Source organism: Streptomyces fildesensis (assembly GCF_016107395.1).
Lineage (GTDB): Bacteria > Actinomycetota > Actinomycetes > Streptomycetales > Streptomycetaceae > Actinacidiphila > Actinacidiphila fildesensis.
On the sequence record NZ_JAAIKO010000012.1, the window covers coordinates 1 to 112,481 of the forward strand.

Sequence of the window (112,481 nt, forward strand, 5' to 3'; positions counted from 1 at the left end):
GATCCTCGACTCCCTCGCACGCTTCTGCCGACGGATCTCCGGCGCAGGACACTAGCCAGGCCTGGCAGTTGCGGTACTTCCTGCGGATCCCTGAGGACGGTCCGGCCGACGCCGGGCGGGCTCGCGCGCTGTACCACCCGTAGCGCCGGGCGCGCCCCTGAGCACGGCGGGCGCGTGACCGGATATGGCCAGACCGGTGATGGCGGACCGGGAGAGTCTTACCTGGTAGAGGGTCGTTCGGCCCGCCCGAACCCGTGGAACCAGGAGGGCCCCGTGAAGGCGCTCGATCAGAAGGAACAGGCGCGTGTCCTGCGCGCCCTGCACGCTCAACCCCCGCTGGTGTTGCCCAACGCGTGGGACCCGGGCTCGGCGGTGGCGATCGAGGCGGCCGGTGCCACCGCGATCGCCACCACGAGCGCGGGGGTGTCGTGGGCGGTGGGAGTGCCGGACGGGGGCGGCATGAGCCGCGCCGCCGCTCTCGACGCCCTGCGGCGCATCGTCGCCGCGGTCTCCGTTCCGGTGACCGCCGACATCGAGGCGGGATACGGCGCGACCCCGCAGGAGGTGGCGTCGACCATCACCGCGGTCCTCGCCACGGGTGCCGTGGGCGTCAACATCGAGGACAGCCCCGGTGTACGGGGCGAGCCGCTCCTCGACCCGGCCGCACAGGCCGATCGGCTCGCCGCCGCCCGGGACAGCGCGCGGGCCGCGGACGTCGATCTGTGCATCAACGCCCGGACGGACACCTACCTCGCCGGAGTCGGTGCGCCGAGCGAACGGCTCGCAGCCACCCTGGCCCGCGCCGAGCGGTACGCCGCGGCCGGAGCGGACCTGCTCTTCGTTCCCGGCCTCATCGATCCCGAGGCGATACGCGCACTCGTCGACGGGCCGCTGCCGATCAATGTGATGGCGCACCCGGGGGCGCCGACCGTCGCGGAACTCGCGGCGCTCGGTGTCGCACGCATCAGTGTGGGTTCGGCCGTCGCCCAGGCCGCCTACGGTCTGGCGGCGGACGCGGCGAGGGAGTTGCTCGGTTCCGGCACCTACGTCTCGCTCGAAGCGGCGATGGGTTACGGGGAGCTCAACGACCTGCTGCGCTGACGGTCCGCTTCAGCGGCTGTCGGACGGGGCGGTGCGTGGTGCCTGGTGGCGGTCCCCGACGAGAAGGTGGACCGTCGCCAGCGCCCGCCACGGACGCCAGGGCGCGGAGACGGCATCGAGATCAGCGGACGAGTCGGGTGAGCCGGGTGAATCGGATACTTCGAGTGAGGATGCGAGCTGTTGCACCGCTCGCCGTACGTCCGGGTCTCCCGCCGGGAACGCGTCGCGTGCGCCGAGGCGCAGGGCGACATGGTGCGCGGCGGCGGCGCCGAGGCCCGGGACCGTGACCAGCGATGCCACGAGTTCCGCCAGTGGTTCGCCGCCGTCGAGGTGGACGGACCCGGAGACCACCGCCCGTGCCAGGGCACTGACGGTCCCGCCGGCTCCGTCCGGCAGTCCGTACGCGTCCGGGGGCACGTCCGCGAGGGTCCCAGCCGACGGGAAGGCGTGGGTGAGCCCGTGTCCGAGTCCGTCGACGGGCGGCCCGTAGGCGCGGGCCAGCGCGCCGAGCGCGGCGCGGGCCCGCTGCGCAGGCAACTCCTGGCGGAGCACCGCGTGCACGGCGACCTCGAACGGTCCCCACGCTCCCGGGACACGTACCCCCGGGCGGGAGGTGATCAGTGGACCGAGTGCGGTGTCGGCGATGAGCTGCGCCGACGGGAGGACCGGGTCGGCGTCGATACCCACGAGCCGGGCCGCCCGTTCCACGACATGGATGACGCCCTCCCAGTAGGGCAGGTGCGCTCGCAGTCGGAGGTGATCGGAGCCTCCTGGCCCGATCTCGAGCATCCCGGGCGCCCCGTCGAGCGCGATGGTCCGCCGGTACCGGCCCGACTCGATCGACTCGACACCGGGGACCGCTCGTTCGGCGAGGAAATCGAGGGTGGCGTCCCAGTCGTAAGGAGCGGTGAACGGCATGCGCAGGACGAGTCCGCCGTCGGCGGTGAGCCGGTCTCCGCGCCGCCGCCGGTCCCGCAGATCGCTCGGCGCGGAGCGGAACACCTCCCGGATCGCCCGGTTGAACTGGCGCAGGCTGCCGAACCCCGAAGCGAAGGCGACCTCGGCGATCGACAGGTCGGAGTCGTCGAGCAGCCGCCGGGCGAAGTGCGCACGCCGTGAGCGGGCGAACTGGTCCGGTGTCACCCCGAGGTGGTCGTGGAACATCCGCCGCAGATGGCGCGCGGACACGCCGAGCCGGGCGCCCAGCGCCGCCTCGTTGGCCTCGTCCAACGTGCCGCCGATGATGAGCTGGACGGCCCGGCAGACGAGTTCGGGAGTGTCGTCGGCGACGGTGCCGGCGACACGATAGGGGCGGCAGCGCAGACAGGCCCGGTAGCCGGCCGCCTCCGCGGCTCCCGCCAGTTCGAAGGTGCGGACGTTCTCGGCGTGCGGCTTGGCCCCGCAACCCGGCCGGCAGTAGATCCCCGTGGTCCGTACAGCGGAATACGTAGTCACCTGCTCAGGCTCGCATCCGCAAGGGGCACGGGCCAGCCGGATCCGGACATGATGACGCCGCTGTCCGGCCGGGGTGCAACCAGGCGTCTCGCGGTCTCGTCTCAGTGATCCAGTAGCCGGAGACACTTCCAGGAGATTCGATGAAGGCTTTAGTGCGTCTCGCGGTGGCCGGCATGGCCGCGGCGGGACTCGTCGTCACCCTGTCGGGTTCGGCCTCGGCGGTGCTCGGCGGCAAGCCCGCCACGACCGACACGTACCCCTATCTGATCGCGATCGAGACTCCGGACCACCAGGAGCTCTGCACCGGGGCACTGATCGCTCCCGCCAAGGTGCTCAGCGCGGCACACTGCTTCGACGCCATGGACGTGACCGGCCTGCGCTTCATCGGCGGGCGTACCGACCTGGGCACCACGAAGGGGCAGGTCCGGCACGCGGTGAAGGTGAAGGTCCACCCGGACTACCAGGGTTTCGCGGGTGATTACGACGCCGCGGTCGTCACGCTCGACAGGGCGCTGCCGTACAGGACCGTTCCGGTGGCCCGGCCCGCGGATTCCGCCCTTTACGGCTACGGGCGCCCGGCCACGGTCCTGGGCTGGGGGCGGACAGGAACGGAGACCGCCGTGGCGAACAGCGATGCGGCCGCCGCGGGTCGCCGGCTGAAGGAGGCGACGCTCAAGCTGGCGCCGATGAGTGACTGCGGCCCGTGGTCCTCCACCTCGGCCGTGAAGATCTGCGGGCTTCCCCGAAGTGCCGTGCCGGAGAGCGTCTGCGCCGGGGACTCCGGTGGACCACTGATCGCCGGTGGCCGCGTTATCGGTATCGTGAGCAGCGGCAACAAATACTGCACCCCGGATAACGCCTACTCCACGTTCTCCCGGGTGAGTTCGGTGGCCGCCGGTCTCGGACTCCTCACACGGTCTCCTTGAGCAACGATAAAGAGGAATTGCGGGCGAGGTCTGCCGCGTTCCGCCTCCTGTCCCCGCGCGAAGTCGGGGCAGGGGGCAACCTTGGAGAGCCGGTGCGGGTCTTTACCCATGGCCGCGCCGAACCGGTACGGCCGCGACCCGCATTGGGCCTGCGAGCGAAAGAGGCTGCATGCTCCGCGTTCACTTCACCCCCCACGACCTGCAGAACATTCGAATTGCCCAGCATCCCGACCCGCTGTGGGAACTGGTGTGCAGTATCTGTCGTCTGCAGACCAGACAGGGACCGCTTGATTTCGGCCATTGGCGCGGCACGGCATATGAACGGCTGCGCAGAGATCCCGTCGTGAAGGGGGCGCTGCATCTGCTGCGGTTATTGATCCCCGCTTCGGGCTACATTCCGGACTTTCTCACACCGAGCAATACCGGCGGCGAACTGTTCGCCGGCCTGGACCAGGTGCGCGGCACTCCCCGAGGACAACTGAACCGCGAATTGACGCGGCTTGCCGAGTCCCGTCCGGTCCCGGTCTGGGCCACCACGATGGGCCGGCCGGGAGCCGACGGGCTCGTCCCGCTCACCAAAGCGCTCGCCACCTACCACCGGGCGCTGTTGCAGCCCTTCTGGCCGCGTATCCGGACCGCCGTTGACAACGATATCGGCCGGCGGGCGAGCACTCTGCTGGGAGGCGGCACCCAGGCGCTGCTGGAAGGACTGCGCCCGCTGGCGCGATGGAACTCCCCGACGCTGGAAGTGGATTACCCGGTCGACCGCGACCTGCACCTGGCGGGGCGTGGGCTGCTGCTGGTGCCCTCGTACTTCTGCTGGGGCCGGCCGACGGCTCTCGCGGACCCGGGCCTGACGCCGGTGCTCGTCTATCCGGTGGCGAAGGTGCCGCTCGACGGAGAGGGCGCGACGGAACAGGGACTGGTGCGCCTGCTGGGCAGGACCCGGGCAGCGGTACTGGCCGAGGTGGCCAACCGGAACGCCCGGACCACCTCCGAGGTGGCCGAAGCCGTCGGCGTCACCCTGCCCAGCGTCAGCTACCAGATCGGGGTACTGCGGGACGGCGGGCTCGTGGCCAGCCGCCGTGACGGCAAGTACGTTCTGCACACGGCGACCCCGCTGGGCCTCCGGCTGTTGGGCGGGGGAACGCCGGGCCTGGTCGACAGTCCGCTCCCGCAGGGCCCGTTTAGCCTGTGCTCGAAATGATTGCCCGTCCGCCCGCCCCGCCGCATGCTGTCCCCGCACCGGCAAGGTGATGGTGCACCGGCAACGGTCTTCGCGGTGATGTTCCCCGCGTCCCTTCGGCCGATGCCGCGGCAGTGCAGAAACGGCAGCGCAGGAAAGGTCTCTCATACAGTGAATGTGACTACCAGGCCGAGGCTGCCACGGTGGCTTCTGCTCCTCTCCGTCCTGCTGGCGATGGTGGCGACCACGACGCTCGGCGCGGCCCCGGACGCCCGTGCCGACTATCCGAATCCTGATCCGGGGGACCCGGTCTGCGGGCCCAGTTGGGTGGTGATCTCGGCGTACGGCACCGAGGAGGACACCACGCACCAGGGCGCGGGGATGGAGTGGGGTTCCAGCGGAGTCAACAGCTGGTTCATCGCGGGGATCGTCCAGTCCCTGCACGACAAGGGCGTCCAGGACCAGGCGATCAAGGTCCGTAACCTCAAGTACCCGGCGTCACTGATCTCCCGCCCGTGGCCCGGCGGCCTGCCGGACTACTGGACGGGGCTGGGCATCGGCCGTGACCGGCTGGCCAGCGAGGTCAACTTCTACGCGGGGTGCGCCAACCATCCCCATCTGATCCTGCTGGGCTATTCGATGGGCGCGCACGTCGTGAAGTCGGCGCTGCAGCTGCCCGTCGTGCAGTCCCACGCGGACACCATAGGCGCCGTGCTCACGGTCGCCGACCCCAGCCGCAACAACGGCCAGATCGGCATGGCCCAGGCCGGTGCGATGCTCACCATCAACCCTGACTTCAGCACCGGCACGGCCGCCGTCGCCGACGGCGGGCTGCTGGGGCGGCTGAATGTTCCGGGAGCCTTCGCCGGATTCATCGGCGACGGCCGGTACTTCGACGTGTGCCGCACCGACGACCACGTCTGCAACCGCCCGGGCCCGCCCAGCACGGACGACCTGGCGCAGCAGTTCGCGTACAGCCTTCCCGCGCACACCCAGTACGGCGCCGGAGACCACGGCGCGACGGCGAACCGTATGGCGGCCAAGGCGGTGTCCACCGCGGTCAGCTTCGCCGCATCGGGCGGATCGGACCCCAACCCCAACACCCCGTGCGCACCGCACACCGACACCGACCCGATGGGCGCCGCCGCCATCGCGGCCGCCTGCTCCGTCATCGCGCAGGACACCTGGTACACCTGGGGCGGCGGGCACAGCGTCTCTCCGCCGCAGGCGACATTCGGCTCGGTCGACCAGTCCGACCCCGTCCGCAGTGCCAACGACCCGTACCGCAAGGGCTTCGACTGCTCGGGATACGTCCGCTTCGCCTACTACAAGGCCGCCGGGTACGACATCATCGGTGACCGTACGGCGGACTCGGCGTACCGTGCGCCGTGGTCGGTGCGGTTCGGTCCTCCCATGGGTGAGAGTGTGTTGCGGGCCGGGGACATCGTCTACTTCGGCACCTCCGCGAACATCCATCACACCGCGATCTATCTGGGCACCGGGCTGATCGCCGAGGCCCCGCAGTCCAACGAGAAGATCCGGGTGTCACCCATGTCCAACCACCACGACTACATGGGCGCGGTCCGGCCGTCGGGCTCCGGCAGCGGGGGCGGCGGAGGCGTCGGCGGTCCCAACTCCACCTGGGGCACGGACGTCCGCACGCACACCACACCGTCGACGTCGGGCCCGGTGTACACCACGCTCAGCGGTCCGACGGCGATCCGTATCGACTGCCAGAAGCACGCCCAGTCGGTCACGGCCGAGGGTTACACCAACGACGTCTGGTCGCATCTGCCCGACATCGGCGGCAGCTGGGTCTCCAACATCTATGTCCGCGGACCGGCCTGGCTCCCCAACATCCCGGCCTGCGACGGTTCGTCGCCGGGCGGCGGTGCCCATTCCACCTGGGGCACCCATGTCAACATCCGGGCGATCCCGTCGGCCTCCGGCCGGCTGGTGACCACGCTGGCCGGTCCGACGGACATCGGCATCTCCTGCCAGAAGCACGCCGAGTCGGTGACGGCGTCGGGCATCACCAACGACGCGTGGAGCTTCCTGCCCAACTACAACGGATGGGTGTCGAACATCTTCGTCAAGGGCGCCGCATGGCTGGTCGACGTCCCCACCTGCGGGGGCGGCAGCGGCGGGGCCGTGGGCGGTGATCACATGACGTGGGGGACCAATGTCTACCTGCACACCGCTCCGACGGCCACGAGTGCGCGGGCGGACCTGCTTCCCGGCCCGACGGCGGTGACGATCGACTGCCAGGTGCACGGCCAGTCGGTGACGGCCGAGGGCATCACCAACGACGGCTGGAGCCATCTCGCCGACCGCCAGGCGTGGATCTCCAACATCTATGTCAAGGGTGCCGCCTGGCTCGACGGCGTACCGGCCTGCGACGGTGATCCGGGCAGTCCGGGTGGCGAGACCCACGGAAACACCCGGACGACCTGGGGCGCCAATGTGCGCGTCCACCAGGACGCCGCCTCCGGGTCCGGGGTGGTCGCCACGCTGGCGGGGCCGACCCAGGTGACCGTGGTGTGCCAGAAGCACAGCGAGAGCGTCACCGCCGACGGCTACACCAACGACGGCTGGAGCCGGCTGGCGGACCAGCAGGGCTGGATCAGCAACATCTACATCAAGGGACCGGCCTGGGACGACTCCCTGCCCACCTGCTGACAACGGAGGACCGAACACCTGACAACGGAGGACCGAACACCTCACAACGGACGAACGGCTCACGGACCCGGCAGTCAGGTTGCCGGGTCCGTGAGCCGTTCCGTCCGGAGGAACGGGACTCAGCAGCTCAGGTTGTTGCCTGCCGGGACACCGAGGATCTGGACGAAGCGCTGGTAGGCGTCGATCCGGCTCTGCACCTGGGCGGGGTTGCCGCCGTTGCATTCGATGCTTCCGTTGATGCTACGGATGGTCTCGCCGAAGCCGGCGCCGTTCACCATGGCGTTGTGCGGGGTCATGGTGCCGGGGCCGCTCTGGGTGTTCCAGTACCACAGGCCGGTCTTCCAGGCGACGGACGAGTCGTTCTGGACGAGGTTGGGGTTGTGGAGCAGATCGATGCCGAGTGCGTCGCCCGCGGCCTTGTAGTTGAAGTTCCAGCTCAGCTGGATCGGACCGCGGCCGTAGTACGCGGCCTGGCCGGCGGGGCAGCCGTAGGACTGGCTCGCGTCGCAGTAGTGGGGGTAGTTGGCGGTGTTCTGCTCGACGATGTAGACGAGTCCGCCGGTCTCGTGGTTGACGTTGGCCAGGAACGCGGCGGCTTCCTGCCGCTTGACGGTGTCGCTCCCGGTGTTGGCGAAGCCGGGGTAGGCGCTGAGGGCCGCGGTCAGGCCGCTGTAGGAGTAGAACGAGTTGCGGCTCGGGAACATCTGGTTGAACTGGGACTCGCTGACCGGGAAGCCGCCCTGGCTGGGCGGTGTGGTCGGCGATCCGCCGCAGGTGTACGGCTCCCAGTACCAGGTGCTGATGGCCGGGTCGTAGCCGGGATTGTCGTGCTCGGCGCGGTACGCGTTGCCGTCGGTGTACTTGACGACGTCACCGGTGACGTAGGCCCGGCCCGCGACCCACGCGGGGTAGTCGCACGATCCGGTGCCGCCGGTGGTGCCGCCGGAGCCACCCGAGCTGCCGCAGGCTCCCTGGTCGGCCCAGACCGCCGCGTTGCCGGGTGTCTCGTTCTGGGTCCACCACTTCGCGGACCAGTTGTGACCGTTGTAGGACGCGGACAGTCCGCCGGTGTACACCGTGGAGGAGTTCCACGCGGTCGTACACTGCGCGGCGGAAGCGGTGGACGCCAGCGGTACGAGGACCGCCAGTCCGACCGCGACGATCAGAGCGGTGAGGAACGCCATGATCCGTTTTCTTGACACGGGGCCACTCCTAGTGGGGGATCGAGTGGGGATAGCCCTGCACTCAACCCGATTGGTCTGGACCTGTCAAGGTCTGGACCAATAGTGCGCGAGGTCGGAGCGGTTCTCCAACGAGCCGCTGCCGGGGAGTGGTTGGCGGCGGCTGCGGTAGCCTCCTGGGCAGTGACCGCAGAACGATCGACGGGACCGTGACCGGAGCAATGGCGTCAGAAGGCAGTGCGCGGCATCCGGCGGGCCGTACGGCGTTGGTCATCAAGGTTCCGGAGGCGGAACCTCTGGTGGGGGAGTGGCGGCGGCGGTTCGACCCCGCCGCGGGGACCGGGGTCCCGGCGCACGTGTCGGTGCTCTACCCGTTCCTGGACCACCCGCGGATCGATGGTTCCGTCGCCGAGGCCCTGGGGGAGTCACTGGGCGCTCACGCCCCGTTCGAGTTGGCCTTCCGTCGCTGCGGACGCTTCCCTGCGATGCTCCATCTCGTCCCCGAGCCGGACGGCCCCCTCCGGGCGCTCACCCGTGGCGTCGCCGACCGCTGGCCGGAGGCGCAACCGTACGGAGGCCGGTACGCCGACGCGGCACCGCATCTGACCGTCGCCTACAGCCCGGATCCGGGCGTGTTCGACACGATCGAGGCCGATCTGACGGCCGGGCTTCCCTTCACGACCCGCGTCACCGCGGTGCAGCTGGTCGTCTGGGACGGCGCCCACTGGCACGACGCGGAGACGTTCCCGCTGCGCGGCTGACCATCCTGACCGGGATCCGGCCGCTGGGCCGAACGGGTCACTCCGTCAGACAGGGGCAGGACGTCACACTCTCCAGATTCACCGGGCAGCCGTTGTCCGGGCCTCTGACGCAGGCGCCCTCTCCGCAGCACGAGCAGTTGCCGCATGAGGTCGACAGCAGCCGCGGCTGCCGGGACATCTGGGACGGGCCGTTCACATCACGTTGTTCATCCACAGTGGACTGGATACCACCGGTGCCCGCGGTCCGCCCGTCGTCGGCCGCGGAGCGTGCGGGTGCCGAATGGCGGCGGGGGCGTGATCGTGGAGCCGTGGCCGGGGAGGAGACCCAGCGATCGCAGACCGGGCCGCGGTGACGAACCGGCCGGGTCGCGGCCCGCCCGCACGGTAGTCACCGGGTCGCGGTCGTCATGCGGCGAGGGCGGGCAGGGTGACGCCGGTGAGGCGTTCGGCTTCCGCCCACAGCCGGGCGTTGGCCGTGGTGTCGAGGGCCCGGCGGGTGGTGCGTGCGGTGGTGGTGGGGCCGACCAGTCCGAATCGTCCGCCCGGTCCGTAGTAGGCGGCGGGAGTGGCGTCCGGGCTGGTGGCGGCGTACAGCAGCGGCTCGGCGCCCTGTTCGACGCCCTGCGACGGCAGGATGGCGAGGCTGTTGAGCAGCGAGCGCTTCGGCTTGTCGCGGCCCAGGGTCGCGCCCGCCGTCTGGAGGTTGGTGCGCGCGCAGGCCGGCGTGCTCGAACGCAACGTCTCTCCGAAGGTCACCGCGGAGTACAAGCGCAGCGCGATCACCAACGTGGGTGAGCTGGCCCGGATGGTGCGGGAGCGGGTGCCCGAGCTCGCAGAGCACGACGCCGTACGGTTCGCCGGTGCCACCGTCATGGTGACCGGCGCGACGTGGACCCACTCGCAGCCGTCAGCCGCGATGCTCGCCGTCTACGAGACCGATCCCGAGCCGGCGGCGATGCGGCTGGACTTCACCGACACCCTCCGCCAACTGCTCGAGGTGCTGCTCACGGGCCTGCTCGCCCGAGCGTCCGGCTGAGCCGGGGCGGTCGGGCCGATGCGGCCGATCCGGGGCTTCACGCGGGGCAGCCGGCGTCGGCGATGACGAAGTAGCCGGTCGGGGCCTCCTGGAGGGTGTGGGTGGTGAAGACGTTGTCCAGGCCCATGTTCTGGCCGGAGCCGTTGGCATAGGCGTAGCCACCGCTCTGGTGGGCGCGCCCGGCCGCGACCTGGTGGTAGTTGTCGGTGGTGAAGCACCGGGGCGCGGCCCCGGTGGTCGTCGCTGTGACCGTCGCCGAGGCGGCACCGGCGGCGCCCGCGGAGTCGACCGCGGTGACCGTGTAGCCGTAGGCGGTGCCGGCGGACAGCCCGGTGTCGGTGTACGACGCCGATGCGGTGGATCCCACGACGGCACCGTTGCGCCGGACGGTGTACGAGGCCGCGCCGTCGACCGCGTTCCAGGCCAGTGACGCGGAGGTGCCGGTGGACCCGGTGACCCGGACACCGGTGGGAGCGGGCAGGGAGCCGGGACCGCCGGGGGAGCTGTCCAGGCCCCAGAACGTGGCCGTGTAGTAGCTGGAGCAGACGGTGTCGAGGAAGTAGGCGCCGGCGGTACCGCACTGATCGGTGCCGGATCCCGGTTGCACGGCGAGACCGTGGCCCATGCCGGAGATCGAGTACAGCGCCACGGCGGCTTTGCCCGCGCTGTCGTTGTAGGTGCTCAGCGTGGTGCCGCCGGGCAGGTTCCGGGTGCTGGACGCGGTCTGGCCGATGCTCCAGACGTCGGTCCACTGGTCACGCAGCTCGGTGGCGTTCACCGGTCGGACGGTGGTGTCGGACGTGCCCTGCCAGATCGCGACGCGCGGCCACGATCCGGTGTACCCGGGGAAGGAGCCGCGGACCTTGTCGCCCCACTGGGCGGGCGTGAGGTTCTGGGCGGCGTTCTGGCAGGAGGAAGCCGCGGCCTGGGTGGTGGCGCACTGGGCGGGCAGCCCGGAGTCGACGGAGCCGCCCGCGAACACCTCGGGGTAGTCGGCGAGCAGATCGGCCGCCATGCCGGCGCCCGCGGACAGACCGGTGATGAAGACCCGGTGGCTGTCGGAACCGAGCTGCGCCGCGGCGTGGTTCACCATCTGGAGCACCGAGGCGGCCTCACCGCGCCCGCGGGTGTCCTTCGTCGCGTCGAACCAACTGAAGCACGACAGGACGTTGTTGGCCGTGCCGGTCTGCGGGTAGACCACGGCGAAGCCCCACAGGTCGGCGTACTTCTGCCAGCCCGAGTGCGTGTGGTAGTCGCTCGCGGTCTGCGTACAGCCGTGGAGGGCGACGACCAGCGGGGCGCCGGCGGGCAGGTTCGCCGGCGTGTACTGGTACATCGTCAGATTGCCGGGATTGGAGCCGAAGCCGGTGACCTGCTGATACGTGCCGGCCGCCGCGGCAGCCGGCACGCTCGTCAGTCCTGCGGTGAGAAGCCCGAGAACGACGATCAGGGTGAGGCGTCGGAAGATGCCGCGCAGGCGGGGTGCGGTCATGACGAACCTGCCAGTTCCACGAGGTGTCGGGCCACCGTCCTGGCGCCTTCGTCCCCGATGAGGATGGTGTAGTGGTTGGTGCCCGCCAGCTTCAGCGGGGTGACGTTCGGGTGGTCCAGGCCGGCCGCGGCCAGCCGCTCCTCGTCGTACAGCCCCTGCGGCTCGTCCATCAGACCGCGCTCGGCCCACAACAGCCGGGCCTGGCCGGGCAGCTGGTGAACGGCGGCCAGGACGTCCTCGGAGAACAGGTCGACACCGTCGGTGCGGACCGCCTCGATCCGGCAGGAGGACCGCAGTTCCGGCTCCTGCCCCACCAGATCGCGCTGGACGTAGGCGTCCACCCAGGGCTCCCAGGACGCGCCGAACGCCGGATGCGCCTGCCAGAACGACCGGTAGGTGTCGCGGTCCGGGAAGGTCATCGACAGACGGCTCATGGCCGGTCCGATGACCGCCGTGATCAGCTCGTCGGGTGCCAGTTCCAGCGGTGCCGGAAAGCCCACCGCGCCGTCCACCAGCAGCAGGGAGGGGAACCGGTCAGGGTGGCGTACCGCGGCCACGGCCGCGACGAAGGCGCCCATGGAGTGTCCGGCCAGCACCACGCGGGGCGCACCGACCGCCGCCATCAGGGCTGCCGCGTCATCGGCGTGGCGGGCGATCCCGTACGGTCCCGGCAGCGCGGCACTGCCCGCCCGCCCGCGCAGATCGGGGGCGAGCAGGGTGACGCGGCCCGCCAGATGATGGGCGACGCGCGCCCAGGACAGGGCGTTGCCGGTGATCCCGTGCAGCGCCATCACCACCGGCGCGTCGGGCACGGCGGCCGGCCAGCGCAGTACGGCGAGTTCCCCTCCTTCCACGGCGACGGTGAACTCCTCGAACGTTTCCGCCTCGACGGCGGGGGTGGGATTCTGCGTCATGACGCGGGGATCTCTTTCCGTTCGGCGGGCTCGGCTTCTGTCATGGTGCGCCCGGTGGCTCGTGAGGACCAGGTGACGCGGACCCGTTCCGGCAGCCGCACCACACCGCCGGGCAGCAGGTACACGACCGCGACGAAGACGGTGCCGAGCAGGAACAGCGGCTGGGAGAGCGGGACCCGCAGCACCGCGGGGAGGCCGGCCACCGCGCCGGACCCGGCCAGGTCGCCGAGGCGGTGGTCGGCCCAGGTGTAGAGGACCCCGCCGACGAGCGGTCCCCAGCGCGATCCGGAGCCGCCCAGCACCACCATCACCAGGAGCGACAACGTGAAGTTCGACGTGGTGGTCTGCGGGGTGGCACCGCCGGTGAGCAGCAGATAGACGATGCCGCCGAGCGCCGCCAGGGCGCCGGACAGGGTGAACGCCACGAGCTTGAAGCCGTAGGGCCGCAGCCCGAGCACCTCCACCCGGCGCTCGTTCTCCTTGATGCCCTCCCAGACCCGGCCGGTGGGCGAACGCACCGCGCAGTGGACGGCGGCGAGCGTGACGACCAGGTAGGCCAGGGCGATCCAGTACAGATTGACGGTGTGTTCGATGCCCACCAGGGAGGCGGGCAGCCGGTTCGCCGGGACGGCCCGCCCCTCCTCCCCGCCGGTCAGGCCGCCCGGGTCGCGTGCGACGAGGATCGACCCGGCCTGGGCGAACGCCAGCGTCACCATGGAGAAGCCGATGCCGCTCACCCGCAGCCCGACCGCTCCCAGCAGCGCGGCCAGCGCCGTGCCGAAGAGCAGCGCCAGGAGCGCCGAGGTGACGAACGGCAGCCCGGCCTCCAGCATGATCGTATTGGTGGCGTAACCGCCTGCGGCGAAGTACAGGGCATGGCCGAAGGAGAGCAGTCCCGTACGGCCCAGCAGCAGGTCGTATCCGGTGGCCAGGCCCCCGAAGACCAGGCACAGGGCCAGCAGTTGGAGACTGCCGGGGCTGCCGATCGGACCGTCCAGCAACCCCGGCAGGGGCAGTGCGCTGTACGGTGCGGCGAGCAGCGCGAGCAACAGGCCGGCCGGCCACCAGCGGATGAGGTGCCGGCCGCGTCGGCCATGGCCGGCAGCGGTGTCGCAGTGCTCGCGAACGGGGTCCTTCGGCTGGGTCGTGGTGGTCACGCGAGTCTCCCGGTGAGGCCGCGCGGCCGGGCGAGGAGCAGCGCGGCGAGCAGCACGACGACGGCGAGGTCGCCGAGTCCCGCGGTGGTGTAGTAGTTGGCGAACTGCTGGACGAGGCCGACGGCGACCGAGGCCAGCGCGGCGCCGGTGATCGAGCCCATGCCGCCCATCACGACCACGACGAAGGCGAAGATGAGCAGCGAGGTGCCCTGGCCGGGGTCGACGGAACCGAAGTACAGACCGCCGAGGGCGCCCGCCAGCGCGGCCGCGGCTCCACCGATGGCGAAGACCAGCGTGAACGCTCTGCGGACGTCGATGCCCAGTGCGGTGACCATGGCCCGGTCCTCCACTCCCGCGCGGACGACCAGACCGTGCCGGGTGCCGCCGAGGAAGAGTTTCAGGGCGGCGAGCACGACCACGGCGGCGCCCGTCAGGACCAGGCGGTTGACGGGGATCTGGGCGCCCAGCAGTCCGAAGGTGCCCGACAGCGCCCGCGGTCCGGGGAAGGGGCGGGCGTCGGCCCCCCAGATCGCCGAGAGCAGCGCCGGAACCGCGAGTCCGACGCCGACGGTCGCGAGGACCTGTTCACGGGGACGCGCGTACAGCGGCCGGATCAGGGCCAGTTCGAGGAGCACGGCTGCCAGGGCCCCCGTGGCGGTCCCGAAGGCGACGGCCAGGACGAACCCGAATCCGCCGGACCCGGCTGCCGGAAGATGACCGGACGCGGCCCACCAGGTGCCGTAGGCGCCGATCGACAGCAGCGCGCCGTGGGCGAAGTTCAGGACGTCCATCAGACCGAAGATGAGGGACAGCCCCGACGCGACGAGGAAGTACAGCGCCCCCAGCCCGAGTCCGGTGAGTGCGAGCAGCACGACGGTGGACATCAGACGCCGCCCTCCTCGGTGCGCACGGCCCCGGCCGGTGCCGCGCCGTGCCGTCCGACGCCCAGGAGACGGCGCATGGCGTCGGCGTCGGCCAGCAGTTGGGCGGCGGGGCCGCGGTACGACGTGCGGCCGTCCGCCAGTACGACGCAGTGCTCGGCGAGCCGGCGCACCATGGCGAGGTTCTGCTCCACGAGCAGGACGGGTACGGCCTGCGCCGCGCGCTCCAGCACCTGGGCCACCTCGGTGACGACCTTGGGCGCGAGGCCCTTGGTCGGCTCGTCGGCGATGATCAGCCGGTTCCCGTTGAGCAGGGTGCGTCCGATCGCGACCATCTGCTGCTGTCCGCCGGAGAGGGTGCCGGCCGGCTGCCGGGCACGCTGCCTCAGTTCCGGGAAGAGCTCGTGCACCAGGCCGTAGGCCGGTTCGCCGGCGCCGCGCCGCTCGGCGAGCCGCAGGTTCTCCGCGACGGTGAGACCGGCGAACACCCCGCGGTCCTCGGGTGCGTAGCCGATGCCGCGGCGGACCAGCGTGTGGGTGGCCAGCCGGATCGTCTGCTCGCCGTCGAGCAGGACGCTGCCGGTGCGCGGGACGAGTCCGAGGATGCCGCGCACCGTGGTGGTCTTGCCCGCGCCGTTGCGGCCCAGCAGGGCGGTCACCCCGGCGGCGGCGACATCGAGGTCGACGCCGTGCAGGATGTGCCTGCCGCCGATGACGACCCGCAGCTCACGCACCGTCAGCAAAGGGGTCTCGGATCCGTTCACAGCGCCTCCCCGAGGTAGGCCTGCTGCACGGTGGCGTCGGCCATCACCGCTTGCGGGGTGTCCAGCGCCAGGAGGGTGCCGTGGTGCAGCACCGCGAGCCGGTCGGCCAGGCCCAGCAGCACCTCCATATGGTGTTCGACCATGAGGACGGTGCGCCCCTCGTCACGGTGCAGGGAACGGATCAGGTCGGTCAGCGCCGGGACCTCCTCGGCGCTGACCCCGGCCATCGGCTCGTCCAGGAGCATCAGCCGCGGTTCCCCGACCAGCAGCACCGCCAGCTCGAGTTGGCGTTTCCCGCCGTGCGACAGGCTCGCCGCCGGTGACTCGGCGCGCTCCGCCAGACCGGTGCGCTCCAGCACCGCGTCGACCTGCCGCCCGTAGCGCGCCGCGCGCCGCCAGATCCGGTAGGAGCCTCCGGTGGCCGCCTGCGCCGCCAGCCGTATGTGGTCGGCCACCGTCATCGCGGGCCACAGGCTGGAGGTCTGGAAGGTACGGCCGAGCCCGCGCCGGGCCCTCGCCGGCACGGACTCGGCGGTGATGTCGGCACCGTCGAGCTCGATGGTGCCCTCGGTGGCCGGGACGAGACCGCTGATGAGGTTGAACAGCGAGGTTTTGCCGGCCCCGTTGGGGCCTATGAAGGCGAGGAACTCGCCCTCGCGCACGTCGAAGGAGACGTCCTGGACGATGGTGGCGCCGCCCACGGTCCAGCCGACGTCCTGGAGCCGGAGCACCGGAGCGGGGAGTGTGCCGTGCCCCGCGTCGGCGCCCAGTGGTGCGGGGATCGTGGAGTGCACTGGGATCAGCCCGCCATCGGCTTGGCCGGGGGCGTGACCGCCGCCATCGGCAGGGTCGTGAGCAGGTGCGGCCTGGCGGCCGCGGTCGGCCCCGTCAGCTGCGCGGTGAACATCGGCTGCAGCAGCGCGTGGTCCTGGGCGCGGATCCGCTCGCTGCCCTTGGGCCCGTTGAACGTCCAGTCCTCCAGCGCCTTCGCCATCGCGGCGGTGTCGGTGGCGCTGCCCGCCTCGATGGCGTGCACGATCATCTGGGCCGCCGTGAAGCCGTCGGGACTGAACAGGTCGGGCGTTCCGCCCGCCTTCGTGATGCCGTCGAGCATCGCGGTCTCCACCGGGTTGGCGGCCGCGCCGGGGAAGTAGTGGGCCAGGAACGACACTTTGCCACCGGCGGGACCGAACACCGGGTACGAGGCGGTGCCGGCCAGCCCGGTCACCACCTTCGCGGCGTCCAGAACTCCCTGCTGGTTCAACGCCGTCCACAGCGCCGGGGCGGAGGCGCCGGCCCACGCCACGAAGACGAGATCCGGCTTGCCGGCCTTCACCTGCTGGGCGAACGGCGTGAGGTCACCCGCGCCGGGCGGCGCGAGCACGGAGCCGACGCGGGCACCGCCCGCACCCAACACGGCTTTCACGGCCGCCACGTTGGCCTGACCGAACGCGGAGTTCTGCGCCAGCACCGTCACCTTCTTGCCCCGGGAGTCCCCGAGCAGCGAGCCGGCGGTGAGGATGTCCTGGTAGGACTGGCGCCCCGAGCGGAAGGTGTACTTGTTGATCCCGGTCACCGCGTCGGTGGCCGCGGGACCGCTGATGAACAGAACGTGGTTCTGCGCCGCCAGCGGCGCCATCTGCAGGGCCACTCCCGAGTCCGTCGTCCCCGCCAGGATCCTGACGCCCTTGCCGAGCAGGCTCTTGGCCTCGGCGACGGCCTTGGCCGGATCGCCCGCGTCGTCCTGCTCGGTGACCTCGACGGAGTGGCCGCCGACCTTGCCGGTGCCGTGCGTGGCATAGGCGAGGCCCGCGGTGAAGCCTTCCCGGTACTGCTTCCCGTAGGCCGCGAGCGGCCCGCTGCGGGAGTAGACGAGTCCCACTTTGACGGCGGCGGAATCCGCGCCGTCCGCGGCCGGACCGCCGGCCGTTCCCGCGGCACTGCACCCGGCCAGCACCGCGCCGACGGCCAACAGGGACAGCCCCCGGAGGAATCTGCTGCTCGTGGTGCGCGATGTACGCAAACGCATGGTGACCGGCTCCCGCAGAGGTGATGGGTTGCGCAAACCGTAGGAGCGCCGCGCCGCACCGGACATGTGGAGGAGCCACCCTCCCGCCGTGCCGGGAATGGGGGAGAGAGACATGGCGTGTCGACGACCGTCCTGGTGATCAGCATGTCGACACCGTGGCGCCGGGGCGGATCGAGCACCGATTCGCAGGACGTGACGCCGCCGACGCGGGTCGTATCGTACGGGTGGTGCCGCGCGTCGTTCCGGGCGCGTCGGGGAATGATTCCCCTAGCATGAACACCAGTTGAAAGACCGATCCCGCTTTCCCTTCCGTCCTGTTCCGTCGCCGTATGAATCAACCGGGGTCGGACGACGGCCTCCGTTTTCGAGTTTCGAGTTTCGATTTCGATAGGAGGGACACCGTGAACCAGCGCGGATCGGTGCTCCTGGAATGGCTCACCAACAAGCTCGGGCCCAAGCATTCCGTTCCCGCTCCCGGCGGACCGCCGCCGATGGAGGGGAACACCCGCTCCACGGAGGGGAACCTCCGGTTCACGGCCGACTTCTCCTCGCAGGAGCAGTGGGTCGCCGGGCATTCGTGGGCGTATCCGGACGGCGGGCCGGTGAATCCGGGAGACGACAAGCTCGATCACCTCGTGCCCGATGCCGACTACTGCCGCAGCGGATCGTTCCGGGCGACCCGCCGTCCCGACGGCAACTGGAACACGGGCCTGCTGACCACCGAAGGCAGTGCGGAGGAATTCACCCTCCGTACCGGCGACATTCTGGAGACCCGGGTCAGGCTGCCCGAGGCGATCGGGGCCTGGCCGGCGATCTGGACGTGGCGGGACGGTGGAAACGAGATCGACGTATTCGAATACCACCCCGACAATCCGGATCTGCTGGAATTGTCGAACCATGTCAGGGGCGCCCACCGCTCCTACACCGACGCGTCGATCCATCCCGGTGCCTGGGTCGATCTGAAGGTCGAGTTCCGTGCGAGATCCGTCGTCTGGTGGGTCAACGGAACGCGGGTCTTCGCCGACGGGAAGGGCGTGGGCCGCAACTGGCATGCCTACCTGATCGTGAACCTCTCGGTCTGCGGCGGCCGCTACCACCCGGCGCCGGAGGCGGACGTGACGGCCATGTCCTACGAGGTCGACTACCTCCGCGTCCATACGTCCGCGCGCGCCTGAGCGACCTGGGGATTTGGACGGAGATGGAAAGGACCGGACCAGCCTGACGCCGGTTGATCCGGCCCTCCACCCGCCGCCCCCGAAAACACTTTGCCGGGCGGTCGGCGGGTGGGGGAGGCTTCCGGTCATGTCCGACAACGATCCGAGCACGTCACAAGGGGTGGCCGACCTGTTCTCCCACGGGAGACTGGTAGCGATCCCGCGCAAGACCGCCCGCCGCGAGCAGCTGCTCGTCCACCTCACGGAAACCCTGTTCGAGCGGGACCGGGAGTACACCGAGCGGGAGGTCAACGAGGCACTGCACACGGTGCACGAAGACAGCTCGGCGCTGCGGCGCTATCTGGTAGAGGGCGGCCTGCTGGCCCGGACCAGGGACGGCGCGAGCTACCGACGGGTCCACTGACCGGGGCCGGTGCACGCCTGGCCGCGAGTGCGTGCGGCTGGAGCACGCGTACGGCGATGCTGTGTCGCTCGACGTCTACTGGCTGGAGGCCGGGACAGCGAACGCCCGCGCCACCGGATTCCCGGTGACGCGGGCGAGACCACTGAGTTCAGGACCGACGGAAGCCGGTGCTGTCAGGCGCGTTCTGCTGTGAGGGCTTCCATTTCGCGGTCGACGGCGAGCTGGTGCTCCTCGGCGTCCTCCCTGGCCTTCTTGGGGCTCCATCGTCCGGACATCACGAAGATGAACGGAAGGAAGAGCACCTGGCCGCCGACGCACACCCACCACCAGGTGCGCCACTGGCCGGGGCCGTCCTTGGCGGCCTTCTGGACCTTGGGGCCGTACTCCTGCAGCAACTGCAGCTGGGGTTGCGCCTTCTGGACCACCGCGAGGTCGGCGGGTCCGACCTCCTTCACCGCGCGTGCTGTGAGGTCCGGCGGGATGGCGGTCGGCGGGAACTTACCGAGTTCGGCGAACAGCTCCTGGTGCGCGCCGACCACGGCGAGGGCCGGGCCCGCCTGGACCTGGGCCGCCTGTACTTCGGCACCGTGGTCGACCAGCGGGGTGACGGCCGTGACGAGGACCGGGATGAAGGCGGCGGAGACCGCGACGACGGCCCGGATGATCCAGCCCCAGATGGCCAGGCCGGTGGCCGTGGCGGCCGGGTTGTGCCTCTCCACCGTCTCGGTGAAGCTCGCCATCCACGGTGCGTAGGCGAACCCGGCGAAGGCGCCGATGCCGATGAACAGCCAGGCGAACGTGTAGTAGTCGGTGCCCGGATGCGTGGCACGCATCGCGAACGCGGCGGTGACCATGATCGAGCCCAGCGCCCCGACGACCATGAACGGCTTGCGGACCCGGAGCCGGTCCGACAGCAGGCCGGCCACCACCAGGGCGACGGCGTTCGCGGCCCAGTACCAGTTGGCCACCGCGTTGGCGCGCTGCTCGGTGTAGCCGAAGACGGTCGCGAAGAAGACGACGAAGTTCCCGACCGCGGCGAAGTACAGCAGCAGGTAGACGCTGATGGCGAACGCCGAGCCGACGACGTCCAGCCGGAGCATCTGGCGCCAGTGCCCCTGCTGGACGGCCTGCGGGTCCATGCCCTTGGCGCGGGCCTCGACCAGGGCGCGGTCGCGCAGGCTGACCATGATCTGGTCGCGGAGCGCGGGCGAGAGCTCGCGCAGTGCGAACAGCGCGATGACGAAGACGACGAGTCCGGAGGCGCCGGAGTACCGCAGTTCGTCCTGCCAGCTGGCTGTGTCCAGGGTGTGACTGGTGACCGTGGTGACGACGAGGCTGCCGATCACCGGGCCCATCGTCCAGTACCCCATGGCGGTGGCCCGCCCGAGCTGCGGGGAGAAGTCACGGATGAGCGCGGGGGTGGCGACCAGGACGACACCCTCGATGAAGCTCACGCAGGTGAAGAGCACCAGGTACATGCCCTTGGAGGAGGCGTTGGGCAGCCCGAACAGGACGAGCAGCGCGGCGATCAGCAGCCCGTAGACGACCATGTTGGCCCGCCCCCAGCGGTCCGCGAGGCCGGCGGCCAGTGATGCGAAGGCTCCCACCGCGTTGCCGACGACCGAGACCCAGATGAAGTAGCTGTAGGTCATGTGGAAGTGCGCGATGATCGAAGTGGCGACCGCGTACTGGATGTACAGCATGTAGTACAGGACGACGGTGGTCACGACGACGATCGCCAGGTACCCCATACGGCGGCCGGTGGCGGGATAGTGCGCGAGGTCGCGGTGCCACAGGCGGGCGGCGAGGCCGGGCCGGGGTCTGGCGGACGGTTCGGGGACGGCGTTGGCGTCGTCGTGCAACGACGGGGGCGTGGCCATGCGGCTCCTCCTGGATACGGATGTGCCGAGCGGAGCGCCTTGGGAGGGCGTGGCCAGAGGGTAGTACCGACCAGTCGGTACGGCCTAGATGTGTGCACGAAGGATTCGAACCCGTTCGACACGGCGCGACGGTCTCGTCGAGCGCCGGGTCCGGCCGGTGCGGAGTTCAGCTCTCCGGACTGCCGACCCGGCCCCTGAGGAACGGGGCCAGGGAGTCCTGGAGTCGCTGGTCATGGGCCGCCGGTATATCGGCCGCCGGGGGGTCGGCCGCCAGGTCGTCGGCAGCCGGGTCGTTTGTCAGAACTGCCAGAGCACGCCGTGGTTGGCGATCGTCATGACCAGCAGGATGCCGAGGTCGGCGACGCCGAGGGCCAGGCCGAGCAGGGCGCGGCCGCGGCGCTGGGTGCCCTTGGCGAGTGCGGTGCAGGCCAGCGCGATGGCGCAGGGGCCGAGTACGAGGTTGAGGACGAGCAGGCCGGGCAGGCCGAGCAGGAACGAGGCGACGGCCATGCCGTCGGCGTCCTTGCGCTCCCGGGTCGAGTGCGTGGCGGGCGAGGCGAGCTGGGTGTTGATGGCGTTCATGGTGTTTCCCCCTTGCTGGTTGGTGTGGAACCGGGTGGTTCTGCTGGTCAGCGGTGGTTCCGGACGCGGGCGATGCCCTCGCGGACGCCGAAGGCCAGCAGCCAGGCGACGATCAGGGCCGACGCGATGGTGAAGACCGAGAGCGAGGTGTGGGCGGCGGCGCCCATCAGGATGCCCATGGCCATGAGGAGTACGACGAGGCTCATCTGCGGTCCCTCCTTGGGGAGTTGGGAAATTCGGGTAACAACTGTTCACTGAGTGAGAGTCTACCCTGGCAAATTTCGGAGAACAGATGTTTACTGAATGACATGAGTCACACCCTCGGCGTCCGACAGGCCCGTAAGCAGCAGACCCGGCAGGCCCTTCTCGATGCCGCGCTGGGCCTGCTGGAGCACCAGAATCTGAGCAGTCTCGGGCTGCGCGAGGTCACCCGGGCAGTGGGCGTCTCGCCCACCGCGTTCTACCGGCACTTCCAGGACCTGTCGGATCTCGGGGTCGCCCTGGTCGAGGAGTCGCTCGGCAGCCTGCATTCGGCGATCCAGGCGGCGATGGCCGAGCAGCGGGATCCGGACCGGCTGATCGACCGCACGGTGGAGATCATCGCCGGCCATGTCCTCGACCACCGGCCGCACATCCGCTTCATCGCCCGTGAGCGGCACGGCGGCGTCCGTCCGGTGCGCGAGGCGATCGCCACCCAGCTGACGCACTTCGCCGACGAGGTGGCCGCCGGCCTCGCCCTTCAGCCCGTCTCCGACGGCTGGACGGACGATGACGTGCGGATGCTCGCGGAGCTCTATGTGGACCACATGGTGACGACCGCGTCCCAGTTCCTGGAGGCGACGCCGGAGGACGAGGAGCGCATCACCTCCACCGCACGCCGCCAGCTGCGGGTCATCAGTCTCGGCCGGCGGCACTGGCTCGACTCCTGAGACGGTCCGCAACCTGGTGTTCTTCGTGAGGAATACCTATATTTGGTGTATAAAGCCCAGCGCCTGCCCCCATGGCTTTCGGCTCCAGTGCCCACAGGCCGGCGGTACGGCGGCCCGGGCGGACTGGAGGTTTGTCATGCGTAAGGTCGCCGACTGCCGGGACATGCCCAGCGAATCCGGTTGCACGCTGACCATCGCCGGCGAGGAGGAAGAGGTCGTACGTGCGGCGTCCGAGCACGCCGCGTCGGTCCACGGACACGCGGACACCCCGGAGCTGCGCGAGATGGTCCGCGGAAGCCTGAAGGACGAAGCCCCGCAACACGTCTGAACGCGCGGACCCGTTTGAACGCGTGGACCCGCCCGAAGCCGTGGCCCCGTCCGAAACCGGGGCCGAGGTCCCGCACCACCAGCACTGCCGGACTCCGCCGCACTGACCTGCGGCGGAGCCTCCGTATGCCCGCCCCATGGTGACGGAGGATTAGGCCGCACGGGTTACGCATGGTTTCCGGATTTGCGGACAGATGCGCGGAGGGATGCCGTCCGGTTGGCCGCTCGTGTGCTGCGGACGCCGGACGGTCGCCTTAGTGTCGGATAACAGACCGTCACAAGACCGCACAGCCCAACACAAACTGCAGGAGCCTTCATGCCGGAGCTGTTCATCGGCGGCCAGTGGACCGCCGCCTCCGACCGGCAGGTGCGCGAGATCCGTTGTCCGGCGGACGGCAAGCTGGTCGCCACCGTCGACGAGGCGGGTCCCAAGGACGCCGCCGCCGCGGTGGGCGCCGCACGCGAGGCGTTCGACAACGGGCCCTGGCCCGGTACACCGGCCGCCCAGCGCGGCCGGCTGCTGCTGCGCGTCGCCGACCTGCTCGAGCGCGACAAGGCCGCCTTCGCCCGCGCCGAATCCCTGGACACCGGGAAACGGCTGGTCGAGAGCGAGTACGACATGGACGACATCGCCAACTGCTTCCGGTACTTCGGCAATCTGGCCGCCTCGGGCGGCACCGACCGGGTCATCGACACCGGTAACCCGGAGACGGACAGCAGGGTGGTGCACGAGCCGGTCGGCGTCTGTTCCCTGATCACCCCGTGGAACTACCCGCTGCTGCAGACCGCGTGGAAGGTGGCCCCCGCGCTCGCGGCCGGCAACACCTTCGTGCTCAAGCCCAGCGAGCTGACCCCGCACACCGCCATCCTCCTGATGGGGCTGCTCAAGGAGGCCGGGCTGCCCGACGGCGTCGCCAACCTGGTGCTCGGCGCCGGGGCCGTCGCGGGAGCGCCGCTCAGTACGGACGAGCGCGTCGACCTGGTGTCCTTCACCGGCGGGCTGGTCACCGGGCGGCACATCATGGCCGCCGCCGCGCCCACCGTGAAGAAGATCGCCCTGGAACTGGGCGGCAAGAATCCCAACATCGTCTTCGCCGACGCCGAGTTCGACACCGCGGTCGACTTCGCCCTGATGGCGGTGTTCCTGCACTCCGGGCAGGTCTGCTCGGCCGGCGCCAGACTGCTGGTACAGGACGAGCTGCACGACAGATTCGTGGACGAGCTGGTGCGACGGGCCCAGGAGATCCGGCTCGGCGGCCCCTTCGACAAGGACGCCCGCACCGGCCCGCTGATCTCCGCCGCGCACCGCGACAAGGTGGAGGCGTATGTCGCGGCCGGCCTGGCGGAAGGGGCGGTGCTCCGCTGCGGCGGTGCGCGGCCCGAGGACCCGGAGCTGGCCAACGGCTACTACTACCCGCCGACCGTGCTGGACGAGTGCACCCCGGGCATGTCCGTGGTCCGCGACGAATCGTTCGGCCCGGTGCTGACGGTCGAGCGGTTCCGCGACGAGGCCGAGGCGGTCGCGCTCGCCAACGACACCGTCTACGGACTGGCCGGAGCGGTCTGGACGCAGGACGGCGAACGTGCGCACCGGGTGGCCGCCCGACTGCGCGTCGGAACCGTATGGATCAACGACTTCCATCCCTATGTGCCACAGGCCGAATGGGGCGGTATGAAGCAGTCCGGCGTCGGCCGTGAACTGGGCCCGGCCGGACTGGCCGAGTACCAGGAGGCCAAGCACATCTGGCGCAACACCGCGGCGCGCCCGCAGCGGTGGTTCGAATGAGCGCCCCCGGCCCGGCCCCCGAGCCGGTGAGGGGCGAGATCGACAACGACGCGGCGCTCACCGAGCTCGGCTACAAGCCCGGACTCAAGCGCACGCTCGGCAACTTCCACACCTTCGCCGCCGGCATCAGCTACATCTCCATCCTGACCGGTACCTTCCAGCTGTTCTACTTCGGTGTCAGCTTCGGCGGGCCTGCCTACTGGTGGTCCTGGCCGATGGTCTTCATCGGACAGCTGATGGTGGCGCTGTGCTTCTGCGAACTCGCCGCGCGCTTCCCCGTCGCGGGCTCGGTCTACAACTGGGCCAAGCAGACCGGCGGCCCGCACATCGGCTGGCTGGCGGGGTGGATGATGACGGTCGCGACCGTGGTGTCGCTGGCCGCCGTGGCCCTCGCCTACCAGCTGACGCTCCCGCAGATCTCCAGCTGGTTCCAGATCATCGGCGACGGCACCGGAAAGTACGACGCGGCTGCCAACGCCGTGCTGCTGGGCACGATCCTGATCATCTTCACCACCGTGGTGAACGCCTTCGGAGTGAAGCTGATGGCCACCATCAACTCCACCGGGGTGTTCATCGAGCTGATCGCCGCGGTCGTCCTGGTGATCCTGCTCGCCGCACACATCACCCGCGGCCCGAGCGCCATCATGACGACCGAAGGCCTCGGGCAGGGGCAGACGCTCGGCTACTTCGGCGCGTTCCTGACCGCCTCGCTCGCCTCGGCGTACGTGATGTACGGCTTCGATACCGCCTCCTCGCTCGGCGAGGAGTCGATCGACCCGGCCAGAAACGCTCCGCGGGCCATCCTGCGAGCCCTCATCGCCTCCTTCATCCTCGGCGGGCTGATCCTGCTCTTCGCGCTGCTGTCCACCCCTGATCTGCACGCGAAGGAGCTGTCCGTGGACGGGCTCCAGTACGTGGTGAAGGCCGTGCTCGGCGAAACGATGGGCCAGGCCGTGCTGTGGTGCGTGGTCATCGCCATCACCGTGTGCGCGCTGTCCGTGCAGACCGCGGGGCTGCGGCTGGCCTTCGCGATGGCCCGGGACAACAACCTGCCGGCCGGCCACAAGCTGGCCAAGCTCCACCACCGGTTCCAGACGCCGGTGCTGGCCACCTGTGTGATCGGGATCCTGGCGATCGCCATCCTGGTCGTCAACATCAACCAGCCGCAGATCTTCTCGGTGGTCACCAGCATCGCCATCATCATGATCTACGTCGCGTATCTGCTGGTCACCATGCCCATGCTGGTGCAGCGGCTGCGCAGGAAGTGGACACCGTCGACCGACCACTTCTCGCTCGGCCGCTGGGGCCTGCCGGTCAACATCCTGGCCGTGCTCTGGGGCACCGCGATGACCGTCAACCTGCTGTGGCCGCGCGCCGAGGTCTACAACGCCACCGGCCCCCAGCACTGGTACCTGCGGTGGGGCGGTGTCCTGTTCGTCGGAGCTGTCGCCCTCGGCGGCTTCGTCTACTACTGGTTCGTGCAGCGCAAGAAGACCGGCGTTCTCGCCGAACACGCCTTCGGCGCGGAGCCCGCACCGGTCCACGGCGGGCCCTGACACGGGCCGCACGACCGGACCGTGGGACCGCACCGTGAGCACGCACTGGGAAACGAGGAAGAACTGACATGGACGAGTTCGACTATGTTGTGGTCGGTGGCGGAACGGCAGGCGCCGTGGTGGCAGCCCGGCTGACCGAGGACCCGAGCGTCAGCGTCTGCGTCCTGGAGGCCGGACCTTCCGACGTCGGTGACGACAACATCCTGCGACTCGACAAGTGGATGGGGCTGCTGGAGTCCGGCTACGACTGGGACTACCCGGTGGAGCCGCAGGAGAACGGCAACAGCTTCATGCGCCACGCCCGCGCGAAGGTGCTGGGCGGCTGCTCCTCGCACAACTCCTGCATCGCCTTCTGGGCACCGGCGGAGGACCTCGACGAATGGGGCGCGCTGGGCTGCACCGGCTGGAGCGCCGCGGACTGCTTCCCGCTCTACCGGCGGCTGGAGACCAACGACGCGCCCGGCGACCACCACGGCCGCTCCGGCCCGGTCACCATCCGCAGCGTCCCGCCGAACGACCCGTGCGGTACGGCGCTGCTGGAGGCCTGTGCGGCGGCCGGTATCCCCACCACACCGTTCAACACCGGCACTACCGTGGTGCGCGGTGCGCACTGGTTCCAGATCAACGCCCGTGAGGACGGCACCCGGTCCTCCGCGTCGGTGTCCTATCTGCACCCGATCCTCGGCAAGCGGCCCAACCTCGAGGTGCGCACCGGCCTGCAGGCCAAGCGGCTGCTGTTCGACGCCGACAAGCGCTGCACGGGGGTGGAGTACCTGGCGCCCGACACCATCCACTCGCTGGAGGTCGGGGCGCGGCGCGAGGTGATCGTCGCCTGTGGGGCCATCGACTCGCCCAAGCTGCTGATGCTGTCGGGCATCGGTCCGGCCGGGCATCTCAAGGACTCCGGTGTGGACGTCCTCGCCGATTCCCCGGGAGTCGGCTCCCACCTCCAGGACCACCCGGAGGGCCTGGTCATGTGGGAGGCGAAGCAGCCCATGGTCGCCACGTCCACCCAGTGGTGGGAGATCGGCATCTTCACCGACACCCAGGAGGGCCTGGACCGGCCGGACCTGATGTTCCACTACGGGCAGGTGCCGTTCGACCTGAACACCTACCGCTACGGTTACCCGACCTCCGAGAACGCCTTCTGTCTCACCCCGAACGTCTCCCGGGCCCGCTCGATGGGCACCGTCCGGCTGCGGACCCGCGATTTCCGGGACAAGCCGCGGGTCGACCCGCGGTACTTCACCGACGAGCACGACGTGCGGGTGATGACCCACGGGCTGCGTCTCGCGCGGGAGATCGTCGCGCAGTCCCCGATGGCCGACTGGGCCGGTGCGGAACTGGCCCCCGGTCCCGCGGCCAAGTCCGACGAGGAACTGCTGGACTACATCCGCAAGACCCACAACACGGTCTACCACCCGGCGGGCACCGTACGGATGGGCGCGGTCGACGACCCCGAGTCGCCGCTCGACCCGCAGCTGCGGGTGAAGGGTGTCACCGGGCTGCGGGTGGCGGACGCCTCGGTGATGCCCTTCCTGCCGGCGGTCAACCCGTGCATCACGACGATGATGATCGGCGAGAAGTGCGCCGACATGATCAAGTCATCCTGATCCCGGCAGTCGCCACCCCCCGGCACCTGTCGGCGCAGTCGTGTGACCGCGCTGTCAGGCGTCGGGGGAGGTGATCGCCCGCGCGGCGCTCACCTCCTGGCGGAGCGGGGCGAGGACCCCCTCCTCGTCCCCCGCCAGGTCGGCGCGGACCTCGACCAGCCGGTCCGAGCTCCGTACGCCGACCGCCAGCTCCCGCAGGTGGAACGCGACGGCTTCGACCTCGGCCGGCGCGGGGTCCGGTGCCCCGTGGTTGACGCGGACCCGGGCGGCGGTCGTCGCGTCGACGATCCGCTCGACGGCGACGACCAGCGGCCACCAGGCGGCGGCCCGGGTGCCGGTGGGCGGCGGTTCGGTCAGGGCGCGCTGGAACTCCGTGCGCACGGTGGACAGATCACGGTAGAGGCGGCGGCGCTGCCGGGTGCGTGAGGCATGGTCGGTGGCCGGTCCGAAGGCGGTCTCGACATAGTGCGCGGTGTCGTCGACGGCACTGGCGAGCCGGTCCCCGATACGGGTCTGCCAGCTCTCGGGCCACAGCAGATAGCCGGCGATCAGCGCGATGCCGCATCCGATGAGGCTGTCGACGAGGCGCGGGACCACCAGGGCGAATCCCTGGTGGTTGAGAACGTCGGAGAGCAGCAGGATCACCGGGGTGATGGCCGCCGTCTGGTAGGCGTATCCCTTCGCCGACGCGGCCGGGATCAGCGCCGCGAGCAGCACGACCACCGGCACGTCCCACCAGCCGCGCGGCACCTGGCTCAGCACGGCCGCCGCGGTGACCAGGCCCACCGCCGTACCGAGTGCGCGCAGCACGGCGCGGGAGAAGACCGAGCCGAAGTCGGGCTTGAGGACGAAGGTGACGGTGAGCGCGACCCAGTAGGAGCGGGGCACGGCGATCAGTGAGACCAGGCTCTGCGCGATGCCGATGCAGAGCGCGAGCCGCAGACCGTACCGCCAGGACCCCTCGGAGAGCAGCACATTGCGCGTCGCACGGCGGGCCCTGATGCGCAGCGCGGCCGGGAGGCCGAGGCGGTCGTCGACGTTGTACGGGTCGGGACCCGTCTCGTACACGACGGTGGCCGCGTGGCGGAGCGCGACGTCGACGGCCAGTTCGGAAGGCGCCTGCGCAGCACCTGCCGATGGGCGGTGGCCGGGTGACGGGCGGGCGGGTCCGTCCGCTTCGGGTGCCCCGAGGTCCGGCTTCCCCGTGGTGCCCGTCTCGACCGCGTCGGCCAGGTCCCGTACGGCAGCGGGGATTCCGGCGGGCAGTGGTGCGCCGTGCAGATGGGCGGCGGGCGCCGCCTCGACGAGCGGGATCAGCACGTTGAGCGCGGACAGCAGCCGTACGAACGGGCCGCTGCGACCGTGGGCGCGGGCGCGCCGGGCGAGGATCAGGTCGTACGACGTGTTGAGGGCCTGGGTGACCGCCTGCCGCTTGGCATCGTAGGTGTCCTTGCCCGCCGCTTCGAGAAGATCGGCCACCGCGCGGTAGGCGGCGGCGACGGCGGCTCGCTCGGGTTCCTGTCTGCGGAACGGCCAGGCGAGCAGGGCGAGGAACAGGACGAACAGGCCGCCGCAGGCGAGCAGCAGCGGGGCCTTCCACCACGGCCCCGGCAACGGGAGCCCGGCCCCGATCACCGAGTTCAGCAGAAGCAGCAACCCCGAGACGGAGGCCACCGCGCCGATGGTCGACATCATCCCGGAGACGAGCGCGATCAGTGTGAGCGCGCCGACCGCGAACCAGCCGTGACCGAAGACGATGGTGCCGAGCATGACGCCGAGGGTGCCGAAGAGTTGTGGCACGGCGATGTTGAAGACCCGCATGCGATAGGCGTCGGCGGTGTCGCCGATGACCCCGGACAGGGCTCCCATCGACACCAGCGCCCCGTACGCCGGCTGTCCGGCGGCCAGACCCACGGCGAGCGGCGCCGCCATGGCGATGCCGGCGCGGCAGACGGCGGGCCAAGGGATGGGTGCGGTCTGCGGGGTGAGTGTCCTGACCAGCCAGGCGGGCGGGGCGAGGCGGCTTTGCATGGGGCCATTATCGGTGTCCGGGCGCAGCCGCAGATCCGGGGGCTGTCGGGGGCCCGGTCCGGCCCGGACCGTTTGCGGGATGCCGGGGGGAAGTCCGGCACCCCGCTCGGGTCAGTGACCACCAGCTCCCGGTGCGGCGGCCACCAGTGCGGACCACTCGCGGTCGTGCTGGCCGGGCACTATGCGCCCGGCCTGGTGCCACTGCAGGGCGAGCGCGGCAAAGATCGGAGGCCCGTTCACACGAAGAACCGATTCTTCGGCCGTGCTGCCGCCTGTCCTCCGCCGCCGGCCGGTAGGAACCCCGGCCTCCTGGATCGCTGTCACGCCCCGACCAACGACCTCGTACCGGACAGGCAATCCCCCTCGGCCGCCCTTCACCCCACCGAGTGCACGACGCGCCGTGTGCATGACGCACCGGCACGCCCCTCGTACGGGTGATCGAGTTCCGGGTCGGCTCAGCCGCTGTTCGGCCGCGGCGGGCCGGTGCGGCCGACGGCGTGCAGCGAACCGAGGAGGGCGAGGGAGTCGGCGTTCGCACTGCCCGGCTCGGCGGTGCCGACCAGCAGATACTGTCCGGGCGCACTCTGGACGTCGAAGCTCTGGTACGTCAGCTCGATCCGGCCGACGTCCGGATGGTTGAAGACCTTGCTCTTGCTGCCCAGGCGCCGACGTTGTGGTGGTGCCCCAGCGCGGCGAACTCCTCGCTGTCGGCGAGGAGCTCATCGACGACGGCGGCGATCGCGGGGTCGTTCCGGTCGTATCCCGCGGCAAGCCGCAGCGCATCGACGGCGTCCCTCGCGACGGTCTGCCAGTCGGCGAAGAGTTCGCGGGCGGCAGGATCGTGGGAGAGCGAGCGGATCATGTCACGAGGTCGGTCAGCGGGGAGAGCAGAGCGTCGGCCAGCGCGTTCGCCGGCCATCATGAGCTGGACGTGACCAGCCTGGAGAGCATGCGATCGTTCGTCCGGGCCGCGCACGAGCAGCACGGTCGGGTCGACGTGCTGGTCAACAACGCGGGCGTCATCCCGCTGTCGACCCTCGGCGCCCTGAAGGTCGACGAGTGGAACCGCATGATCGACGGAACTCGGCACCTTCTCCAACCTCTGGACCGTGACCTTCGACCAGCGCGGGAAACGCAGCATGTCCGCATGTGGAACAACGAAGTCTGAGAGGGCGCGGCGTACAGTCGGCTCGGCGGTGCCGTGCTCGCCGGAATCCGGTGCCGCGGACGCTTCTGCCCTGACGACGCCGGTGCGAGGACCTCGATGAGAAAAGTCGTTCTGATGATGTCGGTCTCCCTCGACGGCTACTTCGAGGGGCCGAACCGCGAGATCGACTGGCATCAGGTCGACGAGGAGCTGCACCGCGACCTCAACGACCGGCTCAGGGTGATGGGCGCCTTCCTGAGCGGCCGGGTCACCTATCAGCTGATGGCCGAGTTCTGGCCGACCGCGGACCAGGACCCCGCGGCCGGCGAGACCATGGTGGACTTCGCCGGGATCTGGCGGGACATGCCGAAGATCGTGTACTCCCGGACCCTGGAGCGGGCGGACTGGAACACCACGATCGTGCGGGAGGTCGTCGCCGACGACATCCAGGCACTCAAGGCGCAGCCCGGCGGAGACCTGGTTGTGGGCGGGGCCGATCTCGCGGAGACGTTCCTGAAGCTGGACCTGGTCGACGAGTACCGCATCTACGTCCATCCGGTCCTCATCGGCAAGGGCAACCCCCTGTTCCGGGACACGGACACAATGCGGAGTCTCCGGCTCGTGGAGACCCAGGCCTTCGGTAACGGAGTCGTCCTGCTGCGCTACGAGCGGGCCTGACGCGGCGCGTTGTCCGAGCGCCCGGGCGGAGGGACCGCCGGTCGCTCCGTACGATCCGGCGGTCCCTCGGCCCCTGCTCGCGGTGTCCGATCCTGACGCCTGATCAGGCGACGCGGCTGACGCGGCGGACCGCGAGATACAGCAGCAGGGCGGCCAGCGCGACGAAGCCGATGTCGGCCGGCACCGAGGGGTTGTCGCGCGGGTCCTGGCCGAAGACGCGTACCTGTCCCGAATCCGAGGGCCGTCCGCTGACGCTGCTCACGGCGACCAAGCGCCCGGAGATCAGCGAGGCCGAGGTGCTGGCCGGGCTGCTGGGCGGCCGGACCCACTGATCTGCGGGTGGCCCAGGATCTGCTGGAAATCGTCCGAAGGGCCGGAGGGCGGCGTATGCGGGAGGAGGGGTCGGGTGTAGCGTGTGCTTACACGTGTAACTCAGGGGGTCGCGGGCCGGCCCGGGGCAGGAGAATCATGAAGCTCAACGTCCATGAACGCGGTGACGGCGACAAGGTCGCGCTGCTGATCCACGGCGGCATGTCGGACTACCGCACCTGGCACGCCGTGGAGGACGACCTGATCGCCCGCGGCTACCGCGTCATCGCTCCTGACCTGCGCGGACACGGCCTCAGCCCGCGGGGCGAGTACCGGCCCGAGCTGCTGGCCGACGACCTGGTGGAGAACCTGCCGACCGGCGCGGACGTCGCCATCGGCCACTCGCTCGGCGGTCTGTCCCTCGCCCTCGCCGCCGACCGGCTGCGGCCGGCCCGCGCGGTCTACTCGGACCCGGGCTTCCGGCTGGAGAACATGCCGCCGAACGCGTCGGCGTTCATGTTGGCCATGGTCGCGAACGCGACCGGCGACAGCGTGCGCACGATGAATCCGCGCTGGTCGGACGCCGACGTCGCGGCCGAGCTGGCGGGCTTCGCCCTCTTCGACCGTGACTTCTTCGCGCTCACCGAGAAGGGCACCGCCCTCGGATACCTGCCCGCGAGCGCCGTCGTGCCGTCGCTGGTGCAGCTGGCCGATCCCAGCTTGTGCATCAGCCCGGAGACCGCCGAGGAACTGCTGGCCAACGGGTTCGAGATCCGTACGGTCAAGGGTGCCGGACACTGCATCCACCGTGACGACTTCGCCGGCTTCATGGCGTCGCTCGACGGCTGGATCTGACCGCGACCGGGGACCGTCGATCGGGTGGTGAACGGGTCGGGGAGCGGTTCCGGCCCGTTCACCACCGCGTCCCGACCCGGCTCCGGCGCCGCTTTCTGTTTCCTGTTCCGGCTCCGGTCTCAGTGCACGGAGAGACCGCCGTCGACGAAGATCGACTGCCCGGTGACGTAGGCGGAGGCGCGGCTCGCCAGGAACACCGCGGCGCCCGCGAAGTCCTCGGCCAGGCCGTTGCGCCCCACCATCGTGCGGGCAGCCAGCGCCGCGACCTTCTCGGGGTCCGACGACAGCCGTTCGTTGAGCGGCGTCATCACGAACCCCGGCACGAGCGTGTTGCACGTGACGCCGAACGGCGACCACGCCTCGGCCTGCGACCGGGCCAGCGACTCCAGCGCCCCCTTGGAGACGCCGTAGGCGCCGCTCTGGACGAACGCCCGGTGGGCCTGCTGCGAGGTGATGTGGATGATCCGCCCGAAGCCCCGCTCGGCCATCCCGGGACCGAACCGCTGTCCCAGTAGGAAGGGAGCCTTGAGGTTCACCGCCATCGTGGTGTCCCACACCGCGTCGTCCAGCTCGCTCATCGGCGGCCGCAGGTTGATCCCGGCGCAGTTGACGAGAATGTCGGGCTCCCCGAAGACCGCGGCTGCCTCGTCGGCCGCCGTGCGGACTCCGTCGCCGGTACTCAGGTCCGCGCTCACCCAGGCCGCCCGGCAGTCGTCGGCAGCCAGCTCACCGACCGTGTCCGCCAGCTCCTTCTCCCGGCGCGACACGATCACGACGCTCGCCCCCGCGCGGGCCAGTGCCCCGGTGACGGCCCGGCCGATGCCGGAACTCCCGCCGGTCACCACGGCGACGCGGCCGTCCAGCGAGAAGAGGTCGGAGAGATATCCCTGCGAGATCATCCCAGCACCCTAGAGGGCGCACCCGCCCGGATGACGCCCGGGGCGGTTTCGATCGGGCGCGGTGAAGTCCGGTGAGGGTGTGGGGGTAGGCCTCTAGGGTGTGAGGCATGACGGGGAAGTGTCAGATCTGCGGAGCGCCGATCGAGGCCGGTAGGCGGTCCGGAAGGGCCGCGGTGTACTGCTCCCAGGCGTGCCGGCAGCGCGCCTACCGGGAGCGGCGGCAGCCGGCCGGGGTCCCGGCCGGGGAGCTGGTCACGGATATCGGGGACCGGGTGCGGCGGCTGCGGCTGGCTCCCGCACTCGCGTTCCACGCCGACGTCGAGTCGCTCTCGGCCCGCTTCGCACAGCTCCGGCGGCTGGCCCGCCAGGCGCGCGAGGAGTTCTCGACACCGGCACCGGCAACACCGGCACCGGCAACACCGGCACCGGCAACACCGGCACCGACAACACCGGCACCGACAACACCGGCGACTTCCGCCACAGCCGCGGAAAACGTCACACCCGGCCGCGTGACGATTCTCGACGAGGAGGGCTTCGCCGCGCTCACCGAGGAGCACCGGCGGGAGCTGCGGGTGCACTGCTACCGCCTGCTCGGTTCGTACGACGAGGCGGAGGACCTCACCCAGGAGGCGTTCCTGCGGGCCTGGCGGGCCCGCGAGACGCTCGCCGACGTGGGCAATCCACGGGCCTGGCTCTACCGGATCGCCACCAACGCCTGTCTGGACTTCCTGCGCAAGCACAACCGGCGCCCGACCACGTACGAGCCCGTGCCGGGCATGGACTCCGGTGACGGGCCTCCGCCGCCGCGACTGCCGTGGCTCCAGCCCTTCCCCGACGATCAGTTGCCCGAGACACCCGCACCCCAGCACGAGCCGGACGAGCAGGCGGTGGCGAGCGAGACCCTGGAGCTGGTCTTCCTGACCGCGATCCAGCAGCTTCCGCCACGGCAGCGGGCGGCCGTGATCCTGCGTGACATCGCCGGCTGGTCCGCCCAGGAGACCGCCGACCTGCTGGGCGGCAGCCTGGCCTCGGCGAACAGCGCCGTCCAGCGGGGCAGGTCCGCGCTGCGCGAGGCGCTGCCGGGGCGGCGCGAGGACTGGACGGCGGCGGAGCCGAGCGCCGAGGACATGGCGCTGCTGCAGGGCTACATGGAGGCCGCCGCCCGCTGCGACATCGATGCGATGACCGAGCTGGTGCGCGCGGACGCGGTGCTCACCATGCCCCCGAACCCCTTCTGGTTCACCACCCGCGAGGCGCTCTTCGCGTTCGTCCGGCCGAACCTGGATCCGGCGTCGCCGATGTTCGCCGGGTACTGGAGGCACCTGCCCGTGCACGCCAACGGCCAGCTCGCGGTCGCCGGCTATCTGCAGCGGCCCGGCACCAGCGTCTTCCGGGCCCAGCTGATCGACGTCCTGCGGGTGGAGGAGGGGCGGATCGCCGAGATCACCACGTTCGAGCCGCACCTGTTCACCGCGTTCGGGCTGCCGATGACCCTCTGACAAGACGGCGGGGGATGAGACGGCGACCGATGAGGCAGCGACCGATGAGTTTCCGCGTCGGGTACGTCGTACGGGGTGACGGGCGCACGGAGCGCCCCTGATCGAGGGAATGAGAACCATGCTGAAGAACAAGGTCGCGGTCGTCTACGGGGGAGCCGGCTCGCTGGGCTCGGGAGTTGCCAAGGCATACGCGGAGGCCGGCGCGCGGGTGTTCATCGTCGGCCGTACCGAGGCGACGCTGAAGAAGGCCGCCGCCGAGGTCGGCGCCGAGTACGACGTGCTCGACGCCCGTGACGAACTGGCCGTCGAGGCTCACGCGGCCTCGGTCGTCGAGCGGGCCGGCCGGCTGGACATCTCCGTCAACCTCGTGCCCAGGGGAGACTTCCAGGGCGTGCCGCTCATGGACATGACGCTCGAGGACTACACCCGGCCGGTCGTGCAGGGCATCGCCTGCCAGTTCATCACGGCGCGGGCGGCCGCCCGCCGTATGGTGCCGCAGGGCTCGGGCGTGATCCTGTCGCTGAACAGCGGGTCGGCCAACGGCAGCCCGATGATGGGCGGCACCGCCGCTGCCGACGGCGCGCTGGACGCGCTGATCCGCCAGTTCGCCCAGGAGATCGGTCCGTCCGGAGTCCGTGTCTGCGGGATCTGGACCGCCGGTGTCGCTGACAGCCTGACGCCGGAGAAGCTCGCCGCAGCGGGCGCGACCGGTATGGACGAGGCCGCCGTGCAGGGGCTGGTCGGACATCTGGACAGCATGCGGATGACGAAGCGCTCGCCGCGGATCGCGGACATCGCCGCGCTGGCGACGTTCCTCGCCTCCGACGCCGGGATCTCCATCACCGGCACCTGGGTCAACGCCACCGCCGGAATGTTCCCCAGCTGACCTGCTCCGACGGCCTCCGACGGACCTCCCGCAGCTGACCCTTCGCCGTTCGCGACGGCGGGGGTCAGAGGTGGGTGCGGCCCGGGGTCACCAGACCTGTCTCGTAGGCGAAGACGGCCGCTTGCGTGCGGTCGCGGAGCCGCAGCTTCTGCAGGATGCGGCCCATATGGGTCTTGATGGTCTGCTCGGCGAGGACCAGCGCCTCCGCCACCTCCGCGTTGGACAGCCCCTGGGCCACCAGCGCCAGCACTTCGGTCTCACGCGCGGTGAGTTCGGCGATCCGCACCTGCGCGGGCGGCCGCGAGGTGCCGCCCTGGCGGGAGAACTCGGCGATGAGGCGCATGGTGATGCCGGGGGAAAGCAAGGCCTCCCCGGCGGACACGATGCGGACGGCTTCGGCGAGTTGCATCCCGGAGGCGTCCTTGAGGAGAAATCCGCCGGCCCGCACGGTGGTGACCGTGCGGGCCGGCGGACAACACAACGGTCAGGAGCGGGCGGCTCCCCGGGCCGAGACGGCGACGTACTGCACGCGCATCGGATGGCCCGGTTCGGTGGTGGGCCCTGCGGGGGCGCCCAACGCGGCGGGGAGATTGCCGCCGACGGCCACGTTCAGGATCAGGAACAACCCGTGGTGCACGGCGTCGTCCCAGGTCCTGGGATCCATCTGGGCGGCCGTGACCTTGTGGTACTCGCGTCCGTCCAGGTACCAGCGCACCTGTTCCGCACCGGCGGCGAGGTCGACCTCGACCGCGTAGGAGTGGAATCCCGTCCGGCAGTCGGGGCAGGACCGGTCCCCCGATCCCAGTCCCTGGGGCTCCTTGCAGGGGCCGCCTTCGAGCGTGCCGCAGTGCATCGTCCCGAAGACGGAGTCACGGCCGTTGACGTTCTCCATGACGTCGAGCTCACCGATCGCGGGCCAGCCGGTGTAGCCGTTGCGCAGTCCGGAGCCCAGGGTCCAGAACGCCGGCCAGTAGCCGGCCGCTGCCGGTCCGGTGACGTCGGGCAGCGCGATCGATGCCTCGATCCGCAGGACGCCGCCGGGCGGTGGGGCGTAGTCGGAGCGCTTGGACTCGATGCGGCCCGAGGACCAGCGGCCGTTCCGCAGCCGGGGCACGATCTCCAGCGAGCCCTTCCCGTCCAGCCGGACGTTGTCCGTCGAATCGGTCATGGTCTCGATCTCCCCGGTTCCCCATTGCGCGGCCGGGCAGCCGGGATAGCAGGTGCCGAGGTCGTACTGCCACTTCGCGGCCGACGGGCGGCTGCCGGCCGGTCCGTCGAAGTCGTCCCTGAGGAGCTGGGTCCACCGGCCGGACGGCACCGCGTCGCGGTCGGGGAGGGCTCCCGCGTCCGTCAGCAGCCGCTCCAGCCGGGGCGCCAGTACGGTCGCGGCGACGTTGGTCAGATGCGCGTCGTCCCGGTACAGCAGGATCCGTTCCAGTACCGCCGGGCATTTGGCACCCGCTCCGGGGCACAGCACGGAGTTCATCTCGACGGCCCGCACGCCCGGCAGCCGGCCGGCCGCGATCGATGCCGCGAGCGGATCGGGCCACTGCGCGGTGGCACGGTCGAATGCGCAGGCGTCCGGGTCCTTGGTGTGTCCGGAGACGCAGGCGGGGATGTCCGTCCCGGGGATCGGGGTGTCCTGGATGTAGACGATGGGCACCCCGAGGGCGCGCAGCGGCGACAGGGTCTTCTCCCAGCCCGCCGTGAGGAGCTGCTGGTCGTCGGTGTAGCGGTTGAGGGACGCGACGACGACGAGTCTGGGCTTCGGACCCTGGCGCAGCCGGGACAGGCTGTCCGCGCGCCAGGTGTCGCACTCGGTGTACGTCCGGCCCAACTGTGGGTTCCTCAGCGTCAGTTGTGGCAGCGGGCAGCCCTGCTTCACCAGTTCCTGCAACACCCACCCGCGTTGGGCCGCGATGCCCAGCAACGGGGAGAACCACTGGCCGGCGTGCGAGTCGCCGAGCAGGACGATCCGGTCCGGGCTCGCGGTCGCGCCGAACAGGCAGGGCGGGCTGGTGGTCGCGGTGGGTGCCACCTCGCACCCGCCGTCCGGCGGGAAGTCCTTACGGGCCTGGACGGCGCCCGGTACCGGCGGGCCGTCCTTGAGCGGGGTACCGGTCCGCAGCAGCAGCGACCTGCCGTCGGCCGCGCCCGGCGGCAGTCCCTTCAGGTCGAACTCCGGAGCCGACGCGAGCAGATTCAGCGTTCCGGTTCCGACCACCAGCGCCAGGACCACCGGCAGGACGACCGCGGCGACCCCCAGCGCGAGTCCGCGCCGCGGGAATTCGGAGACGGTCCTGCTGCGGCGCAGCGGCTGTTCGATCCAGCGCATGGTCGCGAAGGCGGGCAGTGCGGACGCCATGGTCAGCGCAGCCCTGGCGGGCCAGCCGAGCGTTCCCAGCCGGGCCTCAGCGAGGACGAGCACCGGCCAGTGCCACAGGTAGAGGGTGTAGGAGAGGCGGCCGATCGCCCGCGGTATCCGGCCGCGCAGGATCCGGCCCACGCCGTACGCGGTCGCGCCGTCCGTCGCGTCCGCGTCGCCGGTCCCCGCCAGGATGACCGCGGCGGTGGCGAGCGTCGGCACGAGCGCGGCGTATCCGGGGTACGGCGTCCCGCCGTCGTAGCGCACCACGCACCACACGATGGCCGCGGCTCCGGCCCACCCGCACACCGGACGTATCGCTGACAGTCCGCGCAACCGGTGCCACGGGGTCAGTGCCAGCAGCGCCCCGACCCCGAACTGCCAAGCGCGGGACGGCGTTCCGAGGTATGCCAGGGAGACGGAGGTGTGCGTCCAGTGCAGTGCCAGGAGGAACGAGCCGAGCGTCAGCAGTGCGGTGACCGCGAACACGGCCGACCGCACGGCCCGACCCCGGCGGGACGTCCTGAGCACCGCGAAGACGATCAGGGCGAGCAGTGGACCCCAGAACAGATAGAACTGCTCCTCCACGGCGAGCGACCAGAAGTGGAGCAGCGGGCTCGGATCGCGTCCCGCGGCCAGATAGTCGGTCTGCTGGGAGACGAAGCGCCAGTTGGCGGTCGACAGTGCGGCGGCCAGTACGTCGTACTCCAGGTCGGTACGGCGCAGCGGGACGGTGAGCCAGGCGGCGGCCAGCGCGGTCGCGCCGAGGACCACCGCCGCCGAGGGCAGCAGTCTGCGGGCCCGGCGGGAGAAGAACTCCCCGAGGCGGATGCGGCCGGTCGTGGCCGCCTCACGGATCAGCAGCCCGGTGATCAGATAGCCGGAGATGACGAAGAAGATGTCCACACCGACGAACCCGCCGGTCAGCCCGGGCAGTTCGGCGTGGAAGGCGAGCACCGCGAGGACCGCCGCGGCGCGCAGGCCCTCGATGTCGGGGCGGAAGCCGGGAGCGGGTGGCCTGGACCCGGTCGTTCCGGCTTTCCGGAATCGGTTTCCAGCGGAGCCCGCCCCGGGTGTCGGACGGCCGGCGCGGTCGGCGGTTTCCGGATGTCGGTCCGGAAGCGTGGTGGAAGGCATGGGTGTGATGGCCTTTCAGCTCAGCCAGGGAAGCATGGGAGTGACCCATCCGGAGGCGAGCAGCGCGGTGAGCAGGAGAAGTGAGGTGGCGGCCAGTGCTTCGGGCCAGCGCCGGGGCAGCATGCCGAGGCGGACCGGCCGAGCGGCTCGTACGGCCTTGGATTCGGTCTTCGCCGGCCGCAGTTCGGCGATCAGATCACGGACCAGCGGGAGGCCGATCTGGCACTGGACCAGGAGGTACAGGCCGAGACCCCAGTTGGGCCACCAGCCGTTGCGTGCGACGGACAGGGCGAGTCCGGCCGCGGCCGCGCCGATGGAACCGCAGAGCCAGGCGAGCGAGACCAGCACCACTTTGCGGGCCATGCCGCTGGGCTTCACCCGGCCGACGCCGGTCGGGACCCAGGCGGCGCTGTGGCCGCGCAGCGTGTGCAGGAACGCGGCCGCGGCGGCGACGCTCGTCAGGACGTTGGCGCGGATGACCTCGACCCGCCACCGGGTGTGGCTGATCCGGGGCAGCAGCACATGCCAGAGCCACAGCGGCGCGAGCAGCGGCAGGACGTGCCAGGGGCGGATCTGGTCCGGGTACCAGAACATCATCACCAGCGGCGGCAGCGGCGCGGCGAACGTGTTCACCGCGGCGGTCAGATAGCCGACGATGCCCTCGTAGAAGCACAGACGCATCCGCCAGGGCGCGCCCATGCGCTTGAGGTCGGAGTTCTTGATCAGGTGCAGGTTGCCCATCGCCCAGCGGTACTGCTGGTTGACGAAGGACGAGAGGTTGTCCGGCGAGGTGCCCTTGGCGACCAGCACCGGGACGTAGAGGGTACGGAACCCCTGCTCGTAGAGGGCGAGTCCGGTGTACAGGTCCTCGCTGTGGTCGAGCTTGGCGAAGCCGCCGGCCGCGTCGATCGCGGTGCGCCGGTAGACGGCGTTGCTGCCGCAGCAGATGGCCGCGTCACTGGCGTCCCGCGAGGGCTGGATCCACCGGAAGAACCACTCCTGGGCGGAGCCCGCGGCGCGCTGGATCCAGTCCATCGACTCGTCGGTGTCGAAGCACTGCGGGCTCTGGACGATGCCGATGCCGGGGTCGGCGAAGTACGGCACCAGATGGTGCAGGAAGTCCGGCCTGGGAGCGAAGTCCGCGTCCAGGATGGCGATGTACTGCCCGGTGCTCACCGTCAGCGCGTGATTGAGGTTGCCGGCCTTCTTGAGGTGCCCCCGGTCCGGCCGGACGACGTACCGGTAGCCGTGTGCGGCCGCCAGAGCGGCCACTTCGGAACGGTCCGCGTCGTCCAGCACCCAGACGGTCAGCGCCCCGGCCCAGTCGACGGCCGCGACAGCCTGGTAGGCGTTCTCCAGGACGGCGAGCGGCTCACCGCAGGTCGGCAGATAGAGGTCGACGTCCGGCAGTTCGGCCGGCTGCCAGGCCTTGGTCAGCACTTCGTGCGAGTGCCTGGTCAACCGCCGCTGGCGCAGGCTGTTGACCGACGAGAGCGCCAGCGCCACCAGGTTGAGCACGAGCACGGCAAGGAAGGCCCACAGGGCCGGGGTTCGCAGCGCGAAGGTGAACATGGTCGCCGCAGTGAACACGAAGGCGAGTGAGGTGCAGATCAGTACCCACCGGCGCTGTGGTCCGAAGTACCAGTAGAGCTCGTGATCCGACGGTGGTTGAGGCAGATGGTCGACGGTCAAGTGTCCCCCCACGGGCGCGTGATGGACGATCCAGTGATCACCCTACCCGCAAAGGTATAGACCACTGGCGCGTCAATCCACGGACCGAGACAGGTGCCGACATATTCATGGTGAAGACAAGATTCCGCGACAGTCCTGTCATCCTCCGTTCCTCCGACGTCGAGGTCAGAGGGCGTTCAGCACGTTCACTCCGGGCTACCCGGCGCTCCTCCGGATAGTTCACGCGCCCAGTCGGCGAGTGCGTCGAAGTCCGCCGCGAGCAGTCCGAGGCTCGGTTCGATGCGGAGGAGCAGGGACGGCGCGGAGTGGTGGGCGGTGACGTACTCGCGGTCCGGGGGCCGGATCTCGTCGTCGATCCAGGCGAAGGGCCGGCCGGCGGCGTACCTGACGATGTCGTGGGTCTTGAAGTAGGTGCCGTCGTCGCGTCGGGCGTGCAGCTCCGGCCAGTCGATGGCGGGGAGTTCCGGCAGGCCGAGGCGCGGACCGATCCAGCGGTTGGCCTGCGCGCCCCACGTCGTCGCCCACACCAGGTCGAACGGCAGCGCCATCAGCAGCGGGCCGTGGGCGGCATTGAGCCACACCCGTAGCGGCTTCTGCCAGGGCAGGTCCCAGCCGGCGGGTCGCATCCGGTGCGTGGTGTAGCCGTCCGGTCGCTGGTGGGGCCGCGCGGCGAACGGGTTGAGGGGGCCGTCCACATCGATGAGGAGGAGGGGCTTCGCGGTCACGCTGGCTCCTTGCCGGCTGGGTGCGGTGAGCGGCCGGTGTACGGGGCCGGTGGGCCTCCTCCCTCCGGGAAGCGGACGCCCGACTCAGCTACCCGGTCCCGGACCGGACCAACCCACCGGTCCTGGATCCGGGGACCGATCCCCGGCACCAGGACCGGTCGTGATCAGGCGAAACGCGAGCTGGGAACCGGTCCGGAGGAGCGGACACGGTCCCGGGCTCCCGTGAGCCAGGTGGCGTTCACCCGTACGGCGAACGCCACGAGCAGCTCGTCGGGGTCGGCCGGGGCATCGTCGTCGCCCGCGTCGGGCTCCGGGTCCGCGGCGCAGATCGCGTCGGCCAGCTCCTCGGCCGAGCGCTCGTCGGCCGGGATGTCGTCGCGCTCCCCGTCCTCGGTGAACCGCATCCGGGACGCCCAGGGGGCGATCACGGTCTGCACCAGCAGGGTGGAGACATCGGCCGGGACCGCGGGAGGATCCGTCCAGCAGGTCGCGTGCTCGTACAGGACCTCACCCGGCGCGCGGTCGTGCAACTGCGCGACCAGCTCCTGGTCGCACTCGTTCAGGTCGTACGCCACGACCAGGGTGTCCGCGGTACCCGGCCGGTACGGTGCGGTGGGCAGGCCGAGGATCCGGGCCGCCGCCAGGCCGAGGGCACGGCTGCCGCGGTCCGGCAGCAGTGCGACGGACGCGGGCTTCCGGTCCATGGCCGCCAGCACGGCGCGCAGTCGCTCCAACCCGTGGCGGCACGCTCCGAAGTCGTCCTGCAGATAGGCCCAGCGGCCGGTCATCCCCTGGTGGAAGCCGGCGGGCGACACGGTGGTGAGCAGGCCGCCGGTGAGGGTGTAGTGCCATCCGCGCAGGTCCTGGCGGTCGACGGGGGTGGCGACGGTGGCGCGGGCGAGGAGGTGGCGGATACGTTCGGCGGCCGGCCGCCAGGTCTCGTCAGGGTCCCCGAGCGCGCCGAACACCTGGCGGCCGAGGTCGACCTGACCATCCATCGGTGCGTTGTGCACCAGCAGATAGCGGTCCGGCCAGTCCTCCGTCAGCCCGTCGTGCTCCTGGAGGAGGCCGACCGCCTCGGCGTGCCGCTGCTCGTCCTCCAGGGCGACGGCCAGCTCCAGCAGGACCTGCCGTGGCGCGGGGGTGCGGCGCGCCCGGCCGAGGAGGCCGCGGCGAGGAGCCAGTGCGAGGCGCAGGGCCTCCCGGAGGGCCGGCACGGCGAGGTGGGAGACACCGCGTCCGATGCAGGCATAGCCGAACTCGTAGAGCGCTCCGGCCCCGGCCGGGTCGGCGGTCAGAGCGGCCGAGGCCGCGGCGAGGTCGGCGAACCCGGCTCCCTGGGCCAGCTTCTCGACGAGTGGTGCGATCTCGGCCGACGGCAGTGCGTCCGCCGCGAACCGGAGGGTCCGCATCGCGCCCTGCGGGTCGCCGGAGTCGAAGAGCTCCCAGGCCTTGGCCAGTTCGGTGGTCATCGTTCTCCTCCTGAGTGGTCGGCGAGCTTCCTCGACCCGCCGGGGTGCTGCCTGACGGCGGGAAAAGGTGCGTGACGACTCAGGGCGCGCGGGCCGGCCGCCTCACGGGGCCGTGCCGCGGCGCTCATCGGGACGGGCGGTGGCCGCCCTTCCGGTGATGGTCGTTCATGAGGTCGTCCCTGCTGTCGTACATGTGCACGATCATGGTGGGTCGCCGGGGCACTGGCAAACCGATTAGACCCTCCCTCGTCCGGCGGCTCGACCGGTCCCGGATCTCCGCTGCCAACGTCCCTCCCTGGAAGGCGAATCGGTTCGACCCCCCTTTTCGGTCGACGGTGAAACAGCCCGACTGAAGCCGTCCGCAAATGGGGGTTGGACGGTGGCGAATCGTCCGACGGATTGGCATGTGCTGGACCTGGACCGCGATCCGGTGCCCGGGGACCCGTACGAAGTGAAGGAACTGGCCCGCAAGCTCGGTGACTTCGCGGACGACGTGTCCTCGGCACTGCGCTCGGTGCGCGGGCGGTCTGGGCGAACGGGGGCTGGACGGGCTCAAAGGCCTGCGCGGCAGCGTCGACAACGCCCTGGAGAAGGCCAACCATGGCCGGCAAGTGCAAGGGCGGCGACCCTATCGATCTCGTGACCGGCGAGATGCTGATGTCCGCGACCGATGTCCGGCTGCCGGGGCTCCTTCCGCTGACCATCGAGCGCCATCATGGGACAAGATGCTCAAGCGGGTGTCGTTCCAGTACCAGCGGTTCGTCACGCACACCGACTACGAGCAGGTCCGGAAGCTCGGCGACCGCAAGATCCATGTGGACGGGGGACCGGACGCCAACGGGTTCATGGTCGAGAGCAAGTGGACCGGCAACGAGAACCAGTGGGCGTCCTCGCAGTACAACCCCGCGCACACGCACGACGACGAGAGCAAGATCACCAGTCAGGCGGAGAAACTGCTCGACCTCAACGACGCGCTCGGCGGCAACGGACTGCGGTACGCCATCTCCAGCCCGCAGGGCGCCGCCCCCTTCCCGGAGCTTCTCAGCGGGAAGTTCCCGGAGCACTTCGCTGATGGCAGAGACTGAAGATCTTCCATGTTCCTGCGATGGGAATGAACAGATGAACGAGGTTCTCGCAGTCCTCGACCGGCTTCGCGACGCCGGCGAACTCTCCGGCGAGACCGCCGCCGACGCGCTCGGGGCAGCCGGGTGGGCCGTGAATCGGCAGTTCGCGGGGGAGTCCTTCGCCCGGCACTGGGAGCGCGGCGAGTTGGTGGCCGGGATCCAGGGGGACGGTCCTGACGCACGGGTCGAGTTCAGCCTGTGGCTGCGGGACGTCGACGGCGACGAGGACGGAGATGCCGACGACTGGGACCCGGACGCCGACGCGGACGATCTGGACGCCGCGTACGAGGCGGCACTGGCCGGTCTGGTGAACGAGGCGGAGGCACCGCTCGCCGCCACCGGATTCACCGCTGTCGACGAGAGCGGGGACGCGGACGAGGACGCGACCGGCGGTCTGGACTACATCGCCCACCGGGCGTGGCGCGCCGGCCGGCGCGTCTTCCTGCTGGGTGCGATCCAGGACGACACGGACCTTCCGGTACGCGTGGTCGCCGTCGTCACCTGACGCGATCCGCCGGGGTGGCCGACCATCGCACCGCCGACCCGACCCGCACGGGGTTCGGGTCGGCGGTGCGTCCGGTCGGCGCTTCAGCCGGTCAGCGGAGCGACCTCCGGGCCGGGCTCGTGCCCTGCGCGGTCGCCCCGGCCCAGAACCCGCACTGGTGATCCGCCGCGAAAGCGGTGGACGTACGGTCGGCCACGGGGTTGAGGGTGAGGACCGTGTGCCGGGGGCCGGCCGCCGGCCACGGGGTCTGTCCGGCCACGCCGGGGTTGCCGGAGCGGGCGAACGCGGCCCAGTAGCGCTTCATGCGGTCGGCGAGGCCGACCTGGGCACCGGTCAGCGGGCGGTCGCCCATGGTGAAGTCGTAGAGGTAGGCGAGTTCCGCGCTGTGCGCGTTGGCCATGTCGACTCCCGGGACCCGCGCCCCGTACAGCGTCGGTGAGTCCGGGTCGTCGAACTCGTAGACGTACGTGGGCACCTGTCCGGCGAAGGTGTCGGCCGTCCAGTAGGTGTGGCAGGCGAAGGTGGAGTCGGTGAGCAGCGCGGACATCGCGAGGTACGGGCTGGCGTATCCGGCCAGCGGATAGCGTGCCAGCACCTGTGACGCCGCCGGCCCGTACGTCGCCGTGATCTGGTCCGTGTACTGCTGCGCGGTCAGATACGGCTGGGTCAGCGCGACGAAGAGCCTGCTCTCGGAGCGGTTGCTGCCGATCAGGACCGGCACCTTGTTCCAGGCCCCGGCGGCGATCGCCTCGGAGGGCTGCGCGGGCAGCAGGAGATCACCGAACGCGGGCCCGCTCGTCGGCAGCGTGACGGCGGCCGCCGTCAGCCGGTCCGCCGGGGCGGCCCGCAGACAGCCGGCGCTCACCTTCGGGTCGGGGCAGCCGGCCGCGGTGGCGTAGGTCCGGGCCGCGGTCTCCGCCTGGGCACGGTCCGGTGCGGCCAGCAGCGTGCACGGACCGCTCTGCAGGACGGCGCGGGAGTACAGCCCGGCCGCCCGCGGTGCGGCGAGCAGCGAGCAGACCGAACCGCTGCCCGCGGACTGCCCGGAGATCGTGATGTTGCCCGGTGCACCGCCGAACGCCGCGATGTTCTGCTTGGTCCACTGCAGGGCCGCGAGCTGGTCCATGAGGCCCCAGGACCCGGAGCGCAGCGCGTTCTGCCGCGCGAGCTCCGGCAGTGCCAGGTAACCGAGCTGGCCGAGCCGGTAGTTGATGCTGACCACCACGGTATGGGTGAGGTCGGCCATGGTGCGGCCACCGAACTGGGTCCCGGTGCCCTGGCTGTAGCCGCCCCCGTGCATCCAGAAGAGCACCGGCAGGTTCGCTCCCGGACGGGCGTCCCGAGGGCGGTACACGTCGAGGTAGAGGCAGTTCTCGCTGACGGCCTGCGGGTCCCGCAGCCCGAACGGTGAGAACTGCAGACACGCGGGTGCCTGCGTCGTCGCGTCCCGTACCCCGTTCCACCGGGCCGGCCGCTCCGGCGCCTGGAACCGCAGGTTGCCGACGGGCGGCGCCGCATAGGGAATGCCGAGGAACTCCTGCGCCCCGTCATGGACCTGCCCCCGCAGGATGCCGTCGGAGACCGCCACCACCGGCGGGCTCGCGGACCCCTTGGCGGACGGCGCGGCGGAGGCGGGCAGCGCTTGGAGGAACAGGGCGGCCAGCGCGAACAGAACCACGAGACGGAGGGGCCGTCGGGAGCGGGGCCCGGATCTTGCGGCGTGGTCGGTCACGGGCGCAGCCCGGCGAGCAGGGCGGTGGCCGCCGCGAAGTCGGCCGGGCCGCTGTTCCAGTCGGCGTTCATGGGGGCGATGGAGACCTTGTCGGCGTTGACCGCCGCCACGTCGGAGCCCTTCGCGGGAGTGAGCGGGTCGAAGGAGACCGTGACCTTCCACGTGCCGTCGCCCGCGTCGGCGTAGTGCGGGGTGAGCACCGTCTGGGCGTCCTGGAAGGTGAGGGAGACACCGCGCGCGGTGCCGGTGCCGTCCGTGCCGACGATGGGGTGGTTGACGTTCAGACCGACACCGTCGGGCAGCAGGTGCCCGGACTTCGCGCGGGCCTGGAGCCGGTCGATGAGCTTGACGGTGAAGTCGGCGGTGACGCGCATGGCGTTGAGGGTGGGCCCGGGGGCGGGCACGGAGAAACTGCCGGTGCTCACCGCGATGGCGGGGATGCCCCGTTCCAGGGCGGCGATGGCGCCTCCGACGGTGCCGGAGTGGGTGGCGAAGCCCGCCACGTTGGTCCCGAAGTTGGTGCCCGAGATCACCAGGTCGGGGGCCCGGTCGGCGAACACCTGGGAGAGCCCGAAGGCCACCGCGTCGCCCGGGGTGCCGTCCACGGCCCACACCTGGGCCTCGGGGTGCTGCACCACGACGCTGGTCGCGCTCATCATCTTCGTTCCGGCGCCGCTCTGGTTCTGCAGCGGGGCGACGATGGTGACCTGATGGCCGGCGGCGGTCAGCCGGTCGTACTCGGCCCGGATACCGGGCGCGTTGTAGCCGTCGTCGTTGGTGAGCAGGATGCGCAGCGGGCCGGAGGGCGCGGCGGGTTGGGCCGCGGCCGCGGGCAGTGTCACAGAGGCGGCGGACAAGCACAACAGCAGGGCGGCCGAGGACAGCACGTGCTGACGTCTCACGGTGTTGCTCCTTTGAGTCGGGGCAGCGGTGGGACCGGCGGGTGGCGGACCGGTGGACGGTCCGCGACCCGCCGGAGTTCTTGTCGGATCAGGTCTCCGGATCCGGCGGACGACGCGGATACCGGGAACAGGGGTGATGCCGTGGATGCCGGAGTGAGCGGTGGCAGCCGGGTCAGCCGGTCAGCGGACGCTGCGGATCGGGAGGATCGCCAGCGCGCCCAGCAGCGACAGGGCGCCGCCGACCAGGAACAGCGGGGTATAGCCGCCGAGGGTGGTGACGATCGCGGACGCGACGAACGGGGCGATGATCTGCGGCCCGGCGTTGGCGATGTTGAGCACGCCCATGTCCCGGGCGGCGTCCTCCGCCCTGGGCAGGACGAGCGTGACGAGAGCGGTGTCCACCGCCATGAAGCAGCCGAAGGCCAGACCGTTGAGCGCGCTGAAGACGATCATCCCGGTCCAGGTGGGGCTGATCACGGGGACGGCCATGACCAGTCCCGCGAGGGTGGCCGAGACGGCGACGAACACCTTGCGCCGGTTCCAGCGGTCGGAGAGCAGACCGCCGACCACGGTCGAGACGGCCATCGCGACCATCGAGACCGGGGTGAGGATCGCCATCGCCGTGGCCGGTTCCAGACCGGCGGGCAGCGCGATGTGATCGTCCAGGATGTACAGCTGGTATCCGGCGACCGAGAAGTATCCGAGCACCATCAGGGCCCGGCCGATGAAGGCCCAGCGGAAGTCGTGATGGGACAGCGCCGACAGGAACGCGGCCAGCTGTTCGCGGCGCGGTACGGCCGGTGCGGGCTCGCGCCGGGGCACATCGCGGCAGAGCGTCGTCAGCAGGACCGCGGCGCCGGCGACGAGCACCCCGAACACCAGGTAGCCGGTGCGCAGATGGTGTGCGGTCTGTGAGCCGATCAGCACGCCGACCGTGCCGCCGATCGGCAGCGCCAGCCCGACGAGTGCGGACGCCGTTCCGCGGCGGGCGGCGGGAATGCGGTCGGGCACCACGGCGGTGACCGCGGCCTGGTAGACGTTCATCGTCGCCTGCACCAAGCACCATCCGATGCCCACCAGCAGCGCGGTGTGCACACTGCCGATGAACGCGAGGCCCGCGAGCGAGGCGAAGGCGCCGCCCAGGATCCAGGGGTTGCGTCGGCCGGTCCGGTCCGACAACGCGCCGGCGATCGGGTTGAACGCGGTGGCGAAGACCGCGCTGATGCCGCCCACCACGCCCAGGATGGCGACCTTGTGGGCGGGATCGATCGACTCGATCTGGGTCGGCAGCAGAACCGCGCCGACACCCATGTACACAGCCAGCATGGATGCGTTGGCCACCAGCAGCAGTGTCAGGAGTCCACGGTGTCGTGGCGTCTCCGGTGCCGGGCGGGTGGGCGGCTGGAGCACTTCGGTCGCGGTCAATGCGTCCTCCGGAGTCCGAGGGCCGCGGCCGGGGCGCGGCGGATGCTGAGGGCGTACATGTCGACTCCTTGAGGGACGGAGCGGTGGCGTGGATCGGGAGCGGGGGAGGGAAAGGGGCCCGGGTTCGAGCGGTGGTGGCGGGGTGACCCGGGCGGTGCGGACACGTCATCGCCATGATTGGTTACACGTGTTATCCAACGCGGTAAGCACTGTGTAGCACCCTTCCGCTTCCCGCACCAGATCTGTTTCCGAACCGCGATACGGATCGTGATGATCGGTTGGGCCGGAAGATATTCACGTGTAACTAATCCGGTCGCGGCACTGTGCAGACGTGAGCCGCTGTGCTGGGGTGGGCCCGAGAATCCGCACTCTCGGCCCGGGCGGGCCTGGGATTCCACGCTCCCCGGTCGGATGGGGGCGGATCTCGTACCGCCTCGGGGTCGGCGGGAAGCGCTTCGATGTGTATCGTCTTCGTTGCGACGGTCAAAAATGCGCAATGCCTACCGGCGGCGCGAGACCGCCCGGGAGCCGGGTGCTCCCCAGACGCGAACGCGCGGGGACACCCTCGGCCCGCACCGCCCCGAACCCGCCCGCTCCGCATCCCTTCGCTCCGCACCGGGGGCCGCCACGAGCCGGCCGCGCGGCGGCGATACCCCCTGCGCACATCCTGCGCGGACCCCTGAGCACAGCACTGCGTACAGCCGTCCGTCCCCTCGCCACGTGCCCCGGGCCCGTCCGCCCGGTGAGCCGACCGTGAAAGGCCGATCATGCAGAACGCGACTCACCTGTCCGATCCACCGCCACCACCGGTGGCGCCGCTTCGGCACCATCTCCCCGCCATCCCGCCCCGGGGCGCTCTGGTTGCGGGCATCACCCTGCTGTCGCTGGCCGCGGGCATCGGACTGATGCTCCGCGGTGACCGGCCCCCGTTCTTCGAAGGTCTCGACGACCGCTGGCTGGTGTGGATGACCGGGGAGCGTACGGGTACGGCCTCCGACCTGGCCCGCGATCTCGACCGGCTGGGCGGGCCGTTGGGCCTCGTCTTCCCCCTCGGCCTGATCGGCTGTCTGTGTGTGTACGGGCGTTGGAGGTCCGCGATCTTCGTCTTCACATCCGCCGTACTCGCGAACATCCTGGTGATTCTGCCGCTGAAGCAGGTGGTCGACCGGCCGCGTCCGCCCCGGCCGTGGGTTCTGGTGAACAGCGGCTCGTTCCCCTCCGGGGAGGTCTTCACCGCGACGACGCTGGTGATCGCGGTCGCGGTGGTAGCGTTCCGGCCCCGCGCGCGGCGCTGGTGGTGGCTGATCGGCGGCTCCTATGTCGCCGCGATGATGTGGAGCCGTACCTGGCTGCACGCGCAGTGGCTCAGCGACACCGTCGCGGGGCTGCTGGCCGGCGCCGGCACCGGCCTGCTGGTCTGGCTGGCCTTCGCGCCGCTGCTCAGGGGGGAAGCGGTGCGCGCGGCCGCCGACCGGCTGTGGGAGTGACGGCGGGACCGTCCGGCGCGCCACGGCCGACCCGCTACCTTGGCGACGGGGGCGACCGGGCACGGGGCGGCCGCACGACGACGCCGCACGATCTCGAGGAGACATAGCGCTGTGCGAGAGCTCGCTTTGGGGATCGCTCTGGGTTTCAGCGCCGGCATCAGCCCGGGACCGCTGCTGGCGCTGGTGCTGACCGGGACGCTGCGGGGCGGTCTGGGGATCGGGTTGAGGGTCGCCGCCGTTCCGCTCCTCACCGACCTGCCGGTGATCGTGTCGGCCGTGACGGTACTGGCCATGTTGCCGGACGCGGCGATCTCCATGGGCGGCGTCGTCGGAGGGTTCTTCCTCCTGTACCTGGCGCTGTCCACGCTGCGCGAGGCCCGGACCGCGCAACTGCCCAGCCGTGACGGGTCGGATGCCGGGGACCAGGCGAAGCGGGCCCTGTGGCAGGGGGCGCTGGCCAACCTCCTCAGCCCGCACCCGTGGATGTTCTGGCTCACCACGGGCGCGCCGTTGCTCGTCGCGGCCTGGCGGCACGGGTCCCTGGAGGCCGGGTCGTTCCTGTTCGGGTTCTACCTCCTGCTGGTGGGTAGCAAGGCGTCGCTGGCCCTCGTCATCGCCCGCGCCCGGCACCGGATCGGAACGCGGGGCTTCCGCTGGACACTCGCCGGGTCCGGCGTCCTGCTGATGGCCGCGTCCGGGCTGCTGCTCGCGGAGTTCGGCCCGGGGCTGGTGGCCACGCTCCGGACGACCGCCACCTCATGAACCCCGGCGAACCGCTCCAGGCCGACCGTCCCGGATGAAGGCCCGGATCCCTCAGGAGACCGGGGCTGACTCCAGGTGTGCCTTGAGGCGCTGCAGCGTGGTGGTGATGTTGGAGTTGTTGGCGCCGATACGGTCGAACACGCCGGTGATCACGATGGCGAAGGGGATGAACCACAGCGGGACCCGCAGCCAGTTGGTCTCGGTGACGGTACAGCCCTCGGCGCTGGGTTCGATGTCGTACTGCCAGCGGGAGATGGGGATCCTGAGCGGCGCCGTCACCTCGTAGGCGAAGCGCCGTGCGGGGTCGGCGTCCGTGATGCGGCACGTGGTCGCCCAGCGCCGGAGACCGTTCCGGTTGTAGCCCTGGAAGCGTGCGCCGACGGCCGGGGTCCCCGCGCCGTTCAGCCAACGGGCGCGGTGCGCCTCCTCGGCGAAGCGGATCATGACAGGTGGATCGCTGATGATGCGGTACGCCTCGGTCGGGGGCACCCGGATGGTCACCGTGCCGGTCGCTGCGGCCTCAGGGAATCGCGGTATGCGCATGGGGTTGTCTCCTCCGCTGACGGGTGACCCGGGGTGCTGGTCATGATGGCTGGTCACGAGGTGAGTTCACGACGGAGGGCGTGGGCGATCCCGTCGGCCTGGTCGGCCGGCACACACTCCCGCTCAGGGCGTTGGAGCAGGCCGAACACGTGGGGGCCACGCAGTTCCCGGGGCAGGTCCGGCATCCGCGGCACGATGTGGAAGTGGACGTGCGCGAAGCCCTCGGCCTCGGCGAACTGTACGACGTAGGTCTTCGCGCACCCCGTCACCCGGTGCAGGGCCCGGGAGAGCCTGACCTGCCAGCTTCCGAGGGCGGCGGCCTCCGCGTCGGTGAGCTCGTGCACCGCGGTGACGTGGCGGCGGGGCAGGAGCACCAGCCAGCCGGGCAGCGCGGTGTCGAGTGCGTGGACCACGCGCCAGTGCTCGTCGGCGACGATGCGCTCGCGCGGCGGCAGGTCGTCGAACCCGGACTCCTTGGCGCACGCGTAGCAGTTCGGTATCGGCATGCGCCTGAGCCTAGGGCCCGCCCGCCCTCAGGCCGAGGGCGATGTTCGGACAGGGCAATCCGGTCCGGGCTGCCGGCCGGACTACCGGGCCCCGGTGTCGCGGCGGAACAGGGCCGTCCACAGGAAGGGCTCGCCGAAGTACGCGGACTCCGGCGGTTCGTCGTGCATGCGGCGCAGTTCGATCTCCGTCAGGTCGGAGAAGATCCAGCGCAGGGACTCCGGGGTGTAGGCGAGTCCGCCCTGGAGGCCGGATTCGCGGTAGAAGTCCGTGTCGGGGAGTTCGGAGCCCATGCCGGCCTCGCCGGCCGCGAAGCACGTCAGGGCGAGATGTCCGCCGGGGGCGAGGGCACGGTCGAGGAGGGCGAGGTAGCTGATGCGGCGGTGGGGCGGCAGGTGGTGGAAACAGCCCGAGTCGTGGATGAGGTCGTACGGGCCGTTCAGTTCGGCATCCGTGAGGGCGAAGGCGTCGGCGCAGTGGAACCGGATGTCGGCCCCTGCCTCGCGGGCGCGGTCCTCGGCCCACGTGATGGCGGCGGGGGAGAGGTCGACGGCGTCCACCTCGAAGCCCAGCGAGGCGAGGTGGAGGGCGTTACGGCCAGGGCCGCAGCCCAGATCGAGGGCGCGGCCCGGAGCGATCAGGCCCCGGTCGAGGTAGGAGGCCAGGCTCTCGTCCGGCCTCGCGACGAAGAACGGCACCGGCCTGGAGCGGTCCGCGTAGAAGCCGTCCCACCAGTCGGCCGCGCCGGCCGTCCAGCGATCGGCCCCGGGCGCGAACAGGCCGTCCAGGAGCTGCAGAACGTCGTCGACCGTGCGTATGTTCCGGTCCATCCGGACCCCCTTTCGCGAAGGGCAATCCTATGCCAGAAGACGGTGAAAGGCCAGGTCAGATGGGGTTTTGCGGAGGCGCCAGGGGATGCTCTGCGGGCCCGCGCCGGGGGCCTGGCGCCCCTCACCCCCGACCCCGCGCACCCGGTCGCCCACGCCTCCGCCGAAGCCCGTGACGGAGGCATTCCCCGGCACCCTCAGGTGACTTTCCGATCAGCCCGGAGCCGCGGGTCCGGCGGCTGCGTCGCGTCAGTGCACGGTTCCGGCGTACCGCTGGACGAGCCCGGTGCCGGTGCCGGCCGTGACAGTGACGTCGTAGCGGCCGCCGTCCAGCGGCCAGGTGAGGGTGGTGCGGGAGTTGGGGGCCACCGTAACGGTCTGCGCGGTGCCGGCGTAGTCGTTCGGGGTGATGGCGAAGGAGACTCCGGTCAGTCCGTCGTTGACGAGGTTCAGGCTGAGGGATGTGCCGAGGGACGCCGTCACCGACGGCACCGCGGCGTCGTTCCGGCCGGCGGGGACGACCGTTCCGGCGAAGCGGCGGACGAAGCCGTCGGGGCCGTGCACGGTGAAGTCGTAGCGTGCGTCGGCCTCCGACGTGACCCACGTGTAGGTCTTCGAGGCGCCCGGGGCGACCGTGAACGGGGTGCCGGCGAAGGTGTACGTGATGTTCGGGTAGACGGTGTAGTGGAAGCCGGCCGCACCGGCGTTGGTCATGGTGCAGGTCAGTACACCGGTCGCGCGGTCGACCGCGACTTCGGCGCCCGGGGCGTAGGGCAGTCGGCGATGCGGCCGCGCCGCGGTCTCCTGCGCGGGTACGTACTGGGTGCCGGGGGCGGGCAGGGCGACGGCGGGGAGTTGCGTTCCGGCGTCGGCCTTGGCCATCAGCGCGACGGTGTCGGGCAGTTCGGGGATGCTGTAGTCCGGTGTGGTGAAGTCGAAGCAACTGGTGAGGTCGCCGCACACGGTCCGGCGCCAGGCGCTGATGTTCGGCTCCTGGACACCCGTCACCTTCTCCAGGAAGCGCAGTACGGAGGTGTGGTCGGAGACCTGGGAATTGACGTACCCGCCACGCGACCAGGGGGAGACCACCCACAGCGGCACCCGGCTGCCCAGCCCGACCGGCCGGCCCTGGGCGAACTCCTCAGGGGTGCCGGGCTCGGGGGTAGGCGGGATCATGTGGTCGAAGTAGCCGTCGTTCTCGTCGTACATCACCAGGAACACGGTCTCCTTCCACAGCTGCGGATTCGACATCAGCGACTGCAGGGCGGAGTTGACCCACCAGGCGCCGTAGTCCGGACTCGCGGTGGGGTGTTCGCAGTACACGTACGGCGCGACCAGCCAGGAGACGGTGGGCAGCGAGCCGTCCTTGCAGTGCTGGTCGAAGACGGTGAGATCGAACTTCGTCATCGCGTTGATGTACCGCGGATCGTTCTTGGCGTAGGTGTGGAACTGCTTGAAGTACGCGAGGGCGTTGTCGCCGTAGTCCCCGGTCAGATCGTCCTCGGTCGGATTGTGGTAGACGCGCCAGCTGACCTTGGCGGCCTCCAGCCGTTCCGCATAGGTCGTCCAGTCGGTGACGGGATTGTCGGCGCTCGCCGTGTTGTCGGTCCAGGGACCGGTGGTGCCGTCCCGGCCCGGTCCTGAGGTGCCGCTCCACAGATAGAGCCGGTTCGGGATCGTGGGGCCGGCCAGCGAACAGAAGTACGCGTCGCAGAGGGTGAACGCGTCGGCCAGCGCGTACTGGTACGGGATGTCCGCGCGGGTGAAGTAGCCCATGGTGCGCTCGCCCTTGGCGGCGATCCAGGCGTTCATCGCGCCGTTGTTGACGGCCTGGTGCCCGGTGGAGAAGTCGTGCGGGAGGCCGGCGGCGTTCTGCGCGTTGTACTTCGACGTGTCCATCCGGTACGGGAGCATGACGCCGCCGTCGGTGCGGGCCGGGTCGGGCTGGCGGAAGACGTCGCCGCCGCCGGGGAACTGCAGGGCCTGCTTGTCATCGAAGCCGCGGACGCCGTTCAGGGTTCCGAAGTAGTGGTCGAAGGAGCGGTTCTCCTGCATCAGGATGACCACGTGCTTCACGTCGGCCACGGTGCCGGTGGGGGCCGCGGCCGCGTCCTGGGCGAGACCGACCATGGTGGCCGCGCCGGCGGCGGTGGCCGACAGGAAGGTACGGCGGCTGAGCGGAGTCATCGATCGGCCTTTCGGAGCGCGACGGTGGCGATGGCAGCGGCGGCGTCGCAGGGCCGCACAGGAGTGGCGGCGCTCGCGCCCGCAATTCGGCAGGGGCCGGTCGGGGTGACGACCCATCAGTGATCCACGGCTGGCGTGGAGTATTCCACGCGGGTCCCATGAAAGGAATTCTGGAAAAGGTTTTGGATTCGGTGTCGAAAAATCCCGCCGGCATTGCGGCTGATTATCCGACCGGAGTTCCCCCGCGGGAGCCGGCCGCACGAGAGGTTTCGTATGCTCGGCCCATGACGGTGAGCTATGTGATCGACGGCGGCGAGGTCACGGACCTGGAGCGCTTCTGGCAGCTGATCGGCGAGGCGGTGAACGGCCCCGGCGGGTACTTCGGCCGCAACCTCGACGCGTTCAACGACTGCCTGCGCGGTGGGTTCGGAACACCCGATGACGACGACTTCGTCATCGAGTGGCGCGACCACCAGCTCTCCCGGCAGGCCCTCGGCTACCCGGAGACCGTGCGGCAGCTCCGCATCCGGCTGGGGCGCTGCCACCCCACCAACCGGGAGCTGGTCCAACGGGACCTGGAGCGCGCCGAGGCGGAACAGGGCAGGACGGTCTTCGACTGGCTGGTGGACATCATGACGGAGGGTGGCAGGACACCCGAAGTGCTGCGGTTGCTCTGACCGGCCGGATCGCCGCCGATCGATGCCGGCCAGGGGAAGGATTGAGCCGTTTCGCCGCCTGTGCGGCCTGACGCGGCCCTGCGGGACGTACTGTTCACCTCGGCCTGATCCGCGTCGCCGCAGTCCGAGTGCGGGTCCGGCGGGCGCCAAGGCGGGCGCTGACAGCGGACGCCGGTGGGGCCGTGAGCAACGTCGGCAACGGGCTTGCTGCGCCCCTGGGGCGGCGGCCCCGTACGGGATTCCGGGGGGACCCTATGCTGCGCATTCATTTCACGACGGAGGACCTCCAGCGGATAACGCTGGTCCAGCATCCTGATCCGCTCTGGGAGATCGTCTGCAGTATCTGCCGCCTGCAGGACCGCGGCGGTGCCGGAACGTTCGGCGCCTGGCGCCGCTCGTCGGCCGGTGAGATGCAGCGGCACGGGGCGGCGCACCGGGCCGCCTCCATGCTGCGGACGCTGGTCCCGCTGGGCCCGTACTTCCCCGACTTCCTGACTCCCGCGATCTCGTCGCCCGATCTGGCCACCTCGGTCGACCGGGTGCTCTCGACACCGCAACGCCGCATCACCGCGGAACTGCAGATGCTCGGTGCGGCCACACCGGCGACATCTCCCTTCCTGGCGGATCTCGCGCATGCCGGTGCCGGCGCGCTGGCCGCTCTGAAATGGGCTCTGGTCACCTATGAGAAGACGCTCATCGCCCCCGTCTGGGAGCGGCTCTCCTCGACGGTGAGCGCGGACATCGCGCTGCGGGCCAGGGCGTTGATGACGGGCGGTACGGAAGGACTGCTCGACAGTCTGCGTCCGATGGCGCAATGGGAGTCGCCGGTCCTGCGGGTCCGCTACCCCGTCGACAAGGACCTCCATCTGCAGGGCCGTGGCCTGCGGCTCGTGCCGTCCTTCTTCTGCCGGCGCGAACCCGTCACTCTGGCGGACCCGGGGTTGCCGCCGACTCTCGTCTATCCGGTGGACCGGTCCGCCGGCCCGGCGCAGGACGTGTCCGCGGAGAACCTGGCGGGCCTGCTGGGACGGACCCGGGCCGCGCTCCTGGCATCGGTCGCCGTCGGCAACTGCCGGTCCACCACGCATCTCTCGGCGGCGATCAGGGTGTCGGTGCCCACCGCCAGCCAGCAACTCGCCGTGCTGCGTGACGCGGGGCTGATCGTCAGCAGACGCGAAGGAAAGCACCAACTGCACTCGGTGACGCCGCTGGGGCTCCAGCTTCTCGACGGCCGCGCCATCTCCCTGGCGGGCCACGGCGGTTCACTCCGGGAACCGCACGCGTTCTGACGTGGACCGAAGTGGGCGGCAGGGGTGCGCCGTGTCACGACAGGCAGCGGACACGACAGCGGGGCCAGCGGGGGCCAGCACTCGACAACATGCTGTCGATATGACAACATGTTGCGTATGGAGACGAGAGAGCACGAGACGAAGACGGTGTACGTGGCGGTGTACGACACATGGTCCGACTGGGAGGTCGGGCATGCGATCGCGCACATCAACAGCACGCAGTGGCAGCGCCGGCCCGGCCGGTACCAGGTGCGGACGGTGGGTACGAGCACGGAGCCGGTGACCACAGCGGGAGGTGTGCGGATCGTCCCCGACGTCGCGCTGGCCGGGATCTCGCCGCAGGAGGCCGCGCTGCTCATCCTGCCGGGCGCCGGCCTGTGGGACCTGTCGGACGATCTCGCCGCCTTCGGGCGCGCGGCGCGTGATTTCCTCGCGGCCGGTGTCCCCGTCGCCGCGATCTGCGGTGCGACCGCCGGTCTGGCCCGTGAAGGGCTGCTCGACGACCGTGAACACACCAGCGCCGCGGCCGAGTACCTCGCCGCGACCGGCTACAAGGGCGGCGACCGCTACCTGGAAGCGCCGGCGGTGACGACCGGCGACCTGATCACGGCCGGGCCGACCGAACCGGTCGCGTTCGCCCGCGAGATCTTCGCCAGGCTCGACCTCTACGAGCCGCACGTCCTGGACGCCTGGTACCGGCTGTTCGCGCACTCCGACCCGAGCGCGTTCCCCGTGCTGATGGCGGCCGGATCGTGAAGGACGGCGAGCTGCTGTCCGGGACGGCGCTGGCCGTCTTCCGGCTCAACGGCCAGTTCCTCGAGGTCTCCGAACGGATGGCCCGGCCGGTGGGCCTGACCGCGGCATGGTGGCAGGTGCTGGGCGCCGTGCTGCGCGAGCCGCTGCCGGTCTCCGGTATCGCCAGGGCGATGGGCGTGACCCGGCAGGGTGTTCAGCGCATCGCCGACCTGCTGGCCGGCAAGGGCCTCGCCGAGTACGTGCCGAATCCGGCCCACCGCACGGCGAAACTGCTGCGCCCGACCGAGCAGGGACGAGCCGCGGTGCAGCGGATCGGCCCGGCTCACGCGGACGTGGCCGCGCGACTGGCCGACGAACTCGGCCCGGAGGATTTCGCGGCGACGCTTCGCGTCCTGGAAAGGCTGTCCGAGGCCATGGACGCGGTCGCGGGTGCAGATGGGGACTCGGCAGGGTGAACAGCGTTGTCGGCCGGTCACCAGGTCGGCGACCGCCGCCGCGTTCCGGATCGCCCAGGTCGCCTCGTCCGGCGGCCTGACCTTATCGGTCGTCGGCCGGCGGCAGACGATGGACCGCGGAGGGGGACTGCGGGCGCTGTCCGCCACCGCTCGCGATCATGCGGACCTGGCCCGCATCGCTGATCTCGGCGCGGATGATCTTGCTTGCGTCGACATAGATCGGATATCCGCCCGACCCGATCGCGGTCGTCGCGAAGACCTCGACGACCTGCTGGGCGGGTGCGCCGTCCACCGGAAGAGGGTTGGTGAAGGTGAGCTCGAAGCCCGCGCGCTCGGACATGGCGTACTCCCAACGGTGAGCGATACTTCGACGCTACGACCGCCGCAGGCGGCACGCGACCGCAGCCCGTCGCTGCTCCCCGTCGGGGACGGCAATGCGGAGGCTACGGCTTGTATTCCTGCCATTTCGTGACGGCCGCTTTGGGATTCCACGCCGAATTCGAGGTGTGTGTGGCCAGGCAGCGGTATTCCTTTCCCAAATACGACACCCGGTCATTCGCCGAATACTGCTTCTTGACTTTCCAGTCCGAAAATCCTGCTGCCATGCGAGGGCGCCCCTTCACTGGACCGGCTCACTGCCGACCTACCTGGATCTTCCCACGGCGATCCGCCACGCCCCTCCAGGCCATCGGTCCACGGCACCCGACTCAGCGATCGACCGGGCCCTGCTGGTCGGCCGTGGCCGGGTGGTTCTGCTGGCCGGGGACGGTTCCGTCGGTGCCGGAGATGTACTGGTCCGCCTGGGACTGGAACATGCGGTGGTAACGACCGGCCTTGTCGGCCAGGAGTTCCTGGTGGGTGCCCTGTTCCACCAGGAGGCCCTCGTGGAGGACGTAGATCAGGTCGGCGTGCTGGACGGCTGCCATGCGGTGCGTCACCAGGACGACCGTGGTGGTCGGCGAGCGGAGCCGGCGGATCTTCTCGAAGCAGGCGATCTCCGCCTCAGGATCCAGCGCCGAGGTCGGCTCGTCGACGATGATCAGAGACGCGTCGCGATACCGGGTACGGCTGAGCCCGATGGTCTGCCACTGGCCGCCGGACAGTTCCGATCCGCCGCGGAACTGCAGGGCCAGGAGGGTCTTCATGCCGTGGGGGAGGGCGTTGATGACCGCGTCCGCGCCGGAGAACGCGGCCGCCGCGGCCAGCTGCTCAGGCTCAGGGACCCGAGCGGGCTTGCCGATCGCCAGATTGGTCTCCGCGGTGAAGGGCCACCTCGCGAAGGACTGGTCGAGCAGCGCGATGTGCGAGAAGACCTGGTCCCGGTCGGCCTCCGCCAGATCGACCTTGTCCCACAGGATCCGGCCGGCCTGGGCCTTGTGGAGGCCGGCGAGCAGCTTCACCAGCGTGCTCTTGCCGGATCCGTTCGTTCCCACCAGCGCCACCACGGTGCCGGCGGAAAGGGTGAGCGAGATGTCGTCCAGGGCGGGCCGCTCACGATCCGGATAGTGGTAGGTGACGTGCTCGAAGCGGATCTCGGCCGGGTGCCCGGGTACCGGAACGCCGCCGACGGGAATGGCGCGGGCGGTCGCCTCCACGATGTACCGCTCCAGGTCACCGGCGTACAGGGACTCCTCATGGAGCCGGTTGACCGAGATTGGCCGATCCGGTCCGTACCGCCATGACCGCGGTACCGGCGACCGCCATGCTCATCCGGCCCGACAGCAGCAGCCACGCCAGCGTGACGTACGCCAGCAACGACGCGGCGCCCGACAGGGAGGCGGCCAGGAGCTCGGTGGCGGCCTTCTCCTTGGCCAGCCGCGTCTGCTCCGCCTCCGCGGTTCTGGCCATCTGGCCGAAGTGCCGCAGCAGGAAGCTCCCGACGCCGTGCACGCGGGTCTCCTGGGCGGCGCTGCGGCCGGTGATCGACTCTCCGATGACCCGGGCGGCACGCTCGTGCTCGATCCAGGCCATGGTGGAGGCGTAGCGGCGCTGGGCCACATGCAGCGCGCCCCACCCGCGCGGCGCCGCGATCAGCATCAGCAGGAACAGGAGCACCGGGTGCAGCACGGTGAGCACCCCGGCCGCGGCGACCAGGGAGAACGTGCCGTTCAGCGTCGCCACCATGGCGCTGATCATCTGGCGGGAGGACTGGGCGCCGAACTGCGCGGAGTCCAGCAGCTTGCGGAACGCCCCGTCCTCGACGGCTTCCAGTTCCACCCGCTCGGCGTGCCGCAGATACTCCTGGGTGGCCAGCCGCTCGACCTTCGGCTCCAGCCGGCCGGTGCCGGCCGTCGACAGCGACGCCGCCACCGCGCTGGTCACGGCGATGACCATGCCCACGATCAGCGCCGGCACCGCCGCGCGCACCCGCGCGACCGTGTCCCCGCTCCCGAACAGCGACTGCAGCACCTCGTTGGTGACGAGCAGACCGACGGCATGAGCCGCACCCTGGTAGATCTCGGCGAGGACCATCGTCAGCATGGCGGTCCGGTCGGCCCGCCAGGCCAGCCGGACGGTGCTGCCCACCAGCCGCGGTGCCGAGCGGGCCATGGACAGCGCCGACTGCTCCAGCATCGTGAAATCGTGCCGGGCCCATCCGTAGTCGTAGTGCAGTGCCCCGCCGAACAGCAGCTGTTCGCTGTCGGACACGACCCTCTCGACGGGTCGTGGCCGTCGTAACCACCTCCTCATCGCCGCACCGCCCAGGCGTCTGCGGGGTGGGTGTGCGGCGTCGTGCGGCAGGTGAGTATGGCGCGAGTCATGGCGGCGTCCTTCGACGGTTCGACGGTTCGGACCGCGCACGGCACTCGCTGATGCCGTGCGAAGGCCCGGAAGCATCTAGACCTGCCCACCTCCGGTCCGCATCACCGCTCGGCGGACCGATGGACAGAAGCACGCACGGAGCACAGCGGGCGGACGCGCGCGATGCGGGGCGCAGTCGAAGGGGTGCCAACACTGCTGCGTGAGGCCGGCACAGCCGTGGCCCGAAGGCCTCACCGCAGGTTTCGCTGCCACCTGATCTCGCCGTCGTGCCATTGGCCGGTGGGCGCCAGTCCGCAGGCGGCGGCGACGGCGGCCGACGCCCGGTGGTCCGGATGGACATGGGCGACGAGGGTGTCCACGGGTTGGCGCTCCAGCCAGCCGACCAGGCCCAGCGCCGCCTCCGTGGCGATGCCGCGCCCTTGCCACGGGGTGCCGACGACCCAGGCGATCTCGGCGGTCAGGCCGTCTCCGGAAGGGCCGATCGTCGCCTGGACCGTGCCCGCCAGGGAGGTCTCCTCGCGCAGCCGGATCACCCAGTTGCACCACGAGACCGCAGGGTCGGGTGCGCCGGCGACCATGCGTTCGTAGCGGGCCCGCAGGTCCTGCGGAGTGTCCGGGGCGCCACCGATGAAAGTGTGCAGGGCCGGGTCGGCCAGCGTGGCGGCCATCTCCCCGGCGTGATCCACGAGGAGGGGCAGCAGTTCCAGACGCTCCGTGCCGATGGCCGCGGTTCTGATCGTGGGATTCACCGTCCTGGCTTCCGATCCCGGTCGGGGAGTGTGTCCGACATGCCCATCGGTTGATGGTGCCTGATGGGGCGGACCGGCGGAACCGTTTATTCGGATGGGAATCCGGGCCCGTTCGGCGTTGAATCGGTCCGGGAACCCGAGCCGATCCGAACCGGTGCGTTATCCCAGCGGTTCTGAAGGAGAAATGCGATGCAATACACCCGCCTGGGTGCTTCAGGACTCGTCGTGTCCCGGCTGGGTCTCGGCATGATGAGTTACGGCGACACCAGCCGGCGCGCCTGGCACCTCTCCGAGGAGGAGGCGGAGCCGATCGTGCGGCATGCGGTGGAGCAGGGCGTGACGTTGTTCGACACCGCCGACATGTACGACCGGGGCGCCAGTGAAGAGGTCACCGGACGGCTGCTCGCGCGGCTCTTCGACGACCGCGACGACTACGTCCTCGCCACCAAGGTGTACTACCCGATGAGCGAGAAACCGGGCGACCGGGGTCTGTCGCGCAAACACATCCTCGCCTCGGTGGACGGCTCCCTGCGCCGTCTCGGCACCGACCACATCGACCTCTACCAGATCCATCGCTGGGACCAGGAGACGACCATCGAGGAGACGATGGACGCGCTCGACACCGTCGTACGGGCCGGGAAGGTCCGCTACATCGGCGCATCGAGCATGTACGCATGGCAGTTCGTCAAGGCGCAGCACACCGCCGTGCTCGCGGGCGGCACGCGCTTCGTGTCCATGCAGAACCACTACAACCTCGTCTACCGCGAGGAGGAACGGGAGATGATCCCGCTCTGCCTCGACCAGGGCGTCGGCGTCCTGCCGTACAGCCCGCTCGCGCGCGGACTCCTCGCGGGTGGCCGGGGGCGCGGCGGCGAGCGCACCACCACCCGCGGCGGCGCCGATCCGCTCGCCGACCAGCTCTACACGGAAGCCGACTTCGACGTCGTCGACACGCTCCGTGCCGTCGCCTCCGAGCTCGGTGTGCCACCGGCCCGGGTTGCCCTCGCCTGGCTGCTGAACAAGGAGGGTGTGAGCGCCCCGATCGTCGGTGCGACCAAGCTCGCCCACCTCCAGGACGCCGTCGCGGCACTGGACGTCACCCTTTCACCGACGCACATGGCGCGTCTGGAGGCGGACTACAGTCCGCACCCGGGGATGGGGCCGGAGTAGCGGCCCGCTCGCGGCGCGGGCGGAACCGCGCGCCGGAACGCCGTCGTGGAACGGCGCTTGAGTGGGCCGAATCGCCCCTGGACGGACGGCGCACGGTCGGGCACCGTGGGTGATCGCATATTCGGCGCCGGGTGTTCGCTCACCGGTGCACGGGCATGCCCTGTCATCCATCCGGTATCAGGAACTGGGGTCTTTCGTGAGACACGTGACCAAGGTCTTAGCCGCACTCTCCTCCGCGGCGCTCCTGTCGCTCGGCGCTGCCAACTCCGCCCAGGCGGACAGCCCCGACAACGGCTTCTTCAACAAGCTGACCAATCTGAACTCCGGCATGTGCGCCGCGGTGGGCAACAACTCCACCCAGCCCGGCGCCGGCCTGATCCAGTTTCCGTGCGACAACAAGTACAACAAGCAGTTCTCGTCGGGCTGGGCGGGCACCAGCGCCTACTTCCTCCGGGTCCGTTCGACCGGTCAGTGCGTCACCCCGCAGGGCCCGGCCAACCATGCCCTGGTCGTCCAGTCGTACTGTTCCAACAACGACGCGCAGGTGTGGGTGGCCGAGTCGCTCGGCAACGACAGCTACCGGCTCAGGAACCGCTCCAGCGGCCTGTGCCTGACGGCGGCCTGGGGTATGACCAACAGCGGTCAGCCTCTCGACCAGTCCACCTGCGGTGGATTCAACGGTCAGGCCTGGCGCTTCTCCGCGATGCACAACTGATCGCGTGAACCAGAACTTCCGGGCAGCGGGCTGACGCCTCGCCAGCTGCTCAGGGGTTGCCCGCACTCCCTGCCCGGGGACGGAATGCCGCGGGACGACCCGAACCGCCCCCGCCCAGCAGGTACGTGAGTCCGGCGTTGTTCGCGCGCCCGGGCATCGTGCGCGCCGGGCGGGGGCACCCGCTTGCCGTCCGTTCGCGCTTCGTGTCGCGGGCCGGGTGGATCAGGTCAGGGCCGGGTAGAGGGCGCCCACGCCCCCGGCGAAGCCCGCTTGCACCTGTCGGCTGAGGTCGTCGGCGAGGATCTCGTACGCGTCGGCTTCGATGCCGTCGATCGCGAGGGCGGCGACAGCGGCGGGGTCCATCTTCGGAGCGGTGACCTGCGCGGCCATGTCGGTGTCCATGAATCCGACGTGGAGTCCGGCGACCCGGATGTTCTGCTCGGCGAGCTGGACCCGGAGGGTGTTGGTCATCGACCAGGCGGCCGACTTCGCGGCCGAGTACCCGCCGACGGTGGGCAGGGAGATCCACGACAGGACGGACAGGATGTTCAGGATCGTCCCGCCGCCGTTGGCCGTGATCCCCGGTGCGAAGGCGCGGATCATCGACAGGGAACCGAAATAGTGCGTATCGATTTCCAGCTGCAGGTCACCGAGGTCGCCGGTGAGCAGGTCGGCCCCGGTGGAGGACCCCGCGTTGTTGATGAGCAGGGTCACCGCGCCGGCCGTCTTGGCGGCTGCGGCGACGGACTCGGGGTCGGTGACGTCGAGGCTGATCGGAATCACGCCGGGCACGTCGATGGTGTCGGGGTTGCGCGCTCCGGCGTAGACGGTGGCGCCGCGGGCCACGAGCTCGGTGGCCAGAAGCCGGCCGAGGCCGCGATTGGCGCCGGTGACCAGGGCAGTCTGTTCGGAGATGTTCATGACGGAACTCTTCTCATGGAGCCTCGGACCAAGCTTGCAAATTGCAAGCTTGCATAAAGGAAGCTAACATGGGGGCTTGTGGCTTGCAAGCTGCAAGTCGTAGAGCAAGTGAAGAGGGAACCCGACATGAACAGCGCAGATCTCGCCTCCGGGCCCTGCCCGCTGGGACGCGCCGCCGGCATCTTCGGTGACCGCTGGACGCTGCTGATCATGCGGAACGCCACGCTCGGCGCGACGCGCTTCGAGCAGTTCCGTACCGGCCTGGGAATCGCGGACAACATCCTGTCCAACCGGCTGGGCAAGCTGGTCGATGCCGGGGTTCTCACCAAGGAGCCCTACGAGGACGGCAACCGGATCCGCTCGCACTACCGGATCACACAGGCGGGGGTCGCCCTGCGCCCCGTCCTGGAAGCACTCGCCGCCTGGGGCCACACCTACGCGAATCCCGCGGAGCCCACGATCGCCGTGCGGATCGTGCACCTGCCGTGCGGCCTGCCCACCGCCGACGGAAGCTACTGCGACGTCTGTGACACCGGGATCACCAACGAGGACGCCGCCTGGGTCATGCCCTGGGTCTCCGAGGAACCCATCCCGCTGGCCACCGCCGCGGTGACCGCCGCACCCGACGGGAACTGACAAGCCCCCGTATCGCGCCACCATGGCTCCCGCCGGCTCCGGGGGCGGGCGGACGGGAGCCGGAGCGGCTCGCCTTCAGATCCCCCGCGCTCCGTCGATCCGCTCACGGAGCAGGTCGGCGTGGCCGTTGTGCCGGGCGTACTCCTCGACCATGTGGACGAGGACCCAGCGCAGGGACACCGTCCCGCGCCACGCGTCGTCGCCCTCGATGTCGAGGTCGGGCGCATCGGCGACGAAGGCGTCGGCGAACGTCACCTCGGCGCGCCAGGCCTCCCAGGCCGCGGCGGCGACCGCGGGATCCGGCACCGCGCCGTCGAAGTCCTGGTCGGGGTTGTCCTGCGACGAGAAGCGGAGCGGCACGTCCTGCCCGGCCAGGACCACCCGGAACCAACGGCGTTCCACATCTGCGAGATGGCGGACGAGGCCGAGCAGCGAGAGCGTGGACGGTTCCACGGAACGACGGGACAACTCGGCGTCCAGGCCCGCGCACTTCAGCTCCAGCGTCGTGCGCTGCGACGTGAGGAAATCGACGAGCATGCGTCGCTCGTCACCGGTGGCGGGAGCGCGGAACCGGAGGTCGTGCTCGGGGCCGATGAACATCTCTGCTCTTCTTCGTGGGCTGGTCATGGCCGACATCATCGACCATGGCCGATCGGGCCCGGAACCCCGGCACCGCCCGGCCTCGGACAGGCTGCTCGTCAGGGGTCCTGGCGGGGCCGCTCGGCCCGTGCTGGTGCTGGTGCTGGAGACGGTCGCCCTCGATGTCGAGGCGATACGGGGCACGACGAACACTTCGTAGTCGCTGGAGAGCCCGAAGATGATCGCGAGCATCAGGATCGGCAGCCCGGGACGTGGCGGTCACGATCCGGTCCGCCTTGGCCGCCCCGCTGCTCCCGGCGGTCTCCGCCTGGTACGGGGTCACCTCCCGGGAACAGGCGGTGGTCGAGCAGGTGCTGGAAGGCCTGCCGGTCAAGCACATCGCCCGCCGTCCGGAGCTGTCCCACCACACGGTCAACGACCATATGAAGGCCATCTACCGCAAGACCGGCGTCGCCGGCCGCGAGGAACTCATCGCCGGCCTCTCCTGACCCCCGTCATGACCGCCCGCGGCCGGAATTCGCGACGTCGACGAACGCAATCTTCTAGTAGGATCCAGCGCCGATCGGTGTACGCCGGTGTCGGGGACGGCAGTGGCGGTACGACGACTTCCGGCCGGGAGGGTCCATGAGCGCCGACACGGTCGCAGCGCGGCAGTCGTGGGCGGAGTTCGGGCGACGGCTGCGCACGCTGCGCAGGTCGGCCGGGCTGACCCAGCGTCAACTGGCGCTGCGGGTCGGGTATCACCACACGCTGATCAGCAAGTTGGAGGGCGGCGTGCGGGAGCCGCCCGCCGGGTTGCCGCTGCGGCTCGACTCGTTACTGGGAAGCCGGGGCGAACTCCTCGCGATCCTCGCCGGCCGGCCGGACGTCCACCACGCCGTGCCGATGCTGCCCGCGACACTGTTCTCGACCACGCCCCAAGGAGCCGCCGACCCGGCCCCGCCGCAGCCCGTCCACCACTGGCCCACCCGGCTGGTGTCCTGCCCGCTGCACGGTGGTGGCGACTGCGAGGTGCCACCGCTCGCCGACGCGCTCACGCTCCTGACCGCCGCCGACGGCGACCACGGCCGGACGGCGATGTGGCCCGGCACGGACGCCGACGCCATGCACGCTCTGACCGCCCTGATCGTCGGGTACACCCAGGACGGCCTGGAGAGCGTCTCCACCGAAACCGTCGGCTCGGTCGAGCGGGTGCTGCGCGTCGTGGTGCGGTGGGCCGAGACGCTGAACCGGCACGGGACGCTGCCGGTGCCGCAGTTGCGGCTCGCCGCCGAATGCGCGCAGATCGCGGGCTGGCTCCGGGTGGAGCGAGGGCAGCGCATCCTCGGGATGGCTTGGTTCGCGCGCGGCCTGACCTGGGCGGACGTCGCCGATGACGTGGTGGCCCGGGCTACCTTGCTGTGCGACGTCTGCACCCTGGTCCGGCTCGACGGGGACGGCGCGTCCGCGCTGGCCTACGCACAGGAGTTGGAGGCGGTGGACCCGCGCCGGGTCTGGATGGTGGCCATGTCGCATCTGCACCAGGCGCGGGCGCGGGCGCTGGGCGGCGACCTCGCGGAGTGCCGCAAGCGCGTCGTGCTCTCCCGCCGGGCGCTGGACCGCCTCGACGGGCGGGACTTCCTCGAGGCGCCCTGGCTCGCCGGCGCCACGGGCCGCTTACAGGTGGAGGCGTCGATCGGCGGGACGCTGCGCGATGCCGCCGCGATCACCGGGGATCTGTGGGTCGCCCGGCAGGCCGTCAAGGCCACCGAGGCGTCGCTCAGCTGTCTGCCCGCCACGCACCGGCCGACCGTTCTGCTGCTCACGCTGCGACTGGCCGACGCGTTCGTGTGCTCCGGACAGCTGGACGCCGCCGTGGCAGCCGCCGCGTCGGTGCTCCCGGAGGCGGTCGCCGCGGACCGGACGAGTGTGAACCGCGAGCTCGACGGACTGCGGACGAGGCTGACGACGCGATACCCCGGCGCCCGGGAGGCACGGAGTCTGCTGGAGCAACTGCCCTACCGCGTCTGAGTGTTGACGGGGGCGTCTGCCTTCGGCGACCCCTCTTCCGTCATCCGTTCGGTGTCCGATGAGCGGTGCGATCGAGCTCGCGGGTTGCCAGAAGTTGCCGGATGTTGCCGGAGTTGGACTAGTCCATTGACGGGGTCATGGCGCGATGTGAACGTTTCGCTCGCTCACTCGAAACGCGAAAGTCTCGCCCCTCGCTCACCGGTCCGGGCCGATCGTCCTGCCGCTGAGTGGCGACTTCGTGGTCGAGGCATGCCCCTAGTCAAGGAGCCTCCGATGAAACACAGAGCAGTGACGGCCGGGACAACCCTGGCCGTCCTCGCCGGGATGATGGTCGCCATCAGCGGCCCGCCGGCCGCCGCGGCCCCCGCCCCGACCGTCTCCCCAGGGCCGCTGGCGCTGGCGGTGTCGGCGGCCGACCGGGCCGCCGCCAGCGGCTTCGACACGCTGATGAACGGGCCGGGCGAGAGCTACGAACGGCGTCAGGTGACGCCCTGGGTCAACGGCCTCTACTCGGTCGCCTACGAGCGCACCTACCGTGGCCTGCCGGTGGTCGGCGGGGACGCGGTGGTCCTGGCCGACGGCCAGGGCCGGGTGCAGGCCACCCGGTCCGCCGACTCGACACGGATCAACGTCCCGACCACACCGACGGTCCCGGCCACCACCGCCGAGACCACCGCACGCCGCGCGCTGGCCACGGTGGACAAGGTCGACTCGCACCGCCTCGTGGTGCGCGTCAAGGACGGCAGCGACCAGCTGGCCTGGGAGACGGTGCTCACCGGCCGCACCGCGAAGGCCCCCAGTCATCTGCACGTCTACGTGAACGCGACCACCGGATCGGTGCTCGACAGCTACGACGATGTCAAGGCCGGCACCGGCAACAGCCAGTGGAACGGCCCGAACCCGCTGACCATCGCGACCACCAACTCGGGCGGCAGTTACTCACTGCGCGACCCGGGACGCCCCGGCCTGACCTGCGCCGACTACACCACCGGCGGCGTCTTCACCAAGTCCACCGACTCCTGGGGCACCGGCAGCGCCACCTCGAAGGAGACCGGCTGCGTCGACGTCATGTGGGCGGCGCAGCACGAGTGGGACATGCTGCGGGACTGGCTCGGCCGCAACGGTCACAACGGCAACGGCGGCAGCTGGCCGGTGAAGGTCGGCCTCAACGACGTCAACGCCTACTGGGACGGCTCGTCCGTCTCCATCGGCCACAACACGGCCAACCAGTGGATCGGCGCGATCGACGTCGTGGGCCATGAGTTCGGCCACGGCATCGACCAGTACACCCCCGGCGGAGCCAACAACGAGTCGGGTCTCGGCGAGGCGACCGGCGACATCATGGGCGCCCTCACCGAGGCGTACACCAATGAGCCGGCACCGTACGACAACCCCGACTACACCGTCGGCGAGAAGATCAACCTCACCGGCAGCGGTCCGATCCGCATCATGTACAACCCCTCCCAGCTCGGCGACCCGAACTGTTACAGCTCCTCGATACCCAGCACCGAGGAGCACGCGGCGGCCGGCCCGCTGAACCACTGGTTCTATCTGCTGGCCGAGGGCTCGAACCCCGGCGGCGGCAAGCCGACCAGTCCGACCTGCAACAACTCCACCGTCACCGGCGTCGGCATCCAGCAGGCCGGCAAGGTCTTCTACGGCGGGATGCTGCTCAAGACCAGCGGTATGACCTACAAGCGGTACCGCACCACGACCCTGACCGCGGCCAAGAACCTCGACCCCAGCTGTGTGCTGTACACCAGGACCAAGGCCGCCTGGGACGCCATCACCATCCCCGCGCAGAGCGGCGAACCCACCTGTACTCCCAGCGGCAACAGTGACTACTCGATGTCGCTGAGCCCGACCGCCGGGTCGGTGCAGCAGGGTGCTTCGGCCAACGTCACGGTCAACACCACCATCACCTCGGGCAGCACGCAGACCGTGAACCTGACGGCGTCCGGCGCCCCGACCGGTGTGACGGTCGGGTTCACCCCGGCCTCGGTGCAGTCCGGCGCCTCCTCGACGATGAAGGTCACCGTCGGGTCGGCGGTCGCGGTGGGCTCGTACGTCATCACCGTGACCGGCAGCGGAACCCAGAGCCACACCGCTCAGTACACCCTCACCGTCACTCCTGGCGGGACCGATCCCGGCGGCACAGCGCCGGACATCAGCGTGGCGAACGTCCAGGCGCACCTGGCGCAGCTGTACACGATCGCCCAGCAGAACGGCGGCACCCGGCAGGCCGGCACCGGCGGCTACACGGCGTCGCTGGCCTACGTCAAGGGCAAGCTGCAGGCGGCCGGCTACAGCGTCACCGAGCAGTCCTGCACCGGCTGCACCAACCGCGGGAACAACCTGATCGCGGACTGGCCGGGCGGGCCCACCGACCAGGTCATCATGTTCGGCGCGCACCTGGACAGCGTGTCGGCCGGTCCCGGCATCAACGACAACGGCTCCGGCTCGTCCTCCCTGCTGGAGAACGCCCTCGTCCTGGCCCAGCAGAACCCGACGATGGCCAAGCACGCCCGCTTCGCCTGGTGGAACGGCGAGGAACAGGGCATGCAGGGCTCGCAGTTCTATGTGAGTCAGCTCGGCTCCGCCCAGCGCGGCGCCATCAAGGCGTACTACAACCTCGACATGGTCGGCTCCACCAACGCCGGCTACTTCATCAACAACATCACCTCGTCCGCGGCGGCCCCGATGAAGGAGTACTGGGACTCGCTGAACCTCCGTCCGGAGGAGAACATCGAGGGCCAGGGACGGTCCGACGACTACTCCTTCCAGCAGGCGGGCATTCCCACCTCGGCCTACGCCACGGGCGCCGACGCCATCAAGACCGCGGCCCAGGCCACCAAGTGGGGCGGCACGGCCAACCGGTCGTACGACTCCTGCTACCACCAGTCCTGTGACACCACCGCCAACATCAACGCGACGGCACTCGACCGCAGTGCCGACGGAGTCGCCTACACGCTGTGGAAGACCGCGGTCGGCACCACGACCCCGGCCAACGACTTCTCGGTCGCGGTGAACCCCGTCTCCGGCAGCGTCCAGCCGGGCGGCACCACCACCGCGACGGTCTCCACCGCCACCACCAGCGGCAGCGCCCAGACCGTCAACCTGACGGCGTCCGGCGCTCCGACCGGTGTGAACGTCTCGTTCGCCCCGGCCTCCGTGCAGTCCGGTTCCTCCGCGACCATGACCGTGGCCGTCGGAGCGTCGGTGACCGCGGGCACCTACACCGTGACCGTCACCGGCACGGGCACCGCCACCCACAGCACCACCTACTCGCTGACGGTCACCGGCGGGGGCGGCGGCTGCACCGGTACGACCTGGGACCCGAACGCCATCTACGTCGGCGGCAACCAGGTCAGCTGGAAGAGCCACAACTGGCGGGCCAAGTGGTGGACCACCGGAGAGGAGCCCGGCACCACCGGCCAGTGGGGCGTCTGGCAGGACCTCGGCGCCTGCTGAACTGAACAAAGCCTTCTGAACGGAGCCCTGCCCTCGAAGCCACGGCCCGCGTCCAAGCCGCACGGACGCGGGCCGCGGCGGGCGGTCACCAGCGGCATGAACCACTGGTGACCGCCGGCCCGCTACAGATGGAACGCGTGCTCCGAGCAGCAGGGAGCGCTTCACCCCGGCCTCGGTGCGGTGCGCCCGGCTCATGCTGTAGGCGACCCGGCTGCCGTCGAGCAGTTCACCGGTCGTGAACAGCCGGGGCCCGGCCGTGCGTCCGGCCGCGACCGCCCCCCTGGACCTCGACGATCAGCCGGTCGCCGGCGGGGGAGGCGGTCACCGAGGCGTTGGTGCCGGCCGATGAAATGGAGGGTCCGGATCCCGGCGGCGTCCGCGGACGGCCCGGTGGTGGGAGTCAGCAGGGGGAAGCGAGGGCGTTCCCCGCGGGGAGCGACAGGGCGGCGACCCCCAGTCCGCCCACTCCGGCTTTGACAAAACCTCTACGGGACAACTCGTTGAACTGATCCATGAGGAAGAACAAAGACCAGGGGGCTGACTGCGCACGGGCGGCGTGAACGGCGCGTTCCGCGCCTGTACGTACCGGGAGAAACCGGGCTCCACAAACGGAATTCGAGCGTCGGTTCTCGGACAGGTGTAGTCCTCACCCCGGGCGCACAGGTCGTCGCACCGTGGTCCGGAAACCCCGATCGGGGCCGTCAATGGCGAGGGTTGCGAGGTATCTCCGCCCTGTTCACAGATGTGCAGGCGGGGCTTGATCATGACCTTGCAGGGTACTGGCCGGTATCGGGATACTCAGCCGCACCAACTGGCACGGACGGGCAGACCTTGCTGTTCCGCCCGTTCGTGACCGCACATCCTGCGGGCCCACCGTTGACCCGGCGGGCCCACCCCCCACAGGAGGCACTGAGTTGAAGCACCGTCGGATAACCAGGCGTCGTATCGCGATCGCCGGGGCGAGCGCCGCCGCCGTCGTCGCAGCGGGCGTTCTCCTTCCCCACGCCAACGCCGCCCAGCCGACCGCACCGTCCCCCCAGGCATTTGCCCCCGCCGCCGCGGCTCAGCTCGCGGGCGACCTCACCTCCCGGCTGGGTGACCGCACCGCGGGTTCGTACTACGACGCGAAGACCAAGCAGCTCGTCGTCAACGTTCTTGACGCCACCGCGGACCAGAAGGTGAAGGACGCGGGAGCAGTTGCCCGGACCGTCCAGCACACCATGGCCGAACTGCACCGCTCGGCAGAGACCCTGCGGGCGCAGCCGCGTATCCCGGGCACCGCATGGTCCATCGACCCCCGCACTAACCAGGTGGTGGTGACCGCCGACAGCACCGTGAAGGGTGCGCAGCTCGACAGCCTCACCAAGAGCGTCAAGGCGCTCGGCGGCACCGCGCAACTGCACCGCTCGGCGGGCCGCTTCAAGCCGTTCGTCGCCGGCGGGGACGCGATCTTCGCCGATGGTGCGCGCTGCTCCCTCGGCTTCAACGTGGTGAAGGACGGGCAGCCGTACTTCCTGACCGCGGGTCACTGCGGTGTGGCGTTCAAGAGCTGGTCCGGCTCGTCCGGCGGCCAGGAGATCGGCAACGTCGAGGCCGCCACCTTCCCCGGCCATGACTTCGCGCTGGTCAAGTACACCGACACGAGCGTGGCCCACCCGAGCTCGGTGGACCTGTACAACGGCAGCACGCAGGCGATCACCAAGGCCGGCGATCCGACGGTCGGCCAGACGGTGCAGCGCAGCGGCAGCACCACCCAGGTGCACGACGGCACGGTCACCGGACTCGACGCCACCGTCAACTACCAGGAAGGGTCGGTCACCGGACTGATCCAGACCAACGTCTGCGCCGAGCCCGGCGACAGCGGCGGCGCGCTCTTCTCCGGCGACACCGCGGTCGGCCTCACCTCCGGCGGCAGCGGTGACTGCACCAACGGCGGGGAGACGTTCTTCCAGCCGGTGACGGCCGCACTCACCGAGTACGGCGCGCAGATCGGCTGACACCCGTCAGTGTGTGACCGAGGGGCGGACCTCCCAGGAGGCCCGCCCCTCTTCGCTGCGCGGTCGCTGGTGTGTGACGGCTTGACCTGCCCCGGAACGCGAGGCCTTAGTGCTGCGCGGTCGCCGCGTCGATGAGTGTGGCGGCGACCGTCTTCGCCATGTCGGCGGCACCGGGGTTGCGGTCCATCCTGGCGGCGACGCCCGCGCCGTCGTAGAGCAGCACCAGCCGGCTCGCCAGCTGCTCCGGATCGGGCGCGCCGGCGGCCCGGGAGAGGTCGGTGAACAGTGAGCGGACCCAGCCGCGGTACGTGTCGGTGGCCTGCATGACCGGGCTGTCGGGGCCGACCTCCGCGCTGGCGTTGAGGAAGGCGCAGCCGCGGTAGTTCGGCTCGGCGAACGCCTCGCCGAGTGCGTCGAAGACGGCGAGCAGCTTCTCCCGCGGCGCTTCGTGGCGGTCGACGGCAGCGGTCACCCGGCGGCGGCGGATCTCGTGCCGGCCGGCCAGATAGGCGCTGATGAGCCCGTCCTTGTTCCCGTACGCGCTGTAGAGGGTCGCTTTGGCGACGCCGGCGCGTTCGATCACCCGGTCGATGCCGACGACATGGATGCCCTCCTCGTAGAAGAGCTCGTTGGCGGCGGCCAGCAGACGCTCACGTGCGGTGGGGCGCCCCGGGGCGGCGGGCCGGTCTGCGATCGCTTTCGTAGCCATGACTTGACAGTACCAGACCGGTCTGTCTACCGTAAGGGCCACTAGACAGACCGGTCTGATCGGACCGGCTCCCGCTAGGCGAAAGAAGCCAGCCGATGTCCTTGCCGCCGACGTTCCCCGTGACCGACCCCTTCGTCCGCAGAAGCCGGCGGCTCGGCTCGGGTGCCGCCTTCTACCTCCAGGCGTCGATCGTGGTGGCCTTCCTCGCCGCCTCCAGCGCTCCCACCCCCCTCTACGCCGTCTACCAGGGCGAATGGGGCTTCTCGCCGATCACCACGACCATGGTCTTCGGTATCTACGCCCTCGCCGTGCTCGCCGCACTGCTCACCGTCGGGTCGCTGTCGGACCACATCGGACGCCGTCCGGTGCTGCTCGCGGCGATCGTGCTGCAGGTCGTGGCGATGGTCGTGCTCACCACGGCGGGCGGGGTGCCCGAGCTGATGATCGCCCGGGTCGTCCAGGGCCTGTCGACCGGCGCGGCCGTCGGCGCGGTCGGCGCGGGGATGCTCGACCTCGACAAGGTCAAGGGCACCATCGCCAACGCGATCGCCCCCATGACCGGCACCGCCACCGGGGCGCTCGCCTCCGGGCTGCTGGTCCAGTTCCTGCCCGAGCCCACCCACCTCGTCTACCTGACCCTCCTCGCCGTGTTCGTCCTGCAGGGAATCGGTGTCGCCCTCATGCGCGAGACCTCCGAGCCCAAGCCGGGCGCGCTCGCCTCGCTGCGGCCCCGCTTCGGTGTCCCGAAGGCGGCACGCGGACCGCTGCTGGTGGCCGCCCCGGTCCTGGTCGCGGTCTGGGCACTGGCCGGGCTCTACGGCTCCGTCATCCCGGCGGTCATCCGCAGCGTGGTCGGTTCCGACTCCCTGCTGCTCGGCGGCCTGGCGCTGTTCGCCCTGGCCGGCAGCGGCGCGGTGTCGGTGCTGCTGCTCCGCAACGCCGCCCCGGGCCGGGTCATGCTGCTCGGCACCGTGGCCCTCATCGTGGGCGTCGGCCTCACCCTGCTCGCGATCGACCACAACTCCGCTACCGGCTTCTTCATCGGAACGGTCATCGCGGGCGTCGGCTTCGGCGGCGGCTTCCAGGGCGCGATCCGCACCATCGTCCCGCTGGCCGCGCCGCACGAGCGGTCCGGGCTGCTCTCCACCATCTACGTGCTGTCGTACCTGGCCATGGGACTGCCCGCGGTCATCGGCGGCTTCCTGGTCGTGCACGGCGGGGGACTGCTGCCGACGACCCGGGAGTACGGGATCGCCGTGATGGCCCTCGGGGCGCTCGCGCTGCTGGGACTGGCGATACCGCGTCGGGGAACGGTGACCACGGAGTCCGTCGTGGTGACCGGCAGCGTCCCCGAGCTGCGCAAGGCCGCCGTCCGGGAGGCGGAGTACGCGAAGCGCTGACCGGGCACGACACCCGGACTGATGTCCGGGCGTCGACGCCGAAGGCCCTGCCACCCCGCTTCCGCGGGAGGGCAGGGCCTTTCGGCAGCCCGGGGCTGCCGTCAGATGGTGGCCGTGTCGATGACGAAGCGGTACCGGACGTCGCTGGCGACGACGCGTTCGTACGCCTCGTTGATCCGGTCGGCGGAGATCACCTCGATCTCGGCGCCCAGGCCGTGCTCGGCGCAGAAGTCCAGCATCTCCTGGGTCTGCCGGATGCCGCCGATCATCGAGCCGGCCAGGCTGCGCCGGCCCCCGATCAGCGAGAACACGTTCAGCGAGACCGGGTGCTCGGGCGCGCCCACATTGACCAGGGTGCCGTCCACCCGCAGCAGCCCGAGGTAGGCGTCCAGGTCGAGATTGGCCGAGACGGTGTTCACGATCAGGTCGAACGTCCCGGCGAGCTGCTCGAACGTCGACTCGTCGCTGGTGGCGTAGTAGTGCTCGGCGCCGAACCTCTTCGCGTCGTCCTGCTTGCGCAGGCTCTGGCTCAGAACGGTGACCTCGGCGCCCAGAGCGGCGGCGATCTTCACGCCCATGTGACCGAGGCCGCCCATGCCGACGATGGCGACCTTCTTGCCGGGGCCGGCGTTCCAGTGCTTCAGCGGTGAGTAGAGGGTGATCCCGGCGCACAGCAGCGGAGCGGCGACATCGAGCTCGACGCCCTCCGGGATGCGCAGGACGAAGTGCTCGTCCACGACGATGTGGGTGCTGTAGCCGCCGTAGGTGGGCTCGCCGTCCCGGCCGGTGGCGTTGTAGGTGCCGGTGCCGCCGTTCAGGCAGTACTGCTCGTCACCGGCCAGGCAGTTCTCGCACTCCCGGCAGGAGTCGACGAAGCAGCCCACGCCGACCCGGTCACCCACGGCGTACTTGGTGACGCCCGGGCCGACCTCGGTGACGATGCCGGCGATCTCGTGGCCCGGCACCATGGGGAACTTCGCGCCACCCCACTCGTCCCGGGCCTGGTGGATGTCGGAGTGGCAGATGCCGGCGAACTTGATGTCGATCAGCACGTCGTGCTCACGCACGGCGCGTCGGGGAATCGTGGTGCGCTCCAGCGGTGCGTCGGCAGCGGGAGCGGCGTAAGCGGGGACGGTGGTCGTCATCGTGCGTGGATCTCCAGGAAATCGTCGGGATCGGTGAGCACGGGCCGTGGCGCGGCCGGACTCGGTGAGGTCAGGGACGCGGTGAGGTTGGCCAGCAACTGCAGCGCGGTCTCGGAGGGCGAACCTGACTCGGTGGTGTAGACGAAGAGGGTCTGGTCCGTGTCGCCCGGCGGGCTGAGGGCCTCGTACGCGACGGTGATCTCCCCGACCTGGGGGTGCCGGTAGCGCTTGGTTCCGTGCGAGCGGCGGCTCACGTCGTGTGCCGCCCACGCCGTACGGAACTCCTCGCTCTTGACCGCGAGCTCGCCGATCAGCTCGCAGAAGGCCCGGTCCTCGCAGTTGCGCCCCGCGTCGAGACGCAGCACCGCGGCGGTCTCCGCGGCGATCTGCTCCCAGTCCGGGTACAGCTGCCGGGCGGACTCGTCGAGGAAGATGAACCGGGCCAGATTCCGCTCCCGGTGCGGCAGCGCCTCGAAATCGGAGATCAGCGAGCGGGCCAGCCGGTTGCTGGCCAGCACCTGCATCCCGCGGCCGACGATGAAGGCCGGCGTCAGTCCGTCCAGCGTCTCCAGCATCCGGTGCAGCCCCGGCCGGACCCGCTGGGGGCGGGCCGTCGGACGCCGTGCGGCGCGTGGCTGCGGACGGGCGAGCTGTATGAGGTAGATGTGCTCCACCTCGTTGAGCCGCAGCGCGCGGGAGACGGAGTCCAGGACGCTCGCGGAGACGTTGCGGTGCCGCCCCTGCTCCAGCCGCGCGTAGTAGTCGGTGCTGACCCCGGCCAGCCGGGCCAGCTCCTCCCGGCGCAGCCCGGGCACCCGGCGGGCGGATCCATTGACGGCGACCCCCGCGTCCCCAGGGCCCAGCCGGGCCCTGCGGGAACGGAGGAACTCACCCAGTTCGACATTGTGGTCCAGACCCATGACTCAAGTATTGCCGCGCCCGGAGCGCTTTCCGGGGCCCAGGGTAGGTCTGTCAGACCCACCCGGTACGACCTAGGCGGGAGGCGGGAGGCGGGAGCGGCGCGGGTGAGGCCGGCCCGGCAGGGAGGTTCCTACGCCTTCAGCGCTGCTTGCCCAGTGTCGAACCCCGGACCACCAGCTCCGGCTGCAGCACGATCTGATGGTGCCGGTGCTCGCCGGCGTGGTCGCCGGTCTCCGCGATGAGCAGCTCGGCGGCGGTCCGGCCCATGCGGTGGGCGGGCTGGCGCACCGAGGTCAGCGGGACCGCGGCCGCCGCCGCGAACTCGATGTCGTCGTAGCCGACGAGCGCGAGCTCCTGCGGCACGGCGACCCCCGCCGCGTACAGCGCCTGCAGCACGCCCAGGGCGAGCAGGTCGTTCGCGCAGAACACCGCGGTGGGGCGGCCGGCCATGCCCAGCAGCCGCGCGCCCGCGTCCCGCCCCGCGGCGACGTCCAGCCGGTCCGTCTCGATGTGGGACAGCGCCTCCGGGGGGAGTCCCGCCGCGGCCAGCGCGTCGAGGGCCCCGGTCCGCCGGTCACGGCACTGGGTCAGATGCATGGGTCCGCTGACGTAGACGAGCCGCCGGTGGCCCTGGTCCAGCAGATGGCCGGCGGCCAGCCGCCCGCCGGCGATGTCGTCGACCGACACCGAGCACGCCGACGCGCTGGGCACGACGCGGTCGACGAAGACGAAGGGGATGTCATGGCGCCGGAACGCGTCGAGGTTGCGCCCCGTGGCGTCGGCGGGGGTGACCAGCACTCCGCGTACGCGGTGCTCGGCGAACAGGCTCAGGTACTCCGCTTCCTCGGTCGCGCTGCCGGCGCTGTTGCAGAGCATGACGCCGAGTCCGGCCTCGCGGGCGGCCCGCTCGGCGCCCGACGCGACGTCGACGAAGAAGGGATTGGCCATGTCCAGGACCAGCAGGGCGATGATGCGGCTGTGGCCGGCGCGCAGCTGGCGGGCCGACTCGCTGCGCACATAGCCGAGTTGGTCTATCACCTCGAGCACCCGGGTGCGGGTCTGCTCGGAGACCATGTCCGGGCGGTTGATCACGTTCGACACGGTGCCGACGGAGACCCCGGCCTGCCGTGCCACGTCCTTGATGCCCATCATGCGCGCCACGAGCTCCGAACCACCGTCTCCCGCGGCTCTCCGCGGCCGCGGTCTCATGCTACGCACATCTTGTGTGATCAGCCTCCGCCGCGGACACCGAGCGACGATGTCCTGACGACCAGCTCCGGCTGGAAGACGATCTTCTGATGCTCGTGTGCGTCGGGGCGCCCGTCCGTCTCCTCGATCAGCAGTTCCGCGGCGGTGCGGCCGATGCGGAACGAGGGCTGGCGCACGGAGCTGAGCGGGACGGCGGCGCCCGCGGCGAACTCGATGTCGTCGTAGCCGACGAGCGCCATGTCGTCCGGCACCCGGATCCCGGCCGCGAACAGGGTCTGCAGCACGCCCAGAGCCAGCAGGTCGTTCGCGCAGAACACGGCGGACGGGCGGTCCGCGGCGGCCAGCAGCCGGGCGCCCGCCGCCCGGCCGGAGGCGACGTCGAACCGCTCCGCCTCGACCACCGTCAGCGTCTCCCGCGCGACCCGCGCCTCGTCGAGGGCGGACAGTGCGCCCTGATGCCGGTCCCGGGACTGGGCCAGGCGCGGGGAACCGCTGACGTAGACGATCCGGCGGTGGCCCGACGCGAGCAGATGCCGTACGGCGAGCCGGCCGCCTGCCACGTCGTCGACCGACACCGAGCACGCCTCGTCACCGGCCCATTCCCGGTCGGCGACGACGGAGGATATGCCGCGGCTCCGCAGCGCCCGCAGATCCTGGCCGGTGCCGTCGGTGGGAGTGACCAGCACACCGCGCACCCGCTGTTCGGCGAACATGCCCAGGTACTCGGCCTCCTGCGCCGGATCGCCCGCACTGGTGCACACCATGACGGCGAGTCCCGCCTCGCGGGCGGCCTGCTGGGCGCCACGGGCCAGCTCGACGAAGAACGGATTGGCCAGGTCCAGCACCAGGAGGGCGAGCATTCTGCTGCGACCGGCCCGCAACTGGCGGGCCGTCTCACTGCGGACGTACCCGAGCCGCTCGATCACCGCGAGCACCCGCCGCCGGGTGGGTTCCGACACTGTGTCCGGCCGGTTGAGGACGTTCGAGACCGTGCCGAGCGAGACCCCCGACTGCTCGGCGACGTCCTTGATGCCGATCGCGCTGCGCTTCACCCGGCTGCCCGGCGCGCGGCCGGGAAGCCGGCCGGGTCCGCCGGCGCCGTCCGCGCGGCGGGAGAGCGAACGTTCCCCGGTCAAGAGACCTCGACCAGTTCCAGGCCCGTGAGGTCGGCCACCGCGCGCAGTTCGGGCACGATGTGACCGGTGGCCAGTGCCCAGTGATGGGCGACGCCCGTGGCGCTCCAGGCGTCGGTCCACTCGCCGGGATCGGTGCCGAAGTCCACCCGGGACGTGGTGTTGCCGATCTTCAGCAGCGGGCCGCCGACCACCTCGCCCTGCGAGGTGACCAGCTTGTAGCGGCCGTCGCGGGTCTGGCCGAGACCGACCAGGGTGACCGGGCCGTGCCGAACGTCGAACTCGACGGACACGCCCCAGCCGCGCTTGCCGTGGAAGACACCCAGGCCGCGCAGGAGCGGCCGGTGCTGGCTGATGCCGAGGTGCGCGGGCCCGTCGTGGCCCATCTCCACCACGCCGTCCCGGAAGTTGAGCGCCTGCAGCTCGGTGAAGGATCCGCCCGCGCCGAGCCGGTCGGCGATCAGCATCGCCAGCGACGTACGCAACTCGTACTCGCCCGCCGCCGGCACACCACGCGCGGTGAGCAGCGACGCGCCGAGGATCATGCCGGCGCCCAGCCGCTCGTGGATCTCCCCGGCCAGACCCCGGTGGTAGTACGCGAGGCTGTCGAGGTCGAAGTCGGTCACCAGCCGGTCGAGTCCGACCGACACTCGGGCCGCCCACTCCACATCGTCCGCGACGACGGAATCGTCGAACGCGAAGGTCTCCCTGGCCTTGGCGAGCTTGTCGGCGACCTCCGCGTCGGTGACGTCGTCCACCCGCACCCGCAGATCGTCGAACTCCAGCACCTCCACATGGCCGCCGAGGTTGCCCGAGACCATGGCCAGGTCGGTCGAGACGTCGTACATGCCCGGGTACAGGTGGCCCATCAGGCCGTGCCGGCCGTTGCGCAGCACCGATCGCACCCCGGCCGCCCGGATCCACCGGCCGATCCGGGCCCAGGCCCGGTCGTCCTCCAGATAGCCGGAGACGGAGCGGAACGGGACGCCGGCCCGCTCGAAGGAGTTGGCCATCTCGGGCAGCGGGCAGGCGCCGCAGTACGCCAGCCACTGACCGGTGTCGAACGTGGCGTGGTCCATCGCCTCGGTCGGCTGCAGATTGATCAGCAGGACCGGAGCGCCCGAGCGCTGGGCCACCGGCGCCAGCATCGTGGCGGTCATGTACGTGGTGAGGAATCCGACGATCAGGTCGCATCCGGCGGCACGCAGCTTCTCCGCGGCCACCGCGCCCTCCTGTGCGTCCGAGATGAACCCGACGTCGACGACATCGGCGTCGAAGTCCTTCATGCGTTCGGTGACGCGTGCGGCGGAGCGGCGCAACTGGGGGAGCAGGTCGGGGAACTGGGGCCAGTAGGCGCCCAGTCCCCCCGCCACGAGACCGATCTTCGGCCTGCGCGCGGTGGCGGGGGTGCGGGTCATGGCGGATGTCTCCGTTCGTGGGGTCGGCCGGGGAGCGGGCCGGCCGGGTCGCCGGCCGTCACATGAGGTGGAATATCTCGGTGAGGGGGCGTATGGCCCGGTCGGGCCGGTCGTCGTCGGGGGCTTCGAAGAACTCGGCCATCTCCGTCTGCCAGCGGGTGTTGACCTCGGTGGCGGCCATCGCGCTCTGCGCCGCGGCGAAGTCCTCGGTCTCCAGGTAGCCCACCAGCAGCCCGTCCTCGCGGAGGAAGAGGGAGTAGTTGTGCCAGCCGGTGGCGGACAGCGCGGCGGTCATCTCCGGCCACACGGCTTCGTGCCGGCGGCGGTATGCGTCGATCCGGTCCTGGCGGACCTGAAGCAGGAAGCAGACACGCCGCATGTTCCCGGGCCTTTCGCCGTCGACGGCCGGCCGCGCCGCCGGCGGGCGGCGGGCCGGGATGCGGGTCACGCTCAGAAGTCGAAGCCGTCGATGTTGGACGTGTCGAAGACGGTGGGCTTGCCGAGGATGACCTCACCGTTCTTGCCGACGGTGAAGCTGCCCAGGTCACCGGCCTTGAACGTCTGCCCCTCCGCGCCGGTGATCTGACCGGAGCACAGCGCGGCCGCGGCGTACGCGGCGAGTCGGCCGAGCTTCTTGGGGTCCCACAGGGAGAACTGCGCGACGGTGCCGTCCTTGACGTACTTGCGCATCTGGTTGGGGGTGCCCAGCCCGTTCACCACGACCTTGCCCTTGTAGGACGAGGAGCTGATGTAGCGGGCGGACGCCGCGATGCCGACGGTGGTCGGCGCGATGATGCCCTTCAGATCCGGGTAGGCCTGCAGCAGTCCCTGGGTCTGCTGGAAGGACTTCTGGTCGTCGTCGTCCCCGTAGGCGACCTTCACCAGCTCCATCCCCTTGTACGCCGGCAGCGCCAGCTCCTTCTTCATGAACTCGATCCAGGTGTTCTGGTTCGTGGCGTTCTGGGTGGCGGACAGGATCGCGATCTTCCCCTGCAAGCCGAGCTGCTTGCCGAGGTTCTGCACCAGGCTGCGGCCGATCTGCTCGGAGCTCGCCTGGTTGATGAACAGCTGCCGGCAGTCCTTGGCGGTGTCGGAGTCGTACGCCACGACCTTGATGCCCTTGGTCATCGCCTGCTTGAGCGGACCGCAGACCGCGTTGGGGTCGTTGGCCGCCAGCAGGATCGCGTCCTGCTGCTGCTGGATGAGCGTGTTGATGTAGGAGACCTGCGAGGACGCGCTGGCGTCGGAGGGGCCGACCTCCTTGGCGGTGCTGCCGATCTCCTTCGCCGTCGCGATACCGGAGTTGTCGACGATCGTCTCGTAGGGGTTGTTGATCTGCTTGGGCAGGAAGGCGAGTTTCAGACCCTTCTTGAGCGCGGCAGCGGGGTCGGCGGAGGCCGTCGCGGCCGTGCCCGGGCCCTGGTCGGAGCTGGACTTCTTCGTCGTGCCACCGCAGGCGGTCGCGGTGAGGGCGAGAGCGCAGACGGCGGTCACCGCGGTGAGCGCGCGCACCGGGACGGTGGTGGGGAGGGACATGGCGAAGCCCTTCTTCGGGGAATTCCTCGGGGAGTTCGTCGGGTGACGGTGGTGCGGAGGGGGCGGTGCGCGCCGTCAGACAGCTGCGGCTGCGCGCCGGTGGCGCCGTTCGAGTGCCGCGGCGATCACCCGCGGGGTCAGTACCGAGGCCACCAGCAGGAGTCCGGTGACGATCACCTGGACCTCGTTGGCCACGTCATTGAGGATGAGCAGGTTCTTGAGCAGGCCGATCAGCAGCACTCCGGCGATGGCGCCGCCGAGTGTGCCCTTGCCGCCGTCGAAGTCGACGCCCCCCAGCAGCACGGAGGCGATGACGAGCATCTCGAAGCCCTGGCCGTTGTCGGCACGGGCGCTGCCGTAGCGCAGGGTGAAGACGATGCCCGCGAAGGCCGACAGCAGTCCGGTGAGGACGAACAGCAGCAGCTTGATCCGCTTGACCCGGATGCCGGAGAAGTAGGCGGCCTCCTCCTGGGCGCCGGTGGCGAACAGGGAGCGGCCGAACCCGGTGGCGTGCAGCACCACACCGGTGACGGCCGCCAGGACGATGAACAGGGCGAAGGGGTAGGGCAGGATCCCGAGCACGGTGTTGGTGTCCGACGTCCACCGGGCGTACGTCTCGGGGAAGTCGGTGACCGCGTTGCTGCCCAGCGCCACCGACGCCAGGCCCCGGTAGAGCGTCAGCGTGCCGATGGTGACGGCCAGCGACGGCAGTCCGACCCGGGTGACGAGCCAGCCGTTGAGCAGACCGCCGAGGACGCCGATGGCCAGGACCACCGGAACGATGGTTTCGAACGCCCAGCCCGATTCCCACAGTTTGCCGCTGACCGCGCTGGCCAGCCCCAGCATGGAGGCGACCGACAGATCGATCTCGCCCGCCACCACCAGCAGCGTCATCGGCAGCGCGATGATCGCGACCTCGGCGATGTCGTTGAGGGCGAAGGACAGATTGCCGGTGGTGGCGAACCCCTCGGTGGTACCGGCTCCGGTGGCGAAGACGGCCACGAGCAGGATGCCGACCGCGACGTCCCAGCGCAGGAACCGGCTCAGGTCAGACTTGGTGGACATGGCGCGCGTTCCTCTTCCTCAGGGCGCTGGTCATGCGCAGGGTCACGATCCGGTCGACGCTGATGGCCGCGAGCAGCAGGGCTCCGGTGATGGCGCTCTGCCAGAAGGAGTCGACCTTCAGGACGACCAGGACGCTGCCGACGGTGGTGAGGAGCAGCGCGCCGAGCGCCGCGCCCCAGACGCTGCCGGTGCCGCCGGTGATGGCGACGCCGCCGACCACCACCGCACTGACCACCGTCAGTTCCCAGCCGTGGGCGTTGTCGGCGACGACGGTGCCGAAGCGGGCCAGCCACAGGGCGCCGGCGAAGCCCGCGACCGCGCCGGAGAAGACGTAGGCGGCCAGGATCCGGCGGCGGATCGGGATGCCCGCGAGCCGGGCGGCCTCCGGGCTGGAGCCGATGGCGTACAGCTCCCGGCCGCTGCGGTAGGACCGCAGGTAGTAGGAGGCGGCGGCGAGTACGGCGACGGCGATCAGCGCCAGGTACGGGACGCCGAGGACGCTGCCGCTGCCCAGGTCGAGGACGGAGGCGGGGACGTCGGCGGCGTTGATCTGCTGACCGTGCGCCCACCAGTAGTCGGTGCCCTGGATGATGTAGAGCATCCCCAGCGTGACCACGAGCGCCGGCACCCGCCCGAAGCTGACCAGCAGTCCGCTGACGAGGCCGCAGAGCGCGCCGACGCCGATGCCGAGCAGCAGGGCCAGAACGGCGTTGCGGTCGGTGCCGGAGACGAACTTCCCGCAGGCGAAGGCGGACAGTCCCACCACCGAGCCGACCGAGAGGTCGATGTTGCGGGTGAGGACCACGACCGACTGGCCGACGGCCAGCAGGATCAGGATCGACGCGTTGAGGAGCAGGTCCTTGATGCCCTGCTCCGACAGGAAGCGGTGGTTGGCCGCCCAGGTGCCGAGGACGAGCAGCACCAGACACCCGGCGATGCTGATCTCCCGGGCCCGGAAGACGGTCTCGGTGAGCGAACGCGCCGTCACCTTGCGCGCGCCGGGCGGCGCCGTGGGCTGTTCCACTGTCGCTGTCATCAGGCTGCCTTCTCTCCGCCGGCGGTCCGGCCGGTGGCCGCGGCCATGACCGATTCCTCGGTGGCCAGTGCGCGCGGGAGTTCCGCGGTGATGCGTCCTTCGTGCATGACCAGCACCCGGTCCGCCATGGCGAGGACCTCCGGCAGGTCGGAGGAGACCATGAGGACGGCGAGTCCTTCCGCGGCGAGCGAGGACAGCAGCCGGTGGACCTCGGCCTTGGTGCCGATGTCGATGCCCCGGGTCGGTTCGTCGACGATCAGTACACCGGGTTCGGTGGCCAGCCACTTGGCCAGCACGACCTTCTGCTGGTTGCCGCCGGAGAGCACGCCGACCGGGTCGGAGAGCCGGTTGTACTTCAACTGGAGCCGCACCGCCCAGTCCGCCGCCCGGCCGCGCTCCAGGGTTCTGCGGACCAGGCCGCCGCGGCCGAGCCGGTCGAGTCCGGTCAGACCGATGTTCCGTTCGATGGACAGCTCCATCACCAGGCCCTGTTGGCGCCGGTCCTCCGGCACCAGGGCGACACCGGCGGCCATCGCGGCCGTGGGCGAGCCGGCCGGCAGCTTGTTCCCGGCCACGTGCACGTCGCCCGCGTCGGCGCGGTCGACGCCGAAGACGGCGCGCACGACCTCGCTGCGGCCGGCGCCCACCAGCCCGGCCAGCGCGACGATCTCGCCGCGGCGGACGTCGAACGAGACATCGGTGAAGACGCCCTCCCGGGTGAGCCGGCGCACGGCCAGGGCCGTTTCGCCGATCCGTGCGGGCTGTTTGGGGTAGAGCTCGTCCAGGTCACGGCCGACCATCCGGCGTACCAGGTCGTCCTCGGTCAGGCCGTCGACCGGATCGCTGGAGATCAGCCGGCCGTCCCGCAGGGTGGTGACGCGCTGGCAGAGGGCGAAGATCTCCTCCAGCCGGTGCGAGATGAACAGCACGGCCGTGCCCTGTTCGCGCAGCGTCCGCACCACGCCGAACAGCCGGGCCACTTCGGCTCCGGTCAGTGCCGCGGTGGGTTCGTCCATGATCAGGACCCGGGCGTCGAAGGAGAGCGCCTTGGCGATCTCGACGAGCTGCTGGTCGGCGATGGACAGGCCGCGGCAGAGCTGCCCGGGGTCGAGATCGACCCCCAGCCGTTCGATGAGGGCCTGCGTCGCGTCCCGCACCGACCGGTGGTCGACCCGGCCGAAGGAGCGGCGCGGTTGGCGGCCCATGAAGATGTTCTCGGCGACGGTGAGATCGGGAAAGAGCGTCGGTTCCTGGTAGATGACCGCGATGCCGGCGTCCCGGGCGTCGGAGGGTCCGTGGAAGGTGACGGGCTCGCCGTCCACCAGCACCCGCCCGGCATCGGGACGGTGCACTCCCGCGAGCACTTTGATCAGGGTGGACTTCCCGGCCCCGTTCTCACCGGCGAGCGCGTGCGCCTCCCCGGCGAAGAGGGCCAGGGACACACCCTGCAGAGCCCGGACCGCACCGAAGGACTTGCTGGCGTCCTCCAGCGAGAGTACGGGCCGTTCCGCCGACTTCGGCTGGTCCATGGTGGGGCCTCACATGAAAGGTTTCAACTGAGTTGCACGGACGTTAGGCCAGTGCGACATGACGCGTCAATGCTTTCGTTTCAAGTTTTCCGCTCCGGTGTCCGCAGTCGGTTGAACTCCCGTAACCAGGAGGTTGACACTCCCTCTTCGGGCACCTAGCTTCCCCTCAGTGAAACGATTCATGGCGGGAGCGATGAACATGACCGACCTGTCCACGGTGAAGGCCGCGCTGAAGGCCCAGTCCATCGAGACGCCGTCCTGGGCGTACGGCAACTCCGGCACGCGCTTCAAGGTGTTCGCGCAGGCGGGCGTGCCCCGCACCCCGCAGGAGAAGATCGACGACGCGGCGCGCGTCCACGAATTCACCGCGGCCGCGCCCTCGGTGGCGCTGCACATCCCCTGGGACAGGACCGACGACTACCCGGCGCTGGCGGCCCACGCGGCCGGGCGGGGTGTACGGCTCGGGGTGATCAACTCCAATGTCTTCCAGGACGACGACTACAAACTCGGTTCAGTCACCCACCCCGATCCCAAGATCCGGCGCAAGGCCACCGACCATCTGCTGGAATGCGTCGACATCATGGACGCCACCGGCTCGCGCGATCTGAAACTGTGGTTCTCCGACGGGACGAACTACCCCGGACAGGACGATATCGCCGATCGCCAGGGTCGGCTGGGCGACGCGCTGACCGAGGTCTACGAGCGGCTCGGCGACGACCAGCGGATGCTGTTGGAGTACAAGCTCTTCGAGCCCGCCTTCTACGCCACGGACGTGCCGGACTGGGGCACCGCGTACGCCCACTGCCTCAAGCTCGGCCCCAAGGCGCAGGTCGTCGTCGACACCGGCCACCACGCCCCCGGCACCAACATCGAGTTCATCGTGGCGACGCTGCTGCGGGAGGGGAAGCTCGGCGGCTTCGACTTCAACTCGCGCTTCTACGCCGACGACGACCTGATGGCCGGCGCGGCGGACCCGTTCCAGCTCTTCCGGATCATGTACGAAGTGGTGCGCGGCGGGGGGCTCGCGGCCGAGACCGGAGTGGCCTTCATGCTCGACCAGTGCCACAACATCGAGGCGAAGATCCCGGCGATCATCCGGTCGGTGATGAATGTGCAGGAAGCCACCGCCAAGGCGCTGTTGGTCGACCCCGTCGCACTGCGCGCCGCCCAGCAGGCCGGTGAGGTGCTGGAGGCGAACGCCGTGCTGATGGACGCGTACAACACCGACGTCCGTCCGCTGCTGCGCGAGGTCCGCGAGGAGCAGGGCATCGACCCGGACCCGATCGCCGCCTACAAGCGGTCCGGCTGGGCCGATCACATCGTCGCGGAGCGGGTCGGCGGGACCCAGGCGGGCTGGGGGGCGTGACGCCTCCGACGCCCGCCGCCACCGATTCCCGCTTCCGCTCCCATTCGCAAGGGATTCCACGATGACCGCAGAACTGCACCCGCAGGCGGCGGAGCTGCTGGCGCGCAGCCACCGGCTCGGCGCCGATCCCCGCAACACCAACTACGCGGGCGGCAACACGTCCGCCAAGGGCACCGCCACCGACCCGGTGACCGGGCAGGACACCGAGCTGATGTGGGTCAAGGGCTCCGGGGGCGACCTGGGCACCCTGCGGGCGTCGGGGCTCGCCGCGTTGCGGCTCGACCGGCTGCGCACCCTCGTGGACGTCTATCCGGGCGTCGACCGCGAGGACGAGATGGTGGCCGCCTTCGACTACTGCCTGCACGGCAAGGGCGGGGCGGCGCCCTCCATCGACACCGCGATGCACGCCCTGGTCGGCGCCGAGCACGTCGATCATCTGCACCCGGACTCCGGCATCGCGCTCGCCTGTGCCGCCGACGGCGAGGCGCTGACCAAGGAGTGCTTCGGCGACCGGGTGGCCTGGGTGCCGTGGCGCCGCCCGGGATTCCAACTGGGCCTGGACATCGCCGCCGTCAGGGACGCGAACCCGCAGGCCGTCGGCTGCGTACTCGGCGGCCATGGCATCACCGCCTGGGGTGCGACCTCGCAGGAGTGCGAGCGGAACTCCCTCGACATCATCCGCACCGCCGCCGAGTTCCTCGACCGGCGCGGCAGGAGCACACCGTTCGGACCGGTCCTGTCCGGCTACGAGCCGCTGCCCTCGGCGGAACGCCGGGCCAGAGCGGCCGCACTGGCCCCCGTCCTGCGGTCCATCGCCTCCGCCGACCGTCCGCAGATCGGCCACTTCAGCGACTCCGAGGCGGTGCTCGACTTCCTCTCGCGCACCGAACACCCGCGGCTGGCCGCGCTCGGCACCTCCTGCCCCGACCACTTCCTGCGCACCAAGGTCCGCCCGCTGGTGCTGGACCTGCCCGGCGACGCGCCGCTCGACGAAGCGGTGCGGCGGCTGCGGCAGCTGCACACCGAGTACCGCGAGGAGTACGCCGCCTACTACGCACGGCACGCGACGCCCGACTCGCCGCCGATGCGCGGCGCTGATCCGGCGATCGTCCTGGTCCCGGGCGTCGGGATGTTCTCCTACGGCAAGGACAAGCAGACCGCGCGCGTCGCGGGGGAGTTCTACCTCAACGCGATCAACGTCATGCGCGGCGCCGAGGCGGTCTCGTCGTACCTGCCGATCGAGGAGTCCGAGAAGTTCCGTATCGAGTACTGGGAACTGGAGGAGGCGAAGCTGCGCCGGATGCCCCCGGCGCAGCCGCTCGCGACCCGGATCGCGCTGGTGACCGGCGCCGGTTCCGGCATCGGCAGGGCGATCGCCCACCGGCTCGCCGCCGAGGGAGCCTGCGTGGTCGTGGCGGACATCAACGCGACCAGTGCGGCGGCCGTCGTCGAAGAGCTCGGCGGGGCGGACCGCGCTGTCGCGGTGCCGGCCGACGTCACCTCCGAGGAAGAGATCCGGGCGGCGTTCGACGCGGCGGTCCTCGCCTTCGGCGGAGTGGACCTGGTGGTCAACAACGCGGGTATCTCCATCTCCAAGCCGCTGCTGGAGACCACCGCCGCGGACTGGGACCTGCAGCACGCGATCATGGCCCGCGGATCCTTCCTCGCCTCGCGCGAGGCCGCACGGATCATGATCCAGCAGGGCCTGGGCGGTGACATCGTCTACATCTCCAGCAAGAACGGGGTCTTCGCCGGCCCCAACAACATCGCCTACGGTGCCACCAAGGCCGACCAGGCCCACCAGGTGCGGCTGCTCGCCGCCGAGCTGGGGGAGCACGGCATCCGGGTGAACGGCATCAACCCCGACGGGGTGGTCCAGGGCTCCGGGATCTTCGCGGGCGGCTGGGGCGCCCAGCGCGCCGCCGTGTACGGGGTGAGCGAGGAGAACCTCGGCGCGTTCTACGCCCAGCGCACCCTGCTCAAGCGCGAGGTGCTGCCCGAGCACGTGGCCAACGCCGTCTTCGCGCTGGCCGGCGGGGACCTCAGTCATACGACGGGCCTGCACATCCCCGTCGACGCCGGAGTGGCAGCCGCGTTCCTGCGCTAGCGGGTCCCGGCCGGCGGTGACCCCCGCCGGCCGGCGGGATCCTCCCCGTTCCCATCCCTTCCTGTGAGGCTCTTCATGCCACCGAGCGACCCCCGTGCCTTCGCCGCCGTCGATCTCGGCGCTTCCAGCGGGCGCGTCATCGTCGGCCGGGTGACCGCGCGTTCGGTCGGCCTGGACGAGGTCCACCGCTTCCCCAACCTCCCGGTCCGCGTCGGCGGCACCCTGCACTGGGACGTGCTGGCGCTGTACCGCGGGGTCCTGGACGGCCTGCGGGCGGCGGGCCCGGTGACGTCCGTCGGCATCGACACCTGGGCCGTGGACTACGGGCTGCTGGCAGCCGACGGTTCGCTGCTCGGCAACCCCGTCCACTACCGCGACGCCCGGACCGAGGGCGTGCCGGAACGGATCCGGCGGACCGTGCCGCAGGCGGAGCTGTACGCGGCCACGGGTGTGCAGCACGCACCGTTCAACACCCTCTACCAGCTGGCCGCGGCACAGGGGACGCCTCAACTGGACGCCGCCGCGCGGCTGCTGCTGATGCCGGACCTCATGTCGTACTGGCTCACCGGTGTTGCCGGCACGGAGCTGACCAACGCCTCCACCACCCAGCTCCTGGACCCGCGCACCGGCGACTGGGCGTACGCACTGGCCGGGCGGCTCGGGATCGACCTGTCGCTCTTCCCGCCGCTGCGCAGGCCAGGCGACCCGGCCGGTGAGCTGCTGCCGGAGGTCCTGGAGGCGACCGGCCTTGAGCACCCGGTGCCGGTGGTGACGGTCGGCTCGCACGACACCGCGTCGGCGGTCGCCGGGGTGCCGGCGGACACCGAGCGCTTCGCGTACATCTCCTGCGGCACGTGGTCGCTGGCCGGCGTGGAACTGGACGCACCGGTCCTCACCGAGGACTCGCGCGCCGCGAACTTCACCAACGAACTGGGCGTCGACGGCACCGTCCGCTATCTGCGCAACATCATGGGCCTTTGGCTGCTGCAGGAGTGCCTTCGCAGCTGGCTGGCCGCGGGCCTTCCACACGACCTCGGCCGGCTGCTGGCCCAGGCAGCACAGGTCCCGCCGCTGCGCTCGGTCGTGGACGCCGCGGACCCGGCATTCCTCGCCCCGGACAGCATGCCGGACCGTATCGCCGAGTCCTGCCGCAGGACCGGGCAGCCGGTACCGCGTGATCAGGCGGAGACGGTGCGCTGCATCCTGGACTCCCTCGCGCTGGCGCACCGCTCGGCGATCGAGGACGCCCAGCGCCTGTCAGGACGGCATGTCGACGTCGTCCACATCGTCGGCGGCGGCGCGCGCAACGAGCTGCTCTGCCAACTGACGGCGGACGCCTGCGGGCTGCCGGTCGTGGCCGGTCCCGCCGAGGCGGCGGCGCTGGGCAACGTCCTGGTGCAGGCGCGGGCCGCGGGAGTGATCGGGGGCGGCCTCGCGGACATCCGGTCCCTGCTGCGGGCCACCCAGCCACTGCGCCGCTACGAGCCGGCCGCCGAGCGCACCCGGTGGAACGAGGCGGCCGCGCGGACGTCCGGTGCGAAGGACACCGTCCGGACGTAGTCGCCCGCCATGCGGGGCGGCCGTCCGGTTGTCACTCGATGATGTGCGGCACGAAGCGCGCGTACTCGTCCGTGACGGGCCCCACCGATTCGCGGATGCCGAGCCCGGCCGCCTCGTCCTCGACCACCCACGCGCCCAGCACGACGCGATTGCCGTCGAAGTCGGGCAGCGGTGCCAGCTCCTGGAAGCAGGACGCCTCGTCGGGTACGGCCGGCGGCGTGCCCGGCTCGTGCAGGGTGACCCCCGCGCCTTCACGGCCCAGCAGCGGCTTCATCACGTACCCCGGGCCGGTCGCGAGCTCACGCGGTCCGTCCAGGTAAGCGGGCAGCAGGTTCGGATGGCCGGGGTTCAGCTCCCACAGGATCGCGAGCAGCGCCTTGTTCGACAGCAGCATCTTCCAGGCCGGTTCGATCCAGCAGGTCGTCCCGGTCCCGCCGCCGTTGTCCAGGGTGTCCAGGACGTGCGGGCCGAAGGCGTCGGCCGCCAGCCACTCCGGAACCACCGGTTTCGGCAGCTCATCGGCGGCAGCCGGGCATCCGGGCCGCGGCAGTTGATCCGGTGGACGCCGCTGGCCTGCGCATTCATGGATCGCGATCCGGGCGAGATCGGGCAACGTCCGATCCGGAACGGGGCGGCGCACGGCTCCGCCGCGACGGTATAACTCATGGATGGGCCCATTCGGGCCCCGGATGCCCGAACGGGCGGAGAAGGGCGGGTGGCGGTGTTGAGGTCGGAAGAGAGGCATCACCGGCTGCTGGCTCTGGCGCGCCAGGCGGGCCGCGTCGAGGTCGCTGTCGCGGCCGCCGACTTCAGGGTCGCCCCGGAGACCATCCGGCGGGACCTGAGCGCGCTGGAGCGCAGGGGACTGGTCCGCCGCACCCATGGCGGTGCCTACCCCGTCGAGAGCGCGGGTTTCGAGACCAATCTGGCCCAGCGCGTCACGCTGCACGTCGAGAGCAAACGGCGGATCGCCGCGGAAGGCGTCAAGCTCCTCGACGGCGCAGAAACGATCTTTGTGGACGAGGGCTACACACCGCAGATCCTCGCCGCACTGCTGCCCACCGACCAGCCCCTGACCGTGGTGACCGCATCGCTGTCGACGGCCGCGGCGGTCGCCGAGTCGGACAACACCACCGTCCTCCTCCTCGGCGGCCGGGTCCGCGCCCGGACGCTCGCCACCGTGGGCTCCTGGGCCTGCGCCATGCTCTCGGGCTTCGTCATCGACCTGGCGTTCATGGGCTCGAACGGGATCTCCCGGGAGTTCGGGCTCACAACGCCCGACCCCGTCGTCGCGGACGTCAAGGCCAAGGCGATCGAGGTCTCCCGCAGACGGATCTTCCTGGGGCACCACGGCAAGTTCGGGGCGAGCAGCTTCTGCCGGTTCGCGGAGGTCGCCGACTTCGAGGCCATCGTCACCGACACCGGACTGTCCAGCGCGGAAGCGCACCGCTACACCCTCCTGGGGCCTCAGGTCATCCGCGTCTGACCCGACGGCCCTTCCACCCCCTCGATCCGCGGCCCCCGGCCGCGGGCAGCTGTGGCGTGGGCGAAATCAGCTGACACCCGGTCCCACCCGGCCGGATCACCAACGAAGGGATCCAGCGTGACGACAAGACCGAAGAACACGCCGCGCACCGTCGCGACGGTCGCCGTGGTCCTCTGCACCAGCCTGCTCGCCGCCTGTTCGGGCGCCGGCGGCGGGGGCGGCGGTTCCCAGGCGCACTCCATCAACGTGCTGATGGTCAACAACCCGCAGATGGTTGATCTGCAGAAGCTGACCGCGGACAACTTCACCAAGTCCACCGGCATCAAGGTCAATTTCACCGTGCTGCCGGAGAACGACGTCCGGGACAAGATCAGTCAGGACTTCGCCAGCCAGGCCGGACAGTACGACGTGGCGACCATCAGCAACTACGAGACCCCGATCTACGCCAAGAACGGCTGGCTGTCACCGCTGACCGCCCAGTCCAAGGCCGACACCGCCTTCGAGCAGAGCGACATCCTGCCCAGCATCCAGGAGTCCCTGACCTCGGGCGGACAGATCTACGCCGAGCCGTTCTACGGCGAGTCGTCGTTCCTGATGTACCGCAAGGACGTCTTCGCCGCCAAGAACCTGACGATGCCCGCCAACCCGACCTGGACCCAGGTCGCGGACCTGGCGGCGAAGGCCGACGGGGCGCAGCCCGGCATGAAGGGCATCTGCCTGCGTGGCCAGCCCGGATGGGGTGAGCTGATCGCGCCGTTGACCACGCTCGTGAACACCATGGGCGGCACCTGGTTCGACAAGGACTGGAAGGCCCAGGTCAACAGTCCGGAGTTCACCAAGGCGACGAAGTTCTATGTCGACCTGGTGCGTGCGCACGGTGAGGCGGGCGCCCCGCAGGCCGGCTTCACCGAGTGCCTGAACAACATGGAGCAGGGCAAGGTCGCCATGTGGTACGACGCCACCTCGGCCGCCGGCCTGCTGGACGGCACGGGCTCACCGGTCGCCGGGAAGATGGGTTACGTGCCCGCGCCGGTCGACCGGACGAAGAGCTCGGGCTGGCTCTACACCTGGGCCTGGGGTCTGCAGAAGGCCAGCAAGCACCAGGACGACGCATGGAAGTTCATCTCCTGGGCGTCGGGCAAGAACTACGAGAACCTCGTCGGCACCAAGCTGGGCTGGTCCAAGGTCCCGGCCGGCAAGCGCACCTCGACCTACACCAACGCCCAGTACCTCACCGCCGCATCGGCGTTCGCGGCGGCCACCAAGACCGCGCTGACCAACGCCGACCCCCTGAACCCCGGTGTACAGCCACGACCCGCCCCCGGCATCCAGTTCGTCGGCATCCCCGAGTTCACCGATCTCGGAACCCAGGTATCCCAGGAGATCAGCTCCGCCATCGCCGGCCGGAGCAGCGTCGAGAGCGCCCTGAGGACCAGCCAGTCCCGGGCCGAGACGGTCGCCGCCAAACACGCCGGCCAGTGACCGGGCTCCGCACCCGCGGAACCGCCCGCCGACCCACCCTCGCCGACCCACTCCCGACCCGCCGCCCTCCGCGGGTCGGGAGGCCACCCGCGCGAAGCGGAGAGACACCATGACCGTCCCCCTGACCGCAAAACGCCCGCGACTCCTGCGCCAGGGAGTGCGGGAGTCGTCGACCCGTCCCGCCAACCGGCCGCGTGGCGCCTGGGCCCGCCGGGCACCGCTGCTCCCGGCGCTGGTCTTCCTGATCGTGGTCACCCAGCTGCCGTTCCTGGGCACCCTGGGCATCTCGTTCATGCGCTGGAACGCCCTCGACCCCGACAACCGGGGCTTCGGCGGCCTGGCCAACTACCGGACCGCACTGACCGATCCGACGCTGCGCTCGTCCATCACCACCACCGTGATCCTGACGGCCTCGGTGGTCCTGGTGAGCCTGCTGTTCGGCCTGGGGCTGGCCCTGCTGCTCGACCGGCAGTTCCGCGGTCGCGGCATCGTCCGCACGATGCTCATCACCCCCTTCCTCGTCGTGCCGGTGGCTTCCGCCCTGCTGTGGAAGCACGCCCTGTACAACGCCTCCTACGGGCTGATCAACGGCACTCTGACCTGGATCTGGAGCCTGTTCGGCAGCTCCGACGCCCCGCAGTTCGACTGGCTGTCCACCAACCCCCTGATAGCCGTCGAAGCCTCACTGGCCTGGCAGTGGACACCGTTCATGATGCTGATCCTGCTCGCCGGCCTGCAGAGCCGACCGCTGGACATCGTCGAGGCCGCCCGCGTCGACGGCGCCGGCACGTGGCAGGTCTTCCGCTATCTGACCTTCCCCCACCTGCGCCGCTACCTGGAACTGGCCTCGCTGCTCGGCAGCATCTACGTCGTCCAGAACTTCGACGCGGTCTTCACCCTCACCTCCGGCGGCCTGGGCACCGCCAACCTGCCCTACTCCGTCTACCAGACCTTCTACCAGGCCCATGACTACGGCCTGGCGTCCGCGCAGGGCGTCATCGTCGTCGCCTGCTCGATCCTCATCGCCACCTTCGCCCTGCGCACCGTCTCGTCCCTGTTCCGAGAGGAGACGTCATGACGAGCACCTCGACCACCGCCCCGGCCGGCCGGCCGAGCCGCCGCACCGGCCCGTTCCGCCATCGAGGCAGCATCTGGGGTCTGCTGGCCTGGGTCTGCGGTCTGCTGTTCTTCCTGCCGTTCGGCTGGATGCTGCTCACCTCGCTGCACAGCGAACCGGCCGCCGCGACCAACCCGCCCAACATCGGCGCGGGCCTCACCCTCCAGGGCTTCCGCGAGTTCTTCGGCGAGAGCACGGGGGTCAGCCCCTGGCCCCCGCTGATCAACTCGCTGACGGCGAGCATCGCCTCCACCGTCCTGGTGCTGGTCCTGGCCGTGCCCGCCGCCTATGCGCTGTCCATCAAGCCGGTCCGCAAGTGGACCGACGTGATGTTCTTCTTCCTGTCCACCAAGATGCTCCCCACGGTGGCCGGGCTGCTGCCCGTGTACCTCATCGCCCAGCACGCCGGCATGCTCGACAACATCTGGCTGCTGGTCATCCTCTACACCTCGATGAACCTGCCGATCGCGGTATGGATGATGCGCTCCTTCCTCGCGGAAGTCCCCAAGGAGATCCTGGAAGCGGCCTCCATCGACGGAGCGGGGCTGCTGACCATCCTCCTGCGGATCGTGGCCCCGGTCGCCGCGCCCGGTATCGCGGCCACCGCGCTGATCTCCTTCATCTTCAGCTGGAACGAGCTGCTGTTCGCCCGGGTGCTGACCGGTGTCGTGGCGGGGACCGCACCGGTCTTCCTCACCGGGTTCGTCACCAGCCAGGGCCTGTTCCTGGCGAAGGTGTGCGCCGCCGCCGTCTGCGTCTCCCTGCCCGTACTCATCGCCGGCTTCGCCGCCCAGGACAAACTCGTCCAGGGCCTGTCCCTTGGAGCAGTCAAGTGAAAGCAGCCGTCATCAGCGCCCCCGGCGTCGTCGCGATCGAGAACGTCGAGGATCCGTCCCCCGGCCCCCGGGACGTGGTGGTCCGCGTCGCCGCCGTCGGCCTGTGCGGCACCGATCTGCACATCCTGCAGGGCGAGTTCGCACCCACCCTGCCGATCACCCCCGGGCATGAGTTCGCCGGAGAGATCGTCGCCGTCGGCAGCCAGGTCCACGAGGTGGCGCTCGGCGACCAGGTCGCCGTCGACCCTTCCCTGTACTGCCACGAATGCCACTACTGCCGTATCGGGCGCAACAACCTCTGCGAACGGTGGGCCGCGATCGGCGTCACCAACCCCGGAGGCGCGGCCGAGTACGCCCTCGCCCCCGTCGCCAACTGCGTGAAACTGCCCGAGCACATCCGCACCGAGGACGCCGCGCTGATCGAACCCCTCTCCTGCGCCGTCCGCGGCTACGACATCCTCCGCAGCCAACTGGCCACCAACGTCCTGATCTACGGATCCGGCACCATGGGCCTGATGATGATGGAGCTCGCCAAGCGCACCGGCGCCGCCACCGTCGACATCGTCGACATCAACCCCGACCGGCTGGAAACCGCCCGGACCCTGGGCTGCACCCATGCCGTCACCTCCGCCGACGAGATCGAGCGACCCCGCGGCTGGGACGTCGTCATCGACGCCACCGGAAACGCCAAGGCCATCCAGGAAGCCATCGGCCGCGTCGGCAAGGGCGGTACGTACCTCCAGTTCGGCGTGGCGGACTACGCGGCGCGCGCCACGATCGAGCCGTACCGGATCTACAACCAGGAGATCACCATCACCGGCTCCATGGCGGTCCTCCACAGCTATGAACGCGCTGCCCGGCTGTTCGCCGCCGGTGTCCTCGACCCGCAGGTCTTCATCAGCGACCGGCTGCCGCTGACCGACTACGCCGCGGCCCTCCAGCAGTTCCGGGACGGCAAGGGCCGGAAGATCCTGGTCACTCCCTGACCAGGACGTCGTTCCGACCGCCCCCAGACGAACCCTCTTCCCCGGAGCTGTCCATGCCACCGCCCCTGCCGACGCCGGAAACTCCGGCATCCGAAACGCCGACGCTCGTCATCGGCGAGGCACTCACCGACATCCTCACCGGCCCGGACGGGTCGCGGCGCTGCCGTCCGGGCGGCAGCCCGGCGAACGTGGCGCTGGGCCTGGCCCGGCTCGGCCACCCGGTCCGGCTCGCCACCCGGATCGGCCGCGATCCCTTCGGCCAGGTGCTGCGGACCCATCTGGGCCGAAGCGGGGTGGTGCTCACGGACGGGTCCGTCCTCGATGTCCCGACGTCGACGGCCGCCGCCCGTCTCGATGCGGCCGGGGCGGCCGAGTACACCTTCGACATCTCGTGGGAGCTGCCTCCCAAGGCCCTGGAGACCGCCCGCTCCGGTACGGCGGGCCACCTGCACACCGGATCGATCGCCACGGCGCTCGCGCCAGGTGCCGATCAGGTGCTCGCCGCCGTCGAGGCCGCACGGGACACGTCCACCGTCTCGTACGACCCGAACCTTAGGCCCGCACTGCTCGGAAAGCCCGACGACGAGCGTCCTCGGGTCGAGCACCTGGTCTCGGTCAGTGATGTGGTGAAGGCCAGTCAGGAAGATCTGGCCTGGCTCTACCCCGGGCAGGACATCCACGAAGTGGCCCTCCGCTGGTCGCGAAGCGGACCCTCACTCGTGGTCCTCACCTTCGGCGCAGGCGGCTCACAGGTCTGGTGGCGACAGGGCCGGTACGCACTGCCGGCGCCGTCGGTCGAGGTCGTCGACACCGTGGGAGCCGGCGACGCCTTCATGTCGGGACTCCTTAGCGGCCTGCTCCGGGCCGGGCTGCTCGGCGCGGGAGGAACGGCCGGGCAGCCCGACGCATCCGCGCCGCGGACGCGACTCCGCACCGCGACCTCCACCACCGACCCGTACCAGGACGTCCTCCGAGCCCTCCGCCTGGCCACCCGCTCGGCCGCTCTGACCTGCACCAGGGAGGGCGCCGACCCGCCGACCCAGGCTGACATGCCATGACGTGACGTGGGTCGTTCCCGGAGCCCTGCGCCGCTCCCGTCGTGTCGTCAGGCGCCGAAGAACTCGGCCAGCACCGGGGCGAGCGCGTCCGGGGCCACGTCGTGCGTCTGGCCGTCGAGCGTCCGGTGCCCGGCGGTCGGGAGGGCGTCCGCGGTGGCCTTCGCCGCCTGCTGCAGGCCCTCCGGGCTGGCGCCACCGGCGAGGACCAGCGCGGGAATGACGATCGTCGATGCCAGGGCGCGCGGCACGTGGCCGTCGCCGAGCACCTCGTCGTCGTAGGCGAGCGTCGGCGCGATCGCCTCCAACGGGGCCCACCCCGGCTGCGACCGCATACCGTCCACGGCCTGCGCGGGCATACCGACGTGCGTCATGAACAGCGCCACGGCGTCGCCCTTGCGCCCGGCGTCGAGCAACTCGTGGAGCTGCTCGGTGTACCTCTTGATCCGGGTGCCGTCTTCGCTCTCAGCCATGAACGGGGGTTCGTAGAGCGCCATCCTGGCGATCCCGGAGCCGGCCGCCGCAGCCGCCAGAGTGAGCGCCGCACCGGAGGAGATTCCGTAGACGTACGCCCGGCCACCGGCCCGCGCGATGACGGCCTGCAGGTCCTCGATCTCGCGGGCGACCGCGTACGGGGTGGTGTCCGAGCTGTCGCCCCGGCCACGACGGTCGTACGTGTGGACGGTGAAGCTCTCCCGCAGCAGCGCGGCGAGCGGCCGCATCGGCCCCGCGGCGCGGTGGCACATGGCGCCGTCGACGAGGACGAGCGCCGGCCCGCTGCCGGTGTGCTCATAGGCGATCTCGGTGCCGTCGGCTGATGTGAGTACAGACATGACGTGCTCCTTACTCCTGCTGTCCCTGCTCGGGGTCGAGACCGGCCAGGTAGACGTCGAGGCGGTCGAGGCTGGTGCTGAAACCGGCTCTCGCCTCTGCACTGAGGTACGCGGCCGGCACGTTGGTCTGATGGGTCACCACCTCGGTGCGCCCGTCCTTCAGATCGACGAAGGAGATCGTGGTGCGCATGCCGCCCTCGACATCCGCCTCGATCCACACCAGGCGCTCGGGCCGGCGGACCTCGACGAAGACCGCCCGCATGGTGTGCGTGCTGCCGTCGGTATCGCTGACGATGGTGGTCTCGAAGACCCCGCCCGGCCGCGGATCGATGACGATGTTGCCGACCGGGGTGGTCGTACCGGTCGGCCCCCAGAAGTGAGTGAGGTGCTCCGGCATGGTCATGCAGTCGAACAGCAACTCGGGCGACGCCCGGTGCACGCGCCGATACGTGAGCTCACCTGTCGCGGTCATTGTGGCGTCCCTTCGTCGTCGCGCCGCTGGGTCCGAAGCGCCGCCAGATGCTCGTCGAGACGATCATGACGGTCGGCCCAGACCTGCCGGTGCCGTGTGATCCAGTCGGCGGCCGTGTCGAGGCGCACCGTCTCCAGAGCGCACGGCCGTGACTGCGCGCTGCGGGTCCGTGAGATGAGCCGGGCGCGCTCGAGCACTCTCAGGTGCTTCGAGACCGCCTGCTGCGTCATCGCGAACGGCTCGGCGAGCTCGTTCACCGTCGCGTCGCCGCGTGCCAGCTGCTCCAGGATCGCGCGCCTGGTGGGATCGGCCAGCGCCGAGAACACCAGGCTCAATTCGTCTTCGACGACTGCCATACCTCGACCGTACCCACAACCAGCTATTTTCACAACCGATAGGTTGTGAAGTGCAGGCGGGGGTGGTACCGGGGTACTACCGTCCGTTTGTGGATCAGTCCGGGGTACCACGGTTCCGGGGTCCGCGGCTTCTAGCGTTGCTGGTGAGGCGGTCGGGCAGGACCGGCGCCCCTGAGCGAGGGAAGACGCGATGATCGAGGCGCAGCAGCTGACGAAGAGGTACGGGGAGACGACGGCGGTCGACCGGCTGGACTTCACGGTCAGGCCCGGCACCGTCACCGGGTTCCTCGGACCCAATGGCGCGGGCAAGTCGACCACGATGCGGATGATCGTCGGTCTGGACGCCCCCACCCACGGCACGGTCACCGTCAACGGCCGCCGCTACGCCGAGCACACCGCCCCGCTGCAGGAGGTCGGGGCCCTGCTGGAGGCGAAGTCGATCCACCCGGGCCGGTCGGCGTTCGACCACCTGATGGCCCAGGCGTACACCCATGGCATTCCGCGCCGCCGGGTGGAGGAGGTCATCGGGATGACGGGTCTGGACTCGGTGGCGAAGAAGCGCGCTGGCGCCTTCTCCCTGGGGATGGGCCAGCGGCTGGGCATCGCGGCCGCGCTGCTCGGCGATCCGGCCACCGTCATGCTCGACGAGCCGGTCAACGGGCTGGACCCCGAGGGCGTGCTGTGGATCCGCAATCTGCTCACGGGGCTGGCGAGTGAGGGCCGCACGGTGTTCGTGTCCTCGCACCTGATGAGCGAGATGGCCCTGGTCGCGGACCATCTGATCGTCGTCGGACGGGGCCGGATGCTGGCCGACACCACCGTCGAGGAACTGATCAGCCAGGCTGGCGGGGACACGGTGCAGGTCGCCACGGCGGATCCCGCCCGGCTGCGCGAGGTCCTGGCGGGACCCGGCATCGAGATCACCGGCCGGGTCGGCTCCGAGGAACTCCAGGTGACGGGCATGGAGGCCCGCGCGATCGGACTGAAGGCCGCCGAGGCCGGCATCGCGCTGTTCCAGCTCACCGCGAAGGCGCTGTCCCTGGAGGAGGCGTTCATGGAACTGACACGGGACGCGGTCGAGTACCACGGCACCACCGAGACCTCCGGGAGCGCAGCATGAGCACCATCACGTCGACCCGCACCCCCGTCCCGAGCCCCGTGCAGGGCGGCCGTCCGGTCTACCGGGTGACCGCGCGGCGCGTGCTGCGCTCGGAGTGGGCCAAGCTGTGGTCCCTGCGCTCCACCTGGATCACCCTGGGCCTGGGCCTGCTGTTCCTGGTGGCCTTCGGCCTGATCGCCTCGTGGCAGTTCAAGTCCAGGATCACCTCCGGCCGGCACATGGACGGCGACTTCGCCAGCTCCACCGCGGTGAGCCTGTCCCTGTTCGGCACGAACTTCGCGCAGTTGGCACTCGGTGTGCTGGGCGTGCTGGTGACCGCGGGCGAGTACTCCACCGGCATGATCCGCTCCACGCTGGCCGCGGTACCGCGCCGGCTGCCGGTGCTCTGGTCCAAGTCGGCCGTCTTCGGCGCGGTCGCCCTGGTGGTCGGCACCGTGGGAGCGTTCGTCGCCTTCCTCTTCGGCAGCGGAATCGTCTCGGGAACGCCTGCGGCCCTCTCGATCTCGGACCCGGGTGTGGTGCGCAGCCTGCTGGCGGCCGGTCTCTACCTCGGTCTGATCGGTGTTCTGGGAACGGCCCTGGGCGCGCTGCTGCGATCGGTGGCCGGCGGTATCTCGGTCCTGGTCGGTTCGCTGATGCTGGTCCCCGGACTCATCTCGCTGCTGCCCAGCTCCTGGCAGGACCACGTGAGGCCCTATCTGCCCAGCGAGGCCGGAGCATCGATGTTCGCCCTTCACCATGAGGCACACACTCTGACTCCTACGGCCGGACTGCTGGTCTTCCTGGCCTGGACCGGACTGGCGATGGCAGGGGCCTCCTGGCGCCTGATGCGCACCGACGCCTGACACTGCCGAAACCGACGACCCGGGATCACGGCGTCGGCGCGTCGCCCGGACAGCTCGGGTGCCGTGCCGACGCCGTTGGCCCACGATGGGCAGGTGACCCCCGTGACCACCGACATCCCCGCCGGAGCTGACCCCTCCGCGCGCCCGCTCCCGCCCGCGGAACCCGATCTGCTGTGGGGACACCCGCTGGTGATCGCGCTGAACCGGGTCGTCCAGCGCCTGCGCGCGGCCGACCTGCGGCGCCCATGGGTGCTGGACACGGCCGTGGCGGTCGGAGTATTCCTGCTGTTCGGCGCGGCGGACCTGGTGCATGACGGCGACCGGCACGAGATGGCCGTGAGGTTCACACACCTGCCGGTGGCCGGGGTGCTGGCCCTGCAGGCCGGGCTGGTGGTGCCCCTGCTGTGGCGGCGCCGTATGCCGTCGGCGACGTTCGCCGCCGTGCTGGCCGTGTTCCTGATCCAGTGGCTGCTGGGGGCCTGGCTGCGCGCCGACGTGGCGCTGCTCATCGCCCTGTACAGCCTGGCACTGCACGGGCGACTGCGGCATCTGCCCTGGGCCTGCGCGGCCATGGCCGGCGTTCTGGGGCTGGTGTCGGTGCGCGTCTCGGAGGCGGTGTCCGTGGGGGACGCGCTGTTCTTCCTGTTCAGCGCGGTGACCGCGGCGCTGGCCCTGGGCCTTGCGGTGCGCATCCGCCGGTCCCAGCTCGCCGGCCTGCGCGAGCGCGCGGCCCGCCTGGAGATCGAACGGGACCAGCGCAGCAAACTGGCCGCCGCCGGCGAACGCACCCGGGTGGCACGCGAGATGCACGACATCGTCGGACACAACCTGTCCGTCATGATCACGCTTGCCGACGGTGGTGCGTACGCGGCTCTCATCGCTCCTGAGCGGGGCAAGGAAGCGCTGGAACTCATCGGCGAGACCGGCCGTCAGGCCCTGGGAGAACTACGGCGCATGCTCGGTGTGCTGCGCGATCGGACGGACGCTCCCGAGCTCAGTCCGCAGCCCGGCATCGCGGACATCGACGCCCTGTGCGCGCGTATCCGTGCTGCCGGCCCCAAGGTCCGCTACCGCACGATCGGAGAGCTGGACGCCCTGGACCGCGGTGTGCAGCTGACGGCCTACCGGATCGTCCAGGAGGCGCTCACCAACTCGCTCCGGCACGCCGGTGCCGAAACCCAGGTGCAACTCGCCCTCACCGTCGACGGCGCACAGCTGCGCATCACCGCCGACGACACCGGTCCGCCCACCGGGACCGGACGGCCCGCACCGGAGAACCAGGAGGGGCACGGCCTGGCGGGCATGGCCGAACGCGCAGCGCTGTACGGCGGGAGCATCATCGCCGGACCACGGCCCGGCGGAGGGTGGAGCGTACAGGTCACCCTCGACCTCACCCCGCTCACCGGCCCCCCGGGAGAGACCTCGTGACCACCGTCCTCATCGGAGAGTCCTCATGACCACCGTCCTCCCGGAGACCTCATGACCACCGTCCTCATCGTGGACGACCAGCCCATGCAGCGTCTGGGCTTCCGCATGCTGCTGGAATCCGTCCCGGACACCGACGTGGTCGGGGAAGCCGCGCACGGAGCCGACGCCGTACGCCAGGCCGCCGAACTGCGCCCCGACGTCGTCCTCATGGACGTACGGATGCCCGGCATGGACGGTATCGAGGCGACCCGCCGCATCGTCGCCACCGGCGGACGCTCCCGCGTCCTGGTCATGACCACCTTCGACCTGGACGAATACGCCCACACCGCGCTGCGCGCCGGCGCCAGCGGCTTCCTCCTCAAGGACGCGCGCCCCGAAGAACTGCTGGCGGGCATCCGGGCGGTCGCCGCGGGCGACGCCGTCATCGCCCCGGCCCTCACCCGGCGCCTGCTCGACGCCTACGCCCACCATCTGCCCGGCCACCTCCAGGACCACGAGCCGCAGGACGATCCCAAGCTGCGCACCCTCACCGGACGCGAACGGGAGATCCTGGTCGCCATCGGGCGGGGCTGGACCAACGCGGAGATCGCCGAGCGGCTGGTGCTGGCGGAGTCCACCGTGAAGACCCACGTCGGACGGGTGCTCGCGAAGATCGGCGCCCGCGACAGGATCCAAGCCGTCATCTTCGCCTACGACCTGGGCCTCACCCGCCCGCACACCACGGACTGACGGCAGTCCGCGCCCGCGGTGACTGGACCCTCCCCACGAGGGAGGGTCCACGATGGTGCCGTGCAGGACGAACTACTGACCGTCGGCCGCTTCGCCCGGCTGTGCCGGCTGAGCGTGAAGCAACTGCGGCACAGACCGGGACGATCGACCGGCTCCGCTCGTTCCCCGACACCGGCGGTCACACCGTGGCCGGCCACCACCACGAGATCTATCTGTCGAACCCGAACCGGACGGCCCCGGACGCGATGCGGACCATCATCCGCTACCCCGTGAAACCGGCGTCCTGATACCGACGGTGCAACGGACGCGGGACCGGGCTTTGTTCGGCCTTCGCGAGTCCCAGTAGGGTCCAGCGTATGTCCGTGAACATTCACCTCTCGCTGCACATCAACGACCTCTCCTCCTCCGACGAGGCCGACGCCGTGGAGACCGCGCTGAGAACGGTCCTGCGGGACCACTCGATCGAGAAGGAGGTGAGGGTCGGCGTCTTCCTGAGTCCGCACTGGGTCAAGGTGACGAGTGAGGACGGTCCGTTGAGCGTCAGACGCTTCGGGCAGTGGAGTGTCGCCTTCGAGCGCGACGTCACGGAGGCGGTCCGTGCCGTCGCGCCCTCGGCGGACATCGATCTGGAATGGGACTACCCGGACTACGACTGAATCCGCCTCACCGAGCGCGATCCAGCATCAGCGAGCGCGATCGAGCCGGTGATTCACCCCGCGGAGCTCATCCCAGCAGGGCGGCGGCCTCCTGGAAGTCGTCGTACGCCTCGACGTACTGCTGGCCCGCGACGAGCAGGGTCGACCGGTCGGTCAGGGCTCTGGCGAGAACGGCAGGGCCATGGTCCTCGCCCAGCCCGGCCGACCGGCGGGCCAGTACCACTCCCTCGTCGAACAGCGGTCGCAGGTTCTCCAGGAACCGGTAGTGATGCCACTGCTGGTGGAGCGCCGACCGGATGGTCAACCTGCGCTGAACGGTGACCAGTCCAGCCAGGTGGCGGCGCGGATCGCGTTCGGCCAGGGGAGTGAGGACGGCGGCTTCCTCCTCCAGCGTGGCCCGCCCCTCGACGTACGCGTGCCTGATGTCGGGCGACCAGTCGAGGGAGCCGAACGGCGGTGCCGGCCGGCCCGGAGCCGGCTGTTCGTCCGCTCGTCCCGACAGGCCCAACAGGACCGTCCACCGGTCGAGGATGTTGCCCCAGCTCTTCCGTTCGCCGCTCGCCGCCAACTCGGCGAGCAGCGTGCCGATTTCACCTCGCGCTGCGCGGGCCTCGTCGCGCCGCGCCCGGGCGTCGAGCATCTGGGAGAGATGGACCAGCTCCCACAACCTGATGGACAGCGACGTGCGGACGCCTTCCAGTTCTCCGCGGGTGGCGGCCGAGAGTTCGGTGAACGCATCGATCGCCGCATCGTGCAGACCGGCCGCGTCCAGCTCGGCCGACCACTCGACCATGGACCACCAGAGTCCGCTGCCCGAGGCATCGTCGGCCGACCGAAGGGCCTCGACCATCTCCCCGTACAGCTGTGCCGCCTCGAGGTGGCGGCCCTCCTCGGCCAGCCCGGCTGCCAGGGGCGCGCACCCGAACACGGGGCTGGCCACCTTGCCGTCCTCGAACGCCCGGCGTCCGGTCAGAGCCATCTCCTCGCGAACGGCGAAGCCCTCCGCCCGCCGGCCGAGCGTGTACAGCTGCCTCTGGTAGTCGTTCAGGGTGTCGATCAGCAGCTCGGTTCGCTTCGGTTCCGACGCGTCCAGCTTGCGCACGGCGGCGAGTGCCTCAGCGGTCAGGTTCAGCCGGATCTCCGGCTGGTTCCGGAACTCCTGGTGACTGAGCATCAGAAGTGCCCGGGCCAGCTTCGGCAGATAGGTCAGCGGTCCCACTTGGGCGAGCACTCGGTACGCCCGGATCTCCTCGTGAAGGCCGATTCTGCCGGAGCCGAGCAGGATCGCGCGTGCTCGTAGGACCGATTCGTGATCGACGTTCTCGGAGTGATTCATGAGGGCGATTGTGGGAGTTTTCGAGGGGGCCGGACAAGGTTCCCGGGACGTGCTGTTCGTCCTACGAAAATGCCCTCTGACCTGTCATGATGGGTGTGTCATAACTCCGGCGGCCGAGAAATGGGACGGCCCGGGCAGCACCGCGGGCCCGCGTCACCGACCGGAACCGGGCCCCCTCTGCCTACGGGCGCCGCGTACCGTGGGCGGGTCCGAGCCAGGGAGAAACGTCATGTTGAAGGCTTTCGCCGACCTGTCCACGCCGCTGGTGGCCGATGCCTGCGTCCGCACCGATGTGCCGTTGCGTGTCGCACCACCGGGGATCGGTGTCGTGGTCCCGGGACACCGCATCGCGGGACGGGCGCTGCCGGTTCGGCATTACGGCAGTGTGGATGTGTTCCTTGAGGCGTTCGGTCAGGCGGCCGAAGGTGACGTGCTGGTCATCGACAACGGTGGCCGGTCGGACGAGGCCTGTGTCGGTGACCTCGCGGTGCTGGAGGCCGAAGCGGCCGGGCTGGCGGGCCTGGTGGTGTGGGGGCTGCACCGCGACACACCGGAGCTGGCCGAGATCGGGTTGCCGGTGTTCAGCTACGGCAGCTACCCGCCCGGTCCGGTACGGCTGGACGAGCGGGAGCCCGAGGCGTTGGTCACCGCGCGGTTCGGGCCGCATGTGGTGTCGGACGCCGACATCGTGTTCGGTGACGCCGACGGCGTGTTGTTCGTCGCCGCGGACCGTGCCGAGGAAGTGCTGACGACGGCGCACGCCATCTGGCGGACCGAACGGGAACAGGCCCGCCGGATCCGCGCGGGCGAGACACTGCGCCGGCAGACGAACTTCGACGAGTACCTGGCGCGCCGCGCCGACGATCCCTCACTCACCTTCCGCCGGCATCTGCGGCGGATCGGCGGTGCCATCGAGGAGTAGGCCGGCTGCGATCGGCACACCGCGACGGCCGCACCGCAGGGAGCGGTACGGCCGTCGCGGTTCTGTGCTAATTCCAGCCGGTCAGTCCGGCGCCGTAGGGATAGAGCGGGTTTCCGTACGTGGTCGGTACCGGTTGTCCGGCGTCGATCTTCGCTCGGATCTCGGCGCGTTGGGCGTCCGTGGCGCCGAGGTCGTAGGGCAGGTCCCAGCTCTCGTTCGCGTCCGCGACCGTGTCGGTGCCGCCGGGCTTGAGGACCTGGTCCAGGCTCCGGGGCAGCTGCCAGGGCAGCTTCCCCCTGGGGGTGTAGTCCCCGAAGAGGAGACCGGCCGTCGCCGGACCGGTCTCCTCACCACCGCGATAGGTCACCACGATGGCGTCCGCCAGACCGTTCCAGTCGCTGATCACGATCGGCCGGGGCAGCGTCAGGACGACCACCACCGGAATCCCCTGGTTCTTGAAGTTCTGGATGACGGCGAGCTGATCCGGCGGCAGATAGGGCTGGGTGTCCACCCACGCGGTGGCGTGGGTGTAGGACGGCTCTCCGACGGCTACGACGGCGAGCTTGGGGGAGGGGCCGGTGTCCTGGTAGACGTTGACCCCGGACTTGGCGGCCCTGGCCCGGATGGCCTCCAGCGGGGTGAGTGAGCCGTAGTCGGGGTGGAAGTAGCTGGACCAGATGCAGCACGCGGCGCCGTCGGTGGCGCGGGCGCCGGCGACGACGATGTTGTCGCCCGCGTTGAGCTTGACCGGGAGCACGCCGTTGTTCTTGAGCAGGGTGTTGGACTCGCGCGCGGCCTGGTTGGCGAGGGCGGTGTAGGACGGCTGGTGGAACCGGTAGGGGCCGTTGACCGGGTCGCCGTAGGGGTGGTCGAAGATGCCGAGTTCGAACTTCAGCCGCAGGATCCGGGTCACCGCGTCGTTGATCCGCGCGAGCGGTACCTGGGCTTCGAAGCCGGCCATGGTGAACCCGACGGCGCCCGGGTCGGCGCCGCCCATCACGTCGGACCCGGCGTTGGCCGCGTTCACCCACGCGCCGGAGGGCAGCCAGTCCGTGGTGATCGCACCGGTGTAACCGATGTTCTGCCGCAGGTAGTTGAGGATCTTGGCGCTGTCGCCGGCGCCGGGGCCGCCCGGGTCGAGATAGGAGCTGCCCGCGTACCCCGGCATGATGTTGACCGCGCCGGCTTCGATCGCGGCCCGGAACGGGATCATGTGGTACTTGATCGTCACCGCGTCGTAGACGATGCCGGCCTCGCCGCCCGCGCCTTCGCCGGGCCAGTGCTTGACGGTGGCGAGGACGGAGCCGGGGTTGAGTTCCGGGCCGCCCTGCAACCCGGCTACCTGCGCCCGCAGTTGGGCCGCCGCGACGTCGGCGTTCTCGCCGCCGCCCTCCTGGATGCGCGGGTAGAGCACCTTGGTGCCGACCTCGGCGAGCGGTGAGAGCGTGCCGCGCGCGCCGACCTCCAGCTCCTCCTTGCGCTGCATGTCCCCCAGTCGGTAGTCGAGTGGATAGTCCTTGCCCGCGGCCAGCGCACTCTGCAGCGGGTACGTGGTCTGGTAGCCGGCGGTGGTGTCGCCCGCGGACACAGGCGGGATGCCCAGCCGGGTGGCCGCCGTGGAGATCAGTACGTTGTTCAGGTCGGCCGGTTGGGCGGGTCCGAAGTGCCAGCCCGACATCGGGTAGGACTGGACGTTGTAGAACATCTGGAAGGCCTTCTCCTCCAGCGTCATCCGGCCCAGGAGATCGGCGGTCCGGGTGGCGATCGGCTGCCGCCAGTCCTCGTACGGCTCGACGGTGCCGTTCTTGTTGAGGTCCCGGGCACCGTTGACGATGGCGACGCCGTCGTTCACGGTCTCGATATCGGGCAGGTAGAGGCTGAAGCTGCGGATGTCGGAGGTGGTGCGCGCGCCGGAGCCGCTCACCGCGACGACGTACCACTTGTAGGTCCACCGGTCGCTGATGTCCCAGGTCGGGGTGTACGTCGTGCCGGTGGGTTCGGCGACCTTGGTGTAGAGGTCGAGCAGGTTGCCCGGGGCCGCGAAGTCGTAGTCGGTGCGGCTGATGTTGAGCCAGACCTCGTAGTGGGCGGTCCCCGCGACGCCGGCCCAGGAGAGCGCCGGCCTGCGGGTGTTCGTGACCATGGCCTTGTCCGCGGGTGCCGACAGCGCGAACTGGTTCACCGTGGCCGGTGCCTTGGTGGGTCCGGAGAGCAGGGGCGGGGTGGCGGTGGACGTGTCGACGGTGCCCAGGACCTGGAACTCCCACAGGGAGTAGCCGTAGCCGGTGGCCCGAGCGGTGCCGGTCAGCCGGACGTAGCGGCCCTTGCCGTTGACGGTGAGGTTCTCGACGCCGCCCTTGCCGCTGGTGGTGCTGTAGAGGGGTGACCAGGTGGTGGCGTCGTCGGACACGTCGAGGTGGTAGCCCGTGGCGTAGGCGGACTCCCAGTTCAGCGAGACACCGGTGACCGTGGCCCGGCCGCCGAGGTCGACCTGCAGCCACTGGCTGTCGGTGTACAGGCTGGACCAACGGGTGTTGGTGCGCCCGTCCAGCGCCGCCGCGGGAGCGTTGGCACCCTCCCACGAGGAGGCCGAGACCTGCTTGTAGGCGGAGATGACCGCGCCGCCCGGATCACCGGGGCCTCCGGAGCCGCCGGTGTGGACCGCGAACTCCCACAGGGAGTAGCCGTATCCGGTGGCGCGCGCCGTGCCGTACATCCGGACGTAGCGGCCGGTCCCGCTGACGGTGAGGTTCTGGGTTCCTCCGCCGCCGGCAGCGGTGGTGTAGACGCTGGTCCAGTTGCCGGTTCCGGTGTCGGAGACCTGGATCTGGAAGGCCGTGGCGTACGCCGTCTCCCAGGTCAGGGAGACCTGGCAGATGTCCTGGGCGGAGCCGAGGTCGACCTGCAGCCACTGCGGGTCGGTGGCCGCGCTGGACCAGCGGGTTCCGGCGTTGCCGTCGACCGCCGCGGTCGCCGGGGTGCCGCCGTTCTCGGTCGACGACGCGGTCGCCGGACGGTTCACGGCGGCGTTGTCGGTGCCGCAGGCGCCGGGCTGCGTGCCGCCGCCGGTGCCGTAGACCTGGAACTCCCACAGGGAGTAGCCGTAGCCGGTCGCCCGGGTGGTCCCGTAGATCCGGACGTAGCGCCCGGAGGCGGTCACGTCGAGGGTCTGGTGGCCGCCCGGGCCGGTGGTGGTGGAGTAGGCGTCGGTCCAGGTGGTGCCGTTGCCGGAGACCTGGATCGTGAACGCCGTGGCGTAGGCGGCCTCCCAGTTGAGGGCGACCTGGGTGATGTCCTGGGTGGAGCCGAGGTCGACCTGCAGCCACTGCGGGTCGGTGGCGGCGCTCGACCAGCGGGTTCCGGCGTCGCCGTCGACCGCCGCCGATGCCGGGGTGCCCGCGTTCTCCGTCGAGGACGCGGTCGCGGGCTTGCCCTGCGACAACAGGGTTGTGGCCGCGTTCGCGGTGACGTTCATGGCGCCGAGTGCGCCACCGGTCGCGAGGACTGCCGCGAGTAACACCGCGATCAGTCGTCGACGCCGTGCGAGGTGTTGGAGGAGGAGAGACAGGAGGCTCATGCACATCTCCGTGGGGTGGGGTGTGATGCCTCTTGCCACCGCCACGCCGTCATGAGCCCGACGACGGTGCGGCGGCTGTGGGCTGGTTCGCCTTACTACTGCAGGCTGTTATGGGTTCGGGCAATGACGCCAAGGGTGCTGGAGAGCGCTCTCCCGGGGGGAGTTTCTTCCAATGCCCGAACACTGTCAACAGATTCGACAGACCCCGTGCCGAGCCGGGCACCGTCGGCGGACCGCAGCGATCTTCACCTTCGTGGCGTGGCGGCGCCGTGGGCCGGGCTGCGACAGGTCACCACGGCGGGTCACCGCGACCGGTCGTCGGGACCGGTCACCGGGACCGGGAACGTCCACGGGCCTCGAACAGCAGCGGAAGGAGCGAGACGGCGACGATCAACGCGACGATCAGCAGCAGGTACCGCTCGATGCCCGGTACGGCGTTCCCCAGCCAGTAGCCGGCCAGCACGAGGCTCTGCGACCAGGCCAGCCCTCCGACGATCTGCCAGAGGGTGAACGTGCGCACCGGCACGTTCAGCGCGCCCGCCAGGGGGCTCAGCACCGTACGGACCACGGGGATGAAGCGGCCGATCACGATCACCTTGCGGTATCCGTAGCGGCGCAGCAGTTCGTCCGAGCGGGTCACCGCCGACTTCAGCCGTTCGTTCCGGCCGCGGGCCAGCGCCGCACGGCCGCCGTGCCGCCCCAGGAGGAAGCCGACCTGCGCGCCGGCGACCGACCCGACGGCCGCGCAGAGGAGCACCTGCCACAGGGACAGGTGCGGACCCGATTCGACGCCGCCGGCGCAGAGCACTCCGGCGGGGAAGAGCAGGGTGTCCCCGGGCAGGAAGAAGCCGACCACCAGCAGACCCGATTCGGCGAAGACCACCACCAGCACGGCCAGCGCGCCGAAGGCCGCGAGCAGGGAAGCCCCGCTCGTCGGGTCGACCGCCATGAGCGCCCAGCTCATGGCGTCCCGGCTGGATGGCGCCAAACATCCGCGTGTCGTCCTGCACGGGAACTGAACACATCTTGAACGGTACCCGCGCGGCCTGGGGTCGGCCCGGCGAGGACCTGGCCGGGGGAGCGTCCACGACCGATCGAAGGTAACGGTGCGTGATCGGGTCGGGCTAGGGCGCTCGCGTGCTCGCCAGACCTGCTCCGCAGACGGCGCAGAGCTGGTGCACCCAGTAGCCGCCGTCATGCCATGCCGTGGTGCCGTTCCTCGTTCCACACACACGGCACGCGGGGATCCGGTCGCCGTCGCGCCGCACGGATGAACGCAGGACCCGTTCGACCACGACGGGCAGCGCCTCGGTGGGGTGCCGCACCGGGTCGGGGCAGTGGACGAGGATTCCCGGCCGGGATCGCCCGCCCCGCCAGCTGCCGGCGTCGACCGGCT

The 112,481-nt window shown here is 70.5% G+C and carries 102 protein-coding genes and 6 pseudogenes (1 of these 108 running past the window's edge); 52 read left to right on the plus strand and 56 right to left on the minus strand.

What is annotated here, in order from left to right; translation table 11 throughout:
- The first annotated feature begins 273 nt into the window (after nucleotides 1–273).
- The gene (locus C6N31_RS18600; protein ID WP_138351387.1) at nucleotides 274–1,101 is read left to right on the plus strand and encodes an isocitrate lyase/PEP mutase family protein; all 828 of its coding nucleotides are present in this window, start codon (nucleotides 274–276) and stop codon (nucleotides 1,099–1,101) included.
- A 9-nt stretch (nucleotides 1,102–1,110) separates the two neighbouring features.
- On the opposite strand, the gene C6N31_RS18605 is transcribed toward C6N31_RS18600, so the two are convergent.
- A complete protein-coding gene (locus C6N31_RS18605) occupies nucleotides 1,111–2,556 on the minus strand; it encodes an AlkA N-terminal domain-containing protein (protein WP_138351388.1) in 1,446 nt (481 codons plus the stop codon).
- A 140-nt stretch (nucleotides 2,557–2,696) separates the two neighbouring features.
- Between C6N31_RS18605 and C6N31_RS18610 the strand changes: the two genes are divergently transcribed.
- The 3 genes from C6N31_RS18610 to C6N31_RS18620 all read left to right on the plus strand — a co-directional run bounded on the left by C6N31_RS18610 (nucleotide 2,697) and on the right by C6N31_RS18620 (nucleotide 7,347).
- A complete protein-coding gene (locus tag C6N31_RS18610; RefSeq protein WP_198357871.1) occupies nucleotides 2,697–3,482 on the plus strand; it encodes a S1 family peptidase in 786 nt (261 codons plus the stop codon).
- A 169-nt stretch (nucleotides 3,483–3,651) separates the two neighbouring features.
- A complete protein-coding gene (locus tag C6N31_RS18615; protein WP_138351390.1) occupies nucleotides 3,652–4,689 on the plus strand; it encodes an ArsR/SmtB family transcription factor in 1,038 nt (345 codons plus the stop codon).
- Nucleotides 4,690–4,845: 156 nt separating this feature from the next.
- Complete coding sequence (locus C6N31_RS18620) at nucleotides 4,846–7,347, plus strand: NlpC/P60 family protein (protein WP_187144732.1); 2,502 nt, start codon at nucleotides 4,846–4,848, stop codon at nucleotides 7,345–7,347.
- A 119-nt stretch (nucleotides 7,348–7,466) separates the two neighbouring features.
- Here C6N31_RS18620 and C6N31_RS18625 read toward each other — a convergent pair whose 3' ends face one another.
- Entirely contained in the window at nucleotides 7,467–8,531 is a 1,065-nt protein-coding gene (locus C6N31_RS18625; RefSeq protein WP_232485387.1) for a glycoside hydrolase family 19 protein, read from the minus strand.
- 218 nt (nucleotides 8,532–8,749) lie between these two features.
- Here C6N31_RS18625 and C6N31_RS18630 point away from each other — a divergent pair, with 218 nt between their 5' ends.
- Nucleotides 8,750–9,289 carry a 2'-5' RNA ligase family protein gene (locus C6N31_RS18630; RefSeq protein WP_138351393.1) on the plus strand — a complete coding sequence of 180 codons (540 nt, stop codon included), beginning with the start codon at nucleotides 8,750–8,752 and terminating at the stop codon, nucleotides 9,287–9,289.
- 405 nt (nucleotides 9,290–9,694) lie between these two features.
- On the opposite strand, the gene C6N31_RS18635 is transcribed toward C6N31_RS18630, so the two are convergent.
- A complete protein-coding gene (locus C6N31_RS18635) occupies nucleotides 9,695–10,027 on the minus strand; it encodes a Rossmann-fold NAD(P)-binding domain-containing protein (RefSeq protein WP_232485407.1) in 333 nt (110 codons plus the stop codon).
- On the opposite strand from C6N31_RS18635, the gene C6N31_RS18640 reads away from it, so the two are divergent.
- On the plus strand, nucleotides 10,014–10,325 hold the full coding sequence (locus C6N31_RS18640; RefSeq protein ID WP_138351394.1) for a hypothetical protein: 312 nt from the start codon (nucleotides 10,014–10,016) through the stop codon (nucleotides 10,323–10,325). The genes C6N31_RS18635 and C6N31_RS18640 overlap by 14 nt on opposite strands.
- 37 nt (nucleotides 10,326–10,362) lie before the next feature.
- On the opposite strand, the gene C6N31_RS18645 is transcribed toward C6N31_RS18640, so the two are convergent.
- Genes C6N31_RS18645 through C6N31_RS18675 form a run of 7 tightly spaced genes read right to left on the minus strand, consistent with a single transcriptional unit; the run spans nucleotide 10,363 to nucleotide 17,562 of the window.
- The gene (locus C6N31_RS18645) at nucleotides 10,363–11,817 is read right to left on the minus strand and encodes an extracellular catalytic domain type 1 short-chain-length polyhydroxyalkanoate depolymerase (RefSeq protein ID WP_138351395.1); all 1,455 of its coding nucleotides are present in this window, start codon (nucleotides 11,815–11,817) and stop codon (nucleotides 10,363–10,365) included.
- A complete protein-coding gene (locus C6N31_RS18650; RefSeq protein WP_138351396.1) occupies nucleotides 11,814–12,731 on the minus strand; it encodes an alpha/beta fold hydrolase in 918 nt (305 codons plus the stop codon). The genes C6N31_RS18645 and C6N31_RS18650 overlap by 4 nt, the downstream gene beginning before the upstream one ends.
- Nucleotides 12,728–13,888 carry a branched-chain amino acid ABC transporter permease gene (locus C6N31_RS18655; protein WP_307811474.1) on the minus strand — a complete coding sequence of 387 codons (1,161 nt, stop codon included), beginning with the start codon at nucleotides 13,886–13,888 and terminating at the stop codon, nucleotides 12,728–12,730. The genes C6N31_RS18650 and C6N31_RS18655 overlap by 4 nt, the downstream gene beginning before the upstream one ends.
- A complete protein-coding gene (locus C6N31_RS18660) occupies nucleotides 13,885–14,772 on the minus strand; it encodes a branched-chain amino acid ABC transporter permease (RefSeq protein WP_138351398.1) in 888 nt (295 codons plus the stop codon). The genes C6N31_RS18655 and C6N31_RS18660 overlap by 4 nt, the downstream gene beginning before the upstream one ends.
- Nucleotides 14,772–15,533 carry an ABC transporter ATP-binding protein gene (locus C6N31_RS18665; RefSeq protein WP_138351399.1) on the minus strand — a complete coding sequence of 254 codons (762 nt, stop codon included), beginning with the start codon at nucleotides 15,531–15,533 and terminating at the stop codon, nucleotides 14,772–14,774. The genes C6N31_RS18660 and C6N31_RS18665 overlap by 1 nt, the downstream gene beginning before the upstream one ends.
- Entirely contained in the window at nucleotides 15,530–16,327 is a 798-nt protein-coding gene (locus C6N31_RS18670; RefSeq protein WP_244808973.1) for an ABC transporter ATP-binding protein, read from the minus strand. Before C6N31_RS18670 ends, C6N31_RS18665 begins: the two co-directional genes overlap by 4 nt.
- A 5-nt stretch (nucleotides 16,328–16,332) precedes the next feature.
- Nucleotides 16,333–17,562 carry a substrate-binding domain-containing protein gene (locus C6N31_RS18675; protein ID WP_138351400.1) on the minus strand — a complete coding sequence of 410 codons (1,230 nt, stop codon included), beginning with the start codon at nucleotides 17,560–17,562 and terminating at the stop codon, nucleotides 16,333–16,335.
- A gap of 491 nt (nucleotides 17,563–18,053) precedes the next feature.
- Here C6N31_RS18675 and C6N31_RS18680 point away from each other — a divergent pair, with 491 nt between their 5' ends.
- Both C6N31_RS18680 and C6N31_RS18685 read left to right on the plus strand, forming a co-directional pair.
- Nucleotides 18,054–18,737, plus strand: a complete 684-nt coding sequence (locus C6N31_RS18680; RefSeq protein WP_138351601.1) for a glycoside hydrolase family 16 protein — start codon at nucleotides 18,054–18,056, stop codon at nucleotides 18,735–18,737.
- Between the two features lie 127 nt (nucleotides 18,738–18,864).
- On the plus strand, nucleotides 18,865–19,140 hold the full coding sequence (locus tag C6N31_RS18685) for a DUF2087 domain-containing protein (protein WP_198357872.1): 276 nt from the start codon (nucleotides 18,865–18,867) through the stop codon (nucleotides 19,138–19,140).
- Between the two features lie 173 nt (nucleotides 19,141–19,313).
- On the opposite strand, the gene C6N31_RS18690 is transcribed toward C6N31_RS18685, so the two are convergent.
- From C6N31_RS18690 to C6N31_RS18700, 3 genes are all read right to left on the minus strand, one after another.
- Nucleotides 19,314–21,020, minus strand: a complete 1,707-nt coding sequence (locus C6N31_RS18690) for an MFS transporter (RefSeq protein ID WP_138351402.1) — start codon at nucleotides 21,018–21,020, stop codon at nucleotides 19,314–19,316.
- 297 nt (nucleotides 21,021–21,317) lie between these two features.
- The gene (locus tag C6N31_RS18695; protein ID WP_138351403.1) at nucleotides 21,318–21,602 is read right to left on the minus strand and encodes a DUF4190 domain-containing protein; all 285 of its coding nucleotides are present in this window, start codon (nucleotides 21,600–21,602) and stop codon (nucleotides 21,318–21,320) included.
- Between the two features lie 47 nt (nucleotides 21,603–21,649).
- On the minus strand, nucleotides 21,650–21,808 hold the full coding sequence (locus tag C6N31_RS18700) for a hypothetical protein (protein WP_187144730.1): 159 nt from the start codon (nucleotides 21,806–21,808) through the stop codon (nucleotides 21,650–21,652).
- A gap of 102 nt (nucleotides 21,809–21,910) precedes the next feature.
- Between C6N31_RS18700 and C6N31_RS18705 the strand changes: the two genes are divergently transcribed.
- The 5 genes from C6N31_RS18705 to C6N31_RS18725 all read left to right on the plus strand — a co-directional run bounded on the left by C6N31_RS18705 (nucleotide 21,911) and on the right by C6N31_RS18725 (nucleotide 27,813).
- On the plus strand, nucleotides 21,911–22,531 hold the full coding sequence (locus tag C6N31_RS18705) for a TetR family transcriptional regulator (RefSeq protein ID WP_138351404.1): 621 nt from the start codon (nucleotides 21,911–21,913) through the stop codon (nucleotides 22,529–22,531).
- A gap of 136 nt (nucleotides 22,532–22,667) precedes the next feature.
- Nucleotides 22,668–22,859, plus strand: coding sequence for a DUF1059 domain-containing protein (locus C6N31_RS18710; RefSeq protein ID WP_138351405.1), 192 nt, complete (start codon nucleotides 22,668–22,670; stop codon nucleotides 22,857–22,859).
- Nucleotides 22,860–23,174: 315 nt separating this feature from the next.
- Complete coding sequence (locus tag C6N31_RS18715) at nucleotides 23,175–24,644, plus strand: aldehyde dehydrogenase family protein (RefSeq protein ID WP_138351406.1); 1,470 nt, start codon at nucleotides 23,175–23,177, stop codon at nucleotides 24,642–24,644.
- Nucleotides 24,641–26,200, plus strand: coding sequence for an APC family permease (locus tag C6N31_RS18720; RefSeq protein ID WP_138351407.1), 1,560 nt, complete (start codon nucleotides 24,641–24,643; stop codon nucleotides 26,198–26,200). The genes C6N31_RS18715 and C6N31_RS18720 overlap by 4 nt, the downstream gene beginning before the upstream one ends.
- A gap of 68 nt (nucleotides 26,201–26,268) precedes the next feature.
- Complete coding sequence (locus C6N31_RS18725) at nucleotides 26,269–27,813, plus strand: GMC family oxidoreductase (protein ID WP_138351408.1); 1,545 nt, start codon at nucleotides 26,269–26,271, stop codon at nucleotides 27,811–27,813.
- A 54-nt stretch (nucleotides 27,814–27,867) separates the two neighbouring features.
- Here C6N31_RS18725 and C6N31_RS18730 read toward each other — a convergent pair whose 3' ends face one another.
- Both C6N31_RS18730 and C6N31_RS46095 read right to left on the minus strand, forming a co-directional pair.
- Nucleotides 27,868–29,844, minus strand: a complete 1,977-nt coding sequence (locus tag C6N31_RS18730; RefSeq protein ID WP_138351409.1) for an FUSC family protein — start codon at nucleotides 29,842–29,844, stop codon at nucleotides 27,868–27,870.
- Nucleotides 29,845–30,299: 455 nt separating this feature from the next.
- Nucleotides 30,300–30,706 (minus strand): annotated as a pseudogene (locus C6N31_RS46095) (MmyB family transcriptional regulator).
- Between C6N31_RS46095 and C6N31_RS18745 the strand changes: the two are divergent.
- Nucleotides 30,626–30,922: pseudogene (locus C6N31_RS18745) on the plus strand (SDR family NAD(P)-dependent oxidoreductase); the annotation flags it as partial. The pseudogenes C6N31_RS46095 and C6N31_RS18745 overlap by 81 nt on opposite strands.
- Nucleotides 30,923–31,108: 186 nt before the next feature.
- Nucleotides 31,109–31,669 (plus strand): dihydrofolate reductase family protein, encoded by a 561-nt coding sequence (locus tag C6N31_RS18750; RefSeq protein ID WP_198357873.1) that lies wholly within the window; start codon nucleotides 31,109–31,111, stop codon nucleotides 31,667–31,669.
- A gap of 103 nt (nucleotides 31,670–31,772) precedes the next feature.
- Here the strand turns inward: C6N31_RS18750 and C6N31_RS18755 are convergent, their stop codons facing one another.
- Nucleotides 31,773–31,931: a hypothetical protein gene (locus C6N31_RS18755; RefSeq protein ID WP_198357874.1), complete on the minus strand. Its 159-nt coding sequence runs from the start codon at nucleotides 31,929–31,931 to the stop codon at nucleotides 31,773–31,775.
- Nucleotides 31,932–32,137: 206 nt separating this feature from the next.
- Between C6N31_RS18755 and C6N31_RS18760 the strand changes: the two genes are divergently transcribed.
- Entirely contained in the window at nucleotides 32,138–32,833 is a 696-nt protein-coding gene (locus C6N31_RS18760; protein ID WP_138351411.1) for an alpha/beta fold hydrolase, read from the plus strand.
- 119 nt (nucleotides 32,834–32,952) lie between these two features.
- Here C6N31_RS18760 and C6N31_RS18765 read toward each other — a convergent pair whose 3' ends face one another.
- Nucleotides 32,953–33,732, minus strand: a complete 780-nt coding sequence (locus C6N31_RS18765; RefSeq protein WP_198357875.1) for an SDR family NAD(P)-dependent oxidoreductase — start codon at nucleotides 33,730–33,732, stop codon at nucleotides 32,953–32,955.
- Between the two features lie 190 nt (nucleotides 33,733–33,922).
- Between C6N31_RS18765 and C6N31_RS46100 the strand changes: the two are divergent.
- From C6N31_RS46100 to C6N31_RS18775, 3 genes and pseudogenes are all read left to right on the plus strand, one after another.
- A pseudogene (locus C6N31_RS46100) lies at nucleotides 33,923–34,162 on the plus strand (hypothetical protein); the annotation flags it as partial.
- Nucleotides 34,163–34,241: 79 nt separating this feature from the next.
- The gene (locus tag C6N31_RS18770; RefSeq protein ID WP_368860182.1) at nucleotides 34,242–35,231 is read left to right on the plus strand and encodes an RNA polymerase subunit sigma-70; all 990 of its coding nucleotides are present in this window, start codon (nucleotides 34,242–34,244) and stop codon (nucleotides 35,229–35,231) included.
- A 118-nt stretch (nucleotides 35,232–35,349) separates the two neighbouring features.
- On the plus strand, nucleotides 35,350–36,117 hold the full coding sequence (locus C6N31_RS18775) for an SDR family NAD(P)-dependent oxidoreductase (RefSeq protein ID WP_198357877.1): 768 nt from the start codon (nucleotides 35,350–35,352) through the stop codon (nucleotides 36,115–36,117).
- Between the two features lie 64 nt (nucleotides 36,118–36,181).
- Here C6N31_RS18775 and C6N31_RS18780 read toward each other — a convergent pair.
- The 5 genes and pseudogenes from C6N31_RS18780 to C6N31_RS18800 form a co-directional block, all read right to left on the minus strand.
- Nucleotides 36,182–36,559, minus strand: a pseudogene (locus C6N31_RS18780) (response regulator transcription factor); the annotation flags it as partial.
- Nucleotides 36,560–36,601: 42 nt separating this feature from the next.
- Entirely contained in the window at nucleotides 36,602–39,619 is a 3,018-nt protein-coding gene (locus C6N31_RS18785; protein ID WP_198357878.1) for an acyltransferase family protein, read from the minus strand.
- Between the two features lie 15 nt (nucleotides 39,620–39,634).
- On the minus strand, nucleotides 39,635–41,311 hold the full coding sequence (locus C6N31_RS18790; RefSeq protein WP_187145249.1) for a glycosyltransferase family 2 protein: 1,677 nt from the start codon (nucleotides 41,309–41,311) through the stop codon (nucleotides 39,635–39,637).
- A 185-nt stretch (nucleotides 41,312–41,496) separates the two neighbouring features.
- Nucleotides 41,497–42,036 carry a hypothetical protein gene (locus C6N31_RS18795; RefSeq protein WP_138351416.1) on the minus strand — a complete coding sequence of 180 codons (540 nt, stop codon included), beginning with the start codon at nucleotides 42,034–42,036 and terminating at the stop codon, nucleotides 41,497–41,499.
- Nucleotides 42,037–42,200: 164 nt separating this feature from the next.
- Nucleotides 42,201–43,508: a hypothetical protein gene (locus C6N31_RS18800; protein ID WP_198357879.1), complete on the minus strand. Its 1,308-nt coding sequence runs from the start codon at nucleotides 43,506–43,508 to the stop codon at nucleotides 42,201–42,203.
- Nucleotides 43,509–44,233: 725 nt separating this feature from the next.
- Between C6N31_RS18800 and C6N31_RS18805 the strand changes: the two genes are divergently transcribed.
- A complete protein-coding gene (locus C6N31_RS18805) occupies nucleotides 44,234–44,593 on the plus strand; it encodes a hypothetical protein (protein WP_138351419.1) in 360 nt (119 codons plus the stop codon).
- A 34-nt stretch (nucleotides 44,594–44,627) separates the two neighbouring features.
- Nucleotides 44,628–45,137 (plus strand): hypothetical protein, encoded by a 510-nt coding sequence (locus C6N31_RS18810; RefSeq protein WP_138351420.1) that lies wholly within the window; start codon nucleotides 44,628–44,630, stop codon nucleotides 45,135–45,137.
- A gap of 91 nt (nucleotides 45,138–45,228) precedes the next feature.
- On the opposite strand, the gene C6N31_RS18815 is transcribed toward C6N31_RS18810, so the two are convergent.
- From C6N31_RS18815 to C6N31_RS18825, 3 genes are all read right to left on the minus strand, one after another.
- Complete coding sequence (locus tag C6N31_RS18815; RefSeq protein WP_198357880.1) at nucleotides 45,229–46,815, minus strand: carboxylesterase/lipase family protein; 1,587 nt, start codon at nucleotides 46,813–46,815, stop codon at nucleotides 45,229–45,231.
- A 50-nt stretch (nucleotides 46,816–46,865) separates the two neighbouring features.
- Nucleotides 46,866–47,771 (minus strand): 5'/3'-nucleotidase SurE, encoded by a 906-nt coding sequence (gene surE, locus C6N31_RS18820; protein WP_187144728.1) that lies wholly within the window; start codon nucleotides 47,769–47,771, stop codon nucleotides 46,866–46,868.
- A 180-nt stretch (nucleotides 47,772–47,951) separates the two neighbouring features.
- Nucleotides 47,952–49,112: an MFS transporter gene (locus C6N31_RS18825; RefSeq protein WP_244808971.1), complete on the minus strand. Its 1,161-nt coding sequence runs from the start codon at nucleotides 49,110–49,112 to the stop codon at nucleotides 47,952–47,954.
- 851 nt (nucleotides 49,113–49,963) lie between these two features.
- Between C6N31_RS18825 and C6N31_RS18830 the strand changes: the two genes are divergently transcribed.
- Both C6N31_RS18830 and C6N31_RS18835 read left to right on the plus strand, forming a co-directional pair.
- Nucleotides 49,964–50,683, plus strand: coding sequence for a phosphatase PAP2 family protein (locus tag C6N31_RS18830; protein ID WP_198357881.1), 720 nt, complete (start codon nucleotides 49,964–49,966; stop codon nucleotides 50,681–50,683).
- Nucleotides 50,684–50,794: 111 nt separating this feature from the next.
- On the plus strand, nucleotides 50,795–51,445 hold the full coding sequence (locus tag C6N31_RS18835) for a LysE family translocator (RefSeq protein WP_187144727.1): 651 nt from the start codon (nucleotides 50,795–50,797) through the stop codon (nucleotides 51,443–51,445).
- Between the two features lie 51 nt (nucleotides 51,446–51,496).
- Here C6N31_RS18835 and C6N31_RS18840 read toward each other — a convergent pair whose 3' ends face one another.
- The 4 genes from C6N31_RS18840 to C6N31_RS18855 form a co-directional block, all read right to left on the minus strand.
- Complete coding sequence (locus C6N31_RS18840) at nucleotides 51,497–51,988, minus strand: SRPBCC family protein (RefSeq protein WP_138351425.1); 492 nt, start codon at nucleotides 51,986–51,988, stop codon at nucleotides 51,497–51,499.
- Nucleotides 51,989–52,041: 53 nt separating this feature from the next.
- The gene (locus tag C6N31_RS18845) at nucleotides 52,042–52,494 is read right to left on the minus strand and encodes an HIT family protein (protein ID WP_138351426.1); all 453 of its coding nucleotides are present in this window, start codon (nucleotides 52,492–52,494) and stop codon (nucleotides 52,042–52,044) included.
- An 81-nt stretch (nucleotides 52,495–52,575) separates the two neighbouring features.
- Entirely contained in the window at nucleotides 52,576–53,322 is a 747-nt protein-coding gene (locus C6N31_RS18850; RefSeq protein WP_138351427.1) for a class I SAM-dependent methyltransferase, read from the minus strand.
- A 246-nt stretch (nucleotides 53,323–53,568) separates the two neighbouring features.
- Nucleotides 53,569–55,506 (minus strand): phosphocholine-specific phospholipase C, encoded by a 1,938-nt coding sequence (locus tag C6N31_RS18855; RefSeq protein ID WP_138351428.1) that lies wholly within the window; start codon nucleotides 55,504–55,506, stop codon nucleotides 53,569–53,571.
- Nucleotides 55,507–55,790: 284 nt separating this feature from the next.
- Here C6N31_RS18855 and C6N31_RS18860 point away from each other — a divergent pair, with 284 nt between their 5' ends.
- The 4 genes from C6N31_RS18860 (at nucleotide 55,791) to C6N31_RS18875 (ending at nucleotide 58,683) form a co-directional block, all read left to right on the plus strand.
- Nucleotides 55,791–56,183, plus strand: a complete 393-nt coding sequence (locus C6N31_RS18860) for a barstar family protein (RefSeq protein WP_138351429.1) — start codon at nucleotides 55,791–55,793, stop codon at nucleotides 56,181–56,183.
- Nucleotides 56,184–56,437: 254 nt separating this feature from the next.
- Entirely contained in the window at nucleotides 56,438–57,472 is a 1,035-nt protein-coding gene (locus C6N31_RS18865; RefSeq protein ID WP_138351430.1) for an ArsR/SmtB family transcription factor, read from the plus strand.
- Nucleotides 57,473–57,589: 117 nt separating this feature from the next.
- Nucleotides 57,590–58,228 (plus strand): DJ-1/PfpI family protein, encoded by a 639-nt coding sequence (locus C6N31_RS18870; protein WP_138351431.1) that lies wholly within the window; start codon nucleotides 57,590–57,592, stop codon nucleotides 58,226–58,228.
- On the plus strand, nucleotides 58,225–58,683 hold the full coding sequence (locus C6N31_RS18875; protein WP_381586729.1) for a MarR family winged helix-turn-helix transcriptional regulator: 459 nt from the start codon (nucleotides 58,225–58,227) through the stop codon (nucleotides 58,681–58,683). The genes C6N31_RS18870 and C6N31_RS18875 overlap by 4 nt, the downstream gene beginning before the upstream one ends.
- A gap of 82 nt (nucleotides 58,684–58,765) precedes the next feature.
- Here the strand turns inward: C6N31_RS18875 and C6N31_RS18880 are convergent, their stop codons facing one another.
- The 5 genes from C6N31_RS18880 to C6N31_RS18895 all read right to left on the minus strand — a co-directional run bounded on the left by C6N31_RS18880 (nucleotide 58,766) and on the right by C6N31_RS18895 (nucleotide 62,195).
- Nucleotides 58,766–59,023: a DUF6296 family protein gene (locus tag C6N31_RS18880; protein ID WP_138351433.1), complete on the minus strand. Its 258-nt coding sequence runs from the start codon at nucleotides 59,021–59,023 to the stop codon at nucleotides 58,766–58,768.
- A gap of 103 nt (nucleotides 59,024–59,126) precedes the next feature.
- Entirely contained in the window at nucleotides 59,127–59,288 is a 162-nt protein-coding gene (locus C6N31_RS18885; protein ID WP_138351434.1) for a carbohydrate-binding protein, read from the minus strand.
- Between the two features lie 102 nt (nucleotides 59,289–59,390).
- Complete coding sequence (locus C6N31_RS45595) at nucleotides 59,391–60,278, minus strand: ATP-binding cassette domain-containing protein (RefSeq protein ID WP_307811477.1); 888 nt, start codon at nucleotides 60,276–60,278, stop codon at nucleotides 59,391–59,393.
- 37 nt (nucleotides 60,279–60,315) lie between these two features.
- Nucleotides 60,316–61,332, minus strand: coding sequence for an ABC transporter ATP-binding protein (locus C6N31_RS45600; RefSeq protein ID WP_306664990.1), 1,017 nt, complete (start codon nucleotides 61,330–61,332; stop codon nucleotides 60,316–60,318).
- A gap of 344 nt (nucleotides 61,333–61,676) precedes the next feature.
- Entirely contained in the window at nucleotides 61,677–62,195 is a 519-nt protein-coding gene (locus tag C6N31_RS18895; protein ID WP_244808970.1) for a GNAT family N-acetyltransferase, read from the minus strand.
- Nucleotides 62,196–62,384: 189 nt separating this feature from the next.
- Between C6N31_RS18895 and C6N31_RS18900 the strand changes: the two genes are divergently transcribed.
- Both C6N31_RS18900 and C6N31_RS18905 read left to right on the plus strand, forming a co-directional pair.
- Nucleotides 62,385–63,365 (plus strand): aldo/keto reductase, encoded by a 981-nt coding sequence (locus tag C6N31_RS18900; RefSeq protein WP_198357882.1) that lies wholly within the window; start codon nucleotides 62,385–62,387, stop codon nucleotides 63,363–63,365.
- 205 nt (nucleotides 63,366–63,570) lie between these two features.
- Nucleotides 63,571–64,080, plus strand: a complete 510-nt coding sequence (locus tag C6N31_RS18905) for an RICIN domain-containing protein (protein WP_198357883.1) — start codon at nucleotides 63,571–63,573, stop codon at nucleotides 64,078–64,080.
- 222 nt (nucleotides 64,081–64,302) lie between these two features.
- On the opposite strand, the gene C6N31_RS18910 is transcribed toward C6N31_RS18905, so the two are convergent.
- A complete protein-coding gene (locus tag C6N31_RS18910; protein WP_138351437.1) occupies nucleotides 64,303–65,001 on the minus strand; it encodes an SDR family oxidoreductase in 699 nt (232 codons plus the stop codon).
- 126 nt (nucleotides 65,002–65,127) lie between these two features.
- On the opposite strand from C6N31_RS18910, the gene C6N31_RS18915 reads away from it, so the two are divergent.
- On the plus strand, nucleotides 65,128–65,637 hold the full coding sequence (locus tag C6N31_RS18915) for a winged helix-turn-helix transcriptional regulator (RefSeq protein ID WP_198357884.1): 510 nt from the start codon (nucleotides 65,128–65,130) through the stop codon (nucleotides 65,635–65,637).
- Between the two features lie 75 nt (nucleotides 65,638–65,712).
- On the opposite strand, the gene C6N31_RS18920 is transcribed toward C6N31_RS18915, so the two are convergent.
- The gene (locus tag C6N31_RS18920) at nucleotides 65,713–66,264 is read right to left on the minus strand and encodes a DinB family protein (protein ID WP_381586734.1); all 552 of its coding nucleotides are present in this window, start codon (nucleotides 66,262–66,264) and stop codon (nucleotides 65,713–65,715) included.
- Here C6N31_RS18920 and C6N31_RS18925 point away from each other — a divergent pair.
- The 5 genes from C6N31_RS18925 to C6N31_RS18945 all read left to right on the plus strand — a co-directional run bounded on the left by C6N31_RS18925 (nucleotide 66,263) and on the right by C6N31_RS18945 (nucleotide 73,715).
- Nucleotides 66,263–66,436, plus strand: a complete 174-nt coding sequence (locus C6N31_RS18925) for a hypothetical protein (protein WP_164292081.1) — start codon at nucleotides 66,263–66,265, stop codon at nucleotides 66,434–66,436. The genes C6N31_RS18920 and C6N31_RS18925 overlap by 2 nt on opposite strands.
- A gap of 52 nt (nucleotides 66,437–66,488) precedes the next feature.
- Nucleotides 66,489–66,725, plus strand: a complete 237-nt coding sequence (locus tag C6N31_RS18930; RefSeq protein WP_138351439.1) for a response regulator transcription factor — start codon at nucleotides 66,489–66,491, stop codon at nucleotides 66,723–66,725.
- Between the two features lie 136 nt (nucleotides 66,726–66,861).
- Nucleotides 66,862–68,247 (plus strand): helix-turn-helix domain-containing protein, encoded by a 1,386-nt coding sequence (locus C6N31_RS18935; RefSeq protein ID WP_138351440.1) that lies wholly within the window; start codon nucleotides 66,862–66,864, stop codon nucleotides 68,245–68,247.
- Between the two features lie 273 nt (nucleotides 68,248–68,520).
- Entirely contained in the window at nucleotides 68,521–71,718 is a 3,198-nt protein-coding gene (locus C6N31_RS18940; RefSeq protein ID WP_187144726.1) for a M28 family peptidase, read from the plus strand.
- Nucleotides 71,719–72,632: 914 nt separating this feature from the next.
- Complete coding sequence (locus C6N31_RS18945) at nucleotides 72,633–73,715, plus strand: S1 family peptidase (protein WP_138351441.1); 1,083 nt, start codon at nucleotides 72,633–72,635, stop codon at nucleotides 73,713–73,715.
- Between the two features lie 106 nt (nucleotides 73,716–73,821).
- Here C6N31_RS18945 and C6N31_RS18950 read toward each other — a convergent pair whose 3' ends face one another.
- Complete coding sequence (locus tag C6N31_RS18950) at nucleotides 73,822–74,424, minus strand: TetR/AcrR family transcriptional regulator (protein WP_138351442.1); 603 nt, start codon at nucleotides 74,422–74,424, stop codon at nucleotides 73,822–73,824.
- 95 nt (nucleotides 74,425–74,519) lie between these two features.
- On the opposite strand from C6N31_RS18950, the gene C6N31_RS18955 reads away from it, so the two are divergent.
- The gene (locus C6N31_RS18955) at nucleotides 74,520–75,824 is read left to right on the plus strand and encodes an MFS transporter (RefSeq protein WP_187144725.1); all 1,305 of its coding nucleotides are present in this window, start codon (nucleotides 74,520–74,522) and stop codon (nucleotides 75,822–75,824) included.
- A 101-nt stretch (nucleotides 75,825–75,925) separates the two neighbouring features.
- Here the strand turns inward: C6N31_RS18955 and C6N31_RS18960 are convergent, their stop codons facing one another.
- The 10 genes from C6N31_RS18960 to C6N31_RS19005 form a co-directional block, all read right to left on the minus strand.
- Nucleotides 75,926–76,969, minus strand: coding sequence for an NAD(P)-dependent alcohol dehydrogenase (locus C6N31_RS18960; RefSeq protein ID WP_138351443.1), 1,044 nt, complete (start codon nucleotides 76,967–76,969; stop codon nucleotides 75,926–75,928).
- Nucleotides 76,966–77,889 carry a helix-turn-helix domain-containing protein gene (locus C6N31_RS18965; protein WP_198357885.1) on the minus strand — a complete coding sequence of 308 codons (924 nt, stop codon included), beginning with the start codon at nucleotides 77,887–77,889 and terminating at the stop codon, nucleotides 76,966–76,968. The genes C6N31_RS18960 and C6N31_RS18965 overlap by 4 nt, the downstream gene beginning before the upstream one ends.
- Before the next feature lie 139 nt (nucleotides 77,890–78,028).
- Nucleotides 78,029–79,042: a LacI family DNA-binding transcriptional regulator gene (locus C6N31_RS18970; protein ID WP_138351609.1), complete on the minus strand. Its 1,014-nt coding sequence runs from the start codon at nucleotides 79,040–79,042 to the stop codon at nucleotides 78,029–78,031.
- A gap of 77 nt (nucleotides 79,043–79,119) precedes the next feature.
- A complete protein-coding gene (locus C6N31_RS18975) occupies nucleotides 79,120–80,151 on the minus strand; it encodes a LacI family DNA-binding transcriptional regulator (RefSeq protein WP_198357914.1) in 1,032 nt (343 codons plus the stop codon).
- An 80-nt stretch (nucleotides 80,152–80,231) separates the two neighbouring features.
- On the minus strand, nucleotides 80,232–81,650 hold the full coding sequence (locus C6N31_RS18980) for an L-fucose/L-arabinose isomerase family protein (RefSeq protein ID WP_198357886.1): 1,419 nt from the start codon (nucleotides 81,648–81,650) through the stop codon (nucleotides 80,232–80,234).
- 58 nt (nucleotides 81,651–81,708) lie between these two features.
- A complete protein-coding gene (locus C6N31_RS18985; protein WP_138351611.1) occupies nucleotides 81,709–82,029 on the minus strand; it encodes an L-rhamnose mutarotase in 321 nt (106 codons plus the stop codon).
- A 71-nt stretch (nucleotides 82,030–82,100) separates the two neighbouring features.
- On the minus strand, nucleotides 82,101–83,186 hold the full coding sequence (rhaS, locus tag C6N31_RS18990) for a rhamnose ABC transporter substrate-binding protein (protein WP_198357887.1): 1,086 nt from the start codon (nucleotides 83,184–83,186) through the stop codon (nucleotides 82,101–82,103).
- Between the two features lie 75 nt (nucleotides 83,187–83,261).
- A complete protein-coding gene (locus tag C6N31_RS18995; protein WP_138351446.1) occupies nucleotides 83,262–84,251 on the minus strand; it encodes an ABC transporter permease in 990 nt (329 codons plus the stop codon).
- Nucleotides 84,235–85,287, minus strand: coding sequence for an ABC transporter permease (locus C6N31_RS19000; RefSeq protein WP_138351447.1), 1,053 nt, complete (start codon nucleotides 85,285–85,287; stop codon nucleotides 84,235–84,237). The genes C6N31_RS18995 and C6N31_RS19000 overlap by 17 nt, the downstream gene beginning before the upstream one ends.
- The gene (locus C6N31_RS19005) at nucleotides 85,287–86,816 is read right to left on the minus strand and encodes a sugar ABC transporter ATP-binding protein (RefSeq protein ID WP_138351448.1); all 1,530 of its coding nucleotides are present in this window, start codon (nucleotides 86,814–86,816) and stop codon (nucleotides 85,287–85,289) included. Before C6N31_RS19005 ends, C6N31_RS19000 begins: the two co-directional genes overlap by 1 nt.
- Before the next feature lie 199 nt (nucleotides 86,817–87,015).
- On the opposite strand from C6N31_RS19005, the gene rhaI reads away from it, so the two are divergent.
- From rhaI to C6N31_RS19020, 3 genes are all read left to right on the plus strand, one after another.
- The gene (gene rhaI / locus C6N31_RS19010) at nucleotides 87,016–88,182 is read left to right on the plus strand and encodes an L-rhamnose isomerase (RefSeq protein WP_138351449.1); all 1,167 of its coding nucleotides are present in this window, start codon (nucleotides 87,016–87,018) and stop codon (nucleotides 88,180–88,182) included.
- Between the two features lie 61 nt (nucleotides 88,183–88,243).
- A complete protein-coding gene (locus tag C6N31_RS19015; protein ID WP_198357888.1) occupies nucleotides 88,244–90,289 on the plus strand; it encodes a bifunctional aldolase/short-chain dehydrogenase in 2,046 nt (681 codons plus the stop codon).
- Nucleotides 90,290–90,364: 75 nt separating this feature from the next.
- Nucleotides 90,365–91,849, plus strand: a complete 1,485-nt coding sequence (locus C6N31_RS19020; RefSeq protein ID WP_198357889.1) for a rhamnulokinase — start codon at nucleotides 90,365–90,367, stop codon at nucleotides 91,847–91,849.
- 31 nt (nucleotides 91,850–91,880) lie between these two features.
- On the opposite strand, the pseudogene C6N31_RS19025 reads toward C6N31_RS19020, so the two are convergent.
- Nucleotides 91,881–92,342: pseudogene (locus C6N31_RS19025) on the minus strand (glutathionylspermidine synthase family protein); the annotation flags it as partial.
- A 231-nt stretch (nucleotides 92,343–92,573) separates the two neighbouring features.
- On the opposite strand from C6N31_RS19025, the gene C6N31_RS19030 reads away from it, so the two are divergent.
- From C6N31_RS19030 to C6N31_RS19055, 6 genes are all read left to right on the plus strand, one after another.
- Entirely contained in the window at nucleotides 92,574–93,335 is a 762-nt protein-coding gene (locus C6N31_RS19030) for a DeoR/GlpR family DNA-binding transcription regulator (RefSeq protein ID WP_187145247.1), read from the plus strand.
- A 117-nt stretch (nucleotides 93,336–93,452) separates the two neighbouring features.
- A complete protein-coding gene (locus C6N31_RS19035; RefSeq protein WP_138351452.1) occupies nucleotides 93,453–94,817 on the plus strand; it encodes an ABC transporter substrate-binding protein in 1,365 nt (454 codons plus the stop codon).
- Nucleotides 94,818–94,926: 109 nt separating this feature from the next.
- Nucleotides 94,927–95,895, plus strand: a complete 969-nt coding sequence (locus C6N31_RS19040) for a carbohydrate ABC transporter permease (protein ID WP_198357890.1) — start codon at nucleotides 94,927–94,929, stop codon at nucleotides 95,893–95,895.
- Nucleotides 95,892–96,770: a carbohydrate ABC transporter permease gene (locus C6N31_RS19045; protein WP_138351454.1), complete on the plus strand. Its 879-nt coding sequence runs from the start codon at nucleotides 95,892–95,894 to the stop codon at nucleotides 96,768–96,770. The genes C6N31_RS19040 and C6N31_RS19045 overlap by 4 nt, the downstream gene beginning before the upstream one ends.
- Nucleotides 96,767–97,756 (plus strand): zinc-dependent alcohol dehydrogenase family protein, encoded by a 990-nt coding sequence (locus tag C6N31_RS19050; protein ID WP_138351455.1) that lies wholly within the window; start codon nucleotides 96,767–96,769, stop codon nucleotides 97,754–97,756. Before C6N31_RS19045 ends, C6N31_RS19050 begins: the two co-directional genes overlap by 4 nt.
- 53 nt (nucleotides 97,757–97,809) lie before the next feature.
- Nucleotides 97,810–98,814, plus strand: a complete 1,005-nt coding sequence (locus C6N31_RS19055; RefSeq protein ID WP_138351456.1) for a carbohydrate kinase family protein — start codon at nucleotides 97,810–97,812, stop codon at nucleotides 98,812–98,814.
- Between the two features lie 47 nt (nucleotides 98,815–98,861).
- On the opposite strand, the gene C6N31_RS19060 is transcribed toward C6N31_RS19055, so the two are convergent.
- Genes C6N31_RS19060 through C6N31_RS19070 form a run of 3 tightly spaced genes read right to left on the minus strand, consistent with a single transcriptional unit; the run spans nucleotide 98,862 to nucleotide 100,472 of the window.
- Entirely contained in the window at nucleotides 98,862–99,644 is a 783-nt protein-coding gene (locus C6N31_RS19060; RefSeq protein WP_138351457.1) for an alpha/beta fold hydrolase, read from the minus strand.
- Between the two features lie 10 nt (nucleotides 99,645–99,654).
- A complete protein-coding gene (locus C6N31_RS19065; protein ID WP_138351458.1) occupies nucleotides 99,655–100,116 on the minus strand; it encodes an SRPBCC family protein in 462 nt (153 codons plus the stop codon).
- Nucleotides 100,113–100,472, minus strand: a complete 360-nt coding sequence (locus C6N31_RS19070; RefSeq protein WP_138351459.1) for an ArsR/SmtB family transcription factor — start codon at nucleotides 100,470–100,472, stop codon at nucleotides 100,113–100,115. Before C6N31_RS19070 ends, C6N31_RS19065 begins: the two co-directional genes overlap by 4 nt.
- 190 nt (nucleotides 100,473–100,662) lie before the next feature.
- Here C6N31_RS19070 and C6N31_RS19075 point away from each other — a divergent pair, with 190 nt between their 5' ends.
- The 6 genes from C6N31_RS19075 to C6N31_RS19100 all read left to right on the plus strand — a co-directional run bounded on the left by C6N31_RS19075 (nucleotide 100,663) and on the right by C6N31_RS19100 (nucleotide 105,250).
- On the plus strand, nucleotides 100,663–101,592 hold the full coding sequence (locus tag C6N31_RS19075; RefSeq protein ID WP_138351460.1) for an ABC transporter ATP-binding protein: 930 nt from the start codon (nucleotides 100,663–100,665) through the stop codon (nucleotides 101,590–101,592).
- Nucleotides 101,589–102,437, plus strand: a complete 849-nt coding sequence (locus tag C6N31_RS19080) for an ABC transporter permease (protein ID WP_138351461.1) — start codon at nucleotides 101,589–101,591, stop codon at nucleotides 102,435–102,437. Before C6N31_RS19075 ends, C6N31_RS19080 begins: the two co-directional genes overlap by 4 nt.
- A gap of 168 nt (nucleotides 102,438–102,605) precedes the next feature.
- Complete coding sequence (locus C6N31_RS19085; RefSeq protein WP_232485397.1) at nucleotides 102,606–103,865, plus strand: sensor histidine kinase; 1,260 nt, start codon at nucleotides 102,606–102,608, stop codon at nucleotides 103,863–103,865.
- Nucleotides 103,866–103,916: 51 nt separating this feature from the next.
- Entirely contained in the window at nucleotides 103,917–104,594 is a 678-nt protein-coding gene (locus C6N31_RS19090; protein WP_138351462.1) for a response regulator, read from the plus strand.
- A 101-nt stretch (nucleotides 104,595–104,695) separates the two neighbouring features.
- A complete protein-coding gene (locus C6N31_RS19095; RefSeq protein ID WP_198357891.1) occupies nucleotides 104,696–104,881 on the plus strand; it encodes a hypothetical protein in 186 nt (61 codons plus the stop codon).
- Between the two features lie 69 nt (nucleotides 104,882–104,950).
- The gene (locus tag C6N31_RS19100; RefSeq protein ID WP_164292629.1) at nucleotides 104,951–105,250 is read left to right on the plus strand and encodes a hypothetical protein; all 300 of its coding nucleotides are present in this window, start codon (nucleotides 104,951–104,953) and stop codon (nucleotides 105,248–105,250) included.
- Between the two features lie 67 nt (nucleotides 105,251–105,317).
- Here C6N31_RS19100 and C6N31_RS19105 read toward each other — a convergent pair whose 3' ends face one another.
- Nucleotides 105,318–106,586: a hypothetical protein gene (locus C6N31_RS19105; RefSeq protein ID WP_198357892.1), complete on the minus strand. Its 1,269-nt coding sequence runs from the start codon at nucleotides 106,584–106,586 to the stop codon at nucleotides 105,318–105,320.
- A gap of 229 nt (nucleotides 106,587–106,815) precedes the next feature.
- On the opposite strand from C6N31_RS19105, the gene C6N31_RS19110 reads away from it, so the two are divergent.
- Nucleotides 106,816–107,508 carry an RraA family protein gene (locus C6N31_RS19110; protein WP_198357893.1) on the plus strand — a complete coding sequence of 231 codons (693 nt, stop codon included), beginning with the start codon at nucleotides 106,816–106,818 and terminating at the stop codon, nucleotides 107,506–107,508.
- 67 nt (nucleotides 107,509–107,575) lie between these two features.
- Here the strand turns inward: C6N31_RS19110 and C6N31_RS46925 are convergent, their stop codons facing one another.
- From C6N31_RS46925 to C6N31_RS19125, 4 genes and pseudogenes are all read right to left on the minus strand, one after another.
- Nucleotides 107,576–109,651, minus strand: a complete 2,076-nt coding sequence (locus C6N31_RS46925) for a glycoside hydrolase family 3 C-terminal domain-containing protein (protein WP_381588594.1) — start codon at nucleotides 109,649–109,651, stop codon at nucleotides 107,576–107,578.
- A gap of 177 nt (nucleotides 109,652–109,828) precedes the next feature.
- Nucleotides 109,829–111,085: pseudogene (locus C6N31_RS46930) on the minus strand (discoidin domain-containing protein); the annotation flags it as partial.
- A gap of 328 nt (nucleotides 111,086–111,413) precedes the next feature.
- A complete protein-coding gene (locus tag C6N31_RS19120) occupies nucleotides 111,414–112,049 on the minus strand; it encodes a DedA family protein (protein ID WP_138351467.1) in 636 nt (211 codons plus the stop codon).
- A 160-nt stretch (nucleotides 112,050–112,209) separates the two neighbouring features.
- Nucleotides 112,210–112,481, minus strand: the 3' end of a protein-coding gene (locus tag C6N31_RS19125; RefSeq protein ID WP_138351469.1) for a hypothetical protein. 286 nt of this gene lie beyond the right edge of the window; the window shows 272 of its 558 coding nt (coding positions 287–558); its start codon lies off the right edge, out of view; its stop codon occupies nucleotides 112,210–112,212.

Excerpts from the sequence above, each read along its gene's own strand:
- C6N31_RS18610 (WP_198357871.1), top strand. The coding sequence starts at position 2,697 with ATGAAGGCTTTAGTGCGTCTCGCGGTGGCCGGCATGGCCGCGGCGGGA.
- C6N31_RS18615 (WP_138351390.1), top strand. The coding sequence starts at position 3,652 with ATGCTCCGCGTTCACTTCACCCCCCACGACCTGCAGAACATTCGAATT.
- C6N31_RS18625 (WP_232485387.1), bottom strand. The coding sequence starts at position 8,531 with ATGGCGTTCCTCACCGCTCTGATCGTCGCGGTCGGACTGGCGGTCCTC.
- C6N31_RS18630 (WP_138351393.1), top strand. The coding sequence starts at position 8,750 with ATGGCGTCAGAAGGCAGTGCGCGGCATCCGGCGGGCCGTACGGCGTTG.
- C6N31_RS18645 (WP_138351395.1), bottom strand. The coding sequence starts at position 11,817 with ATGACCGCACCCCGCCTGCGCGGCATCTTCCGACGCCTCACCCTGATC.
- C6N31_RS18650 (WP_138351396.1), bottom strand. The coding sequence starts at position 12,731 with ATGACGCAGAATCCCACCCCCGCCGTCGAGGCGGAAACGTTCGAGGAG.
- C6N31_RS18660 (WP_138351398.1), bottom strand. The coding sequence starts at position 14,772 with ATGTCCACCGTCGTGCTGCTCGCACTCACCGGACTCGGGCTGGGGGCG.
- C6N31_RS18675 (WP_138351400.1), bottom strand. The coding sequence starts at position 17,562 with ATGCGTTTGCGTACATCGCGCACCACGAGCAGCAGATTCCTCCGGGGG.
- C6N31_RS18680 (WP_138351601.1), top strand. The coding sequence starts at position 18,054 with ATGGAGGGGAACACCCGCTCCACGGAGGGGAACCTCCGGTTCACGGCC.
- C6N31_RS18685 (WP_198357872.1), top strand. The coding sequence starts at position 18,865 with ATGTCCGACAACGATCCGAGCACGTCACAAGGGGTGGCCGACCTGTTC.
- C6N31_RS18690 (WP_138351402.1), bottom strand. The coding sequence starts at position 21,020 with ATGGCCACGCCCCCGTCGTTGCACGACGACGCCAACGCCGTCCCCGAA.
- C6N31_RS18695 (WP_138351403.1), bottom strand. The coding sequence starts at position 21,602 with ATGAACGCCATCAACACCCAGCTCGCCTCGCCCGCCACGCACTCGACC.
- C6N31_RS18700 (WP_187144730.1), bottom strand. The coding sequence starts at position 21,808 with ATGAGCCTCGTCGTACTCCTCATGGCCATGGGCATCCTGATGGGCGCC.
- C6N31_RS18705 (WP_138351404.1), top strand. The coding sequence starts at position 21,911 with ATGAGTCACACCCTCGGCGTCCGACAGGCCCGTAAGCAGCAGACCCGG.
- C6N31_RS18710 (WP_138351405.1), top strand. The coding sequence starts at position 22,668 with ATGCGTAAGGTCGCCGACTGCCGGGACATGCCCAGCGAATCCGGTTGC.
- C6N31_RS18715 (WP_138351406.1), top strand. The coding sequence starts at position 23,175 with ATGCCGGAGCTGTTCATCGGCGGCCAGTGGACCGCCGCCTCCGACCGG.
- C6N31_RS18720 (WP_138351407.1), top strand. The coding sequence starts at position 24,641 with ATGAGCGCCCCCGGCCCGGCCCCCGAGCCGGTGAGGGGCGAGATCGAC.
- C6N31_RS18725 (WP_138351408.1), top strand. The coding sequence starts at position 26,269 with ATGGACGAGTTCGACTATGTTGTGGTCGGTGGCGGAACGGCAGGCGCC.
- C6N31_RS18730 (WP_138351409.1), bottom strand. The coding sequence starts at position 29,844 with ATGCAAAGCCGCCTCGCCCCGCCCGCCTGGCTGGTCAGGACACTCACC.
- C6N31_RS18750 (WP_198357873.1), top strand. The coding sequence starts at position 31,109 with ATGAGAAAAGTCGTTCTGATGATGTCGGTCTCCCTCGACGGCTACTTC.
- C6N31_RS18760 (WP_138351411.1), top strand. The coding sequence starts at position 32,138 with ATGAAGCTCAACGTCCATGAACGCGGTGACGGCGACAAGGTCGCGCTG.
- C6N31_RS18765 (WP_198357875.1), bottom strand. The coding sequence starts at position 33,732 with ATGATCTCGCAGGGATATCTCTCCGACCTCTTCTCGCTGGACGGCCGC.
- C6N31_RS18775 (WP_198357877.1), top strand. The coding sequence starts at position 35,350 with ATGCTGAAGAACAAGGTCGCGGTCGTCTACGGGGGAGCCGGCTCGCTG.
- C6N31_RS18785 (WP_198357878.1), bottom strand. The coding sequence starts at position 39,619 with ATGCCTTCCACCACGCTTCCGGACCGACATCCGGAAACCGCCGACCGC.
- C6N31_RS18800 (WP_198357879.1), bottom strand. The coding sequence starts at position 43,508 with ATGACCACCGAACTGGCCAAGGCCTGGGAGCTCTTCGACTCCGGCGAC.
- C6N31_RS18805 (WP_138351419.1), top strand. The coding sequence starts at position 44,234 with ATGCTCAAGCGGGTGTCGTTCCAGTACCAGCGGTTCGTCACGCACACC.
- C6N31_RS18810 (WP_138351420.1), top strand. The coding sequence starts at position 44,628 with ATGAACGAGGTTCTCGCAGTCCTCGACCGGCTTCGCGACGCCGGCGAA.
- C6N31_RS18830 (WP_198357881.1), top strand. The coding sequence starts at position 49,964 with ATGCAGAACGCGACTCACCTGTCCGATCCACCGCCACCACCGGTGGCG.
- C6N31_RS18840 (WP_138351425.1), bottom strand. The coding sequence starts at position 51,988 with ATGCGCATACCGCGATTCCCTGAGGCCGCAGCGACCGGCACGGTGACC.
- C6N31_RS18845 (WP_138351426.1), bottom strand. The coding sequence starts at position 52,494 with ATGCCGATACCGAACTGCTACGCGTGCGCCAAGGAGTCCGGGTTCGAC.
- C6N31_RS18850 (WP_138351427.1), bottom strand. The coding sequence starts at position 53,322 with ATGGACCGGAACATACGCACGGTCGACGACGTTCTGCAGCTCCTGGAC.
- C6N31_RS18855 (WP_138351428.1), bottom strand. The coding sequence starts at position 55,506 with ATGACTCCGCTCAGCCGCCGTACCTTCCTGTCGGCCACCGCCGCCGGC.
- C6N31_RS18860 (WP_138351429.1), top strand. The coding sequence starts at position 55,791 with ATGACGGTGAGCTATGTGATCGACGGCGGCGAGGTCACGGACCTGGAG.
- C6N31_RS18865 (WP_138351430.1), top strand. The coding sequence starts at position 56,438 with ATGCTGCGCATTCATTTCACGACGGAGGACCTCCAGCGGATAACGCTG.
- C6N31_RS18870 (WP_138351431.1), top strand. The coding sequence starts at position 57,590 with ATGGAGACGAGAGAGCACGAGACGAAGACGGTGTACGTGGCGGTGTAC.
- C6N31_RS18880 (WP_138351433.1), bottom strand. The coding sequence starts at position 59,023 with ATGTCCGAGCGCGCGGGCTTCGAGCTCACCTTCACCAACCCTCTTCCG.
- C6N31_RS18885 (WP_138351434.1), bottom strand. The coding sequence starts at position 59,288 with ATGGCAGCAGGATTTTCGGACTGGAAAGTCAAGAAGCAGTATTCGGCG.
- C6N31_RS18900 (WP_198357882.1), top strand. The coding sequence starts at position 62,385 with ATGCAATACACCCGCCTGGGTGCTTCAGGACTCGTCGTGTCCCGGCTG.
- C6N31_RS18910 (WP_138351437.1), bottom strand. The coding sequence starts at position 65,001 with ATGAACATCTCCGAACAGACTGCCCTGGTCACCGGCGCCAATCGCGGC.
- C6N31_RS18915 (WP_198357884.1), top strand. The coding sequence starts at position 65,128 with ATGAACAGCGCAGATCTCGCCTCCGGGCCCTGCCCGCTGGGACGCGCC.
- C6N31_RS18925 (WP_164292081.1), top strand. The coding sequence starts at position 66,263 with ATGGCCGACATCATCGACCATGGCCGATCGGGCCCGGAACCCCGGCAC.
- C6N31_RS18920 (WP_381586734.1), bottom strand. The coding sequence starts at position 66,264 with ATGACCAGCCCACGAAGAAGAGCAGAGATGTTCATCGGCCCCGAGCAC.
- C6N31_RS18935 (WP_138351440.1), top strand. The coding sequence starts at position 66,862 with ATGAGCGCCGACACGGTCGCAGCGCGGCAGTCGTGGGCGGAGTTCGGG.
- C6N31_RS18940 (WP_187144726.1), top strand. The coding sequence starts at position 68,521 with ATGAAACACAGAGCAGTGACGGCCGGGACAACCCTGGCCGTCCTCGCC.
- C6N31_RS18950 (WP_138351442.1), bottom strand. The coding sequence starts at position 74,424 with ATGGCTACGAAAGCGATCGCAGACCGGCCCGCCGCCCCGGGGCGCCCC.
- C6N31_RS18955 (WP_187144725.1), top strand. The coding sequence starts at position 74,520 with ATGTCCTTGCCGCCGACGTTCCCCGTGACCGACCCCTTCGTCCGCAGA.
- C6N31_RS18960 (WP_138351443.1), bottom strand. The coding sequence starts at position 76,969 with ATGACGACCACCGTCCCCGCTTACGCCGCTCCCGCTGCCGACGCACCG.
- C6N31_RS18965 (WP_198357885.1), bottom strand. The coding sequence starts at position 77,889 with ATGGGTCTGGACCACAATGTCGAACTGGGTGAGTTCCTCCGTTCCCGC.
- C6N31_RS18970 (WP_138351609.1), bottom strand. The coding sequence starts at position 79,042 with ATGATGGGCATCAAGGACGTGGCACGGCAGGCCGGGGTCTCCGTCGGC.
- C6N31_RS18980 (WP_198357886.1), bottom strand. The coding sequence starts at position 81,650 with ATGACCCGCACCCCCGCCACCGCGCGCAGGCCGAAGATCGGTCTCGTG.
- C6N31_RS18985 (WP_138351611.1), bottom strand. The coding sequence starts at position 82,029 with ATGCGGCGTGTCTGCTTCCTGCTTCAGGTCCGCCAGGACCGGATCGAC.
- rhaS (WP_198357887.1), bottom strand. The coding sequence starts at position 83,186 with ATGTCCCTCCCCACCACCGTCCCGGTGCGCGCGCTCACCGCGGTGACC.
- C6N31_RS18995 (WP_138351446.1), bottom strand. The coding sequence starts at position 84,251 with ATGTCCACCAAGTCTGACCTGAGCCGGTTCCTGCGCTGGGACGTCGCG.
- C6N31_RS19000 (WP_138351447.1), bottom strand. The coding sequence starts at position 85,287 with ATGACAGCGACAGTGGAACAGCCCACGGCGCCGCCCGGCGCGCGCAAG.
- C6N31_RS19005 (WP_138351448.1), bottom strand. The coding sequence starts at position 86,816 with ATGGACCAGCCGAAGTCGGCGGAACGGCCCGTACTCTCGCTGGAGGAC.
- rhaI (WP_138351449.1), top strand. The coding sequence starts at position 87,016 with ATGACCGACCTGTCCACGGTGAAGGCCGCGCTGAAGGCCCAGTCCATC.
- C6N31_RS19015 (WP_198357888.1), top strand. The coding sequence starts at position 88,244 with ATGACCGCAGAACTGCACCCGCAGGCGGCGGAGCTGCTGGCGCGCAGC.
- C6N31_RS19020 (WP_198357889.1), top strand. The coding sequence starts at position 90,365 with ATGCCACCGAGCGACCCCCGTGCCTTCGCCGCCGTCGATCTCGGCGCT.
- C6N31_RS19040 (WP_198357890.1), top strand. The coding sequence starts at position 94,927 with ATGACCGTCCCCCTGACCGCAAAACGCCCGCGACTCCTGCGCCAGGGA.
- C6N31_RS19045 (WP_138351454.1), top strand. The coding sequence starts at position 95,892 with ATGACGAGCACCTCGACCACCGCCCCGGCCGGCCGGCCGAGCCGCCGC.
- C6N31_RS19055 (WP_138351456.1), top strand. The coding sequence starts at position 97,810 with ATGCCACCGCCCCTGCCGACGCCGGAAACTCCGGCATCCGAAACGCCG.
- C6N31_RS19060 (WP_138351457.1), bottom strand. The coding sequence starts at position 99,644 with ATGTCTGTACTCACATCAGCCGACGGCACCGAGATCGCCTATGAGCAC.
- C6N31_RS19065 (WP_138351458.1), bottom strand. The coding sequence starts at position 100,116 with ATGACCGCGACAGGTGAGCTCACGTATCGGCGCGTGCACCGGGCGTCG.
- C6N31_RS19070 (WP_138351459.1), bottom strand. The coding sequence starts at position 100,472 with ATGGCAGTCGTCGAAGACGAATTGAGCCTGGTGTTCTCGGCGCTGGCC.
- C6N31_RS19075 (WP_138351460.1), top strand. The coding sequence starts at position 100,663 with ATGATCGAGGCGCAGCAGCTGACGAAGAGGTACGGGGAGACGACGGCG.
- C6N31_RS19080 (WP_138351461.1), top strand. The coding sequence starts at position 101,589 with ATGAGCACCATCACGTCGACCCGCACCCCCGTCCCGAGCCCCGTGCAG.
- C6N31_RS19090 (WP_138351462.1), top strand. The coding sequence starts at position 103,917 with ATGACCACCGTCCTCATCGTGGACGACCAGCCCATGCAGCGTCTGGGC.
- C6N31_RS19100 (WP_164292629.1), top strand. The coding sequence starts at position 104,951 with ATGTCCGTGAACATTCACCTCTCGCTGCACATCAACGACCTCTCCTCC.
- C6N31_RS19105 (WP_198357892.1), bottom strand. The coding sequence starts at position 106,586 with ATGAATCACTCCGAGAACGTCGATCACGAATCGGTCCTACGAGCACGC.
- C6N31_RS19110 (WP_198357893.1), top strand. The coding sequence starts at position 106,816 with ATGTTGAAGGCTTTCGCCGACCTGTCCACGCCGCTGGTGGCCGATGCC.
- C6N31_RS46925 (WP_381588594.1), bottom strand. The coding sequence starts at position 109,651 with ATGGTCACGAACACCCGCAGGCCGGCGCTCTCCTGGGCCGGCGTCGCG.
- C6N31_RS19120 (WP_138351467.1), bottom strand. The coding sequence starts at position 112,049 with ATGAGCTGGGCGCTCATGGCGGTCGACCCGACGAGCGGGGCTTCCCTG.